Genomic DNA, 111,338 nt, shown 5'->3' on the forward strand with positions numbered 1-111,338 from the left:
CGCCGGTGGCTTGGAGCTTGTCGCGGGCGGCCAGAATATCATCCACTTCGTAACAAATGTGATGAATTCCGCCCGAGGGGTTCTTGTCCAAAAACCCTTGGATCGGAGAGTTTTCGCCCAGAGGATACAGCAACTCGATCTTGGTGTTGGGCAACTCGATAAAGATCACCGTGACCCCGTGATCCGGCTCATCTTGTGGCGCGCCGACCTTGGCCCCCAAGGTATCGCGGTATTGCGCGGCGGCGGCGTCCAAGTCTGGAACGGCGATGGCCACGTGGTTGAGACGTCCGATCATGGGAAACTCCTTTTGCTTGGGCCTGTATATGACGCCCGGCCAAAGGCGCGGCAAGGGCCTGCGACGCCACGTGCGTTTACCATTCATTAGGGAAGACGGGGTTTGGTGATGACAGACAGAATCGGAGCGATAGATGGACGACCTAGAAAGCCTCGGGCTTGCCAGCCCACGACCGACCCCGACGCGGCCCCTGTTGGGCCTGACGATCCTGATCGTCGAGGACAGCCGCTTTGCGTCCGAGGCGCTGCGCCTGTTGTGCCTGCGGTCCGGCGCACGCATCCGCCGGGCCGATTGCATTGAATCCGCGCGCAGGCATCTGAAAACCTACCGCCCCACCGCCGCAATCGTGGACATTGGCCTGCCTGATGGGTCCGGGCTTGACCTGATCAAGACCCTGCACAGCGCCACACAGCGGCCTCGCATCGTCTTGGCCACCAGCGGGGCCGACCGCGCTGGTATTGAACCGGCTTGCCTAGAGGCGGGCGCGGATGGGTTCCTGCCCAAACCTCTCGAAAGCCTTGCCGCGTTTCAGCAGGCCATCCTGATGCACCTTCCCGCGCAAGACCGGCCCAAAGGTCTGCGTCTGGTGAACGAGGACAAGATCTCCCCCGACGAATTCGCCATGCACGAGGATCTGGCCTATGCCGCCGACCTGATGGACAAGGGCGGGGCTGACGATCATTTCATTGCGGGCTTTCTGAAAGGGATCGCGCGCACGGGCCATGACGAGACGCTGTTGACGACGGCGCGCGAGTTGGATCAGGCGGCCAGCGATGCCGTGCGCGCAAAGGTCCGCGCGCTTGTACAACAACGGTTGACCCAACGGCGCGCTGTCTAAAGCGCGGGGTCCTTTGCCCGGCGCACCAGCCCGGTCAGATCGCCAAGGCGTTCCCGCTGCGCGCCCGTGTCGTCAAAGTTCGCCGGGGACAGCCACGTCCCATAGGCCTCCTGCAAGGCGGGCCAATCGGTGTCGAGTATCGCAAACCAAGCCGTGTCCCGATTGCGGCCTTTGACGATCATGTGCTGCTGGAACACGCCCTCGAAACTGAAGCCAAAGCGCTGCGCTGCCCGCCGAGACGGCAGATTCAACGCGTCACACTTCCACTCGAACCGGCGATAGCCCGCCTCAAAGGCTTGGCGCATCATCAGATAGACCGCCTCGGTCGCGGCGCGCTTGCGTTGCAGGGCGGGCGCAAAGGTCAGATAGCCCACTTCGATCACACCGTTTGCAGGCGCGTCCCGCAGATAGGCCGCGACGCCCAACCACTTGCTTTGGTCCTGATCCCGGATGGCATAGAACCACGTGTCTGTTTGCGCCGTGATCTCGGTGACATAGCGGTGGTAGCTGGCCTGCGAGGCAAAGGGGCCCGCGTGCATGTAGGTCCAGATCGCCGGATCCGCGCTGAACGCTTGATGCAGCACGGCGGCATGGCGGCTGGCATCCAAGGGTTCCAACCGCGCAAAACGGCCCTGCAACACCTGATCCCGGGCCATCTGGGGCGGGGTCCAATTCAAAAGATCACGCTTCATGACCGCAGCCTGCGCCCGCTGGACCGTTAACGCAAGACCCCCGGGTCGGCCCCCATGTCCAACCCCGGGAAAATCACCGTTTCCAAAACCGTGCGCGACAGGCCGAATTGCCCCGCCAGTGCCCAGGCCGAATAGGCCCGCACGTCCCCCGTGGGCATCAGATCGCGGCGGTCCAGCAAGGCGGCCTCCGCCAGACCGGGCCACGCGCCGAACACCTGCCCGCCACGCACGGCCCCTCCGGCCAGAACCGCGACCCCGCCCGTGCCGTGGTCCGTACCACCGCTCCCGTTGATCGCAACGGTACGTCCGAACTCGGTCATCGCGATGACGGTGGTTTGATCCCATGTAACGCCCAGACGATCCCGCAGACCCACGATCCCATCGGCCAGCACGCCCAAGGCGCGCGGCAGCTGGTGCGCCTGCGCCCGGTGCGTATCCCATCCGCCCACGGACAGGGCCGCGATGCGCGTGTCCTGCAACAACTGTTCAGCGGTGAAATCAAAAAGCGCCTGTGCCCGCCGCCCCCGACCCCCGTCCCCGCCCCCGCCCCCGCCCATGGGGCCGCCCGACGCCTCGGAAAAGGCAAGGGCATCGGCCACGGCGTCGCGGAACAGGGGGTCATCGTGGTAAATGTGGTCCAGCAAGGCGGCTGTGGCAGGCGGTACCTCCAACTGGGCATCGGGGGCCCAGGCACCGTGGTCCGCCGGCCCGCGCAAAATGGCCATATCCGTGCGCCCTACGGCCAGCGCGGTGGACCCGGTCGCGCCCGGTAGGGCCTGCACGACGCGGTTCAACCAGCCATCGGACGCGCCCACGCCCGGCGTGCCCGCCTCCAGTATATCTTGCCCGTCGAAGTGGCTGCGCCCGTTACGGTAGGGCGTCGAGACCGCTTGGGCGAAGGCCAGATCACCTGCCGCCCACAGGGGGCGCAGGGCGTCTAACCCCGGATGCATCCGGTGAAACCCCGTCAGATCCGCGCCGCCCGAGGTGTCGAAACCGGGGCGCATCAAGGCCAGCCCTGGATCGCCCAAGGGGCGCAACACGTCCAGCCCGTCCATCCCCCCGCGCAGAATGATCACCACAAGGCGCCTTTCCCCGGGCACCTGCGCCATGGCCACAGGGGTCACGAGGGGCGAGGCGGCCAGCGAACAGGCCCCGGCCAAAAGCGCGCGTCGGGTCAGGTCCATGGTCATCTCCGCTGAAACTCTGCCGAGGCGAGGATCAGGCCGATCCCATCCGCCCGGCTTTCGGCCGCCCCCGCCGCAAACCGCAACCGGTCACTGGCCAGAGGGCCAAGGGCCACGTCCACAAAGGCGCGCGGGTCCGGCAGGTCGGTGCGCAGGCGCGCGGGCTGGGACAGGGCCCATTCCAACCGCGCGGCCAGCCCTTGGGGCGTGATCCATGCCGCCGCCGTATCGGGCCATCCGTCCGGCCCCGGCGGGCGCTGCCACGGTTGGCCCATCAACTCCATCGGGCGCAAAACGGCGTTGCGGATCGCGCGGGGATCGGCAATGGGGACGGTGCGCCCGACGTCCAGCGCCCGGCAACTGGCCACGATCCATTCGAAGGGCTGCCGCACCTTGCCCCGTGCGCGCGTCCATGCCCCCGGATGGGCCAGCATCGCCGCGTAGACGGCACCGAGGTCCCCGCCCGTTTCCAAAAAGACGTCCCCCAGGGCGCGCACCAACGCCGGGTCTGGGGTATCGGACACGAAATAGGTGGCCAGTTTACGCGCGATGTGGCGGGCCGTATCGGGATGCCGGGCAATCATCGTCAGCGCCGCGCGAATATCGTCCAGACTGGCTGGGCCGCCGCCGAAGGACTGGCCCAGTATCACCTCTGGCCCCGGTTCGGCAGAGATCCGTGAAAAGACCCGCGCGCCGGTTTTGGCGTTGATCCGCAGGCCGGTCAGAAGTTCCGCCAACTGCTGCACATCTGTCTGGGTGTAGCCCGCCCGCGCGCCCATGGTGTGCAGTTCCAATATCTCGCGCGCGAGGTTTTCGTTCAGGCCGCGCCCGGCGCGGCGCTGAGCCGCCTTGGAATTCGGTCCGACCGAAAAGTGTTGATCCAAATACAGGACCATGGCCGGGTGGGTGACCGCCTCGAACAACAGATCCTCGAAGGTGCCCGTGATATACGGTCGGATGGCTTGGTCCACATAGGCCGACACGGCGTATTGCACAGGCCGGACGCGCGCAGAGACCGTGAAATGGTCCGCCCAGAACCACGTCAGGCGTTCGCGCAGGCCGGTGGGGGCGATCACGCCCCGGGACAGCGTGGCCCCCACATCGGCCCAATGGGTGCGGCGGAAGGCGCGGGTCAGGGCCCGACGCTCGGACCTTTTGTCGTCCGTGGGAGTGCGGGCGCCCATGACCTGTCGCCACTTGGCTTGGTCGGCCATGCGGTCGACCCATGGCCCGATGGGGCGTGCTTGCGCGATCGTGTCTGGCCCCGTGATCTCGACCAGCAGCGCCTCGGGCGTGGGCAGGGGGTGGCGCGGGGACAGGCCCGTGCCAAACCGCGTGGCGGCAATGTGAGGGTCAAACGACATGCCCCCACCATAACAAACGGCCCGCCCCCGGGTAGGGGAACGGGCCGTTTGAGGTGTGCGAAAGGTTGATCCGGGCGTTAGTCCTGGGGAATGACGCGCAGGCCCAATTCCATCAACTGATCGCTGGAGGGCACGCTGGGCGCATCCATCATCAGATCCTCGGCGCGCTGGTTCATGGGGAACAGCATCACTTCGCGGATGTTGGACTGATCGGCCAGCAGCATGACGATGCGGTCGATGCCAGCGGCACAGCCCCCGTGGGGGGCGCGCCGTATTGGAACGCGTTGACCATACCGCCGAACCGCTTGCGCACCTCATCCTCGCCGTAACCGGCAAGGGCGAAGGCCTTGAACATGATCTCTGGCTTGTGGTTCCGGATCGCGCCGGAAATCAGCTCATAGCCGTTACACGCAAGGTCATATTGATAGCCAAGCACCTCCAACGGATCGCCGTCCAGTGCCGCCTCGCCGCCCTGAGGCATAGAGAACGGGTTGTGGCTGAAGTCGATCTTGCCGGTTTCCTCGTCCGCCTCGTACATGGGGAAATCCACGATCCAGGCAAAGGCAAAGCGGTTGGTGTCGGTCAGGCCCAGCTCGTCCCCGATTACGGCACGCGCCTTGCCCGCGACCCGTTCAAAGGCCGATGGTTTGCCGCCCAAGAAGAAGGCGGCGTCGCCGACCTCCAGGCCCAGTTGTTGGCGGATCGCTTCGGTCCGTTCGGGGCCGATGTTTTTGGCCAGCGGCCCCGCAGCCTCTAGGCCCTGCCCCTGATCGCGCCAGAAGATATAGCCCATCCCGGGCAGGCCTTCCTTCTGGGCAAAGGCGTTCATGCGGTCGCAGAACTTGCGCGACCCGCCCTTGGGCGCGGGGATGGCGCGGATTTCGGTGCCCTCTTGCTCCAACAGTTTGGCGAAGATCGCAAAGCCGGAGCCGCGGAAATGCTCCGACACGTCCTGCATCTTGATCGGGTTGCGCAGGTCGGGCTTGTCGGTCCCGTACCACAGGGCCGCGTCCTTGTAGCTGATCTGTTCCCAGTGGGTGTCGACGGTGCGGCCCCCGCCGAATTCCTCGAAGATGCCCTGAATGACCGGCTGGATCGTGTCGAACACGTCCTGCTGTTCGACAAAGGACATTTCCATGTCCAACTGGTAGAAGTCGGTGGGGGAGCGGTCGGCCCGGGGGTCCTCGTCCCGGAAACAGGGGGCGATCTGGAAATACTTGTCAAAGCCCGAGACCATCAGCAGCTGTTTGAACTGTTGGGGCGCTTGCGGCAGGGCATAGAACTTGCCCGGTTGCAGGCGCGAGGGCACCAGAAAGTCGCGCGCCCCTTCGGGCGAGGATGCGGTGATAATCGGCGTCTGGTATTCGCGGAAGTTCAGATCCCACATCCGCCGGCGCATGGACGACACCACGTCCGAGCGCAGCATCATGTTGCGCTGCATCACGTCCCGGCGCAGGTCCAGAAAGCGGTACTTGAGGCGGGTTTCTTCGGGGTATTCCTGATCGCCAAAGACCATCAGGGGCAGCTCCCCTGCCGCGCCCAACACCTCGATGTCGCGCACAAAGACCTCGATCTCGCCCGTGGGCAGCTTGGGGTTCACAAGCGACGCGTCGCGGGCCTTCACCTCGCCGTCGATGCGGATACAGTATTCGGACCGGACCTTTTCCACCTGTTCAAACACCGGGCTGTCGGGGTCGCACAGGACCTGGGTCATGCCATAGTGGTCGCGCAGGTCGATGAACAAAACACCGCCGTGGTCGCGGATGCGGTGCACCCAGCCCGACAGGCGGACAGTCTGGCCCACGTTGTCTTTGGTCAATTCTGCGCAGGTTTGGGTGCGATAGGCGTGCATGTCAGGCTCCGAAGTCAGGTCACGGCGATACACCCCGTGGGCGCGGTGAAGTCAAGCCAAAGCGCAAGATCGGCCCCCGCGCACTGTGACGGTGTGTCTAGTATGTCTGACATGTAAGATATGTTAGACATGTTGCGGGTGTACACGAGGACAAGCCATGATTGCCGCGACAAAGGGATTTCGACGATCAAAGGGGCCCAGATCGGGCCCCATGCGATCCATCAAATGCTGCCGGTGCTGGAACAGACCGGCGGGCCGAAGCTGGTGGATGCCATGCTGCAAGCCTCTGGCATCGAGGATCTGCCCCCCGAGGATCAGGGATTGATGGAGGAAGGCCCCGTCGCCCGCCTGCACCAGACCCTGCGCCGGGACATGCCGGACCAAGCGGCGGCGATCACCTATGCGGCGGGCGTGCGGACGGCGGATTACATCATTGCCAACAAAATCCCACGTGTGTTGTGCTGGCTGCTGCCCCGCCTGCCCCACGTGCTGGCGGCGCGTATCCTGACCCGGTCCGTACAACGCAACGCCTGGACCTTTACGGGGTCGGGGCGGTTCAACGTGCTGGGCCTGAACCCGATCCGGTTGCAGATCGCGGACAACCCCACAGTGCGCGGCGAGGTCAGCGACAAGAACCTGTGCCATTGGCACACCGGCGTGTTTACGGAGCTTTACGCCAGGTTGGTGCGAGACGACTATGTGGCGCGGGAACTGGCCTGCTGTGCCAATCAATCCCCGGCGTGCCGTTTCGAAATTGCGCCTTCGGCATGACCCCTATCAAGGGCGCGCCTCCCCCGAGGGTATCTGCGCCCCGAGGAAGGTCGGGTCACTCTGCCGCGATGGACGCCCCCGGTTTTTGATCAAGGATGCGGGGCGACAGATCGTCATAGACTGTGACCCCGTCGGGAAACACGCGACCCACGGCAGCATCCCCGGGTACAGCGGCCACCTGTAGGCCAGCGGCGCGGGCGGCTTGCGCACTTTCGGGCGTGTCTTCGATCGCCAGCACATCCTGACCCTTCAGATCAAGCCGGCGCAGGGCCAATTCGTAAATGTCGGGGGCGGGCTTGGGGCGTTTGACCAAGGCACCGTGGCCGACAAAGGCCAGCACGTCCACGGGCAGGGCCTCGTAGACCTGGCGCAGGATTGTGCGCAACTGGTCGCGGCTGGTGGTGCTGGCCACGCCCAAGGTCAGGCCGCGCGTGCGGGCAGCGCGCACCATGTGTTTCAGCCCGTCCCGGGGCGTGATCTGATCGGTCATGGCCTTAAAGTGCGCCTCTTTCGCGGCGTGCAGGGCGGTGGCATCCACCTCTGCGCCCTGCATTTCGGCCCATTTGCGGATGCGCGCCGCGCCGCCGGGATCGCGCAGCAGTTTCTGGTAGGTATGCCAGTCCCAGTGCCAGTCCAGCCCCGCATCCTTGAAGGCGCGGTTGAAGGCCCGCCGTTGCAGGTCAGAGGTTTCGGCAAGGGTGCCAATGGCCCCGAACAAGATCGCTTTCATGGTGAAACTCCGGCTAGGATGGTCGTCCTAATCCAGTAACTGGTGTCCGCCCCCTTCGGTTCCAGCAAAACTGCGCCCGCAAGCGGGGTTGCGCATGGCGCGCCCATCCCTATAACCCGCACAGATTTACCTGCCCTTGGCGGGACAGATTCCTCGCGCCCCGGAGAAGACACATGCCCAAACGTACCGATATCAAATCCATCATGATCATCGGGGCGGGGCCCATCGTGATCGGGCAGGCATGCGAATTCGACTATTCCGGCGCACAGGCGTGCAAGGCCCTGCGAGAGGAAGGCTATCGGGTCATTCTGGTCAATTCCAACCCCGCCACGATCATGACCGACCCCGGGCTGGCCGATGCCACCTATATCGAGCCGATCACGCCCGAGGTCGTCGCCCGGATCATCGAAAAGGAACGCCCCGATGCGCTGTTGCCCACCATGGGCGGGCAGACGGGTCTGAACACCTCTCTGGCGCTGGACGACATGGGCGTGCTGGAAAAATACAACGTGGAGCTGATCGGGGCCAAGCGCGAGGCTATTGAAATGGCCGAGGACCGCAAGTTGTTCCGCGAGGCGATGGACCGTCTGGGCATCGAAAACCCCAAGGCGACGATTGTGGCCGCCCCCAAGGACGCAAACGGTAAATACGACATCGCCGCCGGCGTGGCCAAGGCCATGGGTGATCTGGAACACATCGGCCTGCCTGCGATCATTCGGCCTGCGTTTACGTTGGGCGGGACCGGTGGCGGCGTGGCCTACAACCGCGCCGACTACGAGGCGATCTGTCGGAGTGGCCTTGAGGCCTCCCCCATGGCGCAGATCCTTGTGGACCAATCCCTGCTGGGTTGGAAGGAATACGAGATGGAGGTCGTGCGCGACACCGCCGACAACGCCATCATCGTCTGTGCCATCGAAAACGTGGACCCCATGGGCGTGCACACCGGGGATTCGATCACCGTGGCCCCTGCCCTGACCCTGACGGACAAGGAATACCAGTTGATGCGCACGCACTCGATCAACGTGTTGCGCGAGATCGGGGTGGAAACCGGCGGGTCCAACGTCCAGTGGGCCGTGAACCCCAAGGACGGGCGCATGGTGGTGATCGAAATGAACCCCCGGGTGTCGCGGTCCTCTGCGCTGGCGTCCAAGGCGACAGGCTTCCCCATCGCCAAGATCGCCGCGAAACTGGCCGTGGGCTACACGCTGGACGAATTGGACAATGACATCACCAAGGTGACGCCCGCGTCCTTCGAGCCGACGATTGACTACGTCGTCACCAAGATCCCGAAATTCGCCTTCGAGAAATTCCCCGGGTCCGAGCCGCTTCTGACGACGGCGATGAAATCCGTGGGCGAGACGATGGCCATCGGCCGCACGATCCACGAATCGATGCAAAAGGCGCTGGCCTCCATGGAATCCGGGTTGACCGGATTTGACGACATCGACCTGCCCTCGGACCCCGCCGCCATCAAGGCAGAGCTGGGTCGCCAGACCCCCGACCGTATCCTTGTCATTGCCCAAGCCATGCGCGAAGGCCTGAGCAACGACGAAATCCAGGCCATCACGGCCTATGACCCGTGGTTCCTGTCCCGCATCCGCGAGATCGTGGAGGTGGAAAACGAGGTCCGCGCCGAGGGCCTGCCCGTGACCGAAACCGGCCTGCGGCGGCTGAAAATGATGGGCTTCACCGATGCCCGTCTGGCCAAACTGACCGGCCGGACCGAGGACAACGTGCGCCGCGCCCGCCTGAACCTTGGCGTCACCGCGCAGTTCAAACGCATCGACACCTGCGCCGCCGAGTTCGAGGCGCAGACCCCCTACATGTATTCCACCTACGAGACCCCCGTCATGGGGGAGCCGGAGTGCGAAGCGCGGCCCTCGGACGCCAAAAAGGTCGTCATTCTGGGCGGCGGTCCCAACCGGATCGGTCAGGGGATCGAATTCGACTACTGCTGTTGTCACGCCTGTTTCGCCCTGTCCGATCAGGGCTACGAGACGATCATGATCAACTGCAACCCCGAGACGGTGTCGACAGACTACGACACCTCCGACCGGCTGTACTTTGAACCCCTCACCTTCGAACACGTCATGGAAATCCTGCGCGTGGAGCAGGACAACGGCACCCTGCACGGCGTGATCGTGCAGTTCGGCGGCCAGACGCCCCTGAAACTGGCCAATGCGCTGAACGAGGCGGGCATCCCGATCCTTGGCACCTCCCCCGATGCCATTGATCTGGCAGAGGACCGGGAGCGGTTCCAGCAGCTGGTCGAACGCCTTGGCCTGAAACAACCCGTCAACGCCATCGCCACCAGCGACGAGGAGGCCCGCCTGCGCGCCGAAGAACTGGGCTATCCGCTGGTCATCCGCCCGTCCTACGTGCTGGGCGGCCGCGCCATGGAAATCGTCCGCGACACCGCGCAACTGGAACGCTACATCCGCGAGGCTGTGGTCGTGTCCGGCGACAGCCCCGTCCTGCTGGACAGCTACCTGTCCGGTGCCATCGAGGTGGACGTGGACGCCCTGTCCGACGGCACCGATGTCCACGTGGCCGGCATCATGCAACATATCGAGGAGGCGGGCGTGCACTCCGGCGACAGCGCATGTTCCCTGCCGCCCCACTCCCTGCCCGCAGACATAATCACCGAAATCCGCCGCCAGACCGTGGACCTGGCCATCGCCCTGCGCGTGGTCGGCCTGATGAACGTGCAATTCGCCGTGAAGGACAGGGACGTCTACCTGATCGAGGTGAACCCCCGCGCGTCCCGCACCGTGCCCTTCGTGGCCAAGGCGGTGGACAGCGCCATCGCCTCCATCGCCGCGCGCCTGATGGCCGGAGAGCCGCTGTCGAACTTCCCCCTGCGCGACCCCTACCCCGACAACATCGACAGTCACCTGCCCATGGGTGATCCGTTCCAACTGGCCGATCCCAACACCCCGTGGTTCAGCGTCAAGGAGGCCGTGCTCCCCTTCGCCCGCTTCCCCGGCGTGGACACGATCCTGGGGCCGGAAATGCGCTCCACCGGGGAGGTCATGGGTTGGGACCGATCCTTCCCGCGCGCCTTCCTCAAGGCGCAGATGGGCGCGGGCGTCACCCTGCCTGCCAAGGGCACCGTGTTCCTGTCGATCAAGGACATGGACAAGACCGACCAACTGGTGGACACCGCGCGCATCCTCGCGGGCCACGACTTCAAAATCCTCGCCACCTCCGGCACCGCCGCCTTCCTCGCGGATCACGGCATCGACAGCGAGGTCGTGAACAAGGCCTACGAGGGCGGGCGCACCATCGTGGACGTGATGAAGGACGGCGACGTCGATCTGGTGATGAACACCACCGAAGGCGCCCAAGCGGTCGAGGACAGCCGATCCATGCGCAACGTCGCCCTGATGGATAAGATCCCCTACTACACCACCCTCGCCGGCGCCCACGCCGCAGCACTCGCCATTCAGGCGCAGGACGAAGGGGACGTCGAGGTGCGTAGTTTGCAGTAGATTTTAGAAAAGGATTTCGTCATCTGACGGAGGAACTTCTTCGAGGAGTGCGTCGAGAACTTCATCAGCACCATTCACCCTTCTTTTGATGAGGCGAAGCATGTTTGACAATTCAAGATAGTAACTACGGCGATTAGTTTTCTCGATGTCAACATCTCTAAAAACATCTATGCGATTCCCGTCATCATCCAGTATCGAAATTTCGATGTCATCTGCGTGACCATTTTCTCTCGGCTGCACCACGTCAATTGTTACACTCGCCGACTTAAAAGACGTTATGAAACGCGTCGACAGTGCGGTGGCGTTCCACTTAATGTCTCCATTTTTGGTCCCATCAATCAAACGGTCGGCCAGTGTAGCCCACTTTTGGATAGTCGCCTCATCAGCATCACTGTTCATTAGACAGGGCCTCCTTTAACTCCGCAATTGCTTCGATGATCGCTTCGCGTTGGTCTTGTATGACTCTTTGCGCTCTAACTGCATCGTTTGTCATAGTTTTTTTAAAGCGTAGCTTATCTGCTTCATCCCCAATTATTCTAATTTGTCCATTCAACTCTCTCAAGCGGTCACGAGCGTGGCTGGACAATTGCTGCGTGGATACATGCAATACCTCTAAAATGATGTTACGAATACGTCGAGCTCGGTCAGAGACCATTTCCCAAGACTCCGCTTCATGCCGAAGTGCCAGATCATCCAGCAGTGACCGCGCTTGGTTGAGGCTATCGAAAATTTGTATCTTGCCAACCATTTCCCGTGTTTGTTGCGAAGCTTCTTTGCTAGCTTCGGCGGCATTCTTTGCATCTCTTGCGAAGTGGATCGTCAAAATAGCCCCGAGTACCGAGGCTACCACGCCAAGCTCGTCAAACCACCAGAAATGCGAAAAATCAAAGTTGACCAAGCTGTTCTCTTTTCTCATCCATCCCAAGGCAACACATTTGCGATGGGATTGATAGCCCTGTTCGGCTGGTCAATGCGGATCCACTCCTGTGCTACTTACCGATCACCAACGCGATGTTAGCCGCCCCCTTAACCAGCCGGCCCAACAAGTCCCGCCCTACCGTTCGTCCAGCCGCCGCATCTCTGCTTCCACCTCGCCCCAGGCGGGGCGCCGGGTGGGGATGTGGTCGGCGTAGCCCTCGGGCGTGTCCATGCCCTGCAACACCCGGCCCAGCTTGGCGTGCATGAAGGCGCGCAGGACGGCGTTCATGCGCGGTTGATACCCGTGGCCCAGGCCTTTGAAAAACTTGATCACGTCTTCGTCGATCTCAAGGCTCACCTTTTTCTTGCGCCCCTTCTTCGGCACGGCCAGGGCGTGCCATTCGGTGGGGATGCGCCCACTGCTGCGCACGCGCCACGCGATGTCATATTCCAACCGCCCCAACGCCTCCGCCAGCCAATAGCGATTCTCTGCGTCCTTGGCCGATTTGACCGGAATATCTTGCGTCATGGTTCCTATCCTTTCGTTAACATCCGACGCACTATTGGGCGGAGCAGTTAACACTTTCTTGCCGGACCTTTTCGGGGGGGATATCGGGGGTGGTTTCGGGGGCCTTTCGGGGGGTGCCAAATGACGTGCCGTTCCGCTTGACGCGACGTCTCGCTTCCCGTTCCCTGATCGCCACGCGAGGAGATGAGAATGACCACAGTTTCGATTACCGGCCACGGGGTTTTCACACCGTCCGAGATTATCACCAATGACGAACTGGTGGTGGCCTTCAACGCCTACGCCGACCTGCAAAACGCTGAATTTGCTGACGAAATCGCCGCTGGCACGCGCACGGCGATCCCTCATTCGTCGGCTGACTTCATCCGCAACGCCTCGGGCATCGAGCAGCGCTATGTCCTTGATAAGGCGGGTGTTCTGGACCCCACCCGCATGTTCCCGCGCCTTGCCCAGCGCACCGATGAAGACCCCGGTCAGATGGCCGAAATGGGCGTGGATGCCTGCCGCCAAGCCCTTGATATGGCTAGCATTTCCGGGGCCGACGTGGACTTGATCATCTGCGCCGCCAGTAACCACGAACGCGCCTACCCGGCCGTCGCCATCGAGATACAGGCCCTGCTGGGCGCGGGCGGCTTTGCCTTTGACATGAACGTCGCCTGTTCGTCGGCCACTTTCGGCATACAGGCCGCCGCCGACATGGTGAAAAATGGCAATGCAAACAAAGCTTTGGTCGTCTGCCCAGAGATCTGTTCCGCCCATCTGGAATGGCGCGACCGGGACTGTCATTTCATCTTTGGCGACGTGTGCACAGCCCTGTTGATCGAGCGGGACGCGGCCCATGGGTTTCGCATCGAATCGACCCGTTGCGCCACCCAATTCAGTAACAATATTCGCAACAATAACGGTTACTTACGCCGTACCCGGGACCAGATGGAGGACCGGCGCGACATGCAATTCATGCAAAATGGACGCCGCGTTTTCAAAGAGGTGCTGCCCATGGTCAGCGCCCACATCAAAGATCACCTTGACGCAGGCGGTGTTCAGCCCGACAAATTGCGCAGGCTTTGGTTGCACCAGGCCAACAAAACGATGAACGATTTTATCGGCAAAAAGGTGATGGGCCGCGTCCCCGAACCACACGAGCAGCCCAACATTTTGCAGGACTACGCGAACACCTCTTCGGCCGGGTCGATCATCGCGTTCTCGAAATACAGTGCGGATTTTAAACCCGGCGACCGTGGACTGATTTGTTCATTCGGGGCGGGCTATTCCGTGGGATCGGTGCTGCTGACGCGTCACTAGCGGGCTGTTTCTTCCTCTAGGTGCAGCTTCATTTCCACCAGAACCTTTTGTAATTCCACGGTTTCTGCCAGCAGGCGCTTGGCCTCGTTAATTGTGATGACACCGTCCGCGATTGATAGTGAGTATTCCGACATCAGCATCGCGAACCGTTGGCTGAGCGCCACGACATCACTGTTCACATTGCCGCTTTCGTCGTTGCGGCGAGACTTCTCAAGGCTCAGGCCGATACCGTTCAGCTCCGCCAAGGCGGCTGTCACATGAGGATAGCTGGACGCGGATTCCAAGGCGGCCACCGCATCTACAGGCATGTAGCGATCCGCATGTTCGTCCGCCGCAGAAAAATAGCGTCCAAGGGTCGCCTTGGATTTGCCGGTCAATTCACACGCCGCCTGAAAGCCCACGTCTTTGATTAACGCTTCGGTATGCTTTTTGAGGTAACTGTTCATCATTGATCCCTTGCTGACGCGGTCGATCATAGTTGGTCCGCCGGGGGGAAAGCCCCAAATGGTTTCCCGCTGCGTCAGTTTACGCCTTGGAGCATAACAAATAGGTCAGCCCGTCGCTGACGCGTAATGAGGACCCGGCGTTATCGGGTAGGATTGGGGGTCCGCTGGGTCCCGCGGATCCGTCTGTTGGTGTCTGGCTTGGGTCAGACGGTCCCTCGCCAACGACGGCGCCATCACTTACAGATGGCGGGCCCCCAGTCCCTTGTCGCCCCCGTTTTGGTTTGCCAAAAGGGGCCATGGCAAAACTGTATTTCCACTATTCCACGATGAACGCGGGCAAGTCGACGCTGCTGTTGCAGGCCTCCTACAACTACATTGAACGCGGGATGGAGACCTATCTGCTGACCGCGTCTTTCGACGATCGCGCGGGTCGGGGACAGATCGGGTCACGGATCGGAATCACTGCAAATGCAGATACTTACACCACATCGACCGACCTGTTTGCGATGATTGCCAAGCGGCTGGACAAAGGCCCCTGCGCCTGTGTTTTGGTGGACGAGGCACAATGGCTGTCGCGCGACCAGGTCTGGCAACTGGCCCGGGTGGTGGACGATCTGAGCGTGCCTGTCATGTGCTATGGCCTGCGCGTCGATTTTCGTGGCGAGCTGTTCCCCGGATCCGCGGCCCTACTGGCCTTGGCAGACGAGATGCGCGAGGTGCGTACGATCTGTCACTGCGGGCGCAAGGCCACCATGGTCATCCGCGTGGACGCCGATGGCCGCGCCTTGACCGAAGGCGCACAAGTCGAGGTCGGAGGAAACGACCGCTACGTGTCCCTGTGCCGCCGCCACTTTCGCGAAGAAACTGGCGACGTCGGCTAAACCTTTGATTAATCCTTTTGGGTTAAACGGGGTTAGGTAAGGGTCGTCCTTCGACAAAGGCGATCACGTTATCCAGCGCCATGCGTCCCATATCCTCGCGCACCTCTAAGGCGGCGGTGCCAAGATGGGGCAATAGCGTGACATTTTCGAGGGCGGATAGAGCGGCTGGCACCTCGGGCTCCTGCTCATACACATCCAACCCCGCGCCCGCGATCTGACCGGAGTGCAGTGCGTCGATCAAGGCGGCCTCGTCTACGACATCGCCGCGCGCGATGTTCACAAAATGCGCATGGGGCTGCATCGCGGCAAAGGCCTGCGCGTTCATCAGATGGTGCGTCTCAGCCCCCCCGGCACGGCCATGACAATGACATCGCAGGCGGCGCAAAGTTCCGGGATCGTCGCCATTTGCTGCGCCGGCACCCCTGCATCCTTGGTCGATCGGTTGTAGAATTTGACTGTCATGTCAAAGCCATAGTGGCACCGCCGCGCGATGGCTCGGCCAATCCTGCCCATGCCGATGATGCCCACGGTCTTGCCGGACATATGCAGGCCCAGCATCTGTGTCGGGTGCCAGCCGGTCCAGTTGCCAGCGCGCAGCATACGCTCCCCCTCGCCGGTGCGGCGCAACGTGGACAGCATAAGGGTCAGGGCAATGTCGGCGGTAGCATCGGTCACGGCCCCGGGCGTGTTTGTCACCGCGACCCCTGCCGCGCGGGCAGCCGCGACGTCGATATGGTTGAACCCCACGCCAAAATTGGCCAGCAGTTTGGCGCGGATCGGCCCGGTGAAGGCGTCGGCGGTGAAAGCGTCGCCAAGGGTGGGCAGGATAACGTCAGCCTCGGCCAAGGCGGCCTGACATTCGCCCAAGTCCATAGGCAGGGTGGTATCGCGGCACGTCACGTCAAAGCGCGCCTGTGCCAAGGTCATGACGCTTTCAGGCAAACGGCGAGACACAAACAGTTTCATCAATACATCCTTCCGCCAATGGGTACGTCTTTATCAGGGATGAGCAGGACAACCTCGCCCGCCTCGTCCGGTACACCAAGCACCAGAACCTCGGACATGAATTTGCCGATTTGACGGGGTGGGAAGTTGACCACAGCCAGCACCTTGCGCCCAGGGAGCCCCTCGGGCGTGTAGTGTTTGGTGATTTGGGCCGAGGACTTTTTGATCCCCAGGTCACCCCCGAAATCCACCCAAAGCTTGATCGCAGGTTTGCGCGCCTCGGGGTAGGGTTCGGCTTGGGTAATGACGCCCACACGGATATCGACCTTGGCGAAATCTTCGAAGGAGATCATGGGCCTAGCCTTTCAGTTCGCGGGATCGGTGCGTCGCCGCCTTGACCGTCATGCGCATCAGCGGGGGCAGGCCGTGGGTGTCGTTCATCAAAACCTCCAGTCCCGCTTGGGTGGTCCCATTGGGCGAGGTAACGTTGACCCTGAGCTGCGCCGGGGTCTCATCCGCCTGCACGGCCAAGGCCCCCGCCCCGGCCACAGTGGCCTTGGCGAGCCGCATAGCAAGGTCGGGGTCAAGGCCCTGCGCCTGTCCCGCCGCAGCCATGGTTTCGATCATGTGGAACACGTACGCGGGGCCGGAGCCGGACAGGCCCGTCACCGCGTCGATCTGATCCTCGTCCTGCAGCCGCACCACATCGCCCACAGCGCGCAGCAACCCTTCGGCCATGTCCAAATGCGCCTGCGCCGCGGCGTTTCCCACCATGGCCGTGATCCCCTGACCAATGGCGGCGGGCGTGTTCGGCATGGCGCGCACGATGGGGGCGCCCGGGAACGCAGCCTCGAACGCCGCGATGGCGGTGCCAGCCGCAACGGAAATCATCACAGTCTCGGTTCCAAGGGCTTGGAGGGCAGGCAGGGCCGTTCCCATCATCTGCGGCTTGACCGCGATTATGGCGACGGCAGGACTGTCAGGCAGGCTGCTGCCAATGTGCACGCCTGTGCTGCGCAACCAATCGCTGGGCGCGGGGTCGATGACGTAGACCGCCGCAGGATCCAGCCCCCCTGTCAGCCATCCGGCCAGCATGGCAGACCCCATCTTGCCACAGCCCAACAGGACCAAGCCCCGGGCGTTGATATCGTTAAAATCCATCATGCTCCCCCGCCAGTTGCGGGCAGGTTATGCGCGGCCGTAAGCCTCTGCAATGGCGACCTGCAAGGCCTCTTCGGGGGATTTGTCAGCCCAGCACACCAGTTGAAACGCCGGGTAGAACCGCTCGGCCGTGTGTACGGCCCCGGCGATCATCCGGTCAATCTGCGCGCCACTGGCCATAGCCCCACCCGACAGCACAAGGCCGTAGCGGTAGACCATCAACTGCTGCGGCTTCCAATAGGTAAAGGCCCCGGTCCAACACATGTCGTTGGTTTGGTTCAGACAATCATAAAGGGCTGGCAGCGACGCCTCGGGCGGCTCCATCTCGAAGGTACAGACCATACGCAGGGTTTCGTCGTAGTCGGACCATGCCAGAGTAATGGAATAGGTACGCCATTGCCCGATCACGGCCATCTGGATTTGATCGTCAGCAACCCGGTCAAACTCCCATGCGTGATGCTCGGCCAATCCTTCGACGATATCAATCGGGTGCAGGTCTTCTGTTTCGAATTGTTCTGCAATTGACATGGTAGCCCCCGCCGCAATTGACGTCCACGGGTGGCGGCCCGCTAGACGCTGGTGTTATCACTAGGGCTTTGTGTTGTCGCAACCCCAGCTACGACATATGGTGGCGGAGGTTGCCCGGGCCTGTAAACCCTTATTTTAGTGGCGCACAAGGTTACCCACAACAATATGTGGGTCTGGGGACTAAACTCGGTGGGTTCAGACGATCACAGGAACGTAAGGTGCAAGTGATCGCTGCGCTGACTAGAGTGACGGAAAGAATGGAGTTTCCGATGATCCGCACCCTTTGCGCCTGCGCCGCCCTTGTGGTCGCCACACCTGCCCTTGCCACCAACTTGTCCTTTGACCGATCCTGGAAGGAACAGGGGTTCTTGCGTTTGTTCACCAATGACTATGGATTGAACGGCAACACGCTGGACGTGGAATCCGATGGCACCGTGTCCCTGCTTTGGCGTCCAGTGCCCGACGCCGCTCGGGGTTCGACAGCCGCCAGCTGGTCTTGGGCCGTCGAACAAGGCGTCACCGCCACTGACCTTTCACGCAAAGGGGGAGACGACCGCAACCTTGCGATCTACTTCGCGTTCACTTCGCCCGAGACTGTGGACAGCATCAACCCGAACCGTGCCGCGCGGTTGCTGCGCGCCCCGGACACCAAGGTGTTGGTCTATGTCTGGGGTGGTGCCAATACGACGGGACCAACGCAAAGCCCCTATCTGCCCGGTCTCAAGACCATCGTGAAACGCCCCGCGAGCACAGGCCAGTTCAACGAAACCGTCGATCTGGCCGCCGATTTTCAGCGCGCCTTCGGTGAGCCGCAGACCGTCCTTGTGGGCGTTGGCATCAGTGCGGACAGCGATGACACCGACACATACATCAAGGCCAGAGTCAGTGGCCTGACGTTACGCTAGGTCGGGTCGCGCCAGCGGTTCACAATTGGGTAACGCCGGTCCAACCAGAATGCCCGTTGCGTCAAACGCGCACCGGGTGCGGACTGGAAGCGTTTGTATTCACTGACATAAAGCAGCCACTCCACCCTCTTGACCGTTTCAGCATCATGGCCTTGGGCGACGATCTGTGCGACCGACAGTTCGTTCTCGATCAACCCTTCTAGGATGGCATCCAACACCTCGTAGGGGGGCAGGCTGTCTTCGTCCTTTTGATCATCGCGCAGTTCGGCCGATGGCGGTTTTTCGATGACACGTAGGGGGATCACCTCTCCCGCTGGGCCCTTCATCCACGGCGCGTGGTGCGCATTGCGCCACCGGCAGACGTCGAAGACGCGGGTTTTATAAAGGTCCTTGATCGGGTTATAGCCCCCCGCCATATCGCCGTAGATCGTTGCGTAGCCGACGGCGACCTCGGACTTGTTGCCGGTGGTCAACAGCATCTCGCCAAACTTGTTGGACAGCGCCATCAAGAGCAGCCCCCGCAAACGCGACTGCAGGTTCTCTTCAGTCACATCTGCGGCCAGCCCGTCGAACAGCGGACCCAGAACCTCTGTCACCGCAGCACGCGGACCGCTGATGGGCAAGGTATCCAGCCGGGTGCCAAGACGGTCCGCCACCCCCGCCGCGTCCTCTAGGGAATGGGCAGAGGTGTATTCCGACGGCAGCATCACGCAGCGCACGTTTTCAGGACCAAGGGCGTCGGCGGCAATAGCGGCGACAATGGCCGAATCCACCCCGCCGGACAGGCCCAGCACCGCCTTGGAAAAGCCTGCCTTGCCCATGTAGTCGCGCAAAGCGACGACCATGCAGTGATAGTCCGCGCCGTGCCCCTCGGGCTGCGCGGCCATTGTGCCGGGCCGGGCGCGCCAGCCCGCGTCGGTGAGGTCGAAATCCACATGCTCGATCCCTTCGACAAAGGACTCCATGTGACAGGTCATCTGTCCACCCGGGTTCAACACGAAGCTGGCCCCGTCAAACACCTGGTCATCCTGCCCACCGCACAGGTTCAGGTAGGCCGCAGGCAGGCCCGTTTCGACCGTGCGCGCGACGATATGGGCAAAGCGCACGTCTTGCTTGCCGCGGAAATAGGGGGAGCCATTGGGGATCACGAGGATCTCTGCCCCGGTTTCGGCCAGGGTTTCGGTCACATCCTCGAACCAGGCATCCTCGCAGATCGGGGTACCGATCCGCACGCCCGCCACCGAATAGGGGCCAGAGACGTCGCCGGACTGAAAAAAGCGTTGTTCATCAAAGACTTTGTAGTTAGGCAAATGGTGTTTAAGGATCCGCGCCTTGACCGTGCCGCCTTCAATCACGACCCAAGCGTTGAAAGGTTTATCTTCCCCCTCGGGCCAATAAGGCAGACCAATGCCTAGGGCCGGACCCTCCGCGCAATCCTTCGCAAGTTGCATTAAATGCCGCTCACAATCGGCCACGAAGGCCGGTTTGCGCACAAGGTCCATGGGTTGGTAGCCAGACAGGAACATTTCCGGCAGGGCGACCATGTCAGCCCCCGCCGCCTTGCCCTGCGCCCACGCAGCGCGCGCCTTGTCAGCATTGCCCGCCAGATCGCCCATTGTGGCATTCATCTGCGCCATGGTCAGTCGAAACGTTTTGAACATCTGCGCCCCCTCTTGCATCCTTGCCCCACCTACCCCACGTCCGCGTCGGAGGGAATGCGCCAATCGCCGGGAAAAGAATTGCCCCCGTGCCCCCCTGATTTAGCCTTTCCTTAACCAGAGTCACACCATCTGTGGGAGCATGCTTGTGATCATCGCCCGAACTTTTGCGTTTGTTGCCTTTGCCGTGACGGCCGCCGTGCCCGCGTCGGCGCAGGACGGCGCTGTGCAGACCAAGCAGTATGACGGTGGCGGGATCTACGAGGGCACCTTTCGGAACGGCCAGCAACACGGCACCGGCACCTACAAGTTGCCCAATGGGTACGAATACACCGGCGAATGGGTTGATGGCGAAATTCGCGGCCAAGGCACGGCGCGCTTCCCGGATGGATCGGTCTATGTCGGCGCCTTTATCGAGGGCAAGCCAGAGGGTCAGGGCAAAATCACCTTCGCGGACGGTGGCACCTATGAGGGCGATTGGCTGGATGGTAAGATCACCGGACAGGGCGTGGCTGATTACGCAAACGGGGTGCGGTACACAGGTGGTTTTGTAAACGCGCTGCACGATGGGCAGGGTGTCATGGAAAGCCCCACAGGATATCGGTACGAAGGATCGTGGGTCGCCGGGCTGAAAGATGGCCAAGGCGAGATCACCTATCCCGACGGCGCAACTTACGTGGGTCAGATGGCAAACGGCCAGCGCGAAGGTCAAGGCACCCTGACCATGACCGATGGGCTGGTCTACGTCGGCAATTGGAAATCCGGCCAAATCAATGGCTTGGGCAAGCTGACGCAAGCCAACGGGGACGTCTACGAGGGCCTATTGGTGGACGGTCAACGGCATGGAACGGGCTCGGTCGCCTATGCCAACGGAGACGTCTACGAAGGTGAATTCGCCGATGACAAGCGTCACGGACAAGGCGTGTTCAAAGGTACTGACGGTTATGAGTATGTGGGCAGCTGGGTCGAAGGTCGGATCGAGGGCGAGGGGCAAGTCACCTATCCCGATGGGTCCGTCTATGTTGGCCAGTTTCGCAATGATCTCGCCCATGGCATCGGGACGATCACCTATCCTGACGGGTCAACATACGAAGGCGCATGGGTTGATGGGGTAATCGAAGGCGTCGGTGTCGCTCGTTACCCCAACGGCCTTGTCTACGAAGGAGAGTTCCGCGCCGCCAAGAACCACGGCCGGGGCGTGATGACGTTTACAGACGGTTATCGCTATGAAGGCGATTGGAATGACGGTTTGCGCCACGGACAAGGCATTGCGACATATGCCGATGGCACAACATACGAAGGTGCGTTCCTGAACGGCCAGCGCGAAGGTACGGGCAAGATCGTCATGCCCGATGGCTTTACATATCTTGGCGAATGGCTGGCCGGCGAAATCCACGGGCAGGGCATCGCCACTTACGCCAATGGCGACATCTACGAGGGCAACTTTGCGAATGGCAAACGTCAGGGCGCCGGCACCATGCGCTACGCGACCGGAGAGGTCGAGAGCGGTGAATGGGAAGATGGGCGCTTGACCGATATTGAGGCCGTTCAGGCGGAACCGGGGACCGTTTCGGAAGCAACTGCGGAGCCTGCCGAAACCGACGGCTGATCATTCCGCTTCAAGCGCGTCCTCCAGATGAGGGATCAGATTGTTCCACACCTCGGACGGCGCCGAGCCGTTTGGAACGATCAAAAGTGGCACACCTGCTTCGTCCAAGGCCTGCGCTTTGGCTCGATCGCGCTTTTGGTAGTCGCCCTGAAAATGGCCTTCGCCGTGGTACTCAATCGCGACTAGGGGTAAACCCCGGTCGTCAAGCAACAGGTAGTCCACGCGTTTTTCACAAAAAGTCTCCCGTGTAGACATCCATGCGTCACGATCAGCACGGCGATCCACGTGCAAAAACGCATCCATGGAAACTTGCGCATGGATGGAAAACAGCGGCGCTTCACTTTCCAGTTTATCGAAAAGCCAGTGGAACAGACGCAATTCGGCCTTGTTCATCATCGGAACAGGATGGATCGCGACGCGCTTTGGCGTATCCAGCTTCGCGGGCCTTTTGGGCAAAGGCGTCACGTCTTGCCCGCCACTGTAATCCTGATCCCACGACCCCGACCCCGTCAACACAGGTTTGGGCTGCGCGGCTTTTGCCCCATCCTCGCTAGCCAATTTGCGCAGCGTAATGGCTGCCATTTCATTGGCTTCTGCTGCGCGCTTCGGCACGCCGCCGGACATGGATTGGATGAGTTTGGACAACATAGGGACACCCTTGGTACTGCGTTATGGCTATGTTGAAATCAGTCTGTGTCTAAATCTGGGCAAAAGAGAGGGCTTTAGAAGGATTGTTTCAGACAACTTCACCGTTGGTTAACTTTGCCAAGATCGCGTCACCATCCGCCAAAACCGTCTCGCGCCTGTCCTCGTCCATGCGGTCCCACGTACGATACATCTGCGCCATGCGTGGGTTCTTTGCGAACAAGTCCCTGTTCCGATTGAGAAAATTCCAATACAGCAGGTTGAAAGGACATGCGCCCTCGCCTGTTTTCTGGCTGACCTTGTAGTGGCAGCCTTTGCAGTAGTTCGACATTTTGTTGATATAGTTGCCACCCGAGACATACGGTTTGCTTGCCACAATTCCACCGTCCGCAAACTGTGACATGCCAATCACGTTCGGAGCCTCGACCCATTCATAAGCGTCGGCGTAGACGGCCAAGTACCATTCGTGCACCTGATGCGGATCGACCCCCGCCAATAACGCGAAATTGCCGGTGATCATCAGCCGTTGGATGTGGTGTGCATAGGCGTGTTTTTCCGTGCACGCGACCGCGTGTTCCACGCAACGCATATTGGTCTTTCCGCCCCAATATAAATCCGGAAGGTCGCGCGTATGGTTCAGGTCATTCCGTTTGGTATAGTCGGGGCCTTGCAGGAAATAGATGCCGCGGATGTATTCGCGCCAGCCTATGATTTGCCGGATAAAGCCCTCCACAGCGTTAAGCGGTGCATGTCCGGATCGGTACGCCTCGGCCGCGGCATCGCAGGCTTCGGACCAAGGCAAGAGGCCTGCGTTGATGTACATGGAAATGATGGAATGATAGAGGAAATCCTCTTCAGCGAGCATCGCGTCTTGGAAATCCCCGAACTTGGGTAGGGCGTTCTGGATGAAATGGGTCAGTGCCCGGCGCGCGCCTTCGCGGTCTGTAGCAAACCAAAAGTCGTCCAGGTCCCCGAAGTGGTTGTCGAACCGGGCACGGACCAGTTCCAGCACCTCGGCGGTCACATCATCCGGGGTGAACCGCATGGGGCCGGAGTGGGTAATCTCGTCCGGCGCGGGCTTGCGGTTGTCGTGATCGTAGTTCCACTTGCCACCCTCAGGTTGATCACCGTCCATCAACAGCCCGGTTTTGCGGCGCATGTCGCGGTAGAAATACTCCATCCGCAGTTGCTTGCGCCCCTCGGCCCAAGCCTCGAACTCTGCATGGTCACACAGAAACCTGTCGTCCGGGAATTGGTGCACCGGAATCGGGCAGTCCTCCAGGGCGCTGATGACGCGGAACTCGCCGGGCTCTGTGGCCAAAACTTCGTCACCACCCACAGCCAGCAGGGCTTCGGTGATCGAGGTCAGCCCCTCGCCCAGCTTGAAGTACCGCACCGTCCAGCCGTCGTCCCGCAACTGCGCCGCGAACTTACGCATGGACGCGAAAATGAAGGCGATCTTTTTGGGGTGATGGCGAACATAGGACGCCTCGTCCCAGACCTCGGCCATCACGACCGTATCCGTGGACTTGTCCCCTTCGCGCAGGGCAGACAATTCGGGGGACAGCTGGTCGCCCAGCACAAGGATAAGGCGGTTCACCACGGCACCTGCGCACCGGAATAGTCAAAGAAGCCGCCGGTTTGCGCCGGCGTCAGCCCGTCCATCACATCACACAGGTTGCGCGCGGCCTCGGCGGCATCGACTTTCTTGTGGGCCGGGTAGTTCGCCGTGAATTCCGTCGCAACGGTGCCCGGGTGCAGGGCAACGACGCAGGACTGTTTGTGGCTGCGCAACAGCTCGATCCCTGCCCCGTGCACGATCTGGTTGGCCGCCGCCTTCGACGCGCGATAGCTATGCCAGCCCCCCATACGGTTATCTCCGATGGATCCGACCCGCGCCGTTAGCACCGTCGTGACCGAAGGCGCATCTTTGGGCAGCAGGCGCGCGGCGTGGCGCAGGATCAACGCCGGGCCAATGGTGTTGGCCCAAAGGACCTGCGCCATGACGTCCGCGTCAATCGCGGACAGGGATTTTTCTGGCGCGGCCCCCTCCGGTGCCAAGATGCCCGTGGCCACGAAAATACGTGCGAAGGGGCCATCCAAGCGGCCAAGCAAGGTGTCCACCACCTCTGGGCTGCGCACATCCAGCCCGTCGCCAGATCGCGACAGCCCTGTCACCCCATAGCCGCGCGCCGATAATTCTGCCCCGACCGCGGCACCGATGCCACCCGAGGACCCTATGATCAAAGCATTTTCCATGATCAGCCAGCTAGCCGCCGATAAAGGCTTTTCAAACGAAATTGTGTCAGCCATACATTTGGCATGGCATCGCGCACACATACTCCGTCCCGCATCCGCGGCGACCTCGCGCTACTCCTACTTAGCCTAAGCTGAGCGGGCCTTCTTGGCGCGACCGCTCGGTTGGTTGCAGCGCCAAGATAAATCCCCCACAAGACCGCAAAAGCTAAGAGGCCATCATGACCGATAAAGTTGTAATTTTCGACACCACCCTGCGCGACGGCGAACAATCCCCCGGCGCAACCATGACCCACGACGAAAAACTGGAGATTGCGGAACTGCTGGACGACATGGGCGTCGACATCATCGAGGCGGGGTTTCCCATTGCATCCGAAGGCGACTTTCAGGCCGTTTCAGAGATCGCACAGCGGTCCAAGAAGTCTGTGATCTGCGGGCTGGCCCGTGCGAATTTCAAGGATATCGACCGCTGTTTCGAGGCGGTCAAACATGCCGCGCAGCCGCGCATCCACACTTTCATAGGCACCTCGCCCCTGCACCGGGCGATCCCCAACCTGACCATGGACGAAATGGCGGATAAGATCCACGAAACCGTCACCCATGCCCGCAACCTGACCGACAACGTGCAGTGGTCGCCCATGGATGCCACGCGCACCGAATGGGACTACCTTGCCCGCGTCGTGGAGATTGCGATCAAGGCCGGGGCGACGACGATCAACATCCCCGACACCGTGGGCTATACCGCACCTGTCGAAAGCGCCGATCTGATCCGCCGCTTGATCGCCGAAGTGCCCGGCGCCGACGAGGTGATCTTTGCCACCCACTGCCACAACGACCTTGGCATGGCGACCGCCAACGCCCTGGCCGCTGTTGACGGGGGTGCGCGCCAGATTGAATGTACGATCAACGGCCTTGGGGAACGTGCGGGCAACACCGCGCTGGAAGAGGTCGTGATGGCCCTGAAAGTGCGCAGCGACATCATGCCGTTTCACACGGGCGTGGACACCACCAAGATCATGCACATCAGTCGCCGGGTCAGCACCGTGTCCGGTTTCGTGGTCCAGCCCAACAAAGCGATCGTCGGCAAGAACGCCTTTGCCCACGAAAGCGGCATCCATCAGGACGGCATGCTGAAGAACCGCGAGAACTTCGAGATTATGCGGCCCGAGGATATCGGGTTAGCGGGCACCTCTCTGCCACTTGGCAAACACTCTGGCCGGGCGGCGCTGCGCGACAAGATGGACAAGCTGGGGTTCGATCTGGCGGATAACCAGTTGAACGATGTCTTTGTGCGGTTCAAAGCACTGGCGGACCGCAAGAAAGAGATTTTCGACGAAGACCTTATCGCGCTGATGCAGGCCGAAGAACGCGAGGGCCAGGACCGGGTCCGGGTCAAATCCCTGCGCGTGGTCTGCGGCACCCATGGTCCCCAGACCGCCGATCTGACCTTGACCATCGATGATCAGGATCACCAGCACGAGGCCGAAGGCGACGGCCCGGTGGACGCGGCCTTCAATGCGGTCAAGGCCATGGTGCCCCACAACGCGCGTCTGCAACTGTATCAGGTGCACGCCGTGACCGAGGGTACCGACGCCCAAGCCACCGTTTCCGTCCGCATGGAGGAGGAGGGCCGCATCGTCACGGGCCAGTCCGCCGACACCGATACGGTCGTGGCCAGCGTCAAGGCCTACGTCAACGCGCTGAACCGTCTGATGGTGCGGCGCGAAAAAGGCGGCTCTGACAGGCCCGAGGTGCGCTACACCGACGCCACCTAAACAGACCCAAGGTCCCGAAACTCCGGCGGAATGTCGCTGCATTGCGCAGGTTTGGGGCCTTGTCCCGCCGCCCCCTTAGGGTCTAAATGCGCCACAGCGTGACGAGTGGAGTCGCGCGGGCACAGTGAAGGTGACCACGGATGGTTTTTGGTTTAAGCAGCTTGTTTTCGTCAGACATGGCAATCGACCTCGGCACGGCGAACACGCTGGTCTACGTCAAGGGTAAGGGCATTATCCTGAACGAACCCTCCGTTGTGGCCTATCACACCAAGGGCGGCCGCAAAGAGGTTATGGCCGTGGGTGAGGATGCCAAGCTGATGCTGGGCCGGACCCCCGGCACCATCGAGGCGATCCGCCCCATGCGCGACGGTGTGATTGCAGATTTCGACACCGCAGAAGAGATGATCAAGCAGTTCATCCGCAAGGTTCACAAACGCACGACATTCACCAAGCCCAAGATCATTGTCTGTGTGCCCCACGGCGCGACACCCGTGGAAAAACGCGCCATCCGCCAGTCGGTTCTAGGGGCCGGCGCGCGCAAGGCCGGTCTGATTGCCGAACCCATCGCAGCGGCCATCGGGGCCGGTATGCCGATCACGGACCCCACGGGCTCCATGGTTGTGGACATCGGCGGCGGCACCACGGAGGTTGCGGTGCTATCCTTGGGTGACATCGTCTACGCACGCTCTGTCCGCGTGGGTGGGGACCGCATGGACGAAGCACTCATCAGCTACCTGCGCCGCCATCAGAACTTGCTGGTGGGCGAGGCGACAGCAGAGCGCATCAAAACCTCCATCGGGACGGCACGGATGCCCGACGATGGACGCGGGGCCTCCATGACGATCCGGGGCCGTGACCTGTTGAACGGTGTGCCCAAGGAAACAGAAATCACCCAAGCCCAGGTGGCCGAGGCGTTGGCCGAACCCGTCCAGCAAATCTGCGAGGCTGTGATGCAGGCGCTGGAATCCACGCCGCCCGATCTGGCAGCCGATATCGTGGACCGCGGGGTCATGCTGACCGGTGGCGGTGCGCTGCTGGGCGAGTTGGACCTGGCTTTGCGCGAACAGACCGGCCTTGCGATCTCGGTCGCGGACGAAAGCCTGAACTGTGTGGCTTTGGGCACGGGCAAGGCGCTAGAGTACGAAAAACAGCTGATGCACGTGATCGACTACGACAGTTAACGCGAGGGCTGGATGGCCAGAGCGACCGACCAAGACCTGTACCAACGTCCCCTGCGCCGCCTGCTTTTGGCGGTGCTGGTTATTTTGCTGCTTGGTCTGATCCTGCTTTGGCGCATTGACAACCCCCGCGCCGAACGCCTGCGCGCGCAGATCGTGGATGCGGTGGTCCCGAATATGAGCTGGGCCTTGGCTCCCGTCACCCAAGCGGGCCGCATGTTGGACGATTTCCAAGGCTACGCCCGGGTCTATGAGCAAAATCAGGAACTGCGGCGCGAATTGCAGGAAATGAAGGCATGGCGCGAGGCCGCAACGCAGCTGGAACAGGAAAACGCCCGCCTTTTGGACCTCAACAACATGCAGCTGTCCCCAAGCCTGACCTACGTGGGCGGCGTGGTTCTGACCGATGCGGGCAGCCCGTTTCGCCGGTCTGTTCTGCTGAACATCGGGGCAGATGACGGCATAATGGACGGTTGGGCCGCAATTGACGGTCTTGGCGTGGTGGGCCGGATTTCGGGGGTTGGGGATACGACGTCGCGCGTGATCCTTGTGACGGACGCGAACTCTCGTATCCCGGTCACGATCCAACCTTCGGGGGCGCAGGCGATCCTTGCGGGGGATACAACGGCCATGCCCACCATGGAATTCATCGAGCGGTCCATTGATATCCGCCCCGGGGATCGAATCGTCACCTCCGGCGACGGCGGGATCTTCCCGCCCGATCTGCTGGTGGGTCAGCTTGTGCAAGGGCCGGATCGGCGCTGGCGCGTCCGTCTTGCAGCCGACATGGGCCGGCTGGAATTTCTGCGCGTGCTGCGGTCCCACGGGGTCGAGCGGATCGACAGCCCCGGCACTCTGATCGCGCCGCCCCAAGCACCCCTTCCCGAAGTCACCGAGACCGAAGGAGGCTAGGGCCGTGGACACCCGCAAACTGTGGACCTTCCGTGCCCTTTTCGTGATCCTGGCGCTGGTATTCATCTTTTTGAAACTTCTGCCACTGGGCGCGTTTGGCGGGCGCATACCGGGGCCGGATCTGTTCACCGCGTTGGTTATCGCATGGGTCCTGCGGCGCCCAGACTACCTGCCGATGGGTGTGATCGTGATTACCGGGCTGCTAACCGACGCGCTGTTGAACAAGCCGCTTGGCCTGTCAACGCTGATCCTTTTGCTGTTGGCAGAGGTCTTGCGCAGGTCCGTGCACCATACAGTCAGCCTGACCCCTTCGGCCGAGGCGGGGATCGCGGTACCTGCAATCATCGGCGTGTTCGTGGTAGAACGCATCGCGACCGTCCTGCTTCTTGCCGATCCAAGCCCTTTTGGGGCCTATGCCTTGCATGTAGGTATGACACTGCTGTTTTATCCCGGGGTGGTTCTGGTGTCCCATGTCGTCTTTGGCGTGCGCCGCCTGCAACCGGGTGAAATGGACAGCCTAGGAACACGTGCATGAGGCGGCCGCAAACAGATGGGGGCGAGGGCCACCGCAAGATGACCCGGCGCGCCCTTGTGGTGGGCGGATTGCAGGTCGGGTTTGCCGGACTTCTGACCGCGCGGATGCACCATCTGCAGGTGGATCAGGCGGATCAATTCCGCCTGTTGGCCGAGGAAAACCGCATTGATCTGCGCCTGTTGGCCCCTGCGCGGGGCGAGGTGTTCGACCGCGCGGGCCGTCTTTTGGCAGGAAACGAGGAAAACTTCCGCGTCACCATGGTCCGGGCCGAGGCAGGCGATCCCGAACCGGTTCTGGCCAAGTTGGAACAACTGATCCCGCTTGACCCCGCTCGGATCGAACGGGCCTTGCGTGAAATGCGCCGCCGTCCTTACGTGCAGGTTATGCTGGCCGAACGCCTGACCCGCGAACAGCTGGCCGCCGTGGCCGTGAACGCCCCGGTGCTGCCCGGTGTCGCGCCGGAGGTGGGGCTGAGCCGCTACTATCCCTTGGGCCAAGATTTTGCCCACACCCTGGGCTACGTGGGCCGCGTCAGTGACCGCGACCTGGAAAACGAAGAAGATCAGGACCCGCTGCTGGAGCTTCCCGATTTCAAGATCGGTAAGTTCGGCGCAGAGCGTCGGCTGGAACACACCCTGCGCGGCAAGGCCGGTGTCCGCCGGATCGAGGTCAACGCCGTGGGCCGGGTCATGCGCGAGTTGGACCGCGAGGAAGGCCAGCCCGGCGCCCGCGTGCAGCTGTCCATCGACGCGCAGTTGCAGAATTTCATCCAGGCCCGACTGGGGGAGGAAAGCGCCTCTGCCGTGGTGATTGATCTGGCGGACGGGGATGTCAAAGCGGCGGTGTCGTCGCCGTCCTTCGATCCGAACCTCTTTGTCCAAGGCATCAGTCAGACCGATTTCGACGTGCTGCGCGAAAACGATCACCGCCCCTTGCACAACAAGATCGTGCAGGGCCTTTATCCCCCCGGCTCGACCTTCAAGATGATCACGGCCCTTGCCGCGCTGGAGGAGGAGGCGATCAGCACAGGCGAAAGCATCCGCTGCCCCGGCCATCTGGAGGTCGGCGGGCGGCGCTTCCACTGTTGGTCCCGGCGGGGCCATGGACCCGTGGATTTCAAGAAGTCCCTCGTGGAAAGCTGCGACGTCTACTACTACGACATCTGCCAGCGTATCGGGATCGAGAAGATTGCGAACATGGCACGGCGTCTCGGGCTGGGCGAGGCGCACCCGGTTGCCATGACCTCGATCTCGTCCGGTCTGATGCCGGATCGCGATTGGAAGGAACGCAACCGAGGCGAGCCTTGGGTGATCGGCGATACGCTCAACGCCTCGATCGGGCAGGGGTTCGTTCTGACCTCGCCCATGCAATTGGCGGTGATGACCGCGCGGCTGGCGACTGGCCGCAACGTGACACCGCGCATGATCAAAAGCATCGACGGTGTCGAAACACCGTCCGGCATCGGGGAGGCGCTGGATATCAACGCCGACCACCTGCGCGCCGTGCGCGAGGCGATGTATGACGTGAATAATGGGCGGCGCGGCACTGCACGCGGCAGCCGGATCGAGGACCCCGACAACCGCTGGGCGGGAAAAACCGGCACCAGCCAAGTGCGCAACTTTGACAGCGAACGCGCGGCAGGCAGCATCCGCAGGAACGAGGACCTGCCGTGGCGGCTGCGCGACCATGCGCTTTACGTGGGCTTTGCGCCTTTCGACAACCCCAAGTACGCCGTGGCCGTTGTAATAGAGCATGGCGGCGGCGGGTCCTCTGCCGCAGCCCCCGTCGCGCGGGATATCATGTTGCAGGCCCTCTACGGTGAACTGCCCCCGTTGGAGGCCTACCCCTCCAGCCAGCGCCGGGCGATCCGGGAAATGCAGGAAAGCCTGCCCCTGCGCCCGCCAGAGGCGACTGCGCCGACCCGGTCCCGCGCATGAGCTATCTGGAATACAACACCCCTTACGTACCCGCAGGGCCACGCAAGCTGCTGTACTTCAACTGGGGGCTGCTGCTGTTGGTCGCGGCTGTCGTGGGGATCGGCGTGTTGCAGCTGTATTCCGTCGCAGGGGGCAGTTGGACCCCTTGGGCCGAGGCGCAGATGAAACGCTTTGGCCTTGGCGTCGCCCTGATGCTGTTTGTCGCGATGGTCCCGATCTACATCTGGCGCAACACCTCGGCCTTGTTGTTCGCAATCTCGATCGTGCTGCTGCTGGTCGTGGAGTTCTTTGGCGAGGTCGGCAAAGGCGCGCAACGTTGGATCGACCTTGGCTTCATGCGCCTGCAACCGTCCGAGCTGACCAAGGTCACCCTGGTGATGATCCTTGCCGCCTACTACGACTGGCTGCCCCCTGAACGCACGTCTCGCCCCGTCTGGGTCGCCATCCCGCTGGTCATTATCCTGATCCCAGTGGTCCTGACCCTCCGCCAACCGGACCTTGGCACGGCGATCCTGTTGCTGACAGGCGGCGCGTCGATCCTGTTTCTGGCGGGGCTGCACTGGGCCTACTTTGCGACCGTCATCGCCGCCGGTGTGGGCACTGTCACCGCCGTCATGCAATCACGCGGCGAGACGTGGCAGCTGTTGAAAGACTACCAGTACCGGCGGATCGACACCTTTCTGAACCCAGAAAGCGACCCCTTGGGCGCGGGCTATCACATCACACAGTCCAAGATCGCCCTTGGGTCCGGGGGCTTTACCGGGCGCGGCTACATGCAGGGCACCCAGTCCCGCCTGAATTTCCTGCCTGAAAAGCATACGGATTTTATCTTCACCTCCCTCGCTGAAGAGTTCGGTTTGATCGGCGGCGTGTCCCTGCTGGCCCTCTATGTTCTTATCATCCTGTTCTGCGTCGCCTCGGCCATTCGCAACAAGGATCGCTTCGCCTCGCTCGTCACGCTGGGGGTGGCGGTCACCTTCTTTCTGTTCTTCGCCGTAAACATGTCCATGGTGATGGGGCTGGCACCCGTGGTGGGCGTCCCCTTGCCCCTTGTCAGCTACGGCGGCTCGGCCATGCTGGTGCTGTGCATCGCCTTCGGCCTTGTTCAATCCGCCCACATCCACCGCCCGAGGCAACGCAATGGTTAACGTCCTTTTCGCCGCAAAGAGCCCCCGTTGGGACGAATACGAGGCGCCGCTGACAAAGGCCCTGTCCGACGCCAGGGTGGATGCAACCGTGGCCACGGACATGCCCCCGGATCAGGTGGATTACATCGTCTACGCGCCGAATTCGACCGTGCAGGACTTCACCCCCTACACGCGCCTCAAGGCCGTGCTAAACCTGTGGGCCGGGGTCGAGGCGGTGATCGGCAATGACACCCTCACGGCACCTCTATGTCGAATGGTGGACGAGGGCCTGACCGAGGGGATGGTGGAATGGGTCGTGGGACACGTGCTGCGCCACCACCTTGGGATGGACGCCCATATCGTGAACCCGGCCCATGACTGGTCCCCAAGCGCTCCACCGCTGGCCCGCGACCGCAGGGTCGCGGTGCTGGGCCTCGGCACCTTGGGCGGTGCCTGTGCACAGGCTTTGTCCGCTCTGAATTTCGACGTCACAGGGTGGAGCCGCAGTCAAAAATCCATCCCCGGCGTGACCTGCCTTGCAGGGCCGGATCAATTGGATCAGGCCCTTGCCCATGGCGAAATCACCGTCCTTTTGATGCCCCACGCCAGCAGCACCCATGATTTCCTAAACGCAGACCGCCTTGCAAAACTGCCCCGAGGTACTGTGATCCTGAACCCCGGGCGCGGTGTGTTGATCGACGACGCGGCCCTGTTGGCCGCATTGGACAGTGGACAGGTTGCGCAGGCCACCTTGGACACCTTCCGCACAGAGCCCCTGCCCCAAGACCATCCGTACTGGACGCATCCAAAGGTCACCGTGACGCCGCATATCGCGTCCGAGACCCGCGCCTCCTCGGCCAGTCGAACCATCGCTGACAACATCGCGCGGTTCGAGGCCGGGCAGCCTTTGCTTCACGTCGTGGATCGCGCCGACCGCTAGTCGTCCAAGGGCACGCCCTGCGCCTCAAGCTCCGCAATCAGGGGAGCAAGCGCATCGGCATGGGCGCGCCAGCCCCCTTTGAACTTTGGTACAGCGGCTGGCGGACCTGCGCGAACGACAATGTATCTACCCGCCGCGTCGCCTTATGAAACGCCAAACAGGCCGGATCCCATGACAATCCGCAGGCATCGATCAACGCGCGGCTTTGCCCTTCGGCATCGGCCAGAATATCCTCGTAGCTGATTTCGAAAAATGCGTCCGGGCACTGTTCGCGCCAGTGTTCGATCATCCGGTGGAACAATCCGATATGCTGTCCAATCGTGCGCAGGTCGCTGGCGTAGCGGTGCATGCCGTCCGCAAACTGATTGCGGTAGATCGACAGGCCCGTGTCGCGCGGATCCCGGTGCACCACCACAATCCGTCCCTTTGGAAACAGTTTTCGCACCACCCCGATATGCACAAAGGTGTGGATGGATTTGTCTGTGAAGGGGCCGTTGGTGTTGATCCGCTCCGCCACGCTCGCAACGTAGCGGGCGGACAAGGGCGACAGATCGGTCGCCAACCCTTCGGCCAGAACGTCTTGCACAGCGTCCAGAACCGAGGTCAGCGCCCCCAGCTCGCCGCCCGCGGTGACCTCCGGATGCGCGGCAAGGATCTGTTCCACCAGGGTGGTACCCGACCGGGGCAGGCCCGTGACAAAGATCGGGCGCGCGGCGCTGTCACTGTCCGGCTGACCCACAAGCCCTGCGGTCACCGGCCCCATAACCCGCTGCGCCGCTGTCTGATCCACTGCGTGATCAAAGGGAAACGCCTCGGCCATGGCCGCGTTTGCGGCGTGCAGGTGGGGGAATTCCCGATCCGTATCTTGCACCACGCGCGCCATGGCGTAGTGGATGAGCCGACGGTCGGAAGCGGGCAAGGTCGCGTCCGACAGCACGCCCTCCATCTGATCCGTGGCCGGATCGCCCACCGCCAACTTGGTGCCATAGGCCAGCGCGCGCCAAGCCAGCCCCGCCTTGGGGTGCGCGGCAGTCAGGGCGCGCAAGGCGGCCTCGGCGGCGGCCTTCTCGCCCATGGATTGTAACAGTTGTGCGCGCAGCGTTGCCGCCCGAATATCATCGGGATCATCCGCCAGCATCTGGTCATAGACCGCCAACGCCTCCGCATCGCGGTGGGCAGAGGCCAGCGCAGCAGCCCGCAAAGGCAGTTCCTCGCCTGTGGACAGATAGTCCAGATGTTCCAAAGCCGTTTTGGGCAGGCCGTTCGCCATGGCAACGCGCGCGGCCAGACTGCGCACATCGGCAGACTTGGGCGAAAGTGCCAAGGCGGCATCAATCGCGACCCGAGCGCGGTCGGCCAGACCGGCCTTCAGGGCAATGCGCGCCAGCAGGCTGTGTGCGGCAACCGACAAAGGTGCCACATGCGCGGCCTGTCGCGCGTGTTTCAGGGCCAATGCGCCTTGACCGGCCGCATCCAGTGTCTGGGCCAGTTGCAAGCGCAGATCCGTGGCCAGCGGTTCCGCCGCGCAACCCTTTGAAAGCGCCTCCGCCACGGACCTGAGGGGCGCACCCTTCGCCCGCAGCCCATCCGCCAACAGGCCCCAAAGGACCGCGCCCTTTGGATGGGCCTTGGCCAGTTGGGACAGCCGCGCCACGTTGCCGACACTTGCTTTGACGTCCCCCGGTTTGGCGCCGCCCAAGGTGCTGGCTTTCAGGCCCTTACCCTGCGCAAGGGTGCCCAAAGTCGTGGCAGCGGTCGCTGGCAGCCCGGCAGACCTCGCAGCCCGACTGATCTGCTTTACGGCACCTGCCCCGCCCAGACGCGCCGCCAAAATCGCCCGTTCCACCCAGATCGCCATTTCGCGGGGGTGGGTGGCGCTGGCCTGTTCGAAATAGCCCTGCGCCTCGTGCAACTGCCCAAGTGCGGCCATGGCGCGTCCCATTTGAAACTGCGCCTCTGCCAAACCGGGTTGCGCGGACAGAACAGCCCGCAACGCGGCCTCTGCCAGCAGGGGTTTTCCCCCATCCAGCGCGGCGCGTCCGGTCTCGAAACGCGCCTTGATCTGTTGTGGCGTCAGCAGTGTCATGGGTCACCTGATGTATTCGTGTCACGGCACGCCATACCACGGCCTTAATCGGTCTGCCATTGCGGCGCACTTTGTCGGATCACGAAACAATCCCCGCCATATCGCATGTTTACCCCGGAAACCCATTGTTTCCGTTTCGCATCCTTGAGCGAATCCCGTTGGTTAGCGGATATTGTCCAAGTACGGTGGGGGCCGTGACCTTGGGATTACATTATGACCACGGCTTTTCGCCCTGTGCCTTCGACACCTTTGCACGCGCCCAAACCCGGTGCAGACACGCGGCCCCGTGCGGCGTTTGATCTGGCTTGGCTGAACATGCACGGCCATCCGGAATGGCAAACCCGCATGCTGCCCGTCTCACGCGCGACCGAGGCTGCGGTATCCAGCATTGCCCGGGGCGCCCTGATCGCAACCCCAGCAGGTGCCACGGCCATCGAGGATTTGATCCCCGGGTCCGAAGTTTTGAACATGCAGGGCGAGGTTGTGCGCATCCATTGGATCGGATCGCGCACCTTGGCCGAAGGACGGGATAAGATGGGGCGCGCACCGCTTTACCGTGTTTCGGGCGGGGCGTTCGGATACGGTGCACCTGCACAGGATCTGGTCCTTGGGGCCAACGCCGCTGTTCTGATCCGCACCCCCGGCTGCCGCAAACTTATCGGGCAAGATCAAGCGTTTGCGCCGATCACCGCATTCGAGGACAGCTTCAACGTCACACGCATCACCCCGGCGGGCGAGATCACCGTTTTCAACCTCGCGTTCGAGGGGCAAGAGGTGATCCTCGCCAACGGGATGCCCGTGGAAAGCTATCACCCCGGGCGCAACACGATGCAGTTTTTGAACGATGACATGCTGCGCGATATGTCCCGCATGTTCCCGCACATCGCACCTGCCGATGGATTTGGCCCGCAGCGCATTTTGCACCTGTCCGTGACCGAGGCCCGGTCGTTGGAGCTGTTCTAGGCCTCTTCGGCCAGACGCGCTTCCAGCACCTCGAAGGGGACGCCGGGTTCGTCCTTGGCCCCCCGGATCACCAGCGATGTCTTGACGCTGGCCACATTATCGGCAGAGGTCAGGTCGCTGGTCAGAAAGCTTTGGAAGGTCGACAGATCGGGGGCTACACACTTGAGAATAAAGTCAATTTCACCGTTCAGCATGTGACACTCGCGGACCAACGGCCAGCCTGCGCATTTGTCTTCGAAGGCAGACAGGTCCACCTCGGCCTGACTGTGCAGCCCGACCATGGCGAACACCTGCACCTCGAACCCAAGGGAACGTGCGTCCACATCCGCGTGATAGCCGCGGATATAGCCCGCCTCTTCCAGCGTGCGGACGCGGCGCAGACAAGGCGGCGCACTGATCCCGACCCGCTTGGCCAGCTCCACATTGGTCATGCGGCCATCCGATTGCAGCTCGGCTAGAATCATCCGATCAATGGGGTCGAGTTTCGATTGTGGCAAGGTCCGATCCTCCCTCTCGCTGGTCAGTTCTTACAAGGACGCAGCCATGTGCGCAATAATGTTTCAACGTCGCGCAACAAAACACCACTTTTTCCGCCCATGACAGGAGTTCACCCCCTCTTCCTTCCTGCGTCCGTGCAGCCTATATCAAGCGCACAACCGCCACGGAGAGTACGATGTCTGACACCCGCCACACCCGCGTTTTGATCATTGGCTCTGGCCCTGCGGGCTATACGGCGGGGGTCTATGCGTCGCGCGCCATGTTGGAGCCTGTTTTGGTGCAAGGCATCCAGCCGGGCGGGCAGTTGACCATCACCACCGAGGTGGAAAACTGGCCCGGCGAGACGGAAATTCAGGGCCCCGATCTGATGATCAACATGGAGGCCCACGCCAAGGCCGCCGGGACTGAAATCATCAGCGATCACATCAACGCCCTGAACCTGTCCACACGACCCTTTGTGGCCGAGGGCGACAGCGGCACAACATATACCGCCGATGCAGTGATTTTGGCCACCGGCGCACAGGCCAAGTGGCTGGGCCTGCCGTCGGAGGAAAAGTTCAAAGGCTTCGGCGTATCGGCTTGTGCGACCTGCGACGGCTTCTTTTATCGCGGCCAAGACATCGTGGTTGTGGGCGGCGGCAATACGGCTGTGGAGGAGGCGCTGTTCCTGACCAACTTCGCCAGCAAGGTCACTCTTGTGCACCGCCGCGACAGCCTGCGCGCCGAAAAAATCCTGCAAGACCGGCTATTCAAGCATCCCAAGGTCGAGGTTCTGTGGAACCACGAAATCGACGAAGTGACCGGCACCGAGGCCCCTCTGGGCGTCGAGGCTGTGCGGGCCAAACACGTAAGCACCGGGGAAATAACGGAAATTCCCTGCAAAGGGTTCTTTGTGGCCATCGGTCACGCCCCTGCCAACGCCTTGGTCAAGGATCAGCTGGAAACCCACATGGGCGGCTATGTCGTGACCAAACCAGACAGCACCGCGACCGCGATCCCGGGGGTGTTTGCGGCGGGCGATATCACTGACCACATCTATCGTCAGGCTGTGACCAGCGCTGGCATGGGCTGCATGGCCGCGTTGGAGGCGGAGCGGTTTTTGGCCGAAAACCCCTAGAATCGACCCGCGCGGACTCGTGCATGTTTGCGCACGGGTCGGCGCAAACCCGTGCACGTTTCCCAGCAGGTCGCCGAGTGCGCCCCCTTTTCGCGCCATAGCCCACACCCAAAATCCGTAACCCAACGGCAACAGTTCGAGCCTGATGCCGTGCTGCTCGCATTTGTTCATTGATGAACACACCACTCGTGCTATGCGTTCAGTCATGAACACATCTGCGCCCCATCCCCAATCCACCGAGGAAGAGGATCTGCTGTTTCGCCTGTTGCGGCAGTTGGACCGCGCACCCGAGGCTGCACAGCGCGCGACGGCGGCGGCCATTGGTGTGTCCCTGGGGCGTCTGAATGCGCTGCTGAAATCCGCCACAGATGCCGGGCTGATCACGATCACCCACCGCGCGGGCCCCGACAAACGCCAGCGGTTCGCCTATACGCTGACCCCCAAGGGGGCTGCGGAAAAGAACCGCCTTATTGACGCCTTCTTGGCGCGTAAATTCACCGAATATCAATCTCTCCATGCCGAGTTGACGGGGACCTCCGCCGCACTCGCCCTCTCCGCCTCAAGGAACAGCCTGATGCAAAACAACCTGACCCCGATCCCCGAACTCTATGTCTCTTACGACAGTGCGCAAAAGCTGAAGGTGGAGGCCGCCGATCTGCCCAGCTGGGACCTGACCCCGCGCCAGATCTGCGATCTGGAACTGCTGATGAACGGCGGGTTCAACCCGCTCAAGGGGTTTCTGGGGCAGGCGGATTACGAAAGCGTCGTGGACACCATGCGTCTGGCCGACGGCACCCTGTGGCCCATGCCCATCACGCTGGACGTGAACGCGGGCTTTGCCGACACGGTCGAGCCGGGACAGGACATCGCCCTGCGCGATGCCGAGGGGGTGATCCTTGCGATCCTGTCGATCAGCGACAAGTACACGCCGAACAAATCGCGCGAGGCGGAAAAGGTCTTTGGCGCCGACGATCTGGCCCACCCGGCGGTGAACTACCTGCACAACACCGCAGGCGAGATTTATCTGGGCGGGGCCATCACCGGGATCCAGCAACCGATCCACTATGATTTCCGCGCCCGCCGCGACACGCCCAACGAGATGCGCGCCTATTTCCGCAAGCTGGGCTGGCGTCGGATCGTGGCGTTCCAGACCCGCAACCCCTTGCACCGGGCGCATCAGGAACTGACGTTCCGCGCGGCGCGCGAGGCGCAGGCCAACCTGCTGATCCATCCCGTGGTGGGCATGACCAAACCCGGCGACGTAGACCATTTCACCCGCGTGCGCTGTTACGAGGCGGTGCTGGACAAGTATCCTGCCGCCACCACCTCCATGTCGCTGCTGAACCTTGCCATGCGCATGGCCGGCCCGCGCGAGGCTGTGTGGCACGGCCTGATCCGCGCCAACCACGGCTGCACCCATTTCATCGTGGGGCGGGATCACGCAGGCCCCGGCAAGAATTCTGCCGGTGAGGATTTCTACGGCCCCTATGATGCCCAAGACCTGTTCCGCCAGCATCAGGACGAAATGGGCATCGAAATGGTCGATTTCAAACATATGGTCTATGTGCAGGAACGCGCCCAATACGAACCCGCGGACGAGATTACGGATCGCGACAGTGTCACCGTCCTGAATATCTCGGGCACGGAATTGCGCCGCCGCCTGCGCGAGGGGCTGGAAATCCCCGAGTGGTTCTCGTTCCCAGAGGTGGTGCAGGAATTGCGCCGCACCTCGCCGCCCCGGTCGCAACAGGGCTTTACGGTGTTTTTCACGGGCCTGTCCGGGTCCGGCAAATCCACCATCGCCAACGCCATGATGGTCAAGCTGATGGAAATGGGCGGGCGTCCCGTGACCCTGCTGGACGGGGATGTGGTGCGCAAGAACCTCAGTTCCGAACTGGGGTTCAGCAAGGAACACCGGGACCTGAACATCCGCCGCATCGGCTATGTCGCGTCCGAGATCACCAAGAACGGCGGCATTGCGATCTGTGCCCCCATCGCGCCCTACACCGCCACCCGCCGCGCCGTGCGCGAGGACATCGAGCAGTTCGGTGCCTTTGTCGAAGTGCACGTGGCCACGTCCCTGGAAGAATGCGAGCGCCGCGACCGCAAGGGGCTGTACAAGCTGGCCCGCGAAGGCAAGATCAAGGAGTTCACAGGCATTTCCGACCCCTACGAGGCCCCCACCAACGCAGAGTTGGTCGTGGACACCGAAGGGTTTGAAGTGGATAACTGCGCCCAACAGGTGTTGCTGAAACTGGAGAGCATGGGCCTGATTTCCGCCAAATAGGCGGTTTCGGAGGCGCTGTGACGGATCCTGCCATCGGTATCGTGCCCTATGGGCACAAGTTGTCGCCCGGCAGCGCCTCTTTGGCGCTGTCGCAGGTGACGTGGCCACTGGGGTGCCCGGATCGGTTGCGCGGGGGCACGCTGGCGGATCTGGGGCCGCAGGACCACCTTGTCACCTACCCCTCGGCGCAGCTGCATTACACGCGCGGCTTTGGCACGCGCGCCAAGGTGTCGATTGTCGTGATGGAACCGGCGGCCATTCACCAGCGTCACCTGACCCTGTTGCGGGCGACCCATCGGCGGTTTCACCGGGTGATCTGCTACCATCATGGCTATGCCGACCGCTATCCCAACGCCCTGTTCATGCCCTTCGGGACAAGCTGGGTGCCCGTGGACACGCCCGTCCCCCCCAAGGACCGGAACCTGTCGTTGATCGCATCGGCCCGGCGCAAGACGGATGGGCACAAGTTGCGCCACGAGATCGCGGATTGGCTGCGGGGCCGGGATATACCGGCGGACGTGCTGGGCGGAGGCTACGAACCTTTTGCGGACAAGGCGGACGGGCTGGCGCCCTATCGGTTCTCGGTCATTATCGAAAACGTGCGGGAGCCGCATTATTTCACGGAAAAGCTGATCGACGCGATCCTGTGCGAAACGGTCCCGATCTATTGGGGGTGCCCGAATATCGGGGACTACATCGACACCTCGGGCATGGTGCTGTGTGACGACGCGCAAGCGATCCAGGCGGCGATCCGGCGGTGCGACGCGGACCTATACGCCCGCCTGTTGCCAAAACTGCGCGCGGCGCGGGGGCGGCGGTGCATTACGCGGATTTGCACGGGCGCATCGCCCGCGTTTTGCGAGACGATACGCTCTGACCCGGATAGGTCAGTGCACGCTGACAGGTTCCAGGTCGTTCTGGCGGGCCAGCACAAAGGCCAGCGCCCGGTCCTTGACCAGGGCCAGCTGTTCCCCATCGGGGCGGTGCACGGCGTACAGATGCTCCAGGCCTTGGGCCTCGGCGCGCAGGGCCTCGGGCAGGTCTGCGACCTCGACGCTGCGGACATAGACAATCGGTGTTGCGACCTTGGGGCTGTCACTGCTTGGCATATTCATCGGCTACCCTTTCTTGATCTGGATTGTTTGGACAACGCTGTCGGGGACGGCGCGTTTCAGGTCCACGTGCAAAAGGCCGTTTTCCATGGTCGCCCCCTCCACCTCGACCCCGTCGGCCAGCACAAAGCTGCGCTGGAACTGGCGCGCGGCGATGCCACGGTGCAGGAACACCCGGTCCGCCGCGTCGTCGGACTGGCGGCCCCGGATCACCAGCTGCTTGTCCTCGATGGTGATGGACAGGTCCGCCTCGGCAAAGCCGGCCACGGCCAGCGTGATCCGAAACGCATTGTCGGAGGTTTGTTCGATGTTGTAGGGGGGATACCCCTCGTTCCCGGATTTGGCGGTGCGTTCCACCAGCCGCTCCAGTTCGTCAAATCCCAGCAAGAAGGGATGCGTGGCGAGTGTCAGTTTGCTCATACGGCGCGGTCCTTTGAAAAAGCGATCCTGCGGTCGCGGGCCCGTCAGCGGCACCCGCATCCCCAATATGGGAACGGAAACCACGCCGTGCAATGCCCCTTTGCCACTGGCCCCAAAGGCGGCTAAAACGAAGACTAACGGAGCCATAGGATCAACGCACGTGCCCCCTGCCCCCGACAAGATGACCCACGAAGAGGTGCTGCGCGTCCAGTTGGAAGTGCTGCGCCGGGAACACCGCGACCTCGACGAGGCTATCCGCGCGTTGCAGGAAACCGGGCGCGACATGCTGCTGATCCAGCGGTTCAAGAAACAAAAACTGATGCTCAAGGACAAGATCGCCAAGATCGAGGACGAGCTGACCCCCGACATCATCGCTTGAAGGAACGCGCATCGTGACCACACCACCCGTTGGGATCATCATGGGCAGCCAGTCGGATTGGCCCACGATGAAAGAAGCCGCAGTGATACTGGACGAATTGGGCGTGGCCTACGAGACGGCCATCGTCTCGGCCCACCGCACCCCGGACCGCCTTTGGTCCTATGGGCGCGCGGCCGCCGACCGGGGCCTGAAGGTGATCATCGCGGGTGCCGGGGGCGCGGCCCATCTGCCGGGCATGATGGCGTCGAAAACCCGTATCCCCGTAGTGGGCGTCCCGGTGCAGACGCGGGCGCTGTCGGGGGTCGATTCGCTCTATTCCATCGTGCAGATGCCCAAGGGGTTTCCCGTGGCCACCATGGCCATCGGGGCGGCGGGGGCGGCCAATGCGGGGCTGATGGCGGCGGGGATCCTGGCCGTGTCGGACGCGGCGCTGGCGGATCGGTTGGATGCCTGGCGCGCGGCCCTGTCCGCCTCGATCCCGGAGGTGCCGGTCGATGAGTGATCCGTTGCAGCCCGGGGCCACCATCGGGATTTTGGGCGGCGGGCAATTGGGCCGGATGCTGTCCGTGGCGGCCAGCCGTCTGGGCTACAAGACCTGCATATTCGAACCGGGCGGCGACTGCCCCGCGTCCCACGTGGCCAATTATCATTTCAAGGCGGACTACGACGACGCCGACGCCCTGCGCGCCTTTGCCAGCGCCGTGGATGTCGTGACCTATGAATTCGAGAACATCCCCACCGCCGCCCTTGATATCGTCGAGGCCGACGCCCCCATCCGCCCCGGTCGCACCGCCTTGGCGGTCAGTCAGGACCGGATCACGGAAAAGGACTTTCTGACCGGGCTGGGCCTGTCGGTTGCCCCCTACCACGCCGTGGACAGCGAAGCGGACCTGCGCGCTGCCGTGGCCGCCATTGGCCTGCCCGCAATCCTGAAGACCCGGCGCTTTGGCTATGACGGCAAGGGGCAGGCCCGTTTGCAGGCCGAGGTCGATATCGCCAGCGCATGGGCCGCCATGAACGGTGCCCCGTCGGTGTTGGAAGGCTTCGTCGATTTCACCTGCGAGGTCAGCGTGATTGCCGCGCGCGGGATCAGCGGCGAGGTGGTCTGTTATGACCCCGGCCAGAACGTGCACCGGGACGGCATCCTGCACACCACCACCGTGCCCGCCGCCCTGACCGCGGCCCACCGCATGGACGCGGCCCTGTTGGCCGGGCGCATCCTGACAAAGTTGGAGTATGTGGGCGTCATGGGAGTGGAATTGTTCGTGACCCCGGGTGGGCTGATCGTGAACGAGATTGCCCCGCGCGTGCACAACTCCGGCCACTGGACGCAGGCGGGCTGCACCGTGGATCAATTCGAACAGCATATCCGCGCCGTGGCGGGCCTGCCCTTGGGCGAGGGACAGCGTTACGCGGACGTGGAGATGTTGAACCTGATTGGCGATGACGTGGCGGACCTGTCCGACCACCTGCGCGCCAAAAACACGCAGGTGCATCTGTACGGCAAGGCCGAGGCAAAGCCGGGCCGCAAGATGGGCCACGTGAACCGGATCATCGGGGGCTAACCCGCCCCCTTAGAACGTCTGGTCGTAATCGCCTACGTTGGGTTCCACCCGGATCACGGCGTCGATGTCGTTGAAAATCGCGCGCAGCTGGTCCGGGCTTTCGGGGCTTTCGCAGACGACCACAAGGTTGGGCGTGTTCGAGGAGGCCCGCACCAGCGCCCAGCCGCCGTTTTCCAGCATGACCCGCGCGCCATTGACCGTCACGATATCGGTGACTTTCTGCCCGCCCAGGGTCAGGGTCGCGCGTGCGGCCTGTAGCCGGGCGATGATCCGCTCCAGCGTGTCGTATTTTTCCAGATCGGCGCAGAAGGGCGACAGGGTGGGCGTGGTGTAGGTGGTCTGCAATTCGTTGCGCAGGTCGGACATGGATTTGTCCGGGTTGCGGTCCAGCAGTTTGCAGATTTCAACCGCGACGCGCATCCCACAGTCGTAGCCCCGGCCCACGTCGCCGGACAGAAAGTAGTGGCCGGATTTCTCGAACCCGGCCAGCGCGCCCAAGGCATGGACCCGGCGCTTCATGTGGCTGTGTCCAGTTTTCCAGTAATCCGTGGTGGCGCCATTGGCCCGCAGCACCGGGTCGCTGGCGTAGATGCCCGTGGATTTCACATCCGCCACAAAGGTCGCGTTGGGGTAGAGGCGCGACAGGTCACGGGCCATGATGACCCCGACCTTGTCGGCAAAGATCTCTTCGCCCTCGTTGTCGACCACGCCGCACCGATCGCCATCCCCGTCAAAGCCCAAGGCCAAATCTGCGCCCGACGACCGCACGCTGTCGGCCATGTCGTGCAGCATCTCCATGGCTTCGGGATTGGGGTTGTAGTGGGGGAAGGTGTAGTCCGGGGTGCAGTGGCTTTCGACCACCTCGACACCGATGCGGCGCAGGACCTCGGGTGCGAAGGCGGCGGCGGTGCCGTTGCCGCAAGCCGCGACGACCTTTAGGGGGCGGGACATTTTGAAATCTCCCACAAGGTCCTGGATATAGGCCTCTTGCACGCCGTCCACGAATTCATACCGCCCCCCGGGGCGGGCAACGCCTTCGCCGTTCAGGACGATATCGCGCAGGCGGGACATCTCGTCGGGGCCATGGGTCAGGGGGCGTTCAAAACCCATCTTGACCCCGGTCCAGCCGTTTGGATTGTGGCTGGCGGTGACCATGGCCACGGCGGGCGCATCCAGATGGAACTGGGCGAAATAGGCCATGGGGGACAGGGCGGGACCGATGTCGCGGACGTGGATGCCCGCCTCCATCAAGCCGGTCATCAGGGCATATTTGATCGACAGGGAATAGTCCCGGTAATCGTTGCCCACGGCAATTACGGGTTCGATGCCGGCCTCGTGCATCTGGGTGCCAAGGCCGCGGCCAAGGGCCTGCATCCCGGGTAGGTTGATTTCCTCGGGAAAGCGCCAGCGGGCATCATATTCACGAAAGCCCGTGGGCTTGATCATGGCGTCGCGCAGGAACGACCAGGTGTTCGGGGTTACATCAGGGATCGGTTTCATCGGGCACTCCGAAGGGGTTGTTCACAAGGGACCATCCGCCCCCCGCGCGGGGGGGGGGCAGCACAGCGCCCTAGCCAGAGACCTGTTCGCGCAGAATGGCAGAGGTCAGGGACAGCATCAGGTAAATCCCGGCAAAGATGATGAACGCCAGAACGGTGTTCTCGAACGACCGGGGATAGGTCGCCTCGTCCGGGGCCACGGGGGGCACGGAGGTGGACAGATAGCGCACCTGCCGGTTCGCCTCGATCCGGGCGGTTTCCAGCTGTTGGGCCGCCTGTTGCAACAGGGCCTGCCGGGTTTGCAGATCAATCTGCGCCACGCCAAGTTCCGCCGACACGCGGGCCAGCGAGGCCGCGCCCGTCCCGCTTTCGGTCAGGCCGGAGCGTAGGCTGTCCATCTCGGCCTCCAGCTGGGCAATGATGGATTCGGCGTTTTGCACCTGGGCTTGGTTCGGGCGTGCGTTGGACAGCAGCTGTTCCAGACGCAGGCGGCGTTCGCGCAGCTCTGTCTCGATGGCGCTGATCTGGCCCATGCGTTGGCTCAGTTCCGCATCGGCGGACACAACACCCACCTTTTCCTGCAACTCGACCACGCGGTTGGAGGCCTCGGCCATGCGACGCTCCGCCTCTTCGGCGCTGTCGAGGGCCCCTTGCATCTGGTCTGCACGCAGGCGGGCGGTCAACTGGTCCACCTGTTCTTCGGCAAACCCGGTCAGCGCCTCGGCAAAGGCTTGGCTGGTTTCGGGGTCGGCGGCGATCACCTCCATCTTGATCAGGCCCTCGGTGGGGTCATAGCCGATCAGGACCTTGTCTTGGTACAGCTTGTACATCGCCTCGAAGCTGGCATCGGGGTCCAGACGTTTCAGGGCATCAATGTGGGGCTGCGAAAAATGCGCCCGGAACCCAAGGTCCGCGTCCAGCCTGCGCAGGGCATCGCGGGACAACAGGTAGGATTGTACCGAGATTGAGTCCTGCTGCGTCGCTAGGGACGACCCTTGGAACAACGACCCGATGCCCCCGGCCCCCGCCGAGGCCCCGCCATCGGCCTGCTGAATGATGAATTCGGACTTGGTGGCGTACATGGGCGTGGCGATCACGTAGAAGTAAATCGCGGACAGAAGGGTTGGCAGGCCCACGAAAAAGGCCAGCCGGATCGACAAAAGGGCCACGCGGCGGCGGCGGCGGCGGGCGATATCGCGCTGGACCTTCATGATCTCGCGGGCGCGGGTCGCCTCGTCGTATTCTTGCGGTTGCGGCGCTGCGGGCGGGGGGCAGCCTGTTGTTGGGCAGGCATACGCTCCCCTTGTTTGGCGGGCACACCGGCGTTTGCTTCACCGCCTGCCACCAGTTCCAACATGTTGGAGCGGGAGAACGGGTCGATCCCTTGGGCGCGCAGCATCCGCACGGCGTCGAAATCCGACACCGGTGTCAGGCCGTGGCGTCCGGCCACGCGGCGGGCCATGCGCAACTGGCGGCCGGTCAGACCCTCGGCGCGGATCGCCTCCAACTCTGCCTCGGCGGCGGCGGGGTTCTTGTCCGCGGGCACGGCAATGCGCTTGGGTTGGATCTTGGCCATAGGTTGCCCCTGGGTTTGACCTTGGGGCTGCCCTTGCGGCTGGCCTGCGGGCTTGGATTGCGCCTTTGGCTTGTCCTCGGGCTTGCGGAAATCGGTATCGCCGAAGCCGTCGTCATCCTCGTTCGCAAACATCTGTTCTTCGCGCGAGGCCTGCGCTTTGGGGGCCGCAGCGGCCTCGGCGTCCTTGCGGATGCGAAACTTTCTAGCTTTGGGTTTCGAAGTCATAAAGTGCCTTGGCCTCTTCTAGTGTATCGAATTGATACAGTTTGCCGTCGCGCAGCACGGCGGCAGATTTCGCGAATTTTTCCAGGGTTTTCGCCTGATGGGATACGATCACGACCGTGGCGCTTTGCAGCCGATCCTTCAGGATGGACCCGGCCTTGCGGTTGAAATCCACATCTGTGGTCGAGGGCATCCCCTCGTCGATCAGATAGATGTCGAACTCCATCGCCAGCAACAGCGAAAACGTGAACCGCGCCCGCATGCCCGACGAATAGGTGCCCACGGGCATGTCGAAGTATTCCTCGATCCCGCACAGCCAGCGGCAGAACGCCTCGACATAATCGGGGTCCAGACCGTAGAGCCGCCCGATGTAGCGCGCGTTTTCCCGGGCCGAGTGTTTGTTGTTCACCCCACCCATGAAGCCCAGCGGGAAAGAGACGCGGCAGGTGCGGGTCACCGTGCCCTCGTCGGGCTTTTCCAGCCCGGCCATCATGTTGATGATCGTGGTTTTGCCTGTGCCATTGGGGGCGAGGATGCCGACGGATTTGCCCACCTCTACGCGAAACGAAGCTTGATCAAGGATGATCTTGCGCTGCTTGCCTGTCCAGAAGGACTTTGAGACGTTGTCAAATTCCAGCATCTGAATTCTCGTACCCGTACCACACAAAAGCCCGGCCGACGCGGCCCGGTCCTCTGACTGTTAAAAGAACAATGCGGCGGCATTATGTCAGTCTGTCGATGAAACCGGAACAATCGCGCCCGCACTGCCCTTGCCTTGGCCCCATAACAAAGGGCGACCCGAGGGACGCCCTTGATATAGTCGCTTTGACGCCGTTTGTCAGTGCTGGCGTTTTTCCACCCGGGTGACGATGCCCGCGATGATCGACATTGCTGCCGCCCCGAAGGAGAACAGCGCCCCCATCTTCGCCGCGTCCTGCACAGGGCCCGGGTCAAAGGCGACCGAGGCCACGAACAGCGACACCGTGAACCCGATGGCCGCGACGCAGCCGATCACGAACAGATCCACCGTGCGCATCCCCTCGGGCAGGCCCAGCTTGAACACATGGGCCCCGATGACGCCGAACAACAGCACCCCGATGGGTTTGCCCAGCATCAGCCCCGCAAGGACCAGCCATGTCGGTTCCGCGATGGATCCAAAGGCCACGCCTGCGTTCAGAAGGCCAAAGAAGAACAGGATGATCTCGACGGGGTGTTTCAGGATATGCTCGGCCTTGTTCAACAGGTCGTGCAGGTGCGTCTCGGCTTCGGCAAAGATACCGAACGCCCGGTCTGCGTGGGGCAGTGTCGGCACGATGGGCAGCAGGCCAAGGGCCGGGTGCAGCCCCGATTGGGCAAAGCCGAACCACGACAGCACACCGGCGAACAGGTACGGCCAATACGACAGCTTGCTGCGCACCCATGTGGAATTGGGCCGGGCTTGGTTGCCACGGTCCATCCGACGGGGCAGCCAGTTGAACAGGCCGTAGACCCCGATGGCCGAACCCAGCGACAGCAGCAACCAGATCGGTGCCAGATCGCTGGACGGATAGAAGATCGCCAGAATGATCAGGCCCACCGCATCATCGGCAATCGCCAGCAACAGCAAGAAGCGCACCGCCGGGTGCGCCGCCCCAAAGACCAGACGCCCCACAAGATAGGAAAACGCGATGTCCGTCGCCGTCGGAATGGCCCAACCGTTTGCGACCTCGCCGAATTTCGCAGGCCCCATGAACCACGCCAGCGCCAGATAGACCGTGATCGGTCCCAGCATCCCACCGGCCGTGGCGAACAGGGGGGTGGCGGCCTTTTTGCCGCGCAGGGATCCTTCCTTGAGGATCACCGCCTCCCAGACTTCTTTGGCGGCGATGGCAAAGAAGAAGGCCATCAGGATGTCGTTGATCAGATAGTGGAACGTGACGACCTTGGCCGTGTCATGGTGCCCAAAGGCCGCGGCATCCGCCCCCATGACGTGTTCCCAGTGATGATAGCTGGCCCCGATCCAGTCGTTGAACCACAGCGGATATTCCACCATCACGTGATAGCTGTGCTGGTCCAGATTGGCCCAGGTCAGCGCGATCAGCGCCCCCGCGATCAGCAGCAGCGAGTAGTTAATTACAAAATCCCAGACGCGATACATGGTCGTTCTCGCCCCCCATCTTGGCGCGCAGGCGCGCGGTGTCGCTATGCAATCGGCGTAGGGCAAGGCGGTGGTCAACTCAATATACCACGGCATACCTGCGCGGACGGGTCACAGGGTTTATCAATTTTATAGAAAAAATCTATTGCAGCGGCGGCCGCGCACGCGTCTTTTGGACGGTGGCGCACGGTGCGCTACCTGTGGGCAATGACGCTCCAATCCCAGATCAGTGCGTGCACTCTGTGTGCAGATCGCTTTGCGGCCACGGCCACGGGGCATCGGCCCCGTCCCATCGTGTGGTTCGCATCGGGCGCGCCGGTCCTGATCGCCAGTCAGGCCCCCGGGGCCAAGGCCCACGCCAGCGGCAAGCCCTTTGATGACCCCTCGGGCCGCCGCCTGCGGGACTGGATGCAGATGGACGAAGAGACCTTTTGGGACACGGACCGGGTCGCCATCGCGCCCATGGCGTTCTGCTTTCCGGGCTATGACGCCAAGGGCAGCGACCTGCCGCCCCCGACCCTGTGCGCAAGGACGTGGCGGGATCGGACCCTGGCCGAGATTGGCCGCCCCCGGATCACCCTGTTGGTCGGGGGGGCCGCGCAACGCTGGCACCTTGGCGCGCGGACCGTCACGGACACGGTCGCGGGCTGGCGCGACCATGCCCCGCGCCTCTACCCCTTGCCCCATCCGTCGTGGCGCAATACCGCTTGGCTGAAACGCAACCCCTGGTTCGAGGCGGAGCTTTTGCCCCACCTGCGCGCCACATTGGCCGAGGTCCTATGACACCACTCGATACAGCCGCCCAGACGATGGACACCTCCGACGCCGCGCGCCTGCGGTTCTTTGAACGGCTGGCCGAGGCAGAGTTGTACGTCTTGCTGCAGGACGAGGCCGAGGGCGACCAGATCACCCCGCGCCTGTTTCCGGTGGAAGGCACCACCTTTGTGCTGGCCTTTGACACGGCAGAGCGGTTGACCGAATTCGCCGGCGCCGCGCCCTATGCCACGATGTCGGGGCGCCTGCTGGCCGGAATGTTGGCGGGGGCGGGTCTGGGTCTGGGCCTGAACCTGGAGGTCGCGCCGTCCTCGCAACTGCTGGACCCCGCGGCCATGGCGTGGCTGGCAGACACCGTGGCCCACGCCCCGTCCGAGGCACAGGACACCCCGGACGAAATCTGCCCCCCCGTGGGCCTGCCCGAGGCGCTGTTGACCGCGCTGGACACGAAACTGGCCCTGGCCGCAGGCTTCGCCCGGGCCGCTTATCTGGTGGGCGTGACCTATCCGGGCAAACGGCGCGGGCATCTGTTGGGCTTCATCGACGCGGTGCCCGAAGCGGAACCCAGCCTGGCCCGCGCCGTGGGCGAGGCGTTGACCTTTTCGGGGATCGAGGCAGGCAGTCTGGATGTGGCGTTCTTTCGCGCGTCCGACGCGATCACGCCCCTGCTGGCCAAACACGGGTTGCGGTTCGATCTGCCCGAGGCAGAGGCCCCAAGCCAGCCCGGCGCAAACCCCGGCATGGACCCCGCCAAGCCCCCGCGCCTGACCTGACTACCAAGGCACCAGCGCCAGCGTGATGACCGGGAAGGCCAGCAACAGCACCACGCGCAGCAGGTCGCTGACCACAAAGAACAGGACCGCCTTGTAGGTCTCGGACATGGGCGTGTCGCGGTCCATGGCGTTGATGATAAACAGATTCATCCCCACGGGCGGGGTGATCAGGCCGACCTCGACCACGATCAGCACCAGAATTCCGAACCAGATCGCGACCAGTTCCATGTTCACCCGGTTCAGCGCCCCGCCCGACGCGCCGCGCAGGCGCAGGGCGCGGATCTGGTCGCGGGTCAGTTCGGCCCCTTGGGCGAGGGTCTGGTTGATACTGTCCAGCATATCGGGGGCCAGCTCGACCCCCTTGGCCAAGGCTTCGGCGGCTTTGACGGCATGCAACTCGGCCAATGTGACGAAGGTAAAATCGAGTTCCTGCACAATGGGCCAGAAGATCGGGATCGTCAGCAGGATCATCGACAGGCTGTCCATGAAACAGCCCAGGATCAGGTAGAACACAAGGATCAGGACCAGCACCACAATGGGCGACAGGCCCGCACCGCCGACCCATGCCGCGACCTCTTGCGGGACTTGGGTCAGGGCCAGAAAACCGTTGTAGAACGCCGCCCCCAGCACGATGAAAAAGATCATCGCCGAGGATCGCGCCGTGACCAGAAAACTCTCGCCCAGTGTGGCTCGGGTCAGCCCCCTTGGGCCCATGCGATCACACCCGTGCCAAAGGCCCCCACGGCGGCCCCTTCGGTGGGCGTGAACCAGCCTGCATAGATGCCGCCCACCACAAGGCCGAAGACCACCAGCACCGGCCACACGGCGGCCAGCGCGCGCAGCCGGTCTGCCATGGGCACGCGGGGCTTGGTGCCTGCGGCGTCGGGGTACAGGCGCACGTAGATCGAGATCACGACGACATAGCCCAAGGCCGCCAGCAGCCCGGGGATGAAGGCCGCGATGAACAGCTTGGCGATGTTTTGTTCGGTCAGGATGGCATAGATCACCAGCACGACCGAGGGCGGGATCAGGATGCCCAGTGTGCCCCCTGCCGCAAGGGTGGCGGTGGAAAAGCCGCCCGCGTAGCCGTAACGCTTCATCTCGGGCAGGGCCACGCGGGACATGGTGGCGGCGGTGGCCAGGGACGATCCGCAAATGGCCCCAAACCCCGCGCAGGCCCCGACGCTGGCCATGGCCACCCCGCCCTTGCGGTGACCAAGGAAGCCCTCGGCGGCTTTGAACAACGCCCGGCTCATGCCGCCCAGGGTCGCAAAGTGACCCATCAGCAGGAACATCGGGATGATGGACAGGGAGTAGTTGGAGAAGGTCGTGAACGTCTCGGACTTCAGCCGCGCCAGGGGGATCGTGAAATCCCCGGTCACGGCCACAAGGCCGAACAGGCCGGTCAGGAACATGGCCAGCCCGATGGGCACCCGCAGGAAAATCAGCAACAGCAGCGCGGGGAAAGAGGCGACCCCGATGGCGATATCACTCATGGCGTGTCCTCGGGCGCGGGGATGCGCGGGGTGCCTGTGACCAGTTCGACCGTGCGCAGGACCGCGACGGCGATGGCCACAACGGCGGACAGCACGGCCCCCACCAGCGCGGCGGCATAGGCCAGCCAGACCGGGAACTGGATCAGGAACGTCGTCTGACCCGAGGACCATTTGGATTGCAGCCCGCCCCACAGCTGCACCGCGATCAGGATCAGGGCGGCGGCAAAGGCGACCTCGGCCAGCCATTGCAGGGCCCGCGCCACGCCGACGGGCAAGCGCGCGGTCAGGATCTCGACGGAGGCATGTCCGCCCGTGATCTGGCACCACGGCAGGAAGGCAAAGATGACAAAGGCCATGCCGACCTCCACCAGCTCGAAATCGCCCGTCACAGGGCCAATGCCCAGATCCAGCAGCGCGCGCGCCCACGCCGCCCCCGCGAACACATCCGCGTGCAGCCAATCGTTCACCAGCCGCCCCAGGATCGACACGACGGTCATCACGATCAGGGCGGACAGGACAAGCCCCCCACCCACGCCATCGCCTTGGAAAGTGTCAAAAGCCGCGCAAACATGGCCCCCTTAACCACGCCGCGCCGCCCTTTGTCCATTGGCCGGGGCAGGATGCCGCTATGCAGCGCGCGGGCTTCACAGGGGCCAGCGCCCCTGCTACATGCGGCGCACCTTTGTTCCGTAAGAGAGACCGCGCAATGACAACCCTCGTTTTTGGCCACAAATCCCCCGACACCGACAGCACCGGATCGCCCCTTGCCTGGGCGTGGTATCTGGGCACACAGGGCGTGGACGCCAAGGCCGTCCTGCTGGGGGAGCCGAACACCGAGGCGGCATTCATGTTGACCCGCTGGGGCTTTGACATGCCAGAGATCATCGCGGACGTGGCCGAAGGCCAGCCTTGCGTTGTGGTCGACACCAACAACCCCGCCGAACTGCCCGCGTCGATCAATGCGGCGGACGTGCAGCAGATCATCGACCACCACAAGCTGGTCGGCGGGTTGGAGACCAAGGGCCCGATCGACATCACCATCCGCCCGCTTGCCTGCACCGCGACGATCATGGCCGACCTGATGGGCGATGCCTTGAACGACGCGCCCGAGAACGTCAAAGGCGCGATGCTTACCTGCATCCTGTCCGACACGCTGGAATTCCGCAGCCCGACCACCACGGACCACGACCGCGCCGTGGCGACCCGTCTGGCCGGTGATCTGGGCATCGACATGGCCGCCTACGCGTCCGAGATGTTCGCCGCCAAGTCCGACGTCAGCGCATTTTCCGACGCAGAGCTGTTGCGCATGGACAGCAAGGAATACGAGGTCGCAGGCACCAAGTTCCGCGTGTCCGTGCTGGAAACCACGGCGCCAGATGTTGTGCTGGACCGCAAAGCCTCGATCATGGAGAGCATGACCGCCGTGGCATCCGAGGATGGGGTGGATCAGGTGCTGCTGTTCGTGGTGGATATCCTGAACGAAGAGGCCACCATGCTGATCCCCAACGACCTGACGAAAACCGTGGCCGAGAAAAGCTTTGGCGCGACGGTCACCGGGGACACGGTTGTTCTGCCCGGCGTGATGTCGCGCAAGAAACAGATCATCCCGAATCTGGCCGTTTAGGGGCCATTCAATCCCCGGCGGTCACGCCTGAAATCAACTGCGCGCCCAGCAGGCGCGCGGTGTCCGGGGTGCGGGTGACGGGGGCGACCTGTCCCGGCAGCCGGTCCAACTGGTCCAGCCACGCGCGGTGAGCGGCCACCCCTTCCTCCAGACTGACAAAGGTGAACCGCATCGGCGCGCCGATGGGCGTTTGCACCGCTTGGCTCATGTCGCAGGGCAGGACGTGGGCGATACGGGGATAGCCTGCGGTGGTCTGCCCCTCGCCCAGAATGATGAACGGCGTGCCATCGCCAGTGATCTGGATGTCGCCGGGCAGGGTCAGGTCGGACAGCACCTGCAAGGCCCCCGCCACGGTCAACGCAGGGCCCCCGCCATCCAGCCGCAGGGCCGTGCGGTCCGACCGGGGGAGCGGGTAAAGGTCGTGGTTTCCAAGGCGCGGTATTGGTCCGGGGAGAAAAGCGACGTGTGCAGGCTGGGCACCACCCGCAGGCTAGGCAGCGGGGCCGGTGGCGGCAAGGTCACTTGGGTCTGCGCGCCACCCTCGGGACCGACGGGCAGCGTCTGGCCAGCGGTGACCAGCCCCCCGAACCCGGCACGCAGGTGGGCACTGCGCGCACCAAGGGTCTCGGGCACTGCGAACCCGCCGCCTGCACCGATGTAGGAATAGCCGCCAGAATTTGCCCCCACGGACAGGGTTGCGCCCTTGGGCCAAGCATGGCTGGTGTCCCACGCCAGCGCCTCGCCGTCCAAAGTGGTCGGGGCGGGCGCACCGGTCAGGGCCAGACGCATGTCCTCTTCTGCCCGGAAGGTGCCGCCCATGACCGCACATTCCAACACGGCCAACCCCGGGTCTTGGCCCAGCAACGCGCCGATCCGGTGCAGCGCCGCGCGGTCGGCAGCCCCCCCGATGGACACGCCCACGGACATCAGACCCGGACGACCGAAGTCCTGCACGGTGATGGCCGGGCCTGCGGACAGGACGGTCACCGCCCTCATGCCAGCACCTCGACCGTGGCCCCGGCGTCTGGTCCCTCGCCCTCCAACCTGCGCAGGGTCTCGGCGGAGACGGCCCGAAAGCGGACCTCGTCGGCGGGGTTCAGGACAAAGGCGTCCCCTGCCCCGTCCGGGCCAGCATCTGGGCGAAACAGCTTGAACCCGATGCGCCCGATATGACGCCAGCCTGTGGGGGCGGCGTTGGTGAACAGCACAACCTGCCGGATCGCCACCACCAACGCGCCTGCGGGCACGCGCGGGTTCAACTGTTCCTGCCTCGGGATGTCCCATTCGGGGGTCAGCGGGCCAAGGTAGGGTTGCCCGGGGGCAAAGCCCAAGGCCTGCACGCTGATCGTCTGAGAGGTGAGCGCGGCAACCGCCCCGCCCGGGGTCATGCCCACCAAGCCCGCGACCTGTTCCAGATAGGGGCCATCGGCGCCCCCGAAACTGGCCGGGATGGTCCAGCGTTTGCGACCCGAGGGCGGCGGCGCAGCGTACCAGTCCTGTTCGTCCAACAGGGCCTGCACCTGCGCGATGACCGTGGCGTGATCGGTCTGGCGCAGGTCCAGACGCAGGGCGGCAGAGGCGAGGGTGACCGTCACCTCCTCGACCCCGTGCCAGCGGCTTGCGCCCATGGCGGCGGCAAAGGCAAGGGCGGCGCGGTTGGCGTTTGGGTCTAGTTTGTCCGCAAACTGAATGACCAATCCCGTCAGTCCAAGGGGTGTGATGCGCGGAAACTGCATCGTGGTGCCCCCTACCCCGCGCTGGCCCCATGAGGGATTTTCGCCATGGCAGCGCGCAGCGCATCAAGGGTCACCGGTTTGGGCAGGTGTTGGTTAAATCCAACCTCTAGATACCCTTCCACCTGATGGGGCAGGACATTGGCACTGCACGCGATCAGATGCAGGGGGGTCGCGCTCGTCTCTGTCTCGAAGGCGCGCAACTTGCGGGTGAAGTCGGTGCCGGACATCACGGGCATGCGGATGTCGACAAAGGCCGCGTCAAAGGTGTTTTGCTGGGCGATGTTCAACGCCTCCAACCCGTCGTTGGCAAAGGTCAGCTGTGTATCCATCGTTTCCAACATGGCACGCAGGACCAGCCGGTTCATGGCATTGTCCTCGACGATCAGCAAACGCAGGGGGTGGTTGAGGGCGTTGGCCGACGTCTCTGCCCCAGCCGCAATCAGGTCCGCCCGGGCGGCGCGGCGCACTTGGAACACGGCTGTAAAGGTGGCCCCGCCCCCGGGGGTGTCGGATACTTCCAACTTGCCGCCGTGCAATTCGCATAGCTGGCGCGCGATGGCGAGGCCAAGCCCCGTGCCGCGCGATTTTTCGTGACCCAAGGCCTGCCCTTGAGAAAAACGCTGGAAAATCAGCGCTTTGTCGGCATCTTGGATACCGGGGCCTTGGTCGATAACGGATATCCGCAGGTAACGAAAGTCACCATCCTCGGCCTTGTCATAGACAGTGCGCACCTCGATCGCGCCGGTGTCGGCAAATTTGACAGCGTTGCCCAGAAGGTTCGCTATCACCTGCCGCATGGATCGGGCAGAGCCGACGACCGGGCGGCTCGCCTCGGCCTGACTGGTCATCAACAGGTCCAGACCCTTTTCGGCAGCAACCTCTGAAAACAGCGTCACGGCGTCACTGACCACGTCACTGGGCACAAGGCTTTCCATTTCCATGGAGATCTTGCCCGCCTCGATCCGGCTGAGGTCCAGAATGTCGTTCAGAAGGGTCAGCAGGGCCTTGGCAGAGCGGTTGATGACCGTGACCATCTCATGCTCTCGCGCGGGGAGGTCCGATTGCTCCAAAGCCTGCGCCATCCCAAGGATGCCGTTCATCGGGGTCCGGATCTCGTGGCTCATGGTTTCCAAAAAGATCGTCTTGGCGCGCAACGCCGCCTCGGCGGCCTCGCGGGCCTGGACCAGATCGGCAACTGTCGTGCGCAGGGTCGCCTCGGCTTGGCTCAGTTCTGTCAGGTCGGTGTGGGCGCCCAACATGCGGACCGGTTTGCCGGTCTCATCCCGAATCGCAAGGCCGCGACAGCGCACGGTGATCCATTCACCGGACACCCTGTGACGGTAGCGCACGATCTGGTCATAGGGGTGGTCTGGATCGGCCAGGTGCTTGTTGAAGTTTTCAAGCGAGGTTTCGAGGTCATCGGGATTGATGATGTCCTGCCACGCCGCCGCCTTGTGGGGCATCTCGGCCGGATCATAGCCGAACAAGCGCCAGAACTCCGCGCTCATCCACTCTTCATCGGGCTTTTCGAGATCCCAGAACCAGATCCCGTCCAGCGAGGCTGCACGCAAAAACTCAAACAGCTCGGAATCGCGCTGAAAGCGTTCCGTCAATTCTTTCTCTAAATAATGCATGCGTCCCCACAATCGTACTGCATCTTAGGATCACTTTAGGTTAACGAAACATGAATGGCCCGCGTGTTTTGGGCACAAAGACGAAAAAGAGGCCGCACCATGACGCACGTGATCACCAACTTGGCAGAGATATCGGATCAATACCGGGCGATGTTCGTGGACCTGTGGGGATGCGTGCACAACGGGTTGACCCCCTTTCCTGCGGCGGTCGCGGCCTTGCGCGCCTACCGGGCAAAGGGCGGGATCGTGGTGTTGGTGACAAATTCCCCCCGCCCCCGCGCCGGTGTTGCGGCCCAACTGGCCGAGATTGGCGTGCCCGAGGATACGTGGGACACCATCGCCACGTCCGGGGACAGCGCGCGGTCTGCGATGTTTCGGGGCGTTGTCGGTTCCAAGGTCTGGCACATCGGGCAGCCCCACGAGGGCGGGTTCTTTGAACCCTTGTCCGTGGTCGAGAACCCAGTCGACATCACCCGCGTCCCGCTGGACGAGGCCGACGGCATCGTATGCACCGGCCCCTTCGACAGCCTTGCGGACCCGGCGGTCATGCGGCCCCAGTTTCTGGCGGCCAAGACACGGGGGCTGAAACTGCTGTGTGCCAACCCGGACGTGATTGTGGACCGGGGCGACAGTCGGGAATGGTGCGCCGGGGCGCTGGCACAATTGTACACCGAAATGGGCGGCGAAAGCCTGTATTTCGGCAAGCCGCACCCGCCGATTTATGACCTTGCGCGTCGCCGTCTGGCGCAGATCGCAGAGGTGTCTCGACCGCGAGATCCTCGCCATCGGGGACGGCCCAGCCACGGATGTGGCGGGCGGCGTGGGCGAGGATTTGGATACCCTGTTCATCACCGGCGGCTTGGCCGCCTCGGAAACCGGCACGCCCGAGGCCGGGCAACCTGACCCCGCGCTGCTGGACAGCTACCTTGCGCAGCAGCAACTGAGCCCTCGGTACAGCATTGGCTTCCTGAGGTAGGCGCGCAATAATATTGCCACACGTGCGTCAAATTCGTCTCATAATTACTTCTGCATTGCAGCATGGATGATTCTCGGCTATCAGAACCGCAGGAGGATCAGCCATGCTCGACAATCAGCCCCGCGGCACAATCTGCATCGAAGATATCGAAATCGGGATGTCCCGGTCCCTGACCAAGGTGATCACGGACAAGGATATCGAGATGTTTGCCGAAGTGTCGACCGACCATAACCCGGTCCACCTTGACGACGACTACGCCCGCGACACGATTTTCGAAGGACGCATCGCCCACGGGATGCTGACCGCTGGCCTGATCTCGGCGGTGATTGGCGAACAATTGCCCGGGCATGGCACGGTCTACATGGGGCAGACGTTGAAATTCCTGGCCCCCGTCCGCCCCGGCGATCTGGTGCAAGCCGTGGTCGAGGTCACGGATATGGACATCGCCAAGCGTCGCGTGACCATGGAGACGTGGTGCGAGATCGGCGGCAAAAAGGTTCTCAAGGGCGAAGCGGTCGTTTTGGCGCCGTCGCGCAAGTTCGACTAGGTTGCGCGGCTGGGCTTGGCCCGCTAGGTCAGCCCCATGGATATTATCCGCGACTTTGAATTCGTAGCACCGGAACACCGTGGCGCCTCTGTTGCCATTGGGAACTTTGACGGTGTGCATCTGGGGCACCAGCGGGTGTTGGATCTGGCCCGCCGGGGGGATGCCCCCTTGGGCGTCATGACCTTTGAGCCGCACCCGCGCGAGATGTTCCAACCGGATGCCCCGCCCTTTCGGTTGATGAGCGCTGCGGCCCGGGCCACGCGCCTTGGCAAGCTGGGCGTCGAAAAACTGTTCGAGCTGAATTTCAACACCGCGCTGGCCACCCTGCCCGCCCGGGACTTTGCCCAAAAGGTCATCGCAGATGGCCTTGGACTATCCCACGTGGTGGTCGGGGCGGATTTCTGTTTCGGCAAGGGGCGCAGCGGGGACGTTGCCGCCCTACGCGCCTTTGGTGCGGACATGGGGTTCGACGTGACCGTGGCCGAGATTTTGCAAGGTGCGGGCGGGGCCGTCTCCTCGACCAATATCCGCGCGGCATTGGCCGACGGACGTCCCCGGGATGCCGCCGCCATGCTGGGCCACTGGCACCGGATCGAAGGGCCCATCGTGCACGGCGAGAAGCGTGGGCGCGAGCTGGGCTATCCCACCGCCAACATGGACCTGTCGGGCCTGCACCTGCCCCGCCTTGGGGTCTACGCGGTTCTGGTGGACATCCTAACCGGTCCCCATGTGGGCAGCTATCACGGGGCGGCCTCGCTGGGGGTGCGGCCCATGTTTGGCGGCGCGGTTCCGAACCTTGAAACCTTTGTGTTTGATTTCACAGGCGATCTTTATGGCGCGCAAGTCTCGGTCGCGCTGGTGGATTTCCTGCGCCCCGAGATGACGTTTGACGGGTTGGACGGGCTGATCACCCAGATGGACGCCGACTGCGCCCGCGCCCGCACGATCCTGAGCGCCCTGTGATGCGGCAGGACTTTTGGACCCTGCCGCTTGCCAAGTTGACCAGCGCCGAGTGGGAGGCGTTGTGCGACGGTTGCGGCAAATGCTGTCTCAACAAGCTGGAGGACGAGGATACGGGCGAGGTTGCCTTTACCAAGATCGCCTGCCGCCTGTTGGACGACGCCACCTGCCGCTGTGCCCAATACGACATCCGCAAGCAGTTCGTGCCGGAGTGTGTGGTGCTGACGCCCAAGACCCTGCCGGATGTGGCCTATTTCATGCCCACCACCTGCGCCTACCGCCGTCTGTACGAGGGCAAGAGCCTGCCCGACTGGCACCCCCTGTTGACGGGCGATCCCGAAAGCGTGCACCGCGCAGGGGTGTCCGTGCGCGGCTGGACCCTACCCGAATTCGAAGTCCCGGAGGAGGAGTGGGAGGATCACCTGATCGACGAGCCGACAGGTGATACCCCGGATTAGTGGACGCTGGCCTCGGTGATGAAGGCACTGACGCGGGCCATTTCCGGCCCGCTGACCGAGGCGGTCGCGCCGCGCTGCAACAACACTTCCCAAATCGCGCCCATGCGCAGTTCGATCTTGCGGTCGTCCTTGCCCGCCTTGGCTTGCAGGGTCTGCCAGTGGCTGTCGTACATGGACACAAGGGTGCTGTTGGGCCACAGGTCGTAGGTGTCCTCGGGCGCGATGATCTGTGCCGCTGTCAGGGTGCGCTGCTGAGGGCGCGGGGACCTGGCCGCCGCCGGCGCGCTGGCCGTGACCTCTTCGGGCGACAGGGACACAGGTTCAATGTTGGTGAATTGATCAAGGCGCAGGGCCTCGTTCGCATGGGCCGGGCTTTGCCACGCCAAGGCAACCAAACTGCCCAGCGTCACGGCCCAGACAAGACCCACAGGCCACAGGGCCCGCCCCTGCACGCTTTCAAAACCATTGTCCATCAGATCCGCCTCATCTTTTGTTGTCGTGTTTTGCCCAAAGGTGTGGCGGCGGAATGAGGCGAAAATGGGGCACACTGGACACGCAGGGCCGCAGGGGGACTGGTCTTTGGCCCTTTTGTGGTGTGAATGTGGCCCAAATACCGCACCATGATTGGAGGGGTCCATGGACCTGAACTTTGCCTCGGACAACGTCGGCCCCGTCACCCCACAGGTGATGCAGGCCATGATCGACGCCAACACGGGCAGCGCCCTGCCCTACGGCGCGGACGCATTTGCCACCCCCGTGCGCGACGCCCTGCGTGCCCTGCTGGACCTGCCACATGCGGAGGTGGCGCTGGTGGCCAATGGCACAACCGCGAACGCGCTGGCCCTTGCAACCCTGACCCCGCCTTGGGGGGCCGTGCTGTGCCACCAGACCGCCCATATCGAAATGGATGAATGTGGCGCGCCGGAGTTCTTTTCGGGCGGGGCCAAGCTGGCGCTGGTGCCGGGCGATAACGGCAAGATGACGCCAGACGCCATACGCGCCCGCTACGCCGAGGGACCGCGCGGGGTGGTGCATGTGGTGCAGCCCACGGCCCTGTCCCTGACCAACGTGACCGAGGTGGGCACGGTCTATACCCTGGGTGAAATCCGGGCCATCCAGGACACCGCCCGGGATCTGGGACTGGCCACGCACCTTGACGGGGCCCGCTTTGCCAACGCTTGCGCCGCCCTTGGGTGCAGCGCGGCGGACCTTGCGCGCGGGTTTGACATGATCAGCTTCGGGGCGACCAAGAATGGCTGCATGGGCCTAGAGGCCGTGGTGATCGCAAACCCCGATCACGCATGGGAGGTCGCGTTGCGCCGCAAGCGCGCAGGCCACCTGTGGTCCAAGCACCGGTTCCTATCGGCGCAAATGCTGGCCTACCTCAGGGACGATCTGTGGCTGGAGACCGCGCGGACGGCCAATGCAAACGCCCAACGGTTGGCCCGAGGTCTGCAGGCCTTCGGCACCTTCACATGGACGCCCGAGGCGAACATGATCTTTGCCCACCTGCCCCGCCGCCTGCACGCGGCGGCCTTTGCGGGTGGGGCGCAGTATTACCTGACGGACGGAGAGATCGAGGGCGACCCCGACCAGATGGTCCAATGTCGCCTTGTCTGCGACTGGTCCAAGACCGACGCCGATGTGGATGGGTTGCTGGCGCTTTACGCGGCGGCCTGATCCAGAAAGGCGGCGACACTTGGGGCCACCGCACCCGGATCAACCACAGGCATCATGTGGCGACCGTTGCCAGACACGTGACCGGTCGTCGCATCGGGCAGCCTGTCAGCCAGCCCGGTGACGATCGCGCCGACGATGTCCGGGGCGTCTTGGGACGTCAGGATCAAGGTCGGAACGGTGCAGGACGACAGCCGCGCGATGATCCCCGGGGCATCCTCGACGATTGCGGGCTGCGTGGCCGGGACCACTGGGATCAACCGGGTAATGGCGCGGCGCACAGGGGTGGGCAGCGCATCCCACGGCGCGCCGGTGCCCCAATACCGGTTGAACGCACGGGCCGCCCGTTCCTGTTCGCCCCCGGCATAGTAGGCCGCAAAGGCCTTCATATCCGTTTCGAAATGCGTCGTCCGCGCCTCGACCGGAGCGGCGGCAAAGGCCACCGGTTCAAACAGGACCAAGCGGCGCACCCTGTTCGGATGTTCGACAGCAATGCGCAGCGCAATTGTGCCGCCCAAGGAATGGCCGAACAGATCGACGGGCTGATCCGGCAGACGCGCCAAGACAGCTTCCGTCGCTTGGTCGTGGTAATCGCGATCCCCGTCCCAAGCCACCCCACCGGGGTGCCCGGGCAAGCCCGGCAGAACCGCGTCGCGGCGCAAGGCGCGGGTCAGACCGCGCAGCGCCTCTGCCTGACCAAGCGCGCCATGCACCGCAACGAGGGGCACCATGGTCAGAGCTTGCCTTGCAGGTGCAGGTCCAGATCCTCGAGACGGTCTTGGCCCCAGAACTTCTCTTCGCCAACGATGTAGAACGGCGCGCCAAAGACCCCGCGCGACGCGGCCTCTTCCAGGTTGGCGGCGTATTCTTCGGCCCCCGACAGCATGTCCGCATCCGCCAGCGCGGGGTCAAAGCCGTTGGCCGTCAGCGCCGCACGGATCACGTCGTCTTGGGCGATGTCTTTTTCTTCGGCCCACACCGCGCGGGTCAGACTGTGGACCAGCCCGCCCAGATCACCACCGCCCGCCTTTTGGGCCGCAATCAGCGCATAGGACGAGGGCGCCATGTTGGTAGGCCAATGGGCGGGTTTCAGGTTCAGGGGCAGGCCCAGCTTCTTGGACTGACGGCGCAATTCCTGCAGGCGCATCTCTTGCCGACTTGGATGGCGGTCCTTGGGGGCTGGCCGCCCGTGCGCCCAAACAAGGCAATCACATCGCAGGGCTTGTAGGTGATCGTGGCCCCGTTGCGCGCTGCGATCTCCTCCAACCGTGTGCCGGCGAGGTAGGTATAGGGGGAAAGCGTCGCAAAGAAGTAGTCGATATGTGCCATTTGGTCCTCCAAGGCGTGGTTGGCCAGACGTTAGGCCCATGCTAGGCGGTGTCAACGGCGACCTGCCCCTTGAGTCGCACCGTAGTTAAAAGGCCCTGCTCCATGCCCAACCTCGACCCCAAGCTTATTTCCGGCAACGCGAACAAACCCTTGGGAGAGGCCATCGCCAAACGCATGTCCATGCACAGGGGCATGTCCCTGGGTCTGGTCGATGCCCGGGTGGAACGGTTCAACGACGGTGAGATCTTTGTCGAGGTTTATGAAAACGTGCGCGGCGAGGATATGTTCATCATCCAGCCCACATCGAACCCGGCCAACGACAACCTGATGGAGCTGTTGATTATCGCGGATGCGCTCAAACGCTCCTCGGCCAGCCGGATCACGGCCGTGATCCCCTACTTCGGCTATGCCCGTCAGGATCGCCGCACCAAGGCCCGCACACCCATTTCGGCCAAGCTGGTTGCAGATATGGTCGTGCAATCGGGGATCGAGCGGGTCTTGACCATGGATCTGCACGCGGCCCAGATTCAGGGGTTCTTCGATATCCCCGTGGACAACCTCTATGCCTCGCCGATTTTTGCGCTGGATATCCTGCACCAGTTTGATGGGGATATGTCAGATGTGATGATCGTGTCGCCCGACGTAGGCGGCGTGGCGCGTGCGCGCGAATTGGCCCAGCGGATCAAGGCCCCCCTGTCCATCGTGGACAAGCGCCGCGAGAAGCCCGGCGAGATCGCCGAGATGACGGTGATCGGCAACGTCGAGGGCAAGAAGTGTATCATCGTGGACGACATCTGCGACACCGCTGGCACCCTTTGCAAAGCGGCAGAGGTGTTGATCGAGAATGGCGCGACAGAGGTCCACAGCTACATCACACACGGTGTTCTGTCTGGCCCGGCGGTCGAACGGATCACCAACTCGGTGATGAAGTCGCTGGTGATCACGGATTCGATCGCGCCGACCCAGCCTGTAAAAGACTGCGCCAATATCCGGGTGGTGCCCACGGCCCCCATGTTCGCCCAGTCCATCCTGAATATCTGGTCCGGCACCTCTGTGTCGTCCCTGTTCGACACCGCCACCCTGGAACCGATCTACGAACCGCTGTACCCCAAGGGCATGTACGAGCTTTAGACGTCCCAATCGTCTGGATCGCGCAGCTCGCCTATGGCCGTCCAATCTGCGCGGACTCGGGCAACCCGGGTGTCGCCCCATGTGCGGAACACCAGCTCAAAGCCGTCGAGGGTGATGTTCTCGACCGTCAGGTCCGCCCGTTGGTTGGTCTTTTGATCCATGTCGAACATGGCCAGCGTGGCGTGCACGACGGGCCGCGTCTTGAACCTATCGGAAAACGTCACACGGGTCCGAGCCTCGCGTGGGCCTTGGCCGGTCCACATCTGTCCACCGTCTTCGAAATCCGAAAACAGCACGTTCGACCCTTGGTCGATCCCGATCAGATGGTTGTGCAAGCGACGCATGGGGGGCCTGTCTAAGAGTACATGACCCGTTGTATCAGGCATAGCCCCCCTGACCAGACCCCTTACGCAAACAAAAGGCCCCGGAGGGATGCTCCGGGGCCTTTGATGTCTGTCCGTCCGATTTAGACGCCCAAGGCGGCTTTCACGGCCTGCATGTCCGACACGGTCTTGGCGATGTCATCGCTGTCCCCGGTAGCCTGAACGTCGGCCACCAGTTTGTCGATGATGTCGGCGGTCACTTCAGACACAGGCATGGCCTGTTCTGCCAGCACGGAGGTCGCGGTGGCGGTGATTTCAGCGAAACCACCGGTCACGACGTATTCTTCCGTACCGGACCCCGTGACGACCCGCAGGATACCGGGGCGCAGGGTGGTGATGGTGGCGGCATGATCGGCCATGGCCGTCAGGTCACCGTCAGCACCGGGGATCTGCACCTCCGTGGCCTCCAGAGACGCGAGTTTGCGCTCCGGGGACACAAGGTCAAATTGGAGAGAGGTTGCCATGATCAGGCCGCCTCAGCTGCCATTTTTCGGCCTTGGCGATCACTTCGTCGATGCCACCCACCATGTAAAAGGCACCTTCGGGCAGGTGATCGTATTCACCGGCCACAACTGCCTTGAACGACGAAATCGTGTCGGCCAGTGGAACCTGCTTGCCGTCCGCGCCGGTGAAGACTTTTGCCACGTCGAAGGGCTGCGACAGGAATCGTTCCAACTTACGGGCGCGGGCCACGGTCATTTTGTCTTCTTCCGACAGTTCGTCCATGCCGAGGATGGCGATGATGTCTTGCAGCGACTTGTAGCGTTGCAGAACCTGCTGGACGTCCGTTGCGACCTTGTAGTGCTCTTCACCGATGATCTGCGGATCCAGCAGACGGGATGTGGAACCCAGTGGGTCCACAGCCGGGTAGATGCCTTTTTCCGAGATCGAGCGGTCCAGAACGGTCGTCGCGTCCAAGTGGGCAAACGATGTTGCAGGTGCGGGGTCGGTAAGGTCATCGGCAGGCACGTAGACGGCCTGCACAGAGGTGATCGAGCCGGATTTGGTCGATGCAATCCGTTCCTGCATGGCGCCCATGTCCGTGGCCAGCGTTGGCTGGTAGCCCACAGCAGAGGGGATACGACCCAGAAGCGCGGACACCTCGGAACCGGCCTGCGTGAAGCGGAAGATGTTGTCCACGAAGAACAGAACGTCCGAACCGGATTCGTCGCGGAACTGCTCGGCCAGGGTCAGACCCGACAGGGCGATCCGCATACGCGCACCCGGAGGCTCGTTCATCTGACCGTAAACCAGCGCGATTTTCGATTCCTCAAGGTTATCGGGAACGATAACGCCGGATTCGATCATCTCGTAGTACAGGTCGTTGCCTTCACGGGTCCGTTCACCCACGCCCGCGAACACGGACAGGCCCGAGTGCACTTTGGCGATGTTGTTGATCAGTTCCATGATCAGAACGGTTTTGCCCACGCCGGCACCGCCGAACAGACCAATTTTACCACCCTTGGTATAAGGGGCCAGCAGGTCGATGACCTTGATGCCTGTTTCCAAGATCTCGGTCGCGGTGGACTGGTCCTCGAACGCAGGCGCGTCGCCGTGGATGGGGCGCGTCTGTGTTGCGTTCACGGGGCCTTTTTCGTCAACGGGCTCGCCGGTGACGTTCATGATCCGACCCAGGGTCGCTGTCCCCACGGGGACAGAAATCTGACCGCCGGTGTTGCTGACGGCTTGGCCGCGCACCAGACCTTCGGTCGCATCCATCGCAATGGCGCGGACGGTGTTTTCGCCAAGGTGCTGGGCCACTTCGAGGACCAGTTTCTTGCCGTTATTGTCGGTTTCAAGCGCGTTGAGAATCTCGGGCAGGTCGCCATCGAACTGCACGTCTACAACGGCGCCGATGACTTGGGTGATCTTACCTTGTGCCATGTGTTCCGTATCCTTGGTTAGAGCGCTTCAGCGCCCGAAATGATTTCGATAAGCTCGTTGGTGATGACGGCCTGACGGGAGCGGTTGAACTCGATGGTCAGGTTGTCGATCATGTCGCCTGCGTTGCGGGTCGCGTTGTCCATGGCGGACATCCGCGCGCCCTGCTCCGAGGCGGCGTTTTCCAACAAGCCAGAGAAGATCGCGGTTGCGACGCCCCGTGGCAACAGGTCGGCCAGGATCGCTTCCTCAGATGGCTCGTAGTCGTAAAGCGCATCTGCCTCGGCCCCCTCGGGGGCCGCGAAAGGAATGACCTGCAGCGCGGTGGGGATTTGCGAAATGACCGACTGGAACTTCGAATAGAAGACCGTCGCCACGTCGAATTCACCACCGTCAAAACGACCCAGCACATCGCGCGCGATGTCCTGAGCGTTGCCGTAGCCGATCCGTTTGACGTCTGACAGATCGATGTGACCCACCAGATACTGACCGAAATCGCGCTTCAGCTGCTCGCGGCCTTTTTTGCCGACAGTCAGGATTTTCACCGTCTTGCCCTTGGCCACCAAGTCGCTTGCGTGGGTCTTGGCCAGCTTGGCGATGTTGGTGTTGAAACCACCGCACAGTCCGCGTTCCGCCGTCATGACCACCAGAAGGTGGACTTGATCGGAACCCGTCCCCGACAGCAGCTTGGGCGCACTGCTGGAACCGGCCATCCCTGCCGCCAAACCGCCCATTACGGCGTTGAAGCGGTCTGTGTAGGGACGGGCGGCCTCGGCAGCATCCTGGGCGCGGCGGAGTTTAGCCGCCGCGACCATCTGCATCGCTTTCGTGATCTTCCGAGTGCTTTTGACACTCTCGATCCGATTTTTGAGGTCCTTAAGGTTGGGCATATCTGCGTGACCTTAAGCGAACGAAGCTGCGTAGTCGTCGAGGACAGCTTTCATCTTTTCGACAGGCTCGCCCTTCTTGAACTTGGGATCTTCGGTTTCGATCCAGTTCAGGAAGTCGGCGTTCTTGCCGCGCAGATGGGACAGCAGACCCTGTTCCCAGCGACCCACATCGGACACCGCGATCTTGTCGAGGTAACCGTTCGTCCCCGCGAAGATCACGCAGACGATTTCCGCGTTGGTCAGGGGCGAATACTGGGCTTGCTTCATCAGCTCGGTCAGGCGGGCACCCCGGTTCAGCAGCTGCTGCGTGGCGGCGTCCAGATCGGACCCGAACTGGGCAAAGGCCGCCATCTCGCGGTACTGGGCCAGCGACAGTTTCACAGGGCCAGCCACAGACGACATGGCGTCCGTTTGGGCGGAGGAGCCCACACGGGACACCGACAGACCGGTGTTCACGGCCGGACGGATACCCTGGTAGAACAGTTCTGTTTCCAGGAAGATCTGACCGTCGGTGATCGAAATCACGTTCGTGGGGATAAACGCGGACACGTCGCCCCCTTGGGTTTCGATGATGGGCAGCGCGGTGAGCGAGCCGGAACCGTAGTCCTCGTTCAGCTTGGCCGAACGCTCCAACAGGCGCGAGTGGAGGTAGAACACGTCACCTGGGTAGGCTTCGCGCCCGGGTGGGCGGCGCAGCAGCAGGGACATCTGACGATAGGACACAGCCTGTTTGGACAGGTCATCATAGATGATCAGGGCGTGCTTGCCGTTGTCGCGGAAGTATTCGGCCATGGCGGTCGCGGCGTAGGGTGCCAGGAACTGCATGGGGGCGGGGTCGGACGCAGTTGCGGCCACGACGATCGAGTATTCAATCGCACCGGATTCTTCCAGACGCTTCACCAGCTGCGCAACGGTGGACCGCTTTTGGCCAACAGCAACGTAGACACAGTACAGCTTCTTGCTTTCGTCGTCGCCAGCGGCCTCGTTGTAGGATTTCTGGTTCAGGATGGCGTCAAGGGCCACGGCCGTCTTACCGGTCTGACGGTCGCCAATGATCAATTCGCGCTGACCACGGCCAACGGGGATCATCGCGTCCACGGATTTCAGGCCGGTCGCCATAGGCTCGTGCACGGATTTGCGGGGGATGATGCCCGGGGCTTTGACGTCGGCCACGCGGCGCTCGGTCGCTTTGATGGGGCCCTTGCCGTCCAGCGGGTTGCCCAGACCGTCCACGACACGACCCAGCAGTTCGGGGCCAGCGGGCACGTCCACGATGGACTTGGTGCGCTTGACGGTGTCGCCTTCCTTGATGTCCCGGTCGGACCCGAAGATCACGACGCCGACGTTGTCAGCTTCGAGGTTCAGGGCCATCCCGCGGATACCACCGGGGAATTCGACCATCTCACCGGCTTGGACGTTGTCCAAACCGTAGACGCGCGCGATACCGTCACCGACGGAAAGCACACGGCCAACCTCGGCCACTTCGGCCTCTTGACCAAAGTTCTTAATCTGGTCCTTGAGGATCGCAGAAATTTCGGCTGCTTGGATACCCATTATCCGACCTCTTTCATGGTGTTTTGGAGAGCGTTCAGGCGCGCCTTGACCGACGTGTCGATCATTCGCGAACCCACTTTAACAATAAGACCGCCGATGAGGCTTTCATCAACGGTCACATTCAGTTTAACGTCTTTGCCGACCGACGCGGACAGCGTCTTGGCCAGTTTGTCCTGCTGCGCCTTGGTCAGGGCCTTGGCGGCGACCACGTCAGCAGCGACTTCACCCTTGGCCTCGGCAATCATGGCGTTCAGGGCAGCCAGCATCTGCGGCACCACGAACAGGCGACGCTTGGATGCCATCAGCGACAGGGTATTGGACACCGTCGCGGACAATTTCATTTTCTTGGCCACGGCGGACACGCCAGCGGCCTGTTCATCGCGGCTGTAGATGGGCGAGCTGAGAAGCGTGCGCAGGTCTTCTGACCCGGCCAAAGCCTCTTCAAGTGCTGCAACATCCTTTTCAAGTGCGGGCATATCCTTGCCCTGTGCGGCGAGATCAAACACCGCGCGTGCATAGCGATCCGCGATGCCCATGGAGATCGAAGCTGGTTCGGACACGTCCACCCTTTCGATAGTTTCGGACGCGCGGTTGCGCACCCATTGTTGCGACCCGCGCCAAGTGGCCCGGATTCCTCAAATCGCGCTTGCTCTAACAGACGGTTTCCAATGCTGCAACAGGCGGAGACAGCGCCAAATAGAGGGATCAGGCCCCAATCATGGGGAATTCTTAACCAAATGGTAAAATGCGACATTTTGCGCCCCCACAAGGTGGGTCCACAGGGGGCCGCACGAATCCCCGGTCACATCTTGCGGCCCACAGGCTTTACCCCCGGCATGGCAGGTTCCAACACGCGCAGGGGGCGGCGGATGCGTTCGGCCAGACCCGGGCGCATGGGGGCCGGGATCTGCTTGGACACTTCGACGAAAATCACACCGCCGGCGGCCACAAAGGGCACCCTGGCGCCGACCCTCTCGATCCAGTCGGCGGACCGCAGCCAAAAGTTCGAGGTCCGCGGCGGGGCGTAGAGGGCCGTGCCATGGCGTTCGGGCAGCAGGCCCACGGATTTCAACTGCGTCTCCAACTGGCCCAGGGTGTAGGGCCGCCCAAACCCAAAGGGCGTCGCGTCGCGCCGGGCCCACAGGCCCGACCGGTTGGGCACGATGAACAGGGCGCGTCCCCGTGGGGACAGCACGCGGTACACCTCGTCCAGCAGGGCCAAGGGCTGCTCTGATGTCTCCAGTCCGTGCATGACCACCACGCGGTCCGCCGTCTCTGTCTGTAGGGGCCAGTGGGTTTCTTCGCACAGGACCGACACGTTCTGCATGCCGGCGGGCCACGGCATCACCCCTTGCTGGCCGGGCATCAGGCCGATGACCCGGCGCGCATCGGCCAGATAGGGTCGCAACAATGGCACCGCAAAGCCAAAGCCCACAACCGTTTCGCCCTTGGCTTTAGGCCAAAGCTCCACCACCCGGTCCCGCACCACCTTTTGCGCCGCGCGACCCAGGCGGGTCCGATAATAGAACTGTCGCAGGTCAAGCACATCTAGATGCATAAGGCCCCCTTGCCTTCGCCGCTGGTCATGCCAGTCTAGCCAACAAGCAAGGAGATGCCTATGGCCTTACGCGTTCTGACCCTCCCCTGCCTCGAGGACAACTATACCTTCCTCATTGGCAACCCCGACACCGGCGAAGCGGCGGTGGTCGATGTCCCCGAGGCCGCGCCGATCCAAGCCGCCCTTGATGCCCAGGGCTGGACCCTAACCACGATCCTGCTGACCCACCACCACTGGGACCATGTGGACGGGCTGGCGGACCTGACCCACGATGCAAGCATCATCGGGGCCAAGGCCGATGCCCACCGCCTGCCCGCCCTCGACCATGCCGTGTCCCCGGGCGACACGATCTCCGTGCTGGGTCAGGATTTCCATATCTGGGACGTGTCGGGCCACACCGTGGGCCACATCGCCTTTGTCACCGATGGTTATGCGTTCACGGGTGACAGCCTGATGGCCCTTGGCTGCGGACGGCTGTTCGAAGGCACGCCTGAACAGATGCACGCCAGCCTGTCCCAATTCGCAACCCTGCCCGATGATACGCTGATCTGTTCGGGGCACGAGTATACCGCCGCCAACGGACGCTTTGCCCGGACCCTTGAACCGGACAATCCAGACCTTATCTCTCGGATCGAAGCCATCAAACCGGGACAACCCACCGTCCCCTCTACACTGGCACTGGAACGGGCGACCAACCCCTACTTGCGCGTCCATCTGCCCAGCCTGAAACACGCCGTGAATTTGCCCGACGCCTCGGACGCAGAGGTGTTCGCCGCCGTGCGCAAGGCAAAGGACACATTCTAGGCGCTGCGACCGATTATCTCGCTGATTTGGCAAAAAGGCGGAAATACAGTCACGAAACCGAGAAAGTCCTTGAAGCCGGGCGAATGAAAACCAAAACTTAACTGTAAGGGGCCACAGTCAGGCCAGCCCTCCGAAGGCCTGCCAATCATGAAAGGAGCGTTAGACATGCCGTCTTTCTCCAACACCCTTGAACAAGCCATCCACGCCGCATTGGCGCAAGCCAACGCGCGCCGCCACGAATTGGCAACCCTTGAACACCTGCTGCTGGCGCTGCTGGACGAACCGGACGCTGTCAAGGTCATGCAGGCCTGCGGCGTTGAACTGGACGAATTGCGTCAGACTCTGGACGAATTCATTGAAGAAGAGCTTTCGACCCTGATCACCGATGTCGAAGGGTCCGAGGCCGTGCCGACCGCCGCCTTTCAGCGCGTGATCCAGCGCGCCGCGATCCATGTGCAATCGTCGGGCCGGACCGAAGTGACCGGCGCAAATGTGCTGGTCGCCATCTTTGCAGAGCGCGAAAGCAACGCGGCCTACTTCCTGCAAGAACAGGACATGACCCGCTACGACGCCGTGAACTTCATCGCCCATGGCGTGGCAAAGGATCCGAACTTTGGCGAGGCGCGGCCCGTGCAGGGCGCCTCCGATTTCGAACAGGATCAGTCCGACGACAACGACATGTCCAACGGCCCGAACCCGTCCGAGAACAAGGAAAGCGCGCTGGCAAAGTACTGCGTGGACCTGAACAAGAAATCCCGGGAGGGCGATGTCGACCCCCTAATCGGACGCGACCACGAGGTGGAACGCTGCATCCAGGTGCTGTGCCGCCGTCGCAAGAACAACCCGCTGTTGGTGGGCGATCCGGGCGTGGGCAAAACCGCCATCGCCGAAGGACTGGCGCACAAGATCGTCGCGGGCGAAACGCCTGCCGTTCTGGCGGAAACCACCATCTATTCTCTGGATATGGGCGCGCTGCTGGCCGGCACCCGCTATCGCGGGGATTTCGAAGAACGGCTGAAGGCCGTGATGACCGAGATGGAGGATCACAAGGACGCGGTCCTGTTCATCGACGAGATTCATACGGTGATCGGCGCAGGGGCCACGTCTGGCGGGGCCATGGATGCCTCCAACCTGCTGAAACCTGCGTTGCAGGGCGGCAAACTGCGCTGCATGGGCTCCACCACCTACAAGGAATTCCGCCAGCACTTCGAAAAAGACCGCGCCCTGTCCCGTCGTTTCCAGAAGATCGACGTGAACGAGCCGTCTGTCGAAGATGCCGTGAAAATCCTGAAAGGGTTGAAGCCTTATTTCGAGGATCACCACTCGATCAAATACACCTCGGACGCGATCAAAACCGCCGTGGAGCTGTCTGCGCGCTACATCAACGACCGCAAGTTGCCCGACAAGGCCATCGACGTCATCGACGAGGCCGGCGCCGCGCAGGCGCTGGTCGTGGAATCCAAACGGCGCAAAACCATCGGCACCAAAGAGATCGAGGCCGTCGTCGCCAATATCGCCCGCATCCCGCCCAAGTCCGTTTCTAAGGACGACCAAGAGGTGCTGCGCGATCTCGAAGCCAGCCTGAAACGGGTCGTCTTCGGTCAGGATCCCGCAATCGAGGCGCTGGCCTCCGCCATCAAACTGGCCCGCGCGGGTCTGCGCGAACCGGAAAAGCCCATCGGCAACTACCTTTTTGCAGGCCCCACCGGCGTCGGCAAAACCGAGGTGGCCAAGCAATTGGCCGACACTTTGGGGGTCGAGATGCTGCGGTTCGACATGTCGGAGTACATGGAGAAACACGCGATCTCGCGCCTGATCGGTGCCCCTCCGGGCTACGTCGGCTTTGATCAAGGCGGCCAGTTGACCGATGGTGTGGACCAGAACCCCCACTGCGTGCTGCTGCTGGACGAAATGGAAAAGGCGCACCCGGATGTCTACAACATCCTGTTGCAGGTCATGGACCACGGGAAACTGACCGACCACAACGGGCGGACCACGGATTTCCGTAACGTGATCCTGATCATGACCTCCAACGCAGGGGCCTCCGAACAGGCGAAAGAGGCCATTGGCTTTGGCCGCGACCGGCGCGAGGGCGAGGATACCGCCGCGATCGAGCGGACCTTCACGCCCGAGTTCCGCAACCGTCTGGACGCCGTGATCTCGTTCAAGCCGCTGCCCAAGGACACGATACTGCAAGTGGTCGAAAAGTTCGTCCTGCAGCTGGAAGCGCAGCTGATGGACCGCAGCGTGTCGATCGAGTTGACCAAGGCCGCCGCCGAATGGATCGCCGACAAAGGCTACGACGACAAGATGGGCGCCCGTCCCTTGGCCCGCGTAATCCAAGAACACATCAAGAAGCCGCTGGCCGAGGAACTGTTGTTCGGCAAGCTGGCCAAAGGTGGTCTGGTGCAGGTCGGCGTCAAGAACGGCGAGTTGGACTTGCGCGTCTCGGAACCCGAGAATGCCAAGATAAGCTCCAAGAAAAAGCCACCGCTGTTGACCGCCGAGTAATGCGCCACGCGCTTTGCATCACTTTTTTATCCGCCGCCGGGGCAGCCTCGGCGGCGGATATTACGTTGGACTGGCCGATTGCGTGCGATCTTGGCCAGACCTGCCACATCCAACAATTCGTCGACCGCGATCCGGGCCCCGGAGCGCTGGATTTCACCGGCGGACCCCTGTCCTACGACACCCACACCGGCACGGATATCCGCGTGGCAGATCTCGGCGACATGGGCACGCCGGTTCTGGCGGCCGCCCCCGGGGTCGTGCGCGCGATCCGCGACGGCGAGGACGATGCTTTTCTGACCCCCGAACGCCGGGCGGCGCTGGCCGGGCGCGGCTGCGGCAACGGGGTCGTGATCGACCACGCGAACGGCTGGCAGACCCAGTATTGCCATTTGCGCAACGGCTCCATCACGGTCGCCGCAGGTCAGGCCGTGCCCACCGGCGCGCACCTTGGCGACCTTGGCCTCAGCGGATTCACCGAATTCCCGCACCTCGAATTCATCGTCCGCAAGGATGGACAGGTCATGGATCCCTTTGACACCGGCCCCATCACCGATGCCGTGCAAGACAGCCTTTGGTCCGATCCCATCCCCTACACGCCCGGCGCAATCTTGCACGTGGGCTTCCTTGACCGCGTCCCCGAATTTGCGCAGATCAAGGCAGGCAGCGCAGACGCCGCCGCCCTGCCCCGGGATGCAGACGCATTGGTCGCTTGGGGCTACGTCTTTGGCACGCGCGCAGGCGACACCCTGTCAATCACGATCACGGGTCCCACGGGGCAAGAGGTCATTGCCCAAGACATCGCGCTGGACCGCACCCAGGCAGAGGCTTTCCGCGCCATCGGTCGCCGGTTGCGCGCGGACAGCTGGCGCGGCGGCGACTACACCGCAGAGGTCACATTGCAGCGCGGTGGTCAGGTCATTGACGCAATGCAAACCACCATCGCCGTGCAGTAGGGTGGGACTTGTCCCACCGCCCCTATTTTTCCGTGAACTTTAACTCGATGCGCCGGTTTTGCGCCCGCGCTTCGGGGGTGTCCGCAGGGTTCAGCGGCTGATACTGGCCAAAGCCATTGGCCGACAACCGCTCCGGCGGCAGGCCGAGGAAGTTCACCATGTAAAGAACCACCGACAGCGCACGGGCTTGGCTCAACTCCCAGTTGTTGGCAAAGGCCCCGCGCCCGGACAGAGGTACGTTGTCCGTGTGCCCGTCCACTTGCAGAACCCAGTTGATCTCGGCCGGGATGTCATCCCCGATGTCGCGCAAGATTTGGGCGATCTTGGCGATTTCCGCCTGCCCCGCGTCCGACAAATCCGCTTGTCCCGGTGCAAACAAAACCTCGGAGCTGAAGACGAACCGGTCGCCGACGATGCGCACGCCCTCCTGCCCCTCCAGCAGGTCACGCACACGGCCAAAGAACTCCGACCGATAGCGCTCCAACTCCTGCGCTTCCTCCTCCAGACGCAGGCGCTTTTCTTCTTCCAACTCGGCCCGTTGGCGCTGTTCGTCTGCCACTTGTGCCAGCGCGGCGTTCAGCTGGGATCCCAGAACATCCAACTGCACCTGTGCCTCTGCATCCCGCGCGCGGGCGCTGTCGAGGATGGCCTGCAGCGACCCCAACTGTGCCCGCAATTCGCGCACTTGCTGGTTCAACAGGGCCGTTTCCCGCTGGGCGGCGGCCACATCCGTTTCCGCCTCGGCCAGCGCATCACGGGCCTGGGACAACAACAGGGCCTGACGCTCCGCCTCGGACAGGGCGGCATCGCTGTCTTGCTGGGCCGCAAGGCGCGCGGCCAAGGCTTGGGCCAGCTGGTTTTGCAGCGCCTGCGCCGACGCCTCTTGCTGGGCCACCCGGTCTAGGGCGGCGGCAAGGCGCGCTTCCAACTCCCGGCGCAGGGCCTCGCCCGCCTGCTGCCCCTCGCCCGCCGCGGCCAGTGCGGCGCGGGCAGCGGCCAACTCCGCCTCTAGCGTCGCGCGGGCACCGGCGTTTTCGGCGGCTTGGGATTGGGCATCTGACAGCGCGGCGAGCGCTTGGGCCAAGGCCGCCTCAGCGTCTGCGGCGCGGCTGGCCTCGGACCCGGCCGCCTGTTCGGCGGCCTCCGCATTGGCTAAGGCCAAGGCCAGTCGTGCGGTCAGTTCCTCGCCTGCTGTTTCGGCGGCGGCCAGCAGGGTCAGAGTGTCCTCGGCCCGCTGACGTTCTTCTTCCAAGGCCAGGGCCATGGCCGTCAGCTCGGCTTCTGCATTTTCCAGACGCGCGCGCAGGGCTTGGGCCGCAGCTGCCTCGGCCAGTCGCGCGCTTTCCTCGGCGGACAGGTCGGTTTCGATGTTGGCCAACCGTTCGCGCAGCGCAGCGGCGGCGGCCGCTTCGGCCAGACGGGCGGCCTCTGTCTCCGACAGCGCTTCGGTGGTTTGTTCCAACTGGCCGGTCAAGGCCTCTGCCTCCGCTGACCGAGCGTCCAGCGCCGCAAGGGTTTGGGCCAGGCTGGCCTGCTCTGCGGCCAATTGTGCTTGCAGGTCGGCTTGCAGCGCCTCCAATGCCTCGCGCTGTGCGGCGGCAAGGCGCGCTGCCTCGGCTGTCGCATCGATTTCGGTCCGGGCCGAGGCAAGGGCCAGTTGCAACGCCTCACGCTCGTCAATCACACGCTCGATCTCTGCCTGCGCGGTGCCCAGATCGCTGCGCAGGGTGTCACGTTCGGACAGAAGGCCCGCAACCTGTTCTTCGAAACTGGCCACCCGGGCCTGCAAATCCGCCCGTTGGCCCTGAAGCGAGGCAATCAGCGCCGCCTGTGTTTCCGCTTGCTGCGCGGCGGCGGCAAGGTTTTCCTCCAGCTCGAACGCGCGCTGCTGTTCCAGCCCGAGGGCCTGTGCAAGTGATGCAACCTGCACCCCGAGGGCCGACAGCTCGTCGTCTTGGTCAGAAATCGTTTCGGACAGGATAAACTGAACGATCATGAAGATCGACAACACGAACATCAGCACCAGCAACAGGGCCGTCATCGCATCGACGAAGCCCGGCCAGACGTTGGCCGTGAACCGCGAACCGTTGCGCCGGGAAAAGGCCATGGCCTAGGACCCGTCCTTGGGTCGCGGGTCTTGGGTCGCGGCCGCCATGCGGTTCAACTGTCGGATCGCCCGGGTCAGGGCGGTGATATCGCCGCGCAGATCGTCCATGGCGGTTTGACGACCCGTGGCCATTTCCTCGAAAATCTTGAGAAGTTGCACGTCGATAGACCGAATGCGCATGCGGCTTTCGGCGTCCATGCCGCCCTCGCCCCCGCCGGTGTTTTGCAAGACCTGCACGATCTGGCCCTGCCCCTCGGCCACCCGCTCGAGGGCGGCTGCCGTGGCCCCGCCGCTGGCGACCTCGGCGGACATGGTCTGCACCGCGCCCGACAAGTCTTGCAGGCGCTGGTCCGTGGCCATGCGACTGGCCTCGGAGGCTTGGAACATCTCTTGCAGCTTTTCCATCTGGAAGTTCATGTGATCCAGCACGGCCGCAAGGGAATACTGGTCAATCGCCTCTTCGCCGTCGCCGCTGACAAGGCCGACGCGCGTGATGGTGGACAGCCATTCCTCCATCTCGCGGTAAAAGCGGTTCTGACCGTGCCCCGCGAACAACTCCAACAGGCCCACGACCAGCGATCCCGCAAGGCCCAGCAGAGACGATGCAAAGGCTGTGCCCATGCCCGCCAACTGATCCTCCAGCCCGCCGATCAAGCGCGAAAAGACGGCCACACCCGCCTCGTCCTCGGACGGGTTCAGAGATCGGATCGTGTCCACAACTGCGGGCACCGTGGTGGCCAGCCCGTAGAAGGTACCCAAAAGCCCCAGAAAGATCAGGGTGTTGACGATGAAACGGGTGATGTCCCGCGCCTCTTCCATCCGCATGCCCACGGAATCGAGGATGGAGCGCGACGAGGTCGTGTTGATCTGCAACCGGGCAGAGTTTTGCCGCATCAACCCCGCCAAAGGCGCCAGCAAGCCGGGCGCCTTGGTGATGTCATGGCCCAACCGCTGGCGCGCGAACCCCTCGATCCACGACACCGACGAGAACAGCTGGAACACCTGCACGTAGCACGCGATCACGCCCATGAAGAACACGCCGATAATCAGCCCATTCAACCAAGGGTTCGCCGAAAACACCGGGGCCAACTGCGGATAGGCCACATAGACCCCCGCCCCCACGGCCACCAAAACGGCAGTCATATAGACCAGCTGGCGGATCGGTTGGGAAAACTGCGTGCGTGCCTCTAGGTCTTGGGCTGCCATGCCCGGCCCCTTTTTGTTGCGGTTTTGGAAACACTAACGGGGCAGGCGCGCGCTGCCAATGGGGTTAATCGGCGGTGATCTGGCGGACCCGCCGGGCCAGCCAATCCATGTCCGGGTCGGGCAGGCCCAGTTGCGCGATGTGGTCTGCGGTGTTGAACAGGTATTCCGTGTTCGGCCCCCGTCCGCCCACGGCGCGGGCAATGACCTGGGCCTGATGTTCCAGATCCAACTGGCAGTATTGCACGTGGGTCCGGTCAATGACGTAGCACACGGCCTGCACCACACGCCCATCTGCAAGGGTCACGTCGTGCCACTCCTCCAGGTAGGCCGAGGAGATCAGCTCTCGCTCGCGCAGCGCGGCCAGCGTCGGGGCGGGGTCCGTGGCACGAAAAGCCACCCCTTGGCACCGCGCGCCTTGGCCCGCGTCAAGGGCAAGCACCAGCCCCGGGTCATCCTCGGTGCCGCGGTGATGAATGGACCACATGCAAAAGGATCGGTGAAAGCCCGGCAAGTCCGCAATCGCCTGTTCGGCCACCTCGAACCCCGGGTTCCAGATCAACGATCCGTAGCCAAAGACCCACAGCGGGTTTCCCGGTGTCCACATTGCATGCTCCTTGCGTTTGGGGCGGGTTTAGCGGCAGGTGGGTGGAAGTTGAAGGGGGCTTGGCGATGCGGTGGTTTGTGGGATTGGTGGCAGTGGCCGTGGTGGGCTGGCTGGCGTGGTGGGGCGTGGGCACAACGGTGACCGAAACCGCCCTGACCCGCTGGCTGGACGATCGGCGGGCCGAGGGATGGGCGGTGAACTATGACGCCCTGTCCACGGGCGGCTTTCCCACCCGGTTCGACACTGTGATCACGGGGCTGGAGGTCGCGGATCCTGCCACCGGCGTGGCCTTCACCGCGCCCCGGTTCGCGCTGTTGTCGGCGGCCCATGCCCCCACGGATATCACCGCGCAGTTCCCGGCAGAATTCTCCGTCGCCTCGCCCCTGCAACGGTTACGGGTGCTGAACGCGGGGCTATCGGCGCGCATGTCCGTGGCCCCCAGCCCCAAGCTGACCCTGCGCGAGACGGCGGTGACGATTGACAGCCTTGCTGTGACCTCCACCGACGGCTGGATCATGTCCTTGGACAGCGGCACCCTGCTCAGCACTCCGGCGGCAGAGTTGGCCTATGATATCCGGCTGGATGCGGCGGGCTTTGCCCCCACCGAGGACATGCGACGCGGGTTTGATCCCACGGGCCTGCTGCCTGCGGTGATCGACAACGCCACGGTGGATGCGCAAGTCACCTTCGATGCGCCATGGGATCTGGACGCATTGGAACGCCGCCGCCCGCAGCCGACGCGCGTGATCTTGCGCGACGTGCACGCCGCCTGGGGCGGGCTGGAACTGCGCGTGGCGGGCGAATTCACTGTGGACGGGGAGGGCGTGCCGGACGGGGGCCTAACGCTGAAGGCCGTCAACTGGCGCGAAATCATCACCGTGTTGCAAGCCAACGGCACCCTGCCCGAAACCCTTGGCCCCTTTGTGATGGCAGGGCTGGAGGCGCTGGCCGGGGCGAGCGGTCGGCCCGATACGCTGGACGCGCCCCTGTCCTTGCGCGATGGGTTCATCCGTCTGGGGCCCGTGCCCATCGGCCCGGCCCCGCGACTGGTGCTGCGCTGATTATTCCTCGGGGGCGTCCGTGGCCAACAGGTCAGACTCGGCCAGTTCCTGACGCTCCTCCTCCACCAGATCGTCCAGCGCGGTATCCGGTGTAACGTCCACGGGGGCCGCGGCGGGGGCCGCTTTGGGTTGGGCTTTGGGCGCGGGTGTTGTCTCGCCTGCGTCTTGTGCCAAGGGCAGGACCGTATTTAGGCGATAGGTCGGCTCCGGCATCTCGATCCCCGCGTCAGACAGGGCGGCCATCACCAGACGCAGGGCATCCCCGCGCGCAATCATGAAAGACGTGTCGCGCTGGTTGATCCAGCCAAGAAATTTGACCGTGATCGTGCTGTCGCCCGCGTCTTGAATCCAGACCCCCGGCTGCGGCGTGTCCAGCACGTAAGGAAGGTCGGCGAGAACCCGCAGGCCAATGTCGCGCACCTGTGCCAGATCGGCTGCCGGGTCGATCCCCAGATCGAAGTCAAAACGCCGCTCGTCGTTGCGGGTGTAGTTCACGATGCGCGACTTGAAGACGGTCGCGTTGGGGATGCGGATGTGGTTGCCCGAGGGGTCGAGCAGGACCGTGGCGCGGCTGGTCAGGCGGATCACGCTGCCCATGTCGCCGCCAATCTCGATGAAGTCATTGGGCCGAAAAGGCCGGCGCAAAGACAGCATGATCGACGCGATGAAGTTTTCCACGGTGTCCCGCACCGCAAAACCTACGGCCAGGCCGACGATACCAGCGGCCCCCAGCAGCGTGCCCAAAAGCGCGGTGGCGCCGAGGATATCCAGCCCCACCACAACGCCCGCAACCACAAAGGCCAGCCGCACCAGCATCCGGTAGATGTCTGCGATGAACATATTGGGTGCAATGCGGGTCCAGACCTGTCGCCGCGCTACGAACAGCCCCAGCAGCATGACCAGCATGCCCGCGATCAGCGCCACCAGCAGCAGCGGCGTGAAGGCCAGCGCCTGCTGCGCCCGGTCGGCAAAGCGGTCAATCACCGGGTCCAGACGGCGGACGACATCGGTGGTTTCCACCACGTCGTTCTGAATTGCCACGACCCCGTCCACCCGGGCGGCCAGAGCGTCAAGGCGGGCAATGGCCTCGGCGTCCAGCGCCTCGCCCGTAAAGGTCACGATCCCCTCGGACACGGCCACGCGCACATCGGCGTAGCCCTCCAACTCCAGCATGATGTCGCGGATCCGGTCGCGGATGCGGCCATCTGCGGCCACGTCCTGTTCCACCGCGATGGTGCCCGAGGGCTGCGCCTCTTGGGCCGCCACGGGCAGTGCGCAGGTCAGACAGATCAACAGGGCAAAGAAAAACCGCGACATGGGGCACCTCGTTTCGGAACAAGGCCATCAATCGCGGTCATCGCAACCGGGGTCAACCCGGGGGCGTGTTCAGGCAGATTTCTTGGGCGAGGCGTCTGTGCGGCGGGCGATCATGGCGGCACGGCGCGCCCCCCGTTCCCATGGCATTTCGATCTTTTCGGATTTGGCCGATTTGATCATCTCTTGCATCCAGCGTTTACGGGCCATTCTGGCACCTCCGTCATCGGGCGTTGTTTCGTTATCCATGACAATGCCGGTGCCATCGGGCGAACCTATGACAAAGGTTGGGAGTCTACCGTGCAGCCCCTTCTTTTTAATTTTACGAAATTTCAGCAGGTTACCAGGCCATGCCCCAGGACCGCCCGCCCCCATTCACGAACCCGCCACAGTTCGCGCCCCATTTGCGCCGCTAAAGGCGAATTGTGGCGATCAGCCTGCCGTAATCCGGCTCTCCGGCGTGGCAGGTGCGGCGGTAGGAATAGAATCGCGCCGGATCCGAATAGGTGCAATGGCCCGTCCATTCCGCCTGCACCCCCGCCTGCCGCAGGCGCAACAGGCCAAAGCCCACCAGATCGAACTGGTATTTCCCGTCCACCCCGTTGGCAAAGAATCGCGCGTAGTTCGGGTCCTCATCCATGAAGCGGTCCAGAAACTCCGGCCCGACCTCGTAGGCGCGCTGGCTGATGCAGGGGCCGATGGCGGCGCGAATGGCGCTGCGGTTGGCCCCAAGGGCGACCATGGCGTCCACCGTGGCACCCAGAACCCCGTCCAGCGCCCCCTTCCATCCGGCATGGGCCGCGCCCACCACATTCGCATCGGGGTCGGCAAACAGCACAGGCTGGCAGTCGGCGGTCAGCACCGACAGGGTGACGCCGGGGGTCGCCGTGACCAATCCGTCCGCCTTGTCCTTGGCCGCGCAGGGCCCGTCCACGGTGATCACATCCGCCGAGTGTACCTGATGGACCGCTGCCAACCCCTCGGTGCCCATGGCCTTGGCCACCCGCGCGCGGTTGAGCGCGACGATATCGGTCTGATCTTTGGACCCGGGGCCACAGTTCAACCCAGCATAGACGCCCGAGGATGCGCCGCCCTTGCGGGTGAAGAACCCGTGCTGCACCCCGTCCAGCAAATCTGCGCGCAAAATTTCCAGGGTCATGGCAGGTCCTCAAATCCCGGGGGGAACGGCCCCCTTTCGGCCCGATGGCGAGGGCCTTGAACAAGTGTCCCATTTCATCGGGGTGGGTCAAGCGGCGGTGAGCGGCGATATGCGCATCCAGCTGCGCAGGCGGCATGGCAGCGGCGAGGGTTTGCGCGCGCCCCGTGATGCCCAGCCGTTCCAACAGCACCCCTTGGGGGATCATCGGGCTGGTCTGACCCGGGGCGGCGCGGGCAATCGCCTCGAAATCCACATGGGCGGTCAGGTCGGCCTGCCCGGGGTTGGCAAGGATCGGCTCTGGCGTGTGGGCGCGGACCGCCTGCACTGTGTCCCCCATGGATCGCCAATCGCCATAGTCGATCAGGATGGCCGCGCCACCATGGGTGTCGATGGGCCGTGCAATCTCCGCCACGATGCCGGGCAAGGCCGGGCACACCTCGACCACCGCGCCGTCCGGCGTGTCGTGGAGCCGGTCGGGCAGCGCGCCAGGGGCCGGGCGCAGGGCAAGGGTCAGGGTCTCGCCGTCCAGACCCACGTGCACCTCGCCCCATGTCTGGTCCACCCGCTGAAACTGGCGCACGGGCAGCGCGTCAAAGAATTCATTGGCCAGCAGGAACAAAGGCCCGTCCGGCAGGTCCGCGACACTGTCCACCCAAGTGGCCCCGGGCACCGCCTCGGCCTGTTTGGCCCTGAGCGGAGCAGACGCCTCAACCAGCACAACCTGCGCGGCCGCGGCCATGGCGGGCACCGCCTTGATCGTGCGCAGGACATCGGCCATCAGGGTGCCGCGCCCGGGGCCAAGCTCTGCCAGGACAAAGGGCGCGGGCTGGCCTTGGTCCATCCACGCCTGTGCAAGGGCGAGGGCCAGCATCTCTCCGAACATCTGGGTGATCTCAGGGGCGGTGGTGAAATCCCCCGCAGCCCCCAGCGGATCGCGGGTGGTGTAGTAGCCATAGGTCGGGTGCAGCAGGCAATCGGCCATGTAGGCGGACAGCGGGATCGGCCCCTCGGCCCGGATGCGGGCGGTCAGAAGATCGCGCAGGGTCATGCCGCGCCCCGCACCCGGCGCGCCCACAGGATCACTGCGATGCCCCCGGCGATCATCGGCAGCGACAGCAGTTGCCCCATGGTCATGGACAGGGCCACGTGCCCCAGCGGGTTTTCGGCGGTGATATAATGGGCGTCCGCTTGGCGAAAGTTCTCGACCACCCACCGCGCGATGCCGTAGCCCGCGATGAACACCCCGCCGATCAGGCCGGGGCGTTTGAACCCGCCCCGCAGGGCGAGGATCAGCAGGATGGCGAACAGCACCCCGCCCTCCAGCACCGCTTGGTACAGTTGCGACGGGTGACGCACGCAAGGTGCGGCGGCGGAGGCACAGGCCTGCGCCCAGTCGCCGGGAAAGATCACGCCCCAGGGCACATCCGTCGGACGACCCCAGAGTTCGGCGTTGATAAAGTTTGCCACACGTCCCAGCCCCAGCCCCACGCAAGCCACCACCGACGCAAGGTCCAGCAGGGACAGCGCGGGGGCCGAATTGCGCCAGCACCACAGCAGTGCCGCCACCGCAACCCCCAGCATCCCGCCGTGAAACGCCATGCCGCCCTGCCAGACCTGCAAGATCTCGACCGGGTTGGCGGCATAATAGGCCGGTTGATAGAATAGGACGAACCCCAGCCGCCCGCCCAGGATCACGCCCACCACGGCCCATGTCATGAAATCCTCCAGGCCCGCGCGATCCATGGGGGCGCGCCCCGCCACAGGTGTGGCATCTCGATCAACCTGCGCGCCAACCACCACGCAAACAGCAGCCCCACGATATAGGCCAGCGCATACCAGCGCAGGGAAAACGCGAAACTGCCCAAGGACAGGGTGAAAATCTCGGGCGAGATATCGGGGAACGGGATCGCAAACAGGGTCATGGGGATGTGGGTGGAACGGTCCTGCGGCGAAGTCAACCTTGAGACCTGCGCCCCCACCCCCCATATAAGGATCAACAACGCTTTCGTGAAAAGGGGCACCCCCATGCAAACCCGTGGTAAAATCTTCGACGATCTGGGCCAACTGATGACCAACGCCATGGGCGTGGCCCAAGGCGCCAAGGAAGAGGCCGAGACGGCCATGAAATCCATGATGGACCGCTGGCTGGCGGACCGGGACTTCGTCACCCGCGAGGAATTCGACGCCGTCCGCGCCATGGCCCAGAAGGCCCGCGAAGAAAACGAGGCGCTGAAGGCCCGTTTGGACGCCTTGGACAAGTAATCGCCACATTTGCGCCACAATTCGGGTCTAGCGACACAATATGGGCGGTTATCCACAGAGGTGTCCACAACCTCTTGCAATGATCCCCTTATCTAGTGTGTGGTGTGGACATGAACGGTTTTGACTTTGAATTTGCAGATGCGCGGCTGACGGCCCTGCCCTCGGGCGGGCTGTTTTGGCACGCACGGTCCTGCCTTGTGGTCTCGGACCTGCACCTTGGCAAGTCCGAGCGCATGGCCCGGCGCGGTGGCCCCCTGCTGCCGCCCTACGAGGTCACCGACACCCTGACCCGGCTGGACGCAGACATCATGTCCACTGGCGCGCGGCTGGTGGTCTGCTTGGGCGATACCTTCGACGACAATGCCGCCGCCGCCGCCATGGCAGACGAACACAAGGCCTGGCTGAACCGGCTGATGGCCGGGCGGCGTTGGGTCTGGATCGCGGGCAATCATGACCCGGCCCCGCTGGAATTCGGCGGCACCCACCTTGAGACGTTCTACGAGCCACCCCTGATCTTCCGCCACATCGCGGAACCGGGTGCAAAAGGCGAAGTCTCGGGTCACTACCACCCGAAGGCGCGCGTGGCCGTGCAGGGGCGCACCCTGTCCCGGCCGTGCTTTCTGCGCGACAAGAACCGCCTGATCCTGCCCGCCTATGGCACCTACACCGGCGGGCTGCGGTCAGACGATGCCGCACTGGACAGCGTCATGGGCCAGCGGGCCAGCGCCATTCTGACAGGCACGCCCATGGTGGAAATCCCCATGCCCCGCGCCACGGCTAGCCCGAAACAATCCGCCTAGGCGGCCAGCACCGCCTCGACCGCCGCGCGATAGGTCGTGCCTACGGTCACGGTCTGCCCGTCCGACAGGTCCAGCACCAGACGCCGCCCCTCGGCCCGGTGCGCGGCGATGGCGTCATAGGACACCCAATAGGACCGATGCACACGCAGGCCGGGCGCGCCCTCCAACTCCCGCTCTGCATCGGCCAGCCTGCGGCGTACGCGCGTCACACCCGCATCGGTCACGATTTCCAAATGGTGGTTGTCGGCGCGCAGATAGGCCAATTGGTCGCCCGGGGCCTCGACCACCTTCAGGAACCGCGCCACCGGGTCCTCGGCCCGCACAGGCGTGTCGGCGACCGCGGCGCGGCTCGGTTGCTCGGCGTAGACGTGATAGATCACCGTGATCGGTACAGTGACACTCAGCACCCAGAAGAGCTTTTGCCCAGCCCATGCCCAGCCGCCCAGACCCGTGCCCAGAAACAGGGCCGTGATCCCCAGTAGGACCGGCGTGAACAGGACCGAAAACACAAGCGCGGCCAAGGCTGCCACCCGCACCGAAAAGGGGCCCTGCCCCACAACCGCCTCGTGCACCACGCTCGACAGGGCCAGCGCGGCAAAGGCCACCCACAGCCAGAACGCCAACAACACCCAGATCGGGGCCGCGCCAAAGGTGCCGAACGGGCCGGCCAGCGCCATGAAGACCGCGCCACAGAACGTGGTCACAAGCGCCAGCGGCGTGTTCATCCGTTGCCAAGATCGTTGCCAAAGCGTCATGTCTTTTCCCATACCCGTACAACGCGCCCAAGGACTGAGAGCGCGCGTTTTCGAAAGGGAAGTTAGAGGACGGAAGCAGGGCGAGAACGGGGAAAAGGCAGCACCTCCTCCCCAGCTCAGACGCGCGGGTGGCCTAGGCGGTCAGGCCCTCAGGCTCTGCCAGACCATGGGCGCGGCAGGTGGCGGTCAAGGTGTTGGCCAGCAGACAGGCGATGGTCATGGGGCCCACGCCACCCGGCACGGGCGTGATCGCGCTGGCGACCTGTGACACCGGGCCAAAGGCCACGTCCCCCAACAGCTTGGATTTGCCCGGCTTGTCCGGGTGGGGCGCGCGGGTGATGCCCACGTCAATCACCGTGGCCCCGGGCTTGACCCAATCGGCCTGCACCATTTCCGCCCGACCCACGGCGGCCACAAGGATATCGGCACGGCGACACACGGCGGCCAGATCCTTGGTCCGCGAATGGGCGATGGTGACGGTGCAATTGGCTTGCAACAACAGCTGCCCCATGGGCTTGCCAAACAGGTTGGAGCGTCCGATCACCACAGCCTCCAGCCCCGTCAGATCGCCCAGCCGGTCGCGCAGCAACATCAGGCACCCCAGCGGGGTGCAGGACACAAGGCCCGTCTCGCCGCTGGCCAACAGCCCTGCGTTGGTCACGCTCAGGCCGTCCACGTCCTTGGCCGGGTCGATGCGCGCCACGACCGCCCGCTCGCTCAGATGATCCGGCACGGGGAACTGACACAGGATGCCGTGCACGGCGGGGTCGGCGTTCAACTGGTCGATCAGGGCGAATAGGTCCGCCTCGGACACATCCGTGGGCAGGCGATGCTCGAAACTGGCCATGCCAACCTCGACGGTCTGCTTGTGCTTGGCCGCAACATACACTTCCGAGGCGGGATCTTCGCCCACCAGAACCACAGCCAGCCCGGGGGTGATGCCGTGGTCGGATTTCAGGCGCGCCACATGGGCCGCCACTTGGCCCCGCACCTCTGCCGCAAAGGCCTTGCCGTCGATGATATCAGCCATGGTCGTTTATCCTTCTTTAGCTTCGGTCACCGAGAGCCGCATCTGCAAGGGGGTGTACAGCGGGTATACGCGGGGTGCACCGGGACGTTTTGCCCCTTTCGGGGGCCTCGACCGCGAAACAAGTTCTGCACCGGTCTTCTGTTCACAATGGTAAATCCACCATTAAGGTTAATCGCCCCGGCTTCATTGGGTCAAAAATACCCACGCCGAAGGCATGGGCCGGGCGGGGGTCAATCCCCGCCCAGCACAGATCACCCTAGAACAGACCTTCGATCTGGCCTGCATCGTTCAAATGAATCGCCTCGGCTGATGGTTTGCGGGGCAGGCCCGGCATGGTCATGATCTCGCCGCAGACCACCACCACAAAACCAGCCCCGGCCGACAAGCGGACCTCTCGCACAGGGATCGAATGGCCCGTAGGCGCGCCCCGCTGGCTGGGGTCCGTGCTGAAGGAATACTGGGTTTTTGCCATGCAAACCGGCAGATGGCCGTACCCCTGATCCTCCCACAGCTTCAGCTGGTCGCGGATTTTCTGGTCCACGATCACGTCGTCGGCGCGGTAGATGCCTTTGCAGACACGCTCTATCTTTTCCATCAGGGTCAGGTCGTCACTGTAAAGGGGGGCGAATTGCGACACACCGCTGTCGGCAATCTCGGCCACTTTGCGCGCCAGATCGGCGGACCCTTCGGACCCCAGCTCCCAATGGCGCGACAGGATCGCCTCGGACCCTTGGCTGGCCACATAGTCCTTCACGGCCTGCACCTCGGCGTCCGTATCCGTGACGAAATGGTTGATCGCCACGACCACCGGCACCCCAAAGGACTTGAGGTTGCCGATATGACGGCCCAAGTTCGCGCAACCCTCGTTCACGGCATCCACATTCTCGGCCCCAAGATCGCCCTTGGCCACACCGCCGTTCATCTTCATCGCGCGCACAGTCGCCACCAGCACCACACAATCGGGGGCCAGCCCGGCCTTGCGGCACTTGATGTTCATGAACTTCTCGGCCCCAAGGTCCGCGCCAAAGCCCGCCTCGGTCACCACATAATCCGCCAGTTTCAGCGCCGTCTGCGTGGCAATCACGCTGTTGCAGCCGTGGGCGATGTTGGCGAAGGGGCCGCCATGGACAAACGCCGGGTTGTTTTCCAGCGTCTGCACCAGGTTGGGCTGCATCGCGTCCTTCAACAGAACGGTCATCGCCCCTTCGGCCTTGATGTCGCGGCAGAACACGGGGCTACGGTCGCGGCGGTAGGCCACGATCATGTCGCCCAGTCGCTGTTCCAGATCTTTCAGATCCTTGGCCAGACACAGGATCGCCATTACCTCGGAGGCTACGGTGATGTCAAAACCAGCCTCACGGGGAAAGCCGTTGGCCACACCGCCCAAAGACGCCGTGATCTGGCGTAGGGCACGGTCGTTCATGTCCACCACACGCTTCCACTGGACCCGGCGGATGTCGATCTCCTGCTCGTTGCCCCAGTAGATGTGGTTGTCCAGCATGGCCGACAACAGGCTGTGCGCAGAGGTGATGGCGTGAAAATCGCCGGTGAAGTGCAGGTTCATATCTTCCATCGGCACGATCTGCGCATAGCCGCCACCGGCAGCCCCGCCCTTCATGCCGAAGTTCGGACCTAGGCTGGCCTCGCGGATGCAGACGGCTGCGTTTTTGCCGATGTGGTTCAGACCGTCGCCCAGACCCACGGTCGTGGTTGTCTTGCCCTCGCCCGCCGGGGTGGGGTTGATGGCCGTGACAAGGATCAGTTTGCCGTTGGGGCGGTCCTGGACGGAGTTGATGAAGTCCTGCCCCACCTTCGCCTTGTCGTGCCCATAGGGCAGCAGGCTGTCGGACGGGATGCCCAACTTGGCGCCGATCTCCTGGATGGGTTTTTTGTCGGCCTCGCGGGCGATCTCGATATCGGTCTTGTAGGTCATGTCTCTCCGGTCCCTGTTGGGCACTGTGCGCGCTTGTGTACTGCAAGCCTTAGTGGCAAGGCCAAGACCGCTCCGCAGGGTTTGCGACATATTGTGGGGATGCAGCGGCGCAATTGGGCCGCGCCGTTTCATATGGGAAACCGGCGTCGCCTTAGATCAGCGGGCCGGGCTGCCACGGGCGCTGGTCGGGAATGTGGAGGGTCACGGTGTCACCTAGGGTCAGAATGCCCTCACGTTCCACCCATGCGGTCACGCCACGCTTGCCCTTGGCCGCGGCCTTGAAGGCCTTGCCGTGGCCGGGTGCGTCCGCCTCGATCACCGGGGCGGGCAGATGGCAAGGGCGGTTTTCCATGTCCACGGTCAGGGTCGCACCGGAGGCCGCCTGAAGCCGGGCAGAAGGCGGGATGTGGGTAAAGTCCGGGATACCACGGATCACGACCGTCGCCCCGATCCACGCGGGATCGAAGTGTTCGACACCGATGGCCTGCGCGATGTCCTCCAACTCCTCGGCGCTGACGACCGACAGTTGGCGGGTATTTCGGATTGTGGTGCCGCGCGGATATTGGGACAGGACCCGGCTGCACGACGGGCGGGTCAGACCGCCGTGATCCTCCCCCTCAGGCCCGGCAAAGGTCAGGGGCAGGGACTGGCGCGGCTGGCTGGCGAGGGCCGCGTCCCGGTCGGGAACTGTGCCCAGCCATGTGATGGTGCCAGTGATGTCGGTGGGTTTGAGGGCGGGCATCGGCGGTCTCCTTTGCCATACCGGTAGCAAGTGGAGCGACACCGAACAATGGTCCGAAATGCGATTGCGCAAGAACCGGAATTAAAAGGGCCAGCGCTTGGCTGGCCCTTTGGTCTTATGCGGTGGGTTCCGGTTCCATGTCCCCGCCCGAGGGCCGCGACTTGGGCTTGGTCTTGGGGATCGAGGTGATCGAGCTGCCCGTGTCCGGGGTGTCGTCGTCGTCGCCACGGTTCAACGGCTCCCCCTTCATGACCTTCTTGATCTCGGGTCCGGTCAGGGTTTCGTATTCCAACAAGCCCTGAGCCAGGTTTTCCCATTCCTCCCGCCGCTCGGTCAGGATGCGCTTGGCGGTCTCATAACCGGTGTCGATGATCTCCTTGACCTTTTGGTCAATGATCTGCTGCGTCGCTTGGCTGTGGCTGGTGCCGCCGCCGTAGCTGCCCAGATAAGACTGCTGTTCGTTGGCGTAATCCACGTGGCCCAGCTCTTCGGCGAAACCGAACTGCGTAACCATGGCACGGGCGATCTTGGTGGATTGCTGGATGTCCGAGGTCGCGCCGGAGGTCACATTCTCGGGTCCGAACTTCAGCTCTTCGGCCACTTTGCCCCCCATCGCCATGGCGATCTTGGAGGTGTACTTTTGACGGCTGACCGACAGCTGATCCCGCTCTGGCAGGGACATCACCAGACCAAGGGCGCGGCCCCGGGGGATGATCGTCGCCTTGTGGATCGGATCGTGATCGGGGACATACAGGCCCACAACCGCGTGCCCAGCCTCGTGATAGGCGGTCAGCTTTTTCTCATCCTCGGTCATGACCATCGAGCGACGCTCGGCCCCCATCATGACCTTGTCCTTGGCGGATTCGAAATCTTCCATGGTGACAAACCGACGACCAACACGCGCGGCCATCAGGGCCGATTCGTTGACCAGGTTGGCCAGATCAGCGCCAGAAAACCCGGGCGTGCCGCGCGCGATGATGCGCAGATCCACGTCCGGTCCCAAAGGCACCTTGCGGGCATGGACGCCCAGAATTTTCTCGCGCCCCTTGATGTCGGGGTTGGGCACCTGCACCTGACGGTCGAACCGACCGGGGCGCAACAGCGCAGGGTCCAGCACATCGGGACGGTTGGTAGCGGCCACGATGATGATGCCCTCGTTGGCCTCGAACCCGTCCATCTCGACCAGCAGCTGGTTCAGGGTCTGCTCCCGCTCGTCGTTGCCACCGCCGTAGCCCACGCCACGGGACCGGCCCACGGCGTCGATTTCGTCGATGAACACGATACAGGGCGCGTTCTTCTTGGCCTGCTCGAACATATCGCGCACTCGGGACGCACCCACACCCACGAACATCTCGACGAAGTCGGAGCCGGAGATGGTGAAGAACGGCACGCCTGCCTCACCGGCCACGGCCCGCGCCAGCAACGTCTTACCAGTACCCGGAGGGCCCACAAGCAGCGCGCCTTTGGGAATTTTACCACCCAAACGGCTGAATTTCTGGGGGTTTCGCAGGAATTCCACGATCTCTTCCAGATCGTCTTTCGCCTCGTCAATGCCCGCGACATCGTCAAAGGTCACGCGTCCCTGCTTTTCGGTCAGCAGTTTCGCCTTGGACTTACCAAAGCCCATGGCGCCGCCTTTGCCGCCGCCCTGCATCCGGTTCATGAAGAAAATCCAGATGCCGATCAGCACAAGGAACGGCAGCCACAGGGACAGGGCAGACATAAAGCCGGATTGTTCCTGCGCCTCGGCGCGGATCACGACCTCGTTGGCCAGCAGGGTTTCGGTCACGTCCACATCTGCGGGCTTGATCGTCACTTGCTGTGACCCGTCACCGGCGCGGAACAGGATGCGTTCACCGTCCAGTGTGACCGAGGTCACGCCGCCCTGCTCCACCTGAGTGATGAAGTCAGAATACGGCGTCGCGCGTTGCGCGGTGCTGGACTGGTTGCCGGAAAACAGATTGAAGAGCGCCAGGATCAGGACGAACAGCACGACCCAAAAGACGATATTTCTTGCGTTGCCCAAGGGAAACTCCTTCGATTGAGGCGCGTGAACGGGAAGAGGCGCCTTTGTCCTCTAAGATAGACATGCCCGGGCCGACTTCAACGTGAATCGCGCAGCAGTTTGAATCCAGCGGGAAATGCCTGCCAACCTTGGGGCCATCCGGCGGCGGGGGCGGCGATCAGGTCGGGGCCGCGCCATAGGCCCGGCGTCGCGCGCAGGCTGGCGTGGGGCAGGCCCGTTTGACGCCAGTCTGGCACTGTGGACAGGCCGTCTGCAACGGCGGCGACGTGGGTGCCGGGCGGGGTCGGATCATGGGCCCAACGGTGATCCCAGGTGCCATCGGTTGCGCCCTGTACCGCCGCCACCTCGCGCGACAGGCGGATATGGTCCGCGCCGGGCGACAAAAGGACGCCGCCAAGGGTGCTGGGGGCGTGCGATGCCATCCACGCCTCCAGCGCTGCGCGGCGGGGTTTGTAGGGGGTCCCGTTGAACCACGACAGAGCAACGGCAAAGACCCGGGCGACCAACGCCCCGGGCGCACGGCTGTCCCGGGCAATCACAAGGTCCGGCCCGTCCTGACGGACGTGATCCTGCGCCCACGCCCGCGCGGCGTGCTCCAACACCTCGGCCTCGGCGCGCATCATGTCCGCCGTTTGCAACAGCCGATCCTGCGTCAGACCCAACCCCGCCAGCGTGTCGGCCATGGCCCGCGCGCGCACGCGGTCATATCGCGGGTCCTCGTTGGACGGATCCTCGCACCAGCCCTGCCCCCTGGACCGCAGCCAGTCGCGCAAATCGGCGCGGGTCTCGGACAGCAGCGGGCGTGCGATCCGACCCTTCCGGGCGCGCATCCCGGCCAGCCCATCGACGCCCGACCCACGGGCCAGACGCATTAGAACCGTCTCGGCCTGATCCTCGGCGGTGTGGGCCAGATAGATCGTCTCGTCGCCGCGCGCATGGGACACAAGCGCCGCACGCCGCCCGTCCCGCGCCGCCGCCTGCAGGTTGCCCTGCCCGTCCCAGTGCCAGTCCAAGGTCGTGTGCGGCACACCCAGATCAGCGCACAGGCGGGCAACAAAGGCCGCCTCTGCCGCCGCCTCGGCGCGCAGGTTGTGGTTTACCGTGGCGCAGCGCACGTGTGCGGCCCCAAGAGTGGCCACGGTCAGGTGCAACAAAGCGACCGAATCCCCGCCCCCCGAACAGGCCACCAGAACGGCGGTGTCCGTGGCATGGGCGCGGAACCGATCAAGCAGTGTCACGAACAGCTAAGCTGGCCCATGCGAGTCTGGGCATCCGCCACCGCCGCCGCACCGGGATAGCGCGCGCCCACTTCGGCCAGGGTCAGGCAAGCCTCTTCGCGCTGGCCCAACGCCTCCAACGCGTTGCCCAGTTTCACCAGCGCGCCCGGCGCAAGGCTGGCGTCGGGATCTACTGAAAAGGCTTCGAGGTAGGCGCGGGCGGCACCGGACCACTGGGCCTGCTGGGCCAGTGCATCGCCGCGCAGCAAATGCGCCTGCCCCGCCAAGGGACTGCCGGGGTAGGAGGTGTTGAACGCCTCGAAGGCAAGGGCCGCCTCGGCGTAACGACCGGCGTCGAAATCCGCCCGGGCGCGGTCAAAATCCCCCTGCTCGCCCACAACCACCTGGGGCTGGGCGGGCGCCGGAGCAGGCGCCGGGGCCGGGGCCGTGCCCCCAAGGGTCGTGCCGCCGGACAGCTGGCTGATGTCGCAAGACGCCTCCAACTCACACAGGCGGAACTCCAGATCCTCGATCTGGTTGGACCCGTCGCGCACCACGGCATCGAGGCGGAACTGCAGCTGTTCGGTCTGGGCGGTCAGCCGTTGCAAGGACGCCTCGATGGCGTTCACACGGTCCAGGGTGCTGCCCCCGCCCAAGGACGATTGCGGCGCGCCGGTGGTGGACAACTCCCGCTTCAGACGCTGGATATCGACGAACAGCACCGACAGCTCTTGGCGGATGTCGGCGAGGGTCTGCTCCTGCTGGGCCGGGGCCACCGCAGGGGTCAACGTCAGGGCAAGGGCCAGAACCAGCGCGCGCATGGGTCAGACCCCACCCTGCCCGGCCGCCAGAATGGTCACGGCGCGGCGGTTCTGAGCATAGCAGCTTTCGTCGGAACAGATCGCGATGGGGCGTTCCTTGCCCAGCGGCAGGGTGCGCAGGCGGTTGGGGGCCACCCCGCGCGAGATCAGGTATTCCTGTGCTGCCGCCGCGCGCCGGGCGGACAGGGCAAGGTTGTAATCCCGGGTGCCCTGTTCGTCGGCGTGCCCTTCAATCACGGCGGTGAATTCCATGTTGCGCAGCAAGAAGTCCGCCTGCCCGTCCAACACGGCCTGCCCGGCGATGTTGATCGTGCTTTGGTCCACGTCAAACAACACGCGGTCCCCGACGACCTGCTGGAAATAGGCCATGGAGGTGGGATCATTGATCGACCCCGGCTCGACCACGCCGGCACCGGCGCCTTGGGCGTTCAGGTCGACGGCATCACCGCCGTTGGAAAAGGGTCCGGTGCCGCCGGTACAGGCGGCCAGTGCCACAAGGGCACTCAGGGCTAGGGGGAGGCGAAGGCGCATCTGCTCGTCCTTTGTTTTGTCATTGTATATCGTATCAAGGCTCAGGGCAAAAGAGGGCCCCATGTGGGGTCTGACCCGCCCGCAGGCGTGGCCACGCGTTTGAGGTTCCGGCCCGAGATATCCACCGAATACAGGGCCGCCGACCCCGACGCCCCGCGCGTCTCGCGGGTGAACATCACCACGCGGCCATTGGGGGACCAGCTGGGCCCCTCGTCCAGAAAGGCCCCGGTCAGCAAACGCTCTTCAGAGCCGTCAAGGCGCATGACCCCGATGTGGAAACGGCCCTGATGTTGCTTGGTAAAGGCCACCAGATCCCCGCGCGGGGACCACACAGGCGTGCCATAGCGGCCCGCGCCGCGACTGATCCGCTGGGCCGTACCGCCACTGGCGGACATGACATAGATCTGGGACCCGCCGCTGCGGTCGCTTTCAAACACGATCTGCTGGCCATCGGGGGAAAAGCTGGGCGCGGTGTCAATGGCCGGTGACGTGGTCAGCCGCGTGGACCGGCCAGAGCCGAGGTCGAGCACATAAATGTCGGAGTTCCCGCCGTTCTCCAGCGAATAGACCACCCGCCGCCCATCGGGCGCATAGCGGGGGCCAAAGGACATATTGCCCTGCTGTTCGGTCAGAACGCCTCGGCGCAGGGTGGCCACATCCAGCTCGTAGATGCGGGGAAAGCCGGTCTCGTAGCTGGTATACAGCACCTTGTCGCCACTGGGCGAAAAGCGGGGGGCCAGAACGATGTGCTGGGACCCGGTCAGATACTGAACGTTGGCCCCGTCGTAATCCATGATCGCAAGGCGCTTTTGCCGGGCATTCTTGGGCCCGGATTCGGACACAAACACGACCCGGCTGTCGAAATAGCCGCCCTCGCCGGTGATCCGGGAATAGACCGCGTCCGACACCTTGTGGGCCATGCGACGCCAGCCCTCCGTGGTGCCCACGAACTGCATCCCCTTGCCAAGGGGCGCGCCCGAAACCACGTCGAACAGGCGGAATTGCACGGTCAGGCGGCTGCCCGACACCTCCACCGCGCCGGTGATCAGGGCCTGGGCGTTGATCGCACGCCAGTCGGCAAAGGGCACGGTGGCATCAAAGGTGGACACCCGGGCGATGTGGGCCTCGCGCGGGATCTCCCGGAACAGGCCCGTGCCCGTCAGGTTCTGCGCCACCAGCCGCGAGATGTCGCTGGCCGCTTGGTTCGCCGCCCCATTGCGCGCGATGAAGTCGGGCACCGCAAAGGGCAGCGGTTCGATCACACCATCGGTGATCTCGATCCGCAGGGGGCCTTGGGCATGGGCAGGCAGGCTGACGGTTGCCGCGATCCCAAAGGTCAGCAGCAGGGCCAGAAAGGTACGGGTTAACAGGGCCACCATTCAACGAATCCTCATCGTTTCGGGATTGAAGGTCATCTCAATCTCTCGCCATTGGTCATATTTGTCTTGGGGCAGTCGTTCAAACACCCCCTCGTTGGACGCGCGGATAATTGCCCGCCGCGCCACTTCGTATGCGGTCCGCGTGGCGGCGGCATCTCCGCCCGTGGCCGCCGTTTGCCGGATCGAGCCGATGTCGACGCGGCCCTCCGGTGCGACCGAAAAGGCCACCGTGACGATCACCCGCTGGGCCGCCGAACTGCTGGCCCCGATGTTCCAATTGCCCCCCACCCCGCGCTGCACCGCCCCGATGATTGCATCGGGGATACCGCCGCCAAGGGGGACGGGGCTGCCGCTGGCGGCCTGTTCTTGCAACTGTTCGGACAGGTTGCCGAAGGGGTTGGTGTCGGGGTTGGTATCAGGCGCGGCCTCGGCGGGTTCGGGCGTCGTCTCTGCCGGGGTCTCCGCCACCGCAGTGGTCGCCGCTGGCGCGGGGGCCGGTCGGTTGGGGCGGCGCGTGGGGCGGTTCGATGCCTCGGGCGCGCGGGACGGCTGGTCCGCTTCGGTCACGATTTCCGTGGTGGCCTCTGGCGCGGCCGCCGGGGCTGGCGTGTCAGACGGGGCCTCGCTGGGCGCGGGCTCCGGCGCGGGCTCTGCGGTGGGGGTCGTGTCCGCCGGGCTGGGTGGGGCCGGTGTCGGGGCCACGCGCGGCGCGGGGCGCGGGCTGGGCGTATCCGAGATGTCGGGGGCATCAAACACCGGCGGCGCCTCGGGGGCCGGGGGGCCACGGGGGTCACTTCGGTGGGCGGCGTCTGGATCACAGGCTGCGGCGTCACGTCCGCCGGGGGCGCTGTGGGCGCGACAGCGGGGGCGGGCCGCGGGGGTGGCGGGGCCACAGGCGTGGGCACGGTCACCTGTGTCACCTCCGGCGCGACCGGGGCGTCGGGCAGGGCTTGTGTCTCGGGGGCGGCATCGGGCGCACCGGCGGTCAGGGCGGCAAAGTCGGCGGCAGAGATCACGCTGACCTGCGCCACCTCCATCGGTGCGGGCGGGGTTTCGTCAAACACGCCCGCCACCAAGGCCCAGCCGAACAGGGCGGCATGCCCTGCCCCGGAAACCATCAACCCCTCGCGCCACTGCATGGATCATTGCCCCTGATCGAGCGCGGGGCCACCCGGGTCCGTCACCAGCCCGATGTTGCCAAAGCCGCCCGCGTTCAGCGCCCCCATGACGACCATGACATCCGCGTAAGGCACGGACCCATCGGCGCGCAGGAACACCCGTGTGCTGTCACGTTCCCCGGCCACGGCCTGCAGGCGGGTGACAAGCTCTGCCTGTGGCACCTCGGTGGACTGGATCAACACGCGGCCATCGGCGGCCACGGTCACGGTCAGTGGTTCTTCCTGTTCGTCGGGCAAAGCACTAGCGGCGCTGTCGGGCAGGTCCACCTCGACCCCTGCGGTCAACAAGGGGGCCGCGACCATGAAGATGATCAGCAACACCAGCATGACATCCACAAAGGGGGTCACGTTGATTTCGGACATGGGCGCGCTGGACCGGCGCCGCCTGCGCCGCCCGCCGCCCTGATCGCCCGATGGGACCACGCCGCCGCCCATCTTACGCGGCGCTCAACTGGCGCGACAGGATGGTGGCGAATTCGTCGGCAAAGGCCTCGTAGTCGCCGGTGATCCGGTCCGCCTCGCGCGTCATCTGGTTGTAGAACACCACCGCCGGGATCGCGGCCATCAGGCCCAGCCCCGTGGCCAGCAACGCCTCGGCAATGCCGGGGGCGACAACGGCGAGGTTGGTGTTCTGCTGGATCGCGATTTCCTCGAAGGCGTGCTTGATCCCGAACACCGTGCCGAACAGGCCGATGAACGGCCCCGTGGACCCGGTGGTGGCCAGAAACGTCAGACCGCTGGTCAGCTTGTCCCGTTCCTTGGCAATGGCCAGATCCATGGCCCGGTCGATGCGCGATTGCGCCCCGGGGATCAGACCGCCGCCGTCGATGTGGCTGCGCTCCCACTCGGTCATGGCGGCAGTGAAAATGCGTTCAGAGGCGGTGCGGGGATCGCCCCCGATCTGGGCATAGAGCCTGTCCAGCGGCTCCCCACTCCAGAAGGCGGCATCAAAGGCGCTGCTTTCACGCCGCGCGCGCCGGAACTGGATCAGCTTTTGAATGTAGATCGCCCAGATCCAGACCGACATGACGACCAGCAAGATCATCACCAGCTTGACCAAGACGGTCGCGCGAAGGAACAGCGCCCACAGGGAGAAATCAATCTCCGCGGCGCCCGCGAGAATTTCGGTTTCCATGAGCTGCTCTGCCCTATGTTGCGGCCCTTTGGGGCTCAATTGGGGACCAAGTTAACAGGTTTGAAGGGGCTTGGGTAGGGGAATGCACGCCCCGGCGGCCCCCCGCCGATAGGTTGCACGCTGCCGCCCCCTTGGCCATTGTGCCCATAGGAGGAACCCCATGACTAAAACAGCGTTCATCACCGGGGGCAGCCGCGGCATTGGTGCCGCCACGGCCCAAGCCTTGGCCCGCGACGGGTTCGCCGTCGCCCTGACCTACGCGCAGTCGGCAGACACCGCCACGCGACTGGCCGCCAGCTTGCCAAAGGCCCTGGCCCTGCGCGCCGATGCGGCGGATGAAGCGGCCACACTGGCCGCCTTTGACGCGGCAGGTGCCCTTGGCCCGCTGCACGCGGTGGTGGTGAATGCAGGCATCGTGGCCCCGTCCCAGCCCCTGGCAGACATGTCGGTCGCACGGATGGCCCGCGTCATCAACACCAACCTGCTGGGCGCTTTGATCACCGCGCGCGAGGGGGCACGCCGCCTGCCCGATCACGCGGGCGCCTCAATCACCTTTATCTCTTCGGCCGCCGCGCGCGTAGGATCGCCGGGGGAATATGTGGACTATGCCGCCACCAAGGGCGCGCTGGACACGCTGACCGTGGGTCTGTCAAAGGAACTGGCCCCCCGTGGTATTCGGGTGAACGCGGTGCGCCCGGGCGTGATCGACACGGACATCCATGCCTCGGGCGGGCAGCCGAAGCGCGCCGCACGCCTCGCAGGCGCAATCCCCCTCGGACGCCCGGGCCGCGCGCAAGAGATTGCCGATGCCGTTGCCTGGCTCGCCTCCGATCAGGCCAGCTACACCACCGGCGCGATCCTCGATGTGGCGGGCGGGCGCTAGGCGAGGGCGCGCACCGCGTCGGGCACCCGTACCGGGCGACCGCCCGCCCCGAGGCACGCAATCGTGACCACCGCGCGGAACAGGTCCGTGCCGTCCCGACGCACGACCTGGTCCATTACGAACCGCGCGGGCGTGGCGCGGGCCACCTTGGTCTGGACCATCAATTGATCGTCATAACGTGCGGGCGACAGGTAATCCGCCTCGACCCGGGTGACGGCAAAGACGACCCCCTCGGCCTTCATCGCCACCTGATCAATGCCCGCCGCGCGCACCATCTCGGACCGGGCGCGCTCGATGAACCGCAGGTAGTTGGCGTAATAGACAATCCCCGCAAGGTCGGTATCCTCGTAATACACACGGATGGGCCAATGGTGGATCACAACGACACCTCTTTCGATCTTGCGTTCGGCGCGCCCCTCGGCGCTGTCTACGAACGTGACATCGACTTGCTGCTATTGGAAGACCTGCACGGCGATCCCGCCTTCGGGCTGCACCTGTCGGCGCTGCTGGGCCTGCCCGGCTGGCACGTCACAGGCGCATGGCACAGCGTGAACACGGCGGACGGGGAATCCGACCTGATTGCCATGGGGCCGACAGGGGACGGCACTTTGGCCCTGTTCATCGAAAACAAGATCGACGCCAGCCCCCAGCCCCTGCAACCCGAACGCTACCATATGCGCGCACAGGCGGCCTGTGCGGCGGAGCAGTGCGACCGGGCGATCACCGTTCTGGCCGCCCCGCAGTCCTATTTGGATATCCACGGGGCCGCCTATGATAAGGTGTTGCCCTACGAGGACTTGCGCAGGTGGCATCAGGCGCAGGGCACGGCGCGCGGGGCTTGGCGCGCCCATGTGCTGGCGGCGGCCATCACCAAGGCACGGCGCGGCTATCAAGTGACCGAAGTGCCCCATATGACCGCACGCCACGCCGAATACTTTGCCGCGTTGGCGGCCTACCCCACCTTGGGCATGGTTGCGCCGACAACACCCCGTGGTGCCGGGTCCACGTGGGTGGTGCTGTATCCCGAACCCCGGTTGCCGGGGGTCAGCATTGATCACAAGGCGGACAGGGGCCGCATGGACCTGTCGTTTGGCAAAACAGATGTGACAGACCTGCGCAACTGGTGCAGCGGCCTGGACCTGCCCGAGGGCGCAATCCTCGCGCAACGTGGTGCCAGTGCGGCCGTGGGGATCAACGTGCCGGATATCGACTGGACGGCGGCGCTGGCGGATCAACCGGCCTTTGCGGCGTGTCTGCAGACGGCGGTCAAACTGGCCGACTTGGCCCCCGTGATCGCCGCACGCCGTTCCCCGGGCGATGCCCCCTAGTGCCCCGTCCCCATGCGCGCGGCCAGCCGCAGGGCGTGGCTGGGGTCTTGTGCCATGACGGGCAGCACAGGGTCATAGGCCGCGCGCAGCAGATCGCCCACCTCCGGGCGCAGCATCGCCTTGCCGTCCACAAGGGCCAAGGGAGAGGCCCCCAGAAACGCCTGATCCGACCACAGCACCATGGCCTGCACCATCTGGTTCAGCGCCACCGTTTCGGCAGGCACATCGCGCAGGGCGTCGTCCATGCACACAAAGCTGAAACAGGCCTTGATCCCGCCGCCCTCGTCAAAGCGGAACACCCGGTACTGGTTGGCGTCCGCCGCTTTCAGCCGCGCCACAAGGGGCACAAGGTCCGGGATCAGGCGGTCCATTCCCTTCGTTTCAGGCAGCTCGTCCCAGGACTGGATGAAGAACACCATCAGGTTGCTGCCCAGCTCCGGGTCGGTCTCGGCCATCTTGTGGCCCGTCAGCACACACAACGCCTCGATCGCGCCCTTGATCACGCCCACGGTGTCGTCCAGCACGCCGAACACATTGGGGGCGATGGGGCGCCCCCAGCGGGCAAACAGGTACTGCCCGTCCGCGCGGGTAAAGTAACGGGTGACATCCTCTGGCCTCATGGCGCGTCCTCCTGCTTCATTGGGTTACAAATACCCCACCCCGCCCTCTCAACAGGCGCGCGGCTCACAGCAGGGTCCCCTGGCCCGCAGGGGCGGGTGGCTCCAACCCCAGATGGGTCCAGGCCCGGCTGGCCAGCATCCGGCCCCGGGGGGTCCGCTGCAACAAGCCCTGTTGCAACAGGTAAGGCTCGATCACCTCTTCCAGCGCGTCGCGGCTCTCGGACAGGGCGGCGGCCATGGTCTCGATGCCCACGGGGCCGCCTTGGTAATGCTCCGCGATCAGGCGCAGATAGCGCCGGTCGGCCCCGTCCAGCCCCAGACGATCCACGCCCAGCCGGGTCAGGGCAGAGTCCGCGATCTCGCGCCCGATGGTGCCATCCCCCTCGACCACGGCGAAATCCACGACCCGGCGCAGCAAGCGCCCGGCCACGCGCGGGGTGCCACGGGCGCGGCGGGCAATCTCGCGGGCACCGGCGTCATCGGCGGGCGCACCCAGCAACCGCGCCCCGCGTGTGACGATCTGGTGCAACTCCTCCTCGGTGTAGAACTGCAACCGGGTGGGGATGCCGAACCGGTCGCGCAGGGGCGTCGTCAACAGCCCCAGCCGCGTGGTCGCCCCCACCAGCGTGAAGGGCTGCAAATCAATGCGCACCGTGCGCGCCGCCGGCCCCTCTCCGATCACCAGATCAAGGGCATAATCCTCCATCGCGGGGTACAGCACCTCCTCCACCACCGGGTTCAGACGGTGGATCTCGTCGATGAACAACACGTCGTTGCGTTCCAGATTGGTCAGGATCGCCGCCAGATCCCCCGCCTTGGCCAGCACCGGGCCAGAGGTCATGCGAAAGTTCACCCCCAACTCCCGCGCCATGATCTGGGCCAGCGTGGTCTTGCCCAGACCGGGGGGGCCGTGGAACAACACGTGGTCCATGGCCTCGGCCCTTTGGCGGGCGGATTGGATGAAAACATGCAGGTTCGCGCGGGCCTCTTTCTGGCCGATGAATTCGGACAGGGTCTGGGGGCGCAGGGCCTTGTCGGGCTCGTCCGGGCCGTCGCCGCGCAGGATGGGATCAGGGCTGTCCATGGATCAGGTCCCCGGGGCCAGCCGCACCAGCGCGGCCTTGATGATCGCGCCCACATCGCCTGCATCCGACGCCTCGGCCACGGCGCGGGCGGCGTCGGTGGGGGCATAGCCAAGGTTGGTCAAGGCCGACAACGCCTCTGCCTGCGCGCTGGAGGATTGGGCGGGCGCCTTGGCCCTAGCAACCGTGGGGGCGGCGGGCACATCGCCCACAGCCTCCAGCACGTCGCTGGACCCCATGGCCATCAGACCGGGGGCCTTGTCCTTCAACTCGTTCACAACGCGGGCGGCGATCTTGGGGCCGACACCGGGGGCGGCCTTGACCGCGGCCGCGTCGCCCAAGGCGATGGCCCGCGCCACCCCCTCGGCCCCCAAGGTGCCAAGGATCGCCATGGAGGCTTTGGCCCCGATGCCCTGCACACTGACCAGCAGGCGGTGCCATTCCCGTTCGTACACTGTCTGAAACCCGAACAGCTGCAACAGATCCTCGCGCACCAGCAGTTCGGTGTACAGCGCCGCGACCTCTCCCACCCCGGGCAGGGCGGCCAGGGTCCGCTCGCTGACATGCACGGTATAGCCCACGCCGCCCACATCCAGCAGAACGTGGTCCTGCGCCTTGAAATCCACGCGCCCCGTCAGCTTGCCGATCATTGGGCAGCCCGCAACGCGGCCTCCCACTTGCCCGAGGATTGCAGGTGCAACGAATGACAGATGGCAATGGCCAGCGCATCCGCCGCATCCGGCCCGGTCAGAACCACGCCGGGCAGTTGCAGTTTCACCATGTGTTGTACCTGCCCCTTGTCCGCGTGGCCCACCCCGACCACGGTTTTCTTGACCGCGTTGGGGGCGTATTCGCCCACCACCAACCCGGCCTGCGCGGGAACCAGCATGGCGATGCCCCGGGCCTGACCCAGTTTCAGGGTGCCCGCCCCGTCGCGGTTCACAAAGGTCTGCTCGACCGCTGCCGCCCCCGGCTGATACTGCCGGATCACGGCGGTCAGTTGGTCGTGCAGGGTCAACAGACGGTCCGCAAGGGGTTGCCCCGTCTGGGACGTACAGACCCCATTGGCCACGTGGCTGAGACGGCTGCCGCGCGATTCGACAACGCCCCAGCCGAGGTTTCGAAGCCCCGGATCAATCCCAAGAATACGCATTGCTCACCTGCCTGTCGTGTTTGTTACAGCGGTATCACGCCCCGTGATCGCAGGCCAGACAAAGCACGCACGCATGTTGCCCCAAACCACAGAACAAAAGCGACATTCAGGCGATTATTTTCGACCCCTTGAGCCGTGAAAAAGCCAATAGCGGCAAGGGTTTGTATCAAATGCGACACTATGCATTCCCAACATGGGAGCCATGCAAAAATTGGTATTGTGAGAGCGGATTTTGCGTCTTAGGTGCCCCCCAATCGGCACGAAACGCGCGCCGGTGGCACTTCACTACATTGATCGGAAAAGGACGAACCCAATGGCAACTCTCGACACCATCCGTCCGATCGCCACCACAAATGGCCTTCGGACTGCAATTCTCTCTTTGTTCGCTGAACTGGCCGCGTGGAATGACCGCCGCGTGACGCGCAAAGCCCTGTCCGTGCTGACAGACCGCGAATTGGCCGACATTGGCATCGTGCGCGCAGACATCGAATACGTTGTGGACGGCAAGCCCTACTAAGTACACCCGCGCAACAACCCAAGACGTGTAACGCCGTGGCACCCGCCACGGCGTTTTGCGTTGTCAGGGCGGAGTTATTCCGGCGCGTAAGGATTGGGCAGGAAGGGCCGGATCTGATCCGCCGCCCAGCCCGTGACGGGATCGGGGGCCAGCATCACGCCAAGGGCCAAGGCCACGGCGGGCGTGACGTCGAATTCGGCCACCCGCGCCTCCAGGGCCGCTGCGCCGAATTGCGCAAACAGGAACCCCTTGAACCCGATGGCCGCGACGATCACCAGCAGGGCCGATTTCCACGGCAGCTTGCGGTCTGGCTTTTGTTGCACAACGGGCACCAACAAACCGTTGGCATGTTTCTCGTACAAGACCCGCGCCTTGGGTGCGCCACCGCCCCCACGCTTACTTTGCAATGCGGCAACCCGTTGATGAAACGGAATGTTTTGCGTCGTCATCTCGACCCTCCGACGGTTTTGGTCTGCGTCAATGGGGCGAGTTTAGATCAAAAGCATGGCAAAACTGCGGCAATCATCGTTTCCAGATCGTTAACGACGCAGGGTCAGGGTGGTCCATTCCCCCATGGTGTCGTGGTGGATCAGCGCGACGCCCGCAGCGCCATAGGCGTCGATCACGTCTTGGGCCTGTGGGTTCAAGATGCCCGACAGGATGATGTAGCTGCCCGGCGCGGTGTGGGCGGCCATGGACGGGGCAAGCTCGATCAGCGGGCCCATCAGGATGTTGGCGAACACCAGATCAAAGGGGGCTGCGGCGGCCAGATCGGGCTGGTCAAAGCCCGCGGCCTCCAGACAGGTGATGCGACCGTCCAGGTCGTTGCTGGCGGCATTGGCGCGGGCCACGTCCACGGCGATGATGTCGTTGTCGCTGGCCCAGATGGGGGCCTCGGGCCAGACCTTGGCCGCCGCCATGGCCAGCACCGCCGTGCCGCAGCCGATATCGGCCACCTTGCCCGGGGCCAGCCCCTCCGTCAGCAGCCGGTCAAAGGCCAGCAGACAGCCGTGGGTGGTGCCGTGGTGGCCGGTGCCAAAGGCCATGGCCGCCTCGATCAACAGGCCCAGCTTGCCCTCGGGCAGCTTGTCCGCATCGTGACTGCCGTAGACGAAAAAGCGCCCCGCCTCCACGGGGTGCAATTCGCGCCGGACCTTGGCGACCCAATCGGTGTCGGGCAATTCGGACACCACGAACTCTGCCGCGCCGTGGGCCACGGCCAGCAGGGTCAGGTCCACGGCATTGGGATCCTCTAGGAAGTACGCCCCCACTTCCCAGACACCGCTGTCGTCCTCGATCTCGAACACGCCCACGCCGTAGGGCGCCGGGTCCAGATCTTCGAGCATTTCGCCCAAAGCCTCGGCCCGGGTTTTGTCGTTCAGGGTGGTGAAGGCGGTAAAGGTGGGCATGGGCAAATCTCCTGTTGCCCCTGCGCCTAGCGCAACCGCGGGCCTTGGGAAAGCCCCTAGACCCCGGTGTCTAGTCCAGTACCGATGGGGCAGGTCACACCCGTGCCGCCAATGCCGCAATAGCCTGCGGGGTTCTTGGCCAGATACTGCTGGTGGTAATCCTCGGCGTGGTAGAACGGGGGCGCGTCCACGATCTCGGTCGTCACAGCGCCAAAACCTGCGGACAACAGGCGCGGCGCAAAGGCATCGCGGCTGTCAAAGGCCGCCTGCTTTTGCGCCTGCGTATAGGTGTAAATGCCGCTGCGGTACTGGGTGCCCACGTCGTTGCCTTGGCGCATCCCTTGAGTCGGGTCATGCCCTTCCCAGAACACGCGCAGCAGATCGTCGTAGGAAATCACCGCCGGGTCATAGACCACGCGCACGACCTCGTTGTGGCCGGTCTTGCCGCTGCAGACCTCCTCGTAGGTGGCATTGGGGGTGTAGCCCCCCGCATAGCCCACAAGGGTCACGTAGACGCCGTCCAGTTTCCAGAACATCCGCTCCACGCCCCAGAAACAGCCCATGCCGAACATCGCCTCCTCCATGCCGTCGGGCACGGGGCCCAGCAGGGGGTTGCCGTTGACAAAATGGGTGGTCGCGGTGGGGATGGCGGTCGCGCGCCCGGGCAGGGCGTCATCGGGCAGGACCATCTCGGCCTTTTTGCGTTGGAACAGAAACATGGGCGCTCTCCTTTTCCCTCATATAGGGCGGCCTAGACCGCCAGACGAGGGGCCATCACAGTCTCGTGCCCCGGAACGGGGTGGCGCGGGATCAACAGCGACAGGCCCAGCGACACCAGCGCCATGCCCGCCGCCGCCACAAACACCGTCATGGGCGACACCAACCACAGCAATCCCAGGGACGCGGGCAGGAACACCGCCGCGATGTGGTTGATCGTAAAGGCCACAGCCGCCGTGGGCGCAATATCCGCCGGGTCCGCGATTTTCTGGAAATAGGTCTTGATGGCCAGGGCGAGGCTGAAAAAGATGTTGTTGATCACATAGAGCACCGCCGCCACCTGCCAGCCCCAATCGAACTGGTACAGCCCCGCATACAGCACGAACACGATGAACAAGCCGCCGTATTCCAACACCAGCGCCGCCCGTTCCCCAAAGAAACCGACCGCGCGCCCGATGAACGGGGCCACCACCATGTTGATCAGCAGCGTCACCATGTACAGGCCCGTGACGGCGGCCACATCAAGGCCATAGCGTTCCACCATCATGAACCCGGCAAAGACGATAAAGATCTGCCGCCGCGCCCCGGACATGAATTGCAACGCATAGTACAGCCAATAGCGGCGGCGCAGGATCATCTTCTTGGTCTGCGGCGTGGGGGCTTCGAACTGCGGAAAGGCCAGCAGGGCAAAGGCCGCCCCCGCCGCCGTGATGCCCCCCGCGATCCAATAGACCAGATCATAGGACAGATCGAAGGCCCGCCATGTGGTCACGATCAAACCATAGGCCAACAGGGTGGCCCCTGCGCCCACGGAAATCAGCTTGCCCAGCACCTGCGGCGCGCGGCCCTTTTCGATCCACTGCAACTGCAAGGATTGGTTCACCGTCTCGTAGTAATGGAACCCGATGGACGACAGCAGGGTGATCATCAGGATCCCGCCCAGGGACGGGAACTGCGCGGTCAGGGCCGTGGCCACCCCCAACAGGATCAGCGACACCAGACCCAAGACCTGTTCGCGGATGAACAGGATCAGAAAGATCACCCCCACCGCCAGAAACCCGGGGATTTCTCGCACCGTGTGCAACACCCCGATGTCCGCCCCGTCGAACGCCGCCACCTCGACCACAAAATTGTTCAACAGGGCCGACCACGTGGCAAAGGCTATGGGCATGATCGCCGCCATCAACGCCAGCAGGGCAATGGGGCGGCGGTAGAGGGGCAGGGACTTGGCATCCGCAAGGGTCATGGTTTTCATGGCACTGCGCTACTCCGGTTCGGTGCCCGAAACAAGGACGGGCGCAGGGACGGGTGCGGGGCGGCAATCGGTAGGGATGGTGATCTGCGCGCCCTCCAACACCTCGCGCAGGAACCGGGTGGTGGCGCTGACCCGCAGGGGCGGGACCAAGCCTTCGGGTTGCAGGATCCAGATCGCCGCCGCCCCGCCGGACAGGGACTTGGGCCGCCGGGGCAGCGCCTCGGTCAGGCGGCCCGCCGCAAGGTCGCCCTGCACCATCCAGTCGGGCAGCAAGGCAATGCCCTGCCCCGCCCGCGCCGCATCGCGCAGCACGCCCGGGTCGTTGGACCGGATCGGGCCGTTCGGCGCAAGCTCCTCGCTGGGCCCGGCAAAGCGCCACGGCGGCGTGGCATCGCCCACGATCTGTACAAGGTGGGGGTGGTCCATCAGGGCCATGGTGTTGGGCGGCGGGGTCAGGCCGCGCCCCATCACCAGATGATAGCGCACGGGCCGCACCGCCACCCCGTGCACCGCCCCGGGGCGCGCCGCCGACAGGTGCAGACCGATGTCCACCGCGCCGGACCGCACCAGCCCCTCGACCCCGCCCATGATCTCGCCCGTAATTGGGGCCGTGATTGGGGCCGTGATCACATCCACAGACAGGTCGGCGTGGCGGTTGCGCAGGTAGGGGATCAGGGGGCGCAGCACCTCGACCGCAAGGGGCGCGCTGGCGGCGATCCGCACCCGGCCCTTGACCGCGCCGGTGTTCAGGTCCTCGCCCGCCTGCACCATGCGCGTGGCCGGACCGCGCACCCGGTCCAGATACTGCCGCCCGGCATCCGTTGGGGTCAGGGCCCGGGTGGTGCGGTGAAACAGCCGCGCGCCCAGACGCGCCTCCAGCCGGTCAATCCGGCGCGAGATCACCGACCGGTCCAGTCCCAGCGCCCGGCCCGCCGCCGTGGCCGATCCATGCTCCGCCGCCGCGAGTGCCGAAGTTACATCATCAAGGTTCATTTCGCGCCACCTGCTGTACATCATGCACGGGTTTTTCCCGACCCGTGCGGGATCATGCACGGGTCAGCAGGGTGTCTGTCAGAGCAGTTAACGGGTGGTTAACGGGGGCCGAGGCGGCAGGTGTGGCGGGCGCACCCAGAGGGCGCATTGGGCGGTGCGTGTCAGCTGGCCAGGACGTTTCGGAACTGCCAAGGATCTGATAAATCGAGGTTTTCGGGGAACTGATCCCAGCGGTTTTCCAGCGGGGTCCAGTCCGTATAATGCGCCTCGACCGGGCCAAGGTAGGGGCGTTGCACCTCCAGGCAGCGGACGTGGTCCATTTCGTCCGTCTCTACGATGCCTGCGTTCGGATTTTCCAACGCCCAAACCATCCCCGCCAGCACCGCCGAGGTGACCTGCAATCCCGTAGCGTTTTGATCTGGCGCGATTTTTTTGCATTCCTCGTTGGACAGGCGAGACCCGAACCACAGGGCGTTCTTGGCGTGACCGAACAACAGCACGCCCAATTCATCCACGCCGTCCACGATCTCATCCTCATGGAAAATATGGTGTGTTTCCTGTGGCTTACCGGATCCGAACATCTCGTGCAGGGACAAAACCGCGTCGTCACAGGGGTGGTAGGCATAGTGCACCGTGGGGCGGAACTCCGGCTCGTGCCCTTCACCCACGGTGTAATAGTCTGATATTGATACACTTTCGTTGTGTGTGACCAAAAATCCGAACTGCGGGCCGGGGGTCGGGCACCACGTGTGGACCCGGGTATGCGCGCCAGGTTGGTCCAGCCAAATCGCTGATTTACAACCACTTTCTTGACGGTGGGCGTTTTCGGGGAACCATTTTTCGTGGGTGCCCCAGCCCAGCTCCGCCGGTTGGAACCCTTCGGCGATAAACCCTTCCACGGACCATGTGTTCACGAACACGTCCCGGGGGCGCGGCTCTAGCCGGACCTGGGTGTCCCGTTCCGCGATGTGGACCCCCTTAACCCCCAGATTTTGCATCATTTTTGCCCAGCCCTCACGGGTTGTCGGCATGGTGTGGTCCGTGCCCAGATCGCGGGCAAGGGTCATCAACCCCTCCTTCACGAACCAGCTGACCATGCCTGGATTGGCCCCGCAACACGACACCGCCGTGGTGCCCCCGGGGTGCGCGGCCTTCTCATCCCGCACGGCTTGGCGCAGGGCATAGTTGGTGCGGGCGGCGTTGTCCGTCTCCCCGAAGTAGAAACCCTCCCACGGCTCCACCACGGTGTCGATGTAAGGCACTCCAATCTCACGACAAAATCGCATCAGATCAAGGCTGCCGGTGTCCACGGACAGGTTCACGCAGAACCCTTTGCCCGGCTCCAGGACCCGGCCCAACACCGCGCGATAGTTATCGGGCGTCAGCCGGTCTGTGTGGCAGGTAATGCCCCGTTCGGCCAATTCCGCCTGCCCCTTGGGATTGGGCTCGATAACGCTGAAGTCCTTGGGATCAAAGTCAAAATGCCGCTGAAGCAGCGGCAACGTCCCGCGCCCGATGGACCCGAACCCGATCATCACGATGGGTCCGTCGATGGTTGCGTACTTGATAGGGTCAGCCATGGATCACTCCCGCAAATTCGTTTCCACAGGGGTAACGCGCTGGACGGCGAAGGGGAAGAGACCGATCTACTTAGCCTTTTCGAGTTTCTTCAAACGCTTCTCCGCCTCTTCAATCACAAGGATTTCCATCTGGCGCATGATCGCAGTGTCCTTCTGGATCGCCTTCAATGCCAGCGCCTCGTACTCCTGCACGGATTTTTCTTTTCCTGTCATGGCGTTAACGGCCCCTTGGCCGCCGGTCTTGGCCAAGACATCCGACATCTTCTTGGCGGCTTGAAGGGTGATCTTGGCCGCATCATCACTGGCAAACTTGGTTAACTCAGCCTTGGAAAATTTATCGCCGTGCTTGGCAATCAGCTTGAGGGTCATCTTGTTTTCCATAACCTTGCTGAAATGTGTGGCCGCCGTGTCTACGGATCTTGTCTGCCATCCGGCGTCAAACTTCTTCAACGACTTGAACTGGGCGGACCCCACCAGAGAGCCCAAGAGGATCGCCGTCAGTTTGTCGATGACGTATTTCTCGTCCACCTTTTTGCCGCCTGCCACGTCCTTGGCGGTGTTGCCGATCTCGTTGATCGCGTTGTTGATCATGTTCTCGCCCACGCCGCCCTTGGAAAAGAACTTTTGCAAGATCGTGTAGGTCGACTTTTGCAGGGTGGTGTTGAATTCCTTGGACAGGGCCTTGCTCAGCTTGCCCAGTACCTTTTCAAACGCTCCTGACGAAAGCTTGGCCCCTAAACGATTGGCGACACCCGTGATCAACATGGAACCCATGACCTTGGTGGCGGATTTGGCCGGATCGAACTTGTCATTGGCTGCATATTCACCAATCTCCCCGGCCGAGACCTTCAGCCCCTCGACGCCCATCGCCGCAACCATTTGCGCCTTTTGCGGGTCCATCCCGCGCGTGGTGACAAGATAGCCCGTCGCCAAAACCTCCAACACGCCAAAGGCCCCCTCAGACACGACCGTAGCGCCAAACGCGCCCCATTCGGCGCGCTTGATGGCGGATTTGTTGTAGTCCTTCCATTCCTTCTGGGCCTTGGCCGTCTGCTTTTGGCATTTGATTACAAGGGCTTTAACCTTTTTCCAGTCAGGCTTGGACCGGTCCGCCGCTGCGATCACCTGCAAGGCTGTGCCGCGTGCGGTCAGCGCATTGTTCGAGGACGGGGGCTGGCCAGCCCGAACCCGTGCATCCCAATAGAGGTCAGCGCGTTCAGATAGCCATCTTGGCCTGCCATGGTTTCCTCGATGCCTCGGATCAATTTGTGGATCGTGTCCATCTCGGACACCACGGAATTGGCATTGCGGACCAGTTTTGCCCGGGTTTCGATTTCCAAGCGAATGAACTCATCCACCGCGATGGTCTTTTCCTTGCCATTCTCTTTGACTTTGTAACCCTTGAAATCGGCAATGACATCGCGATAGCGGAAGTACTTTACCGCACCTGCATTCCACGTTTTGTCGCCCGGCGCGATCACACCATTCACTTGGTCCTTGGACAGCCGCCCTTTTGACCCTTGGTATAACTTGATCCATTTGATCAGCTCGGGGTTCATCTTGCCCTTCATCTTGTAGTTTGCCCCTTGGGCAATCATCCAGATCTCTAGGGTCGCGATGTCCTTGG

General features: G+C 63.6%; 106 protein-coding genes and 8 pseudogenes (2 of these 114 running past the window's edge). 39 read left to right on the forward strand and 75 right to left on the reverse strand.

Going from position 1 to position 111,338, the window contains the following annotated elements:
* On the reverse strand, positions 1 to 295 hold the 5' portion of the coding sequence (mce, locus tag ACZ1G0_RS12775; protein ID WP_472737286.1) for a methylmalonyl-CoA epimerase. It extends 110 nt beyond the left edge of the window; only the first 295 of its 405 coding nucleotides appear in the window; its start codon is at positions 293 to 295; its stop codon lies off the left edge, out of view.
* A 133-nt stretch (positions 296 to 428) separates the two neighbouring features.
* On the opposite strand from mce, the gene ACZ1G0_RS12780 reads away from it, so the two are divergent.
* A complete protein-coding gene (locus ACZ1G0_RS12780; protein ID WP_472737287.1) occupies positions 429 to 1,133 on the forward strand; it encodes a response regulator in 705 nt (234 codons plus the stop codon).
* On the opposite strand, the gene ACZ1G0_RS12785 is transcribed toward ACZ1G0_RS12780, so the two are convergent.
* From ACZ1G0_RS12785 to aspS, 4 genes and pseudogenes are all read right to left on the reverse strand, one after another.
* Positions 1,130 to 1,825, reverse strand: a complete 696-nt coding sequence (locus tag ACZ1G0_RS12785; RefSeq protein WP_472737288.1) for a GNAT family N-acetyltransferase — start codon at positions 1,823 to 1,825, stop codon at positions 1,130 to 1,132. The genes ACZ1G0_RS12780 and ACZ1G0_RS12785 overlap by 4 nt on opposite strands.
* A 26-nt stretch (positions 1,826 to 1,851) precedes the next feature.
* Positions 1,852 to 3,012, reverse strand: coding sequence for a DUF1501 domain-containing protein (locus ACZ1G0_RS12790; protein WP_472737289.1), 1,161 nt, complete (start codon positions 3,010 to 3,012; stop codon positions 1,852 to 1,854).
* Positions 3,013 to 3,014: 2 nt separating this feature from the next.
* On the reverse strand, positions 3,015 to 4,376 hold the full coding sequence (locus ACZ1G0_RS12795) for a DUF1800 domain-containing protein (RefSeq protein WP_472737290.1): 1,362 nt from the start codon (positions 4,374 to 4,376) through the stop codon (positions 3,015 to 3,017).
* Between the two features lie 77 nt (positions 4,377 to 4,453).
* Positions 4,454 to 6,228 (reverse strand): annotated as a pseudogene (aspS, locus tag ACZ1G0_RS12800) (aspartate--tRNA ligase).
* 138 nt (positions 6,229 to 6,366) lie between these two features.
* On the opposite strand from aspS, the gene bchJ reads away from it, so the two are divergent.
* Positions 6,367 to 6,999, forward strand: a complete 633-nt coding sequence (gene bchJ, locus ACZ1G0_RS12805; protein ID WP_472737291.1) for a bacteriochlorophyll 4-vinyl reductase — start codon at positions 6,367 to 6,369, stop codon at positions 6,997 to 6,999.
* Positions 7,000 to 7,054: 55 nt separating this feature from the next.
* On the opposite strand, the gene ACZ1G0_RS12810 is transcribed toward bchJ, so the two are convergent.
* On the reverse strand, positions 7,055 to 7,729 hold the full coding sequence (locus ACZ1G0_RS12810) for an HAD family hydrolase (RefSeq protein ID WP_472737292.1): 675 nt from the start codon (positions 7,727 to 7,729) through the stop codon (positions 7,055 to 7,057).
* A 173-nt stretch (positions 7,730 to 7,902) separates the two neighbouring features.
* On the opposite strand from ACZ1G0_RS12810, the gene carB reads away from it, so the two are divergent.
* Entirely contained in the window at positions 7,903 to 11,220 is a 3,318-nt protein-coding gene (gene carB / locus ACZ1G0_RS12815; protein ID WP_472737293.1) for a carbamoyl-phosphate synthase large subunit, read from the forward strand.
* Positions 11,221 to 11,223: 3 nt separating this feature from the next.
* Here the strand turns inward: carB and ACZ1G0_RS12820 are convergent, their stop codons facing one another.
* From ACZ1G0_RS12820 to ACZ1G0_RS12830, 3 genes are all read right to left on the reverse strand, one after another.
* Entirely contained in the window at positions 11,224 to 11,619 is a 396-nt protein-coding gene (locus ACZ1G0_RS12820; RefSeq protein ID WP_472737294.1) for a hypothetical protein, read from the reverse strand.
* Positions 11,609 to 12,136, reverse strand: a complete 528-nt coding sequence (locus tag ACZ1G0_RS12825; RefSeq protein ID WP_472737295.1) for a hypothetical protein — start codon at positions 12,134 to 12,136, stop codon at positions 11,609 to 11,611. The genes ACZ1G0_RS12820 and ACZ1G0_RS12825 overlap by 11 nt, the downstream gene beginning before the upstream one ends.
* 138 nt (positions 12,137 to 12,274) lie before the next feature.
* Entirely contained in the window at positions 12,275 to 12,667 is a 393-nt protein-coding gene (locus ACZ1G0_RS12830; RefSeq protein WP_472737296.1) for a BrnA antitoxin family protein, read from the reverse strand.
* A 189-nt stretch (positions 12,668 to 12,856) separates the two neighbouring features.
* Here ACZ1G0_RS12830 and ACZ1G0_RS12835 point away from each other — a divergent pair, with 189 nt between their 5' ends.
* Positions 12,857 to 13,966 (forward strand): beta-ketoacyl-ACP synthase III, encoded by a 1,110-nt coding sequence (locus ACZ1G0_RS12835; RefSeq protein WP_472737297.1) that lies wholly within the window; start codon positions 12,857 to 12,859, stop codon positions 13,964 to 13,966.
* On the opposite strand, the gene ACZ1G0_RS12840 is transcribed toward ACZ1G0_RS12835, so the two are convergent.
* Positions 13,963 to 14,412: a hypothetical protein gene (locus ACZ1G0_RS12840; RefSeq protein WP_472737298.1), complete on the reverse strand. Its 450-nt coding sequence runs from the start codon at positions 14,410 to 14,412 to the stop codon at positions 13,963 to 13,965. The two genes, ACZ1G0_RS12835 and ACZ1G0_RS12840, sit on opposite strands and share 4 nt — an antisense overlap.
* 296 nt (positions 14,413 to 14,708) lie before the next feature.
* Between ACZ1G0_RS12840 and ACZ1G0_RS12845 the strand changes: the two genes are divergently transcribed.
* A complete protein-coding gene (locus ACZ1G0_RS12845) occupies positions 14,709 to 15,293 on the forward strand; it encodes a thymidine kinase (protein ID WP_472737299.1) in 585 nt (194 codons plus the stop codon).
* A 22-nt stretch (positions 15,294 to 15,315) separates the two neighbouring features.
* On the opposite strand, the pseudogene ACZ1G0_RS12850 reads toward ACZ1G0_RS12845, so the two are convergent.
* The 4 genes and pseudogenes from ACZ1G0_RS12850 to ACZ1G0_RS12865 form a co-directional block, all read right to left on the reverse strand.
* Positions 15,316 to 16,259: pseudogene (locus ACZ1G0_RS12850) on the reverse strand (2-hydroxyacid dehydrogenase).
* On the reverse strand, positions 16,259 to 16,591 hold the full coding sequence (locus tag ACZ1G0_RS12855; protein WP_472737300.1) for a tRNA-binding protein: 333 nt from the start codon (positions 16,589 to 16,591) through the stop codon (positions 16,259 to 16,261). The pseudogene ACZ1G0_RS12850 and the gene ACZ1G0_RS12855 overlap by 1 nt, the downstream one beginning before the upstream one ends.
* 4 nt (positions 16,592 to 16,595) lie before the next feature.
* The gene (proC, locus tag ACZ1G0_RS12860; protein ID WP_472737815.1) at positions 16,596 to 17,399 is read right to left on the reverse strand and encodes a pyrroline-5-carboxylate reductase; all 804 of its coding nucleotides are present in this window, start codon (positions 17,397 to 17,399) and stop codon (positions 16,596 to 16,598) included.
* A gap of 27 nt (positions 17,400 to 17,426) precedes the next feature.
* Entirely contained in the window at positions 17,427 to 17,927 is a 501-nt protein-coding gene (locus tag ACZ1G0_RS12865; RefSeq protein ID WP_472737301.1) for a type III secretion system chaperone family protein, read from the reverse strand.
* 269 nt (positions 17,928 to 18,196) lie between these two features.
* On the opposite strand from ACZ1G0_RS12865, the gene ACZ1G0_RS12870 reads away from it, so the two are divergent.
* The gene (locus ACZ1G0_RS12870; protein WP_472737302.1) at positions 18,197 to 18,832 is read left to right on the forward strand and encodes a DUF3047 domain-containing protein; all 636 of its coding nucleotides are present in this window, start codon (positions 18,197 to 18,199) and stop codon (positions 18,830 to 18,832) included.
* Here ACZ1G0_RS12870 and ACZ1G0_RS12875 read toward each other — a convergent pair.
* Entirely contained in the window at positions 18,829 to 20,493 is a 1,665-nt protein-coding gene (locus ACZ1G0_RS12875; protein WP_472737303.1) for an NAD+ synthase, read from the reverse strand. The genes ACZ1G0_RS12870 and ACZ1G0_RS12875 overlap by 4 nt on opposite strands.
* A 145-nt stretch (positions 20,494 to 20,638) precedes the next feature.
* Here ACZ1G0_RS12875 and ACZ1G0_RS12880 point away from each other — a divergent pair, with 145 nt between their 5' ends.
* Entirely contained in the window at positions 20,639 to 22,099 is a 1,461-nt protein-coding gene (locus tag ACZ1G0_RS12880) for an MORN repeat-containing protein (protein ID WP_472737304.1), read from the forward strand.
* On the opposite strand, the gene ACZ1G0_RS12885 is transcribed toward ACZ1G0_RS12880, so the two are convergent.
* From ACZ1G0_RS12885 to ACZ1G0_RS12895, 3 genes are all read right to left on the reverse strand, one after another.
* Positions 22,100 to 22,747 (reverse strand): DUF2726 domain-containing protein, encoded by a 648-nt coding sequence (locus ACZ1G0_RS12885; RefSeq protein WP_472737305.1) that lies wholly within the window; start codon positions 22,745 to 22,747, stop codon positions 22,100 to 22,102.
* Positions 22,748 to 22,835: 88 nt separating this feature from the next.
* Entirely contained in the window at positions 22,836 to 24,347 is a 1,512-nt protein-coding gene (locus ACZ1G0_RS12890; RefSeq protein WP_472737306.1) for a cryptochrome/photolyase family protein, read from the reverse strand.
* Positions 24,341 to 25,003 carry an SDR family oxidoreductase gene (locus ACZ1G0_RS12895; RefSeq protein WP_472737816.1) on the reverse strand — a complete coding sequence of 221 codons (663 nt, stop codon included), beginning with the start codon at positions 25,001 to 25,003 and terminating at the stop codon, positions 24,341 to 24,343. Before ACZ1G0_RS12895 ends, ACZ1G0_RS12890 begins: the two co-directional genes overlap by 7 nt.
* 218 nt (positions 25,004 to 25,221) lie before the next feature.
* Here ACZ1G0_RS12895 and ACZ1G0_RS12900 point away from each other — a divergent pair, with 218 nt between their 5' ends.
* From ACZ1G0_RS12900 to ACZ1G0_RS12930, 7 genes are all read left to right on the forward strand, one after another.
* Entirely contained in the window at positions 25,222 to 26,775 is a 1,554-nt protein-coding gene (locus ACZ1G0_RS12900; protein ID WP_472737307.1) for a 2-isopropylmalate synthase, read from the forward strand.
* A gap of 140 nt (positions 26,776 to 26,915) precedes the next feature.
* Positions 26,916 to 27,956, forward strand: coding sequence for a rod shape-determining protein (locus ACZ1G0_RS12905; RefSeq protein WP_472737308.1), 1,041 nt, complete (start codon positions 26,916 to 26,918; stop codon positions 27,954 to 27,956).
* Between the two features lie 12 nt (positions 27,957 to 27,968).
* Positions 27,969 to 28,865 (forward strand): rod shape-determining protein MreC, encoded by an 897-nt coding sequence (gene mreC, locus ACZ1G0_RS12910; RefSeq protein ID WP_472737309.1) that lies wholly within the window; start codon positions 27,969 to 27,971, stop codon positions 28,863 to 28,865.
* A 4-nt stretch (positions 28,866 to 28,869) separates the two neighbouring features.
* A complete protein-coding gene (locus tag ACZ1G0_RS12915; protein ID WP_472737310.1) occupies positions 28,870 to 29,400 on the forward strand; it encodes a rod shape-determining protein MreD in 531 nt (176 codons plus the stop codon).
* Positions 29,397 to 31,337, forward strand: coding sequence for a penicillin-binding protein 2 (gene mrdA / locus ACZ1G0_RS12920; protein WP_472737311.1), 1,941 nt, complete (start codon positions 29,397 to 29,399; stop codon positions 31,335 to 31,337). The genes ACZ1G0_RS12915 and mrdA overlap by 4 nt, the downstream gene beginning before the upstream one ends.
* Positions 31,334 to 32,485, forward strand: coding sequence for a rod shape-determining protein RodA (rodA, locus tag ACZ1G0_RS12925; RefSeq protein ID WP_472737312.1), 1,152 nt, complete (start codon positions 31,334 to 31,336; stop codon positions 32,483 to 32,485). Before mrdA ends, rodA begins: the two co-directional genes overlap by 4 nt.
* Complete coding sequence (locus tag ACZ1G0_RS12930) at positions 32,478 to 33,404, forward strand: 2-hydroxyacid dehydrogenase (protein WP_472737313.1); 927 nt, start codon at positions 32,478 to 32,480, stop codon at positions 33,402 to 33,404. Before rodA ends, ACZ1G0_RS12930 begins: the two co-directional genes overlap by 8 nt.
* A gap of 37 nt (positions 33,405 to 33,441) precedes the next feature.
* Here the strand turns inward: ACZ1G0_RS12930 and ACZ1G0_RS12935 are convergent, their stop codons facing one another.
* Complete coding sequence (locus ACZ1G0_RS12935) at positions 33,442 to 35,490, reverse strand: tetratricopeptide repeat-containing sulfotransferase family protein (protein WP_472737314.1); 2,049 nt, start codon at positions 35,488 to 35,490, stop codon at positions 33,442 to 33,444.
* Positions 35,491 to 35,703: 213 nt separating this feature from the next.
* Here ACZ1G0_RS12935 and ACZ1G0_RS12940 point away from each other — a divergent pair, with 213 nt between their 5' ends.
* On the forward strand, positions 35,704 to 36,453 hold the full coding sequence (locus ACZ1G0_RS12940) for a Hint domain-containing protein (protein WP_472737315.1): 750 nt from the start codon (positions 35,704 to 35,706) through the stop codon (positions 36,451 to 36,453).
* On the opposite strand, the gene ACZ1G0_RS12945 is transcribed toward ACZ1G0_RS12940, so the two are convergent.
* Positions 36,450 to 36,950, reverse strand: coding sequence for an Lrp/AsnC family transcriptional regulator (locus ACZ1G0_RS12945; RefSeq protein WP_472737316.1), 501 nt, complete (start codon positions 36,948 to 36,950; stop codon positions 36,450 to 36,452). The genes ACZ1G0_RS12940 and ACZ1G0_RS12945 overlap by 4 nt on opposite strands.
* Positions 36,951 to 37,126: 176 nt before the next feature.
* Between ACZ1G0_RS12945 and trxB the strand changes: the two genes are divergently transcribed.
* Both trxB and ACZ1G0_RS12955 read left to right on the forward strand, forming a co-directional pair.
* Entirely contained in the window at positions 37,127 to 38,068 is a 942-nt protein-coding gene (gene trxB / locus ACZ1G0_RS12950; protein WP_472737317.1) for a thioredoxin-disulfide reductase, read from the forward strand.
* A 205-nt stretch (positions 38,069 to 38,273) separates the two neighbouring features.
* Positions 38,274 to 40,355, forward strand: a complete 2,082-nt coding sequence (locus ACZ1G0_RS12955; RefSeq protein WP_472737318.1) for a bifunctional sulfate adenylyltransferase/adenylylsulfate kinase — start codon at positions 38,274 to 38,276, stop codon at positions 40,353 to 40,355.
* A gap of 887 nt (positions 40,356 to 41,242) precedes the next feature.
* Here ACZ1G0_RS12955 and ACZ1G0_RS12960 read toward each other — a convergent pair.
* Together ACZ1G0_RS12960 and ACZ1G0_RS12965 are read right to left on the reverse strand one after the other, a co-directional pair.
* Positions 41,243 to 41,470 carry a DUF1150 family protein gene (locus ACZ1G0_RS12960; RefSeq protein ID WP_472737319.1) on the reverse strand — a complete coding sequence of 76 codons (228 nt, stop codon included), beginning with the start codon at positions 41,468 to 41,470 and terminating at the stop codon, positions 41,243 to 41,245.
* 3 nt (positions 41,471 to 41,473) lie between these two features.
* Positions 41,474 to 41,887: an Hsp20 family protein gene (locus ACZ1G0_RS12965; protein WP_472737320.1), complete on the reverse strand. Its 414-nt coding sequence runs from the start codon at positions 41,885 to 41,887 to the stop codon at positions 41,474 to 41,476.
* A gap of 181 nt (positions 41,888 to 42,068) precedes the next feature.
* Between ACZ1G0_RS12965 and ACZ1G0_RS12970 the strand changes: the two genes are divergently transcribed.
* From ACZ1G0_RS12970 to ACZ1G0_RS12980, 3 genes are read left to right on the forward strand one after another with little or no spacing between them, the layout of a single operon-like run.
* Positions 42,069 to 42,266: a YdcH family protein gene (locus tag ACZ1G0_RS12970; RefSeq protein WP_472737817.1), complete on the forward strand. Its 198-nt coding sequence runs from the start codon at positions 42,069 to 42,071 to the stop codon at positions 42,264 to 42,266.
* Between the two features lie 40 nt (positions 42,267 to 42,306).
* Entirely contained in the window at positions 42,307 to 42,768 is a 462-nt protein-coding gene (purE, locus tag ACZ1G0_RS12975; protein WP_472737818.1) for a 5-(carboxyamino)imidazole ribonucleotide mutase, read from the forward strand.
* Positions 42,761 to 43,831, forward strand: coding sequence for a 5-(carboxyamino)imidazole ribonucleotide synthase (locus ACZ1G0_RS12980; RefSeq protein WP_472737321.1), 1,071 nt, complete (start codon positions 42,761 to 42,763; stop codon positions 43,829 to 43,831). The genes purE and ACZ1G0_RS12980 overlap by 8 nt, the downstream gene beginning before the upstream one ends.
* Before the next feature lie 9 nt (positions 43,832 to 43,840).
* On the opposite strand, the gene ACZ1G0_RS12985 is transcribed toward ACZ1G0_RS12980, so the two are convergent.
* From ACZ1G0_RS12985 to ACZ1G0_RS13005, 5 genes are all read right to left on the reverse strand, one after another.
* Positions 43,841 to 45,331 (reverse strand): phosphomannomutase/phosphoglucomutase, encoded by a 1,491-nt coding sequence (locus tag ACZ1G0_RS12985; RefSeq protein ID WP_472737322.1) that lies wholly within the window; start codon positions 45,329 to 45,331, stop codon positions 43,841 to 43,843.
* A gap of 70 nt (positions 45,332 to 45,401) precedes the next feature.
* Positions 45,402 to 46,541: a KpsE/RkpR family capsule polysaccharide export protein gene (locus tag ACZ1G0_RS12990; RefSeq protein WP_472737323.1), complete on the reverse strand. Its 1,140-nt coding sequence runs from the start codon at positions 46,539 to 46,541 to the stop codon at positions 45,402 to 45,404.
* Positions 46,538 to 47,131, reverse strand: coding sequence for a hypothetical protein (locus tag ACZ1G0_RS12995; protein WP_472737324.1), 594 nt, complete (start codon positions 47,129 to 47,131; stop codon positions 46,538 to 46,540). Before ACZ1G0_RS12995 ends, ACZ1G0_RS12990 begins: the two co-directional genes overlap by 4 nt.
* The gene (locus tag ACZ1G0_RS13000; protein ID WP_472737325.1) at positions 47,109 to 47,768 is read right to left on the reverse strand and encodes an ABC transporter ATP-binding protein; all 660 of its coding nucleotides are present in this window, start codon (positions 47,766 to 47,768) and stop codon (positions 47,109 to 47,111) included. Before ACZ1G0_RS13000 ends, ACZ1G0_RS12995 begins: the two co-directional genes overlap by 23 nt.
* A gap of 198 nt (positions 47,769 to 47,966) precedes the next feature.
* Positions 47,967 to 49,265 (reverse strand): Na+/H+ antiporter NhaA, encoded by a 1,299-nt coding sequence (locus ACZ1G0_RS13005; RefSeq protein WP_472737819.1) that lies wholly within the window; start codon positions 49,263 to 49,265, stop codon positions 47,967 to 47,969.
* 207 nt (positions 49,266 to 49,472) lie between these two features.
* Between ACZ1G0_RS13005 and ACZ1G0_RS13010 the strand changes: the two genes are divergently transcribed.
* Positions 49,473 to 50,048 carry a uracil-DNA glycosylase family protein gene (locus tag ACZ1G0_RS13010; RefSeq protein WP_472737326.1) on the forward strand — a complete coding sequence of 192 codons (576 nt, stop codon included), beginning with the start codon at positions 49,473 to 49,475 and terminating at the stop codon, positions 50,046 to 50,048.
* Complete coding sequence (locus ACZ1G0_RS13015; protein ID WP_472737327.1) at positions 50,045 to 50,812, forward strand: SseB family protein; 768 nt, start codon at positions 50,045 to 50,047, stop codon at positions 50,810 to 50,812. Before ACZ1G0_RS13010 ends, ACZ1G0_RS13015 begins: the two co-directional genes overlap by 4 nt.
* On the opposite strand, the pseudogene ACZ1G0_RS13020 reads toward ACZ1G0_RS13015, so the two are convergent.
* Positions 50,813 to 52,308: pseudogene (locus ACZ1G0_RS13020) on the reverse strand (TRAP transporter large permease).
* Positions 52,305 to 52,841, reverse strand: coding sequence for a TRAP transporter small permease (locus tag ACZ1G0_RS13025; protein ID WP_472737328.1), 537 nt, complete (start codon positions 52,839 to 52,841; stop codon positions 52,305 to 52,307). Before ACZ1G0_RS13025 ends, ACZ1G0_RS13020 begins: the two are co-directional and overlap by 4 nt.
* A 173-nt stretch (positions 52,842 to 53,014) precedes the next feature.
* Between ACZ1G0_RS13025 and ACZ1G0_RS13030 the strand changes: the two genes are divergently transcribed.
* Positions 53,015 to 53,932 (forward strand): manganese-dependent inorganic pyrophosphatase, encoded by a 918-nt coding sequence (locus ACZ1G0_RS13030; RefSeq protein ID WP_472737329.1) that lies wholly within the window; start codon positions 53,015 to 53,017, stop codon positions 53,930 to 53,932.
* Positions 53,933 to 53,939: 7 nt separating this feature from the next.
* On the opposite strand, the pseudogene ACZ1G0_RS13035 reads toward ACZ1G0_RS13030, so the two are convergent.
* The 3 genes and pseudogenes from ACZ1G0_RS13035 to ACZ1G0_RS13045 all read right to left on the reverse strand — a co-directional run bounded on the left by ACZ1G0_RS13035 (position 53,940) and on the right by ACZ1G0_RS13045 (position 57,302).
* Positions 53,940 to 54,928: pseudogene (locus ACZ1G0_RS13035) on the reverse strand (5-oxoprolinase subunit C family protein).
* Positions 54,925 to 55,668: a 5-oxoprolinase subunit B family protein gene (locus ACZ1G0_RS13040; RefSeq protein ID WP_472737330.1), complete on the reverse strand. Its 744-nt coding sequence runs from the start codon at positions 55,666 to 55,668 to the stop codon at positions 54,925 to 54,927. The pseudogene ACZ1G0_RS13035 and the gene ACZ1G0_RS13040 overlap by 4 nt, the downstream one beginning before the upstream one ends.
* Positions 55,669 to 55,679: 11 nt before the next feature.
* Positions 55,680 to 57,302 carry an ATP-binding protein gene (locus tag ACZ1G0_RS13045; RefSeq protein WP_472737331.1) on the reverse strand — a complete coding sequence of 541 codons (1,623 nt, stop codon included), beginning with the start codon at positions 57,300 to 57,302 and terminating at the stop codon, positions 55,680 to 55,682.
* A 99-nt stretch (positions 57,303 to 57,401) separates the two neighbouring features.
* Between ACZ1G0_RS13045 and ACZ1G0_RS13050 the strand changes: the two are divergent.
* From ACZ1G0_RS13050 to ACZ1G0_RS13065, 4 genes and pseudogenes are all read left to right on the forward strand, one after another.
* Positions 57,402 to 58,278, forward strand: a pseudogene (locus ACZ1G0_RS13050) (TIGR01459 family HAD-type hydrolase).
* A 103-nt stretch (positions 58,279 to 58,381) separates the two neighbouring features.
* Positions 58,382 to 58,825 carry a MaoC family dehydratase gene (locus ACZ1G0_RS13055; RefSeq protein WP_472737332.1) on the forward strand — a complete coding sequence of 148 codons (444 nt, stop codon included), beginning with the start codon at positions 58,382 to 58,384 and terminating at the stop codon, positions 58,823 to 58,825.
* 36 nt (positions 58,826 to 58,861) lie between these two features.
* A complete protein-coding gene (locus tag ACZ1G0_RS13060; protein WP_472737333.1) occupies positions 58,862 to 59,788 on the forward strand; it encodes a bifunctional riboflavin kinase/FAD synthetase in 927 nt (308 codons plus the stop codon).
* The gene (locus tag ACZ1G0_RS13065; RefSeq protein ID WP_472737334.1) at positions 59,788 to 60,243 is read left to right on the forward strand and encodes a YcgN family cysteine cluster protein; all 456 of its coding nucleotides are present in this window, start codon (positions 59,788 to 59,790) and stop codon (positions 60,241 to 60,243) included. Before ACZ1G0_RS13060 ends, ACZ1G0_RS13065 begins: the two co-directional genes overlap by 1 nt.
* Here the strand turns inward: ACZ1G0_RS13065 and ACZ1G0_RS13070 are convergent.
* On the reverse strand, positions 60,240 to 60,716 hold the full coding sequence (locus tag ACZ1G0_RS13070; protein WP_472737335.1) for a hypothetical protein: 477 nt from the start codon (positions 60,714 to 60,716) through the stop codon (positions 60,240 to 60,242). The genes ACZ1G0_RS13065 and ACZ1G0_RS13070 overlap by 4 nt on opposite strands.
* Positions 60,717 to 60,879: 163 nt before the next feature.
* Here ACZ1G0_RS13070 and ACZ1G0_RS13075 point away from each other — a divergent pair, with 163 nt between their 5' ends.
* A complete protein-coding gene (locus ACZ1G0_RS13075; protein ID WP_472737336.1) occupies positions 60,880 to 61,923 on the forward strand; it encodes a threonine aldolase family protein in 1,044 nt (347 codons plus the stop codon).
* Here the strand turns inward: ACZ1G0_RS13075 and ACZ1G0_RS13080 are convergent.
* Complete coding sequence (locus ACZ1G0_RS13080) at positions 61,908 to 62,651, reverse strand: alpha/beta fold hydrolase (RefSeq protein ID WP_472737337.1); 744 nt, start codon at positions 62,649 to 62,651, stop codon at positions 61,908 to 61,910. The two genes, ACZ1G0_RS13075 and ACZ1G0_RS13080, sit on opposite strands and share 16 nt — an antisense overlap.
* Positions 62,652 to 62,653: 2 nt before the next feature.
* A pseudogene (locus ACZ1G0_RS13085) lies at positions 62,654 to 63,249 on the reverse strand (DsbA family protein).
* A 102-nt stretch (positions 63,250 to 63,351) separates the two neighbouring features.
* Here ACZ1G0_RS13085 and ACZ1G0_RS13090 point away from each other — a divergent pair.
* Positions 63,352 to 64,380: a ribose-phosphate pyrophosphokinase gene (locus ACZ1G0_RS13090; protein ID WP_472737338.1), complete on the forward strand. Its 1,029-nt coding sequence runs from the start codon at positions 63,352 to 63,354 to the stop codon at positions 64,378 to 64,380.
* Here ACZ1G0_RS13090 and ACZ1G0_RS13095 read toward each other — a convergent pair.
* The 7 genes from ACZ1G0_RS13095 to ACZ1G0_RS13125 form a co-directional block, all read right to left on the reverse strand.
* Positions 64,377 to 64,724 (reverse strand): H-type lectin domain-containing protein, encoded by a 348-nt coding sequence (locus tag ACZ1G0_RS13095; protein ID WP_472737339.1) that lies wholly within the window; start codon positions 64,722 to 64,724, stop codon positions 64,377 to 64,379. The two genes, ACZ1G0_RS13090 and ACZ1G0_RS13095, sit on opposite strands and share 4 nt — an antisense overlap.
* A gap of 122 nt (positions 64,725 to 64,846) precedes the next feature.
* Entirely contained in the window at positions 64,847 to 65,227 is a 381-nt protein-coding gene (locus tag ACZ1G0_RS13100; RefSeq protein WP_472737340.1) for a F0F1 ATP synthase subunit epsilon, read from the reverse strand.
* On the reverse strand, positions 65,205 to 66,647 hold the full coding sequence (gene atpD, locus ACZ1G0_RS13105) for a F0F1 ATP synthase subunit beta (RefSeq protein ID WP_472737341.1): 1,443 nt from the start codon (positions 66,645 to 66,647) through the stop codon (positions 65,205 to 65,207). The genes ACZ1G0_RS13100 and atpD overlap by 23 nt, the downstream gene beginning before the upstream one ends.
* Before the next feature lie 17 nt (positions 66,648 to 66,664).
* Positions 66,665 to 67,534 carry a F0F1 ATP synthase subunit gamma gene (locus ACZ1G0_RS13110; protein ID WP_472737342.1) on the reverse strand — a complete coding sequence of 290 codons (870 nt, stop codon included), beginning with the start codon at positions 67,532 to 67,534 and terminating at the stop codon, positions 66,665 to 66,667.
* Positions 67,535 to 67,546: 12 nt separating this feature from the next.
* Positions 67,547 to 69,088: a F0F1 ATP synthase subunit alpha gene (gene atpA / locus ACZ1G0_RS13115; protein WP_472737343.1), complete on the reverse strand. Its 1,542-nt coding sequence runs from the start codon at positions 69,086 to 69,088 to the stop codon at positions 67,547 to 67,549.
* Complete coding sequence (locus ACZ1G0_RS13120) at positions 69,088 to 69,648, reverse strand: F0F1 ATP synthase subunit delta (protein WP_472737344.1); 561 nt, start codon at positions 69,646 to 69,648, stop codon at positions 69,088 to 69,090. The genes atpA and ACZ1G0_RS13120 overlap by 1 nt, the downstream gene beginning before the upstream one ends.
* A gap of 242 nt (positions 69,649 to 69,890) precedes the next feature.
* Positions 69,891 to 70,646 carry a class I SAM-dependent methyltransferase gene (locus tag ACZ1G0_RS13125; protein ID WP_472737345.1) on the reverse strand — a complete coding sequence of 252 codons (756 nt, stop codon included), beginning with the start codon at positions 70,644 to 70,646 and terminating at the stop codon, positions 69,891 to 69,893.
* A 60-nt stretch (positions 70,647 to 70,706) separates the two neighbouring features.
* On the opposite strand from ACZ1G0_RS13125, the gene gloB reads away from it, so the two are divergent.
* From gloB to ACZ1G0_RS13140, 3 genes are all read left to right on the forward strand, one after another.
* Complete coding sequence (gene gloB / locus ACZ1G0_RS13130; protein WP_472737346.1) at positions 70,707 to 71,450, forward strand: hydroxyacylglutathione hydrolase; 744 nt, start codon at positions 70,707 to 70,709, stop codon at positions 71,448 to 71,450.
* Between the two features lie 165 nt (positions 71,451 to 71,615).
* Positions 71,616 to 73,961, forward strand: coding sequence for an ATP-dependent Clp protease ATP-binding subunit ClpA (gene clpA / locus ACZ1G0_RS13135; protein ID WP_472737347.1), 2,346 nt, complete (start codon positions 71,616 to 71,618; stop codon positions 73,959 to 73,961).
* Complete coding sequence (locus ACZ1G0_RS13140; RefSeq protein WP_472737348.1) at positions 73,961 to 74,914, forward strand: M23 family metallopeptidase; 954 nt, start codon at positions 73,961 to 73,963, stop codon at positions 74,912 to 74,914. Before clpA ends, ACZ1G0_RS13140 begins: the two co-directional genes overlap by 1 nt.
* Positions 74,915 to 74,936: 22 nt before the next feature.
* Here the strand turns inward: ACZ1G0_RS13140 and ACZ1G0_RS13145 are convergent, their stop codons facing one another.
* The 3 genes from ACZ1G0_RS13145 to ACZ1G0_RS13155 form a co-directional block, all read right to left on the reverse strand.
* The gene (locus ACZ1G0_RS13145; protein WP_472737349.1) at positions 74,937 to 77,021 is read right to left on the reverse strand and encodes a peptidoglycan -binding protein; all 2,085 of its coding nucleotides are present in this window, start codon (positions 77,019 to 77,021) and stop codon (positions 74,937 to 74,939) included.
* A gap of 3 nt (positions 77,022 to 77,024) precedes the next feature.
* A complete protein-coding gene (locus ACZ1G0_RS13150) occupies positions 77,025 to 78,227 on the reverse strand; it encodes a biopolymer transporter ExbB (RefSeq protein ID WP_472737350.1) in 1,203 nt (400 codons plus the stop codon).
* Between the two features lie 64 nt (positions 78,228 to 78,291).
* Positions 78,292 to 78,831 (reverse strand): gamma-glutamylcyclotransferase, encoded by a 540-nt coding sequence (locus tag ACZ1G0_RS13155; protein ID WP_472737351.1) that lies wholly within the window; start codon positions 78,829 to 78,831, stop codon positions 78,292 to 78,294.
* Positions 78,832 to 78,896: 65 nt separating this feature from the next.
* On the opposite strand from ACZ1G0_RS13155, the gene ACZ1G0_RS13160 reads away from it, so the two are divergent.
* Positions 78,897 to 79,892 carry a DUF2125 domain-containing protein gene (locus tag ACZ1G0_RS13160; RefSeq protein WP_472737352.1) on the forward strand — a complete coding sequence of 332 codons (996 nt, stop codon included), beginning with the start codon at positions 78,897 to 78,899 and terminating at the stop codon, positions 79,890 to 79,892.
* On the opposite strand, the gene ACZ1G0_RS13165 is transcribed toward ACZ1G0_RS13160, so the two are convergent.
* The 5 genes and pseudogenes from ACZ1G0_RS13165 to lgt all read right to left on the reverse strand — a co-directional run bounded on the left by ACZ1G0_RS13165 (position 79,893) and on the right by lgt (position 84,287).
* Positions 79,893 to 81,209, reverse strand: a complete 1,317-nt coding sequence (locus tag ACZ1G0_RS13165; protein ID WP_472737353.1) for a mechanosensitive ion channel domain-containing protein — start codon at positions 81,207 to 81,209, stop codon at positions 79,893 to 79,895.
* A 69-nt stretch (positions 81,210 to 81,278) separates the two neighbouring features.
* Positions 81,279 to 81,455: a hypothetical protein gene (locus tag ACZ1G0_RS13170; RefSeq protein WP_472737354.1), complete on the reverse strand. Its 177-nt coding sequence runs from the start codon at positions 81,453 to 81,455 to the stop codon at positions 81,279 to 81,281.
* A 163-nt stretch (positions 81,456 to 81,618) separates the two neighbouring features.
* Positions 81,619 to 82,365, reverse strand: coding sequence for a peptidoglycan editing factor PgeF (gene pgeF, locus ACZ1G0_RS13175; RefSeq protein ID WP_472737355.1), 747 nt, complete (start codon positions 82,363 to 82,365; stop codon positions 81,619 to 81,621).
* A 280-nt stretch (positions 82,366 to 82,645) separates the two neighbouring features.
* Positions 82,646 to 83,413, reverse strand: a pseudogene (locus tag ACZ1G0_RS13180) (class I SAM-dependent methyltransferase); the annotation flags it as partial.
* A pseudogene (gene lgt / locus ACZ1G0_RS13185) lies at positions 83,410 to 84,287 on the reverse strand (prolipoprotein diacylglyceryl transferase). The pseudogenes lgt and ACZ1G0_RS13180, both read right to left, overlap by 4 nt.
* Before the next feature lie 103 nt (positions 84,288 to 84,390).
* On the opposite strand from lgt, the gene ACZ1G0_RS13190 reads away from it, so the two are divergent.
* Positions 84,391 to 84,627 (forward strand): accessory factor UbiK family protein, encoded by a 237-nt coding sequence (locus ACZ1G0_RS13190; protein WP_472737356.1) that lies wholly within the window; start codon positions 84,391 to 84,393, stop codon positions 84,625 to 84,627.
* Positions 84,628 to 84,737: 110 nt separating this feature from the next.
* Complete coding sequence (pdeM, locus tag ACZ1G0_RS13195) at positions 84,738 to 85,427, forward strand: ligase-associated DNA damage response endonuclease PdeM (protein ID WP_472737357.1); 690 nt, start codon at positions 84,738 to 84,740, stop codon at positions 85,425 to 85,427.
* On the opposite strand, the gene ACZ1G0_RS13200 is transcribed toward pdeM, so the two are convergent.
* The 10 genes from ACZ1G0_RS13200 to ACZ1G0_RS13245 form a co-directional block, all read right to left on the reverse strand.
* Positions 85,424 to 86,182, reverse strand: coding sequence for a LytTR family DNA-binding domain-containing protein (locus ACZ1G0_RS13200; protein ID WP_472737358.1), 759 nt, complete (start codon positions 86,180 to 86,182; stop codon positions 85,424 to 85,426). The genes pdeM and ACZ1G0_RS13200 overlap by 4 nt on opposite strands.
* A 133-nt stretch (positions 86,183 to 86,315) precedes the next feature.
* Positions 86,316 to 87,212, reverse strand: a complete 897-nt coding sequence (folD, locus tag ACZ1G0_RS13205; protein WP_472737359.1) for a bifunctional methylenetetrahydrofolate dehydrogenase/methenyltetrahydrofolate cyclohydrolase FolD — start codon at positions 87,210 to 87,212, stop codon at positions 86,316 to 86,318.
* A 256-nt stretch (positions 87,213 to 87,468) separates the two neighbouring features.
* Positions 87,469 to 89,145 (reverse strand): formate--tetrahydrofolate ligase, encoded by a 1,677-nt coding sequence (locus ACZ1G0_RS13210; RefSeq protein ID WP_472737360.1) that lies wholly within the window; start codon positions 89,143 to 89,145, stop codon positions 87,469 to 87,471.
* Between the two features lie 151 nt (positions 89,146 to 89,296).
* Entirely contained in the window at positions 89,297 to 89,887 is a 591-nt protein-coding gene (locus tag ACZ1G0_RS13215) for an MOSC domain-containing protein (RefSeq protein ID WP_472737361.1), read from the reverse strand.
* Positions 89,888 to 90,002: 115 nt separating this feature from the next.
* Positions 90,003 to 91,913 carry an ATP-dependent zinc metalloprotease FtsH gene (ftsH, locus tag ACZ1G0_RS13220; RefSeq protein ID WP_472737362.1) on the reverse strand — a complete coding sequence of 637 codons (1,911 nt, stop codon included), beginning with the start codon at positions 91,911 to 91,913 and terminating at the stop codon, positions 90,003 to 90,005.
* Between the two features lie 77 nt (positions 91,914 to 91,990).
* Complete coding sequence (tilS, locus tag ACZ1G0_RS13225) at positions 91,991 to 93,151, reverse strand: tRNA lysidine(34) synthetase TilS (RefSeq protein WP_472737363.1); 1,161 nt, start codon at positions 93,149 to 93,151, stop codon at positions 91,991 to 91,993.
* A complete protein-coding gene (gene ybgF / locus ACZ1G0_RS13230; protein ID WP_472737364.1) occupies positions 93,148 to 93,951 on the reverse strand; it encodes a tol-pal system protein YbgF in 804 nt (267 codons plus the stop codon). The genes tilS and ybgF overlap by 4 nt, the downstream gene beginning before the upstream one ends.
* A gap of 3 nt (positions 93,952 to 93,954) precedes the next feature.
* Positions 93,955 to 94,482 (reverse strand): OmpA family protein, encoded by a 528-nt coding sequence (locus ACZ1G0_RS13235; RefSeq protein ID WP_472737365.1) that lies wholly within the window; start codon positions 94,480 to 94,482, stop codon positions 93,955 to 93,957.
* 41 nt (positions 94,483 to 94,523) lie between these two features.
* A complete protein-coding gene (gene tolB / locus ACZ1G0_RS13240; protein WP_472737366.1) occupies positions 94,524 to 95,861 on the reverse strand; it encodes a Tol-Pal system beta propeller repeat protein TolB in 1,338 nt (445 codons plus the stop codon).
* On the reverse strand, positions 95,862 to 96,617 hold the full coding sequence (locus tag ACZ1G0_RS13245) for a hypothetical protein (RefSeq protein WP_472737367.1): 756 nt from the start codon (positions 96,615 to 96,617) through the stop codon (positions 95,862 to 95,864). It abuts the gene before it with no gap.
* A gap of 42 nt (positions 96,618 to 96,659) precedes the next feature.
* Here ACZ1G0_RS13245 and ACZ1G0_RS13250 point away from each other — a divergent pair, with 42 nt between their 5' ends.
* Entirely contained in the window at positions 96,660 to 97,016 is a 357-nt protein-coding gene (locus ACZ1G0_RS13250; RefSeq protein ID WP_472737368.1) for a hypothetical protein, read from the forward strand.
* Here the strand turns inward: ACZ1G0_RS13250 and tolR are convergent.
* Positions 97,004 to 97,474, reverse strand: coding sequence for a protein TolR (gene tolR / locus ACZ1G0_RS13255; protein ID WP_472737369.1), 471 nt, complete (start codon positions 97,472 to 97,474; stop codon positions 97,004 to 97,006). The genes ACZ1G0_RS13250 and tolR overlap by 13 nt on opposite strands.
* Before the next feature lies 1 nt (position 97,475).
* Positions 97,476 to 98,174, reverse strand: coding sequence for a protein TolQ (gene tolQ, locus ACZ1G0_RS13260; protein WP_472737370.1), 699 nt, complete (start codon positions 98,172 to 98,174; stop codon positions 97,476 to 97,478).
* A 160-nt stretch (positions 98,175 to 98,334) separates the two neighbouring features.
* On the opposite strand from tolQ, the gene ACZ1G0_RS13265 reads away from it, so the two are divergent.
* On the forward strand, positions 98,335 to 99,057 hold the full coding sequence (locus tag ACZ1G0_RS13265) for an SDR family oxidoreductase (protein ID WP_472737371.1): 723 nt from the start codon (positions 98,335 to 98,337) through the stop codon (positions 99,055 to 99,057).
* Here ACZ1G0_RS13265 and ybgC read toward each other — a convergent pair.
* On the reverse strand, positions 99,054 to 99,437 hold the full coding sequence (gene ybgC, locus ACZ1G0_RS13270) for a tol-pal system-associated acyl-CoA thioesterase (RefSeq protein ID WP_472737372.1): 384 nt from the start codon (positions 99,435 to 99,437) through the stop codon (positions 99,054 to 99,056). The genes ACZ1G0_RS13265 and ybgC overlap by 4 nt on opposite strands.
* Here ybgC and ACZ1G0_RS13275 point away from each other — a divergent pair.
* Positions 99,426 to 100,385, forward strand: coding sequence for a hypothetical protein (locus ACZ1G0_RS13275; RefSeq protein ID WP_472737373.1), 960 nt, complete (start codon positions 99,426 to 99,428; stop codon positions 100,383 to 100,385). The two genes, ybgC and ACZ1G0_RS13275, sit on opposite strands and share 12 nt — an antisense overlap.
* On the opposite strand, the gene ACZ1G0_RS13280 is transcribed toward ACZ1G0_RS13275, so the two are convergent.
* From ACZ1G0_RS13280 to ruvC, 4 genes are all read right to left on the reverse strand, one after another.
* Positions 100,382 to 101,005: a hypothetical protein gene (locus ACZ1G0_RS13280; protein ID WP_472737374.1), complete on the reverse strand. Its 624-nt coding sequence runs from the start codon at positions 101,003 to 101,005 to the stop codon at positions 100,382 to 100,384. The two genes, ACZ1G0_RS13275 and ACZ1G0_RS13280, sit on opposite strands and share 4 nt — an antisense overlap.
* A gap of 64 nt (positions 101,006 to 101,069) precedes the next feature.
* Positions 101,070 to 102,089: a Holliday junction branch migration DNA helicase RuvB gene (ruvB, locus tag ACZ1G0_RS13285; protein ID WP_472737375.1), complete on the reverse strand. Its 1,020-nt coding sequence runs from the start codon at positions 102,087 to 102,089 to the stop codon at positions 101,070 to 101,072.
* A gap of 3 nt (positions 102,090 to 102,092) precedes the next feature.
* On the reverse strand, positions 102,093 to 102,737 hold the full coding sequence (gene ruvA, locus ACZ1G0_RS13290) for a Holliday junction branch migration protein RuvA (RefSeq protein ID WP_472737376.1): 645 nt from the start codon (positions 102,735 to 102,737) through the stop codon (positions 102,093 to 102,095).
* Positions 102,734 to 103,240 carry a crossover junction endodeoxyribonuclease RuvC gene (ruvC, locus tag ACZ1G0_RS13295; RefSeq protein ID WP_472737377.1) on the reverse strand — a complete coding sequence of 169 codons (507 nt, stop codon included), beginning with the start codon at positions 103,238 to 103,240 and terminating at the stop codon, positions 102,734 to 102,736. Before ruvC ends, ruvA begins: the two co-directional genes overlap by 4 nt.
* Positions 103,241 to 103,553: 313 nt before the next feature.
* Between ruvC and ACZ1G0_RS13300 the strand changes: the two genes are divergently transcribed.
* Positions 103,554 to 103,757: a DUF1127 domain-containing protein gene (locus ACZ1G0_RS13300; RefSeq protein WP_472737378.1), complete on the forward strand. Its 204-nt coding sequence runs from the start codon at positions 103,554 to 103,556 to the stop codon at positions 103,755 to 103,757.
* Positions 103,758 to 103,831: 74 nt separating this feature from the next.
* Here ACZ1G0_RS13300 and ACZ1G0_RS13305 read toward each other — a convergent pair whose 3' ends face one another.
* The 8 genes from ACZ1G0_RS13305 to ACZ1G0_RS13340 all read right to left on the reverse strand — a co-directional run.
* Complete coding sequence (locus ACZ1G0_RS13305; protein WP_472737379.1) at positions 103,832 to 104,206, reverse strand: hypothetical protein; 375 nt, start codon at positions 104,204 to 104,206, stop codon at positions 103,832 to 103,834.
* Between the two features lie 90 nt (positions 104,207 to 104,296).
* Positions 104,297 to 105,166 carry a 50S ribosomal protein L11 methyltransferase gene (locus tag ACZ1G0_RS13310; RefSeq protein ID WP_472737380.1) on the reverse strand — a complete coding sequence of 290 codons (870 nt, stop codon included), beginning with the start codon at positions 105,164 to 105,166 and terminating at the stop codon, positions 104,297 to 104,299.
* 56 nt (positions 105,167 to 105,222) lie between these two features.
* Positions 105,223 to 105,885, reverse strand: coding sequence for a peptide-methionine (S)-S-oxide reductase MsrA (msrA, locus tag ACZ1G0_RS13315; RefSeq protein ID WP_472737381.1), 663 nt, complete (start codon positions 105,883 to 105,885; stop codon positions 105,223 to 105,225).
* A gap of 32 nt (positions 105,886 to 105,917) precedes the next feature.
* A complete protein-coding gene (locus ACZ1G0_RS13320; protein WP_472737382.1) occupies positions 105,918 to 107,138 on the reverse strand; it encodes an MFS transporter in 1,221 nt (406 codons plus the stop codon).
* A 9-nt stretch (positions 107,139 to 107,147) separates the two neighbouring features.
* Positions 107,148 to 108,131 carry a LysR family transcriptional regulator gene (locus ACZ1G0_RS13325; protein WP_472737383.1) on the reverse strand — a complete coding sequence of 328 codons (984 nt, stop codon included), beginning with the start codon at positions 108,129 to 108,131 and terminating at the stop codon, positions 107,148 to 107,150.
* Between the two features lie 161 nt (positions 108,132 to 108,292).
* Entirely contained in the window at positions 108,293 to 109,711 is a 1,419-nt protein-coding gene (locus ACZ1G0_RS13330) for a homospermidine synthase (protein WP_472737384.1), read from the reverse strand.
* A 66-nt stretch (positions 109,712 to 109,777) separates the two neighbouring features.
* On the reverse strand, positions 109,778 to 110,842 hold the full coding sequence (locus tag ACZ1G0_RS13335; RefSeq protein ID WP_472737385.1) for a hypothetical protein: 1,065 nt from the start codon (positions 110,840 to 110,842) through the stop codon (positions 109,778 to 109,780).
* Between the two features lie 17 nt (positions 110,843 to 110,859).
* Positions 110,860 to 111,338 carry the 3' portion of a hypothetical protein gene (locus tag ACZ1G0_RS13340; protein ID WP_472737386.1) on the reverse strand. Its footprint extends 67 nt past the window's final position, so the window shows 479 of its 546 coding nt (coding positions 68-546); the start codon falls outside the window, past its right edge — the gene reads right to left on this strand; the stop codon is at positions 110,860 to 110,862.

This window comes from Thalassobacter sp. HA4-2, assembly GCF_055693705.1.

What these genes read in the sequence shown, in the direction of transcription:
- ACZ1G0_RS12780 (WP_472737287.1), top strand. Translation starts at nt 429, where the DNA reads ATGGACGACCTAGAAAGCCTCGGGCTTGCCAGCCCACGACCGACCCCG.
- ACZ1G0_RS12785 (WP_472737288.1), bottom strand. Translation starts at nt 1,825, where the DNA reads ATGAAGCGTGATCTTTTGAATTGGACCCCGCCCCAGATGGCCCGGGAT.
- ACZ1G0_RS12790 (WP_472737289.1), bottom strand. Translation starts at nt 3,012, where the DNA reads ATGGACCTGACCCGACGCGCGCTTTTGGCCGGGGCCTGTTCGCTGGCC.
- ACZ1G0_RS12795 (WP_472737290.1), bottom strand. Translation starts at nt 4,376, where the DNA reads ATGTCGTTTGACCCTCACATTGCCGCCACGCGGTTTGGCACGGGCCTG.
- ACZ1G0_RS12810 (WP_472737292.1), bottom strand. Translation starts at nt 7,729, where the DNA reads ATGAAAGCGATCTTGTTCGGGGCCATTGGCACCCTTGCCGAAACCTCT.
- carB (WP_472737293.1), top strand. Translation starts at nt 7,903, where the DNA reads ATGCCCAAACGTACCGATATCAAATCCATCATGATCATCGGGGCGGGG.
- ACZ1G0_RS12820 (WP_472737294.1), bottom strand. Translation starts at nt 11,619, where the DNA reads ATGAACAGTGATGCTGATGAGGCGACTATCCAAAAGTGGGCTACACTG.
- ACZ1G0_RS12825 (WP_472737295.1), bottom strand. Translation starts at nt 12,136, where the DNA reads ATGAGAAAAGAGAACAGCTTGGTCAACTTTGATTTTTCGCATTTCTGG.
- ACZ1G0_RS12830 (WP_472737296.1), bottom strand. Translation starts at nt 12,667, where the DNA reads ATGACGCAAGATATTCCGGTCAAATCGGCCAAGGACGCAGAGAATCGC.
- ACZ1G0_RS12835 (WP_472737297.1), top strand. Translation starts at nt 12,857, where the DNA reads ATGACCACAGTTTCGATTACCGGCCACGGGGTTTTCACACCGTCCGAG.
- ACZ1G0_RS12840 (WP_472737298.1), bottom strand. Translation starts at nt 14,412, where the DNA reads ATGAACAGTTACCTCAAAAAGCATACCGAAGCGTTAATCAAAGACGTG.
- ACZ1G0_RS12845 (WP_472737299.1), top strand. Translation starts at nt 14,709, where the DNA reads ATGGCAAAACTGTATTTCCACTATTCCACGATGAACGCGGGCAAGTCG.
- ACZ1G0_RS12855 (WP_472737300.1), bottom strand. Translation starts at nt 16,591, where the DNA reads ATGATCTCCTTCGAAGATTTCGCCAAGGTCGATATCCGTGTGGGCGTC.
- proC (WP_472737815.1), bottom strand. Translation starts at nt 17,399, where the DNA reads ATGGATTTTAACGATATCAACGCCCGGGGCTTGGTCCTGTTGGGCTGT.
- ACZ1G0_RS12865 (WP_472737301.1), bottom strand. Translation starts at nt 17,927, where the DNA reads ATGTCAATTGCAGAACAATTCGAAACAGAAGACCTGCACCCGATTGAT.
- ACZ1G0_RS12870 (WP_472737302.1), top strand. Translation starts at nt 18,197, where the DNA reads ATGATCCGCACCCTTTGCGCCTGCGCCGCCCTTGTGGTCGCCACACCT.
- ACZ1G0_RS12875 (WP_472737303.1), bottom strand. Translation starts at nt 20,493, where the DNA reads ATGTTCAAAACGTTTCGACTGACCATGGCGCAGATGAATGCCACAATG.
- ACZ1G0_RS12885 (WP_472737305.1), bottom strand. Translation starts at nt 22,747, where the DNA reads ATGTTGTCCAAACTCATCCAATCCATGTCCGGCGGCGTGCCGAAGCGC.
- ACZ1G0_RS12895 (WP_472737816.1), bottom strand. Translation starts at nt 25,003, where the DNA reads ATGGAAAATGCTTTGATCATAGGGTCCTCGGGTGGCATCGGTGCCGCG.
- ACZ1G0_RS12900 (WP_472737307.1), top strand. Translation starts at nt 25,222, where the DNA reads ATGACCGATAAAGTTGTAATTTTCGACACCACCCTGCGCGACGGCGAA.
- ACZ1G0_RS12905 (WP_472737308.1), top strand. Translation starts at nt 26,916, where the DNA reads ATGGTTTTTGGTTTAAGCAGCTTGTTTTCGTCAGACATGGCAATCGAC.
- mreC (WP_472737309.1), top strand. Translation starts at nt 27,969, where the DNA reads ATGGCCAGAGCGACCGACCAAGACCTGTACCAACGTCCCCTGCGCCGC.
- mrdA (WP_472737311.1), top strand. Translation starts at nt 29,397, where the DNA reads ATGAGGCGGCCGCAAACAGATGGGGGCGAGGGCCACCGCAAGATGACC.
- rodA (WP_472737312.1), top strand. Translation starts at nt 31,334, where the DNA reads ATGAGCTATCTGGAATACAACACCCCTTACGTACCCGCAGGGCCACGC.
- ACZ1G0_RS12930 (WP_472737313.1), top strand. Translation starts at nt 32,478, where the DNA reads ATGGTTAACGTCCTTTTCGCCGCAAAGAGCCCCCGTTGGGACGAATAC.
- ACZ1G0_RS12935 (WP_472737314.1), bottom strand. Translation starts at nt 35,490, where the DNA reads ATGACACTGCTGACGCCACAACAGATCAAGGCGCGTTTCGAGACCGGA.
- ACZ1G0_RS12940 (WP_472737315.1), top strand. Translation starts at nt 35,704, where the DNA reads ATGACCACGGCTTTTCGCCCTGTGCCTTCGACACCTTTGCACGCGCCC.
- trxB (WP_472737317.1), top strand. Translation starts at nt 37,127, where the DNA reads ATGTCTGACACCCGCCACACCCGCGTTTTGATCATTGGCTCTGGCCCT.
- ACZ1G0_RS12955 (WP_472737318.1), top strand. Translation starts at nt 38,274, where the DNA reads ATGAACACATCTGCGCCCCATCCCCAATCCACCGAGGAAGAGGATCTG.
- ACZ1G0_RS12960 (WP_472737319.1), bottom strand. Translation starts at nt 41,470, where the DNA reads ATGAATATGCCAAGCAGTGACAGCCCCAAGGTCGCAACACCGATTGTC.
- ACZ1G0_RS12965 (WP_472737320.1), bottom strand. Translation starts at nt 41,887, where the DNA reads ATGAGCAAACTGACACTCGCCACGCATCCCTTCTTGCTGGGATTTGAC.
- ACZ1G0_RS12970 (WP_472737817.1), top strand. Translation starts at nt 42,069, where the DNA reads ATGACCCACGAAGAGGTGCTGCGCGTCCAGTTGGAAGTGCTGCGCCGG.
- purE (WP_472737818.1), top strand. Translation starts at nt 42,307, where the DNA reads ATGGGCAGCCAGTCGGATTGGCCCACGATGAAAGAAGCCGCAGTGATA.
- ACZ1G0_RS12980 (WP_472737321.1), top strand. Translation starts at nt 42,761, where the DNA reads ATGAGTGATCCGTTGCAGCCCGGGGCCACCATCGGGATTTTGGGCGGC.
- ACZ1G0_RS12985 (WP_472737322.1), bottom strand. Translation starts at nt 45,331, where the DNA reads ATGAAACCGATCCCTGATGTAACCCCGAACACCTGGTCGTTCCTGCGC.
- ACZ1G0_RS12990 (WP_472737323.1), bottom strand. Translation starts at nt 46,541, where the DNA reads ATGAAGGTCCAGCGCGATATCGCCCGCCGCCGCCGCCGCCGCGTGGCC.
- ACZ1G0_RS12995 (WP_472737324.1), bottom strand. Translation starts at nt 47,131, where the DNA reads ATGACTTCGAAACCCAAAGCTAGAAAGTTTCGCATCCGCAAGGACGCC.
- ACZ1G0_RS13000 (WP_472737325.1), bottom strand. Translation starts at nt 47,768, where the DNA reads ATGCTGGAATTTGACAACGTCTCAAAGTCCTTCTGGACAGGCAAGCAG.
- ACZ1G0_RS13005 (WP_472737819.1), bottom strand. Translation starts at nt 49,265, where the DNA reads ATGTATCGCGTCTGGGATTTTGTAATTAACTACTCGCTGCTGCTGATC.
- ACZ1G0_RS13010 (WP_472737326.1), top strand. Translation starts at nt 49,473, where the DNA reads ATGACGCTCCAATCCCAGATCAGTGCGTGCACTCTGTGTGCAGATCGC.
- ACZ1G0_RS13015 (WP_472737327.1), top strand. Translation starts at nt 50,045, where the DNA reads ATGACACCACTCGATACAGCCGCCCAGACGATGGACACCTCCGACGCC.
- ACZ1G0_RS13030 (WP_472737329.1), top strand. Translation starts at nt 53,015, where the DNA reads ATGACAACCCTCGTTTTTGGCCACAAATCCCCCGACACCGACAGCACC.
- ACZ1G0_RS13040 (WP_472737330.1), bottom strand. Translation starts at nt 55,668, where the DNA reads ATGCAGTTTCCGCGCATCACACCCCTTGGACTGACGGGATTGGTCATT.
- ACZ1G0_RS13045 (WP_472737331.1), bottom strand. Translation starts at nt 57,302, where the DNA reads ATGCATTATTTAGAGAAAGAATTGACGGAACGCTTTCAGCGCGATTCC.
- ACZ1G0_RS13055 (WP_472737332.1), top strand. Translation starts at nt 58,382, where the DNA reads ATGCTCGACAATCAGCCCCGCGGCACAATCTGCATCGAAGATATCGAA.
- ACZ1G0_RS13060 (WP_472737333.1), top strand. Translation starts at nt 58,862, where the DNA reads ATGGATATTATCCGCGACTTTGAATTCGTAGCACCGGAACACCGTGGC.
- ACZ1G0_RS13065 (WP_472737334.1), top strand. Translation starts at nt 59,788, where the DNA reads ATGCGGCAGGACTTTTGGACCCTGCCGCTTGCCAAGTTGACCAGCGCC.
- ACZ1G0_RS13070 (WP_472737335.1), bottom strand. Translation starts at nt 60,716, where the DNA reads ATGGACAATGGTTTTGAAAGCGTGCAGGGGCGGGCCCTGTGGCCTGTG.
- ACZ1G0_RS13075 (WP_472737336.1), top strand. Translation starts at nt 60,880, where the DNA reads ATGGACCTGAACTTTGCCTCGGACAACGTCGGCCCCGTCACCCCACAG.
- ACZ1G0_RS13080 (WP_472737337.1), bottom strand. Translation starts at nt 62,651, where the DNA reads ATGGTGCCCCTCGTTGCGGTGCATGGCGCGCTTGGTCAGGCAGAGGCG.
- ACZ1G0_RS13090 (WP_472737338.1), top strand. Translation starts at nt 63,352, where the DNA reads ATGCCCAACCTCGACCCCAAGCTTATTTCCGGCAACGCGAACAAACCC.
- ACZ1G0_RS13095 (WP_472737339.1), bottom strand. Translation starts at nt 64,724, where the DNA reads ATGCGTCGCTTGCACAACCATCTGATCGGGATCGACCAAGGGTCGAAC.
- ACZ1G0_RS13100 (WP_472737340.1), bottom strand. Translation starts at nt 65,227, where the DNA reads ATGGCAACCTCTCTCCAATTTGACCTTGTGTCCCCGGAGCGCAAACTC.
- atpD (WP_472737341.1), bottom strand. Translation starts at nt 66,647, where the DNA reads ATGGCACAAGGTAAGATCACCCAAGTCATCGGCGCCGTTGTAGACGTG.
- ACZ1G0_RS13110 (WP_472737342.1), bottom strand. Translation starts at nt 67,534, where the DNA reads ATGCCCAACCTTAAGGACCTCAAAAATCGGATCGAGAGTGTCAAAAGC.
- atpA (WP_472737343.1), bottom strand. Translation starts at nt 69,088, where the DNA reads ATGGGTATCCAAGCAGCCGAAATTTCTGCGATCCTCAAGGACCAGATT.
- ACZ1G0_RS13125 (WP_472737345.1), bottom strand. Translation starts at nt 70,646, where the DNA reads ATGCATCTAGATGTGCTTGACCTGCGACAGTTCTATTATCGGACCCGC.
- gloB (WP_472737346.1), top strand. Translation starts at nt 70,707, where the DNA reads ATGGCCTTACGCGTTCTGACCCTCCCCTGCCTCGAGGACAACTATACC.
- clpA (WP_472737347.1), top strand. Translation starts at nt 71,616, where the DNA reads ATGCCGTCTTTCTCCAACACCCTTGAACAAGCCATCCACGCCGCATTG.
- ACZ1G0_RS13140 (WP_472737348.1), top strand. Translation starts at nt 73,961, where the DNA reads ATGCGCCACGCGCTTTGCATCACTTTTTTATCCGCCGCCGGGGCAGCC.
- ACZ1G0_RS13145 (WP_472737349.1), bottom strand. Translation starts at nt 77,021, where the DNA reads ATGGCCTTTTCCCGGCGCAACGGTTCGCGGTTCACGGCCAACGTCTGG.
- ACZ1G0_RS13150 (WP_472737350.1), bottom strand. Translation starts at nt 78,227, where the DNA reads ATGGCAGCCCAAGACCTAGAGGCACGCACGCAGTTTTCCCAACCGATC.
- ACZ1G0_RS13155 (WP_472737351.1), bottom strand. Translation starts at nt 78,831, where the DNA reads ATGTGGACACCGGGAAACCCGCTGTGGGTCTTTGGCTACGGATCGTTG.
- ACZ1G0_RS13160 (WP_472737352.1), top strand. Translation starts at nt 78,897, where the DNA reads ATGCGGTGGTTTGTGGGATTGGTGGCAGTGGCCGTGGTGGGCTGGCTG.
- ACZ1G0_RS13165 (WP_472737353.1), bottom strand. Translation starts at nt 81,209, where the DNA reads ATGTCGCGGTTTTTCTTTGCCCTGTTGATCTGTCTGACCTGCGCACTG.
- ACZ1G0_RS13170 (WP_472737354.1), bottom strand. Translation starts at nt 81,455, where the DNA reads ATGGATAACGAAACAACGCCCGATGACGGAGGTGCCAGAATGGCCCGT.
- pgeF (WP_472737355.1), bottom strand. Translation starts at nt 82,365, where the DNA reads ATGACCCTGGAAATTTTGCGCGCAGATTTGCTGGACGGGGTGCAGCAC.
- ACZ1G0_RS13190 (WP_472737356.1), top strand. Translation starts at nt 84,391, where the DNA reads ATGCAAACCCGTGGTAAAATCTTCGACGATCTGGGCCAACTGATGACC.
- pdeM (WP_472737357.1), top strand. Translation starts at nt 84,738, where the DNA reads ATGAACGGTTTTGACTTTGAATTTGCAGATGCGCGGCTGACGGCCCTG.
- ACZ1G0_RS13200 (WP_472737358.1), bottom strand. Translation starts at nt 86,182, where the DNA reads ATGACGCTTTGGCAACGATCTTGGCAACGGATGAACACGCCGCTGGCG.
- folD (WP_472737359.1), bottom strand. Translation starts at nt 87,212, where the DNA reads ATGGCTGATATCATCGACGGCAAGGCCTTTGCGGCAGAGGTGCGGGGC.
- ACZ1G0_RS13210 (WP_472737360.1), bottom strand. Translation starts at nt 89,145, where the DNA reads ATGACCTACAAGACCGATATCGAGATCGCCCGCGAGGCCGACAAAAAA.
- ACZ1G0_RS13215 (WP_472737361.1), bottom strand. Translation starts at nt 89,887, where the DNA reads ATGCCCGCCCTCAAACCCACCGACATCACTGGCACCATCACATGGCTG.
- ybgF (WP_472737364.1), bottom strand. Translation starts at nt 93,951, where the DNA reads ATGCGCGCGCTGGTTCTGGCCCTTGCCCTGACGTTGACCCCTGCGGTG.
- ACZ1G0_RS13235 (WP_472737365.1), bottom strand. Translation starts at nt 94,482, where the DNA reads ATGCGCCTTCGCCTCCCCCTAGCCCTGAGTGCCCTTGTGGCACTGGCC.
- tolB (WP_472737366.1), bottom strand. Translation starts at nt 95,861, where the DNA reads ATGGTGGCCCTGTTAACCCGTACCTTTCTGGCCCTGCTGCTGACCTTT.
- tolR (WP_472737369.1), bottom strand. Translation starts at nt 97,474, where the DNA reads ATGGGCGGCGGCGTGGTCCCATCGGGCGATCAGGGCGGCGGGCGGCGC.
- tolQ (WP_472737370.1), bottom strand. Translation starts at nt 98,174, where the DNA reads ATGGAAACCGAAATTCTCGCGGGCGCCGCGGAGATTGATTTCTCCCTG.
- ACZ1G0_RS13265 (WP_472737371.1), top strand. Translation starts at nt 98,335, where the DNA reads ATGACTAAAACAGCGTTCATCACCGGGGGCAGCCGCGGCATTGGTGCC.
- ACZ1G0_RS13275 (WP_472737373.1), top strand. Translation starts at nt 99,426, where the DNA reads ATGGTGGATCACAACGACACCTCTTTCGATCTTGCGTTCGGCGCGCCC.
- ACZ1G0_RS13280 (WP_472737374.1), bottom strand. Translation starts at nt 101,005, where the DNA reads ATGAGGCCAGAGGATGTCACCCGTTACTTTACCCGCGCGGACGGGCAG.
- ruvB (WP_472737375.1), bottom strand. Translation starts at nt 102,089, where the DNA reads ATGGACAGCCCTGATCCCATCCTGCGCGGCGACGGCCCGGACGAGCCC.
- ruvA (WP_472737376.1), bottom strand. Translation starts at nt 102,737, where the DNA reads ATGATCGGCAAGCTGACGGGGCGCGTGGATTTCAAGGCGCAGGACCAC.
- ruvC (WP_472737377.1), bottom strand. Translation starts at nt 103,240, where the DNA reads ATGCGTATTCTTGGGATTGATCCGGGGCTTCGAAACCTCGGCTGGGGC.
- ACZ1G0_RS13300 (WP_472737378.1), top strand. Translation starts at nt 103,554, where the DNA reads ATGGCAACTCTCGACACCATCCGTCCGATCGCCACCACAAATGGCCTT.
- ACZ1G0_RS13305 (WP_472737379.1), bottom strand. Translation starts at nt 104,206, where the DNA reads ATGACGACGCAAAACATTCCGTTTCATCAACGGGTTGCCGCATTGCAA.
- ACZ1G0_RS13310 (WP_472737380.1), bottom strand. Translation starts at nt 105,166, where the DNA reads ATGCCCACCTTTACCGCCTTCACCACCCTGAACGACAAAACCCGGGCC.
- msrA (WP_472737381.1), bottom strand. Translation starts at nt 105,885, where the DNA reads ATGTTTCTGTTCCAACGCAAAAAGGCCGAGATGGTCCTGCCCGATGAC.
- ACZ1G0_RS13320 (WP_472737382.1), bottom strand. Translation starts at nt 107,138, where the DNA reads ATGAAAACCATGACCCTTGCGGATGCCAAGTCCCTGCCCCTCTACCGC.
- ACZ1G0_RS13325 (WP_472737383.1), bottom strand. Translation starts at nt 108,131, where the DNA reads ATGAACCTTGATGATGTAACTTCGGCACTCGCGGCGGCGGAGCATGGA.
- ACZ1G0_RS13330 (WP_472737384.1), bottom strand. Translation starts at nt 109,711, where the DNA reads ATGGCTGACCCTATCAAGTACGCAACCATCGACGGACCCATCGTGATG.